This is a genomic window from Salegentibacter profundi (genome assembly GCF_054121475.1).
This window is the reverse complement of sequence record NZ_JBSYGG010000012.1, coordinates 1-109739: the sequence shown is the minus strand read 5'-3', so window position 1 is coordinate 109739 and position 109739 is coordinate 1. Positions and strand designations below refer to the sequence as shown.

Below are 109739 nucleotides of genomic sequence, written 5' to 3'. Positions count from 1 at the left end.
CTTAATCCACGCTGTTAAAGAACTTCCGCCTACCTTTATAACTCCTGTTATCCCTGTAAGCGGCTGCAAATATACAGGGCTTTTTTACTCCCGCAAGCAAAAATTAAAAGTTTTTTAAAGAAATCTTAAAATGAAATTTTAAGCACTTAGAAACCAAATACTTTAGTCGCAAACTTTAAAAGATAATTTCAGCCTAAATAAAAAATAATGGGTTTCACCTACTGCGTACGATGCCGCGGTCTCTTCCATTTATCGGTGAGTTCAACATATTTAAAATCCAGTGCTGTTGCCTGCGGTTCGAGTACCTCCTGATTAAAGGAACGTTGCAGAATATCTTCAATAATGTAGTCTTCCTGGTTGTTATGCGGATCGTACTTCTCCTTAAGGGATATATCGAACATACTGGCGGTGGTATTATACCAGAAGGCCCGCCAGCCACTTTTAAGGTTTTTCACCAGGTTAAAAGCCGTGGTCCCGGTTTGGCGGTGGATAAGCTTTACCAGGATCTGACCTTCGGTCCGGGTGAGCTTTTTTAATTCAGCGGAAAATTCCTCTTCTATGTAATCCTGGACAATTCGGGTATAGCGTCTTTGGTCACTCTTAGATTCGATCTCATCCAACCTGCTGTTTAAGGAGACCAACCTTTCAGAAGCCAATTTGGCATATGGATACACCTTCCTGGTCTTCCTCCTTAATATAAGGTAACGTCTTCTTTCCTGGAGATTGTCGAATCTAAGATCTTTGAGGATCACCACTTCATCCAGATCTATGGCTTCCCGGGGAATGGTATCTCCCAATATGATCATATAGCGTTTCTGCAGGGTATCCACCTCCGTAGTATCCTCCTGGGCCATCAGTCCTGAACCCATTAATAAAATCAGTATGAAAAGCTTTTTTATCATCAGAAAATTTTTCGCAAATCATCAAGCCAAAATCATTCCAAATTTAATCAATCGCTAGTTGTCATCCGCCTAAATCTTCTTAAATTCGCTCAAATTTCAAACAATATGGATAAAGGAAAAATACTGAATAAAAAATCCATGGATTTCCTGGAAAAATACCTTAATAATGCTGCCCCAACCGGGTACGAGGCTGAAGGCCAGAAGCTATGGATGAAATACCTAAAACCTTATGTAGACGAATTTATTACCGATATCTACGGTACTGCCGTTGGAGTCATTAACCCAGATGCCGAGTTCAAAGTGGTGATCGAAGGCCATGCCGATGAGATCTCCTGGTATGTCAATTACATCACCGATGACGGGCTAATATATGTAGTGAGAAACGGTGGAAGCGATCACCAGATAGCGGCATCCAAGCGGGTCAATATTCATACAAAAAATGGAATAGTTAAAGGAGTCTTTGGCTGGCCAGCCATCCATACCCGTGATAAGGAAAAAGAGCAGGCACCAAAAATGGATAATATCTGTATCGATGTGGGATGTACTACTAAAGAAGAAGTGGAGAACCTCGGAGTCCATGTTGGCTGCGTGATTACCTATCCCGATGATTTCTTTATTCTCAATGAAGATAAATTCGTATGCCGCGCCCTGGATAACCGAATCGGAGGTTTTATGATCGCCCAGGTAGCCCGATTGCTAAAGGAGAACAAAAAGAAACTTCCTTTTGGATTGTATATAACCAATTCGGTCCAGGAAGAGATTGGTTTGCGTGGTGCCGAGATGATCACCCAGCGGATAAAACCCAACGTGGCCATAGTAACCGATGTGACCCACGATACTACGACCCCGATGATCGAGAAGAAAACCAATGGACTGGCAAAGATTGGCGCAGGCCCGGTAATTGCTTACGCACCGGCGGTTCAAAACAACCTAAGAGAGCTGCTTATAGAAACCGCAGAGGAGAAGCAAATTCCTTTCCAGCGGGCAGCGAATTCCAGGTTTACCGGCACCGATACCGATGCTTTTGCTTATAGTAATGGTGGGGTACCTTCCGCCCTTATCTCCTTACCGCTTCGTTATATGCATACCACTGTAGAGATGGTACATAAGAATGATGTGGAAAACGTTATTAACCTTATTTACGAAAGCCTTCTTAGAGTCGAGGGCGACCAGGATTTCAGTTATTTTAAATAATAGAATCTTTTCACAAGAAAAAAAGGCCTTTTCTGTTTCTTTCAGGGAAGGCCTTTTTATTTTTCTTAATTCAATTTTCACATAGCTTTATCACAGCTAAAGGAGAATTCAGCCTATTTTTATGAAAAAAGCTGCTATGACCATTTCTCCAGAGGAGGCCAATCTTATTATACAAGATCCTTACCAGGCCGCCAGCCTTGCAAATCTCCGTTATGTTGGTGAGGAGCAGCTTTCCATTAAGCGCAAAAAACACGGCCGTGGTTTTTCTTATTTCCTAAACGGCTCGCGAATATCGGATAAGCAAACCCTTAAGAAAATCAAAGAGCTGGTGATCCCCCCTGGCTGGACCCAGGTTAGGATCGCCAAGAGCAGCAATGCACACCTGCAGGTTGTGGGAAGGGATGAAAAAAACCGCAAACAATATATGTATCATCCCCTTTGGTCCAAAATAAGGAATGAAACCAAATTCTTTAAGATGGCCGCATTTGGAGAGATCCTACCCAGGATTCGTCGAAAAGTTGACCGTGATCTTGATCATCCTGAAATGAACCAAAGAAAAGTGCTGGCCCTTATCATCAGATTAATGGAGGAAACTCATATTCGGATTGGAAACCAGTATTACGCCAGGGAAAATAAGACCTACGGATTATCCACTTTTAGAAGCAGGCATGTAAAAACCTATAAGGATAAGGTAATCTTTGAGTATATCGGCAAAAAGAACAAGGAGCATTCGGTAAGCTTAAAGAATAAAAAACTCATAAAACTCATCAATCAGTGTGAGGAGATTCCCGGCTGGGAATTATTTAAATTTTACGATGAGAACGGGCAGAAACATAGCATTGACAGTGGAATGATCAATGAGTATATTCGCGATATAAGCGGGGATATATTTTCGGCTAAGGATTTCAGGACCTGGAGTGCTTCAAAGATTTTCTTCGAAACCTTAAAAGAGCTTGGTTATACCGAAGAGGAGCAACAAAACAAAAAGAACCTTCTCAGTGCCTTTGATGCCACTGCTGAGGGCCTGGGTAATACCAGGGCAGTGTGCCGCAGTTACTATGTACATCCCAGGATTGTAAATACCTACCAGACCGGTGAGATCGTTCCTTATTTCAAAGGCGTTAAAAAAGACAGTAGCCAGGGTTACGGTTCCCTTACGCAAACAGAAAAAGCCATCCTGAAACTCATAAAGGATTACGAGGTCTCTCTATAAAAAAAACTGAACCCGGAAAGGTTCAGTTTTAGATTTTATCTGCTAACTATTTAAGCCTGATTGTCGTAGAACTTCAGGGCCTTTATGGCATCCTCTAGTTCTTTTACTTTATGATCAGAAAAATATTTTTTCATCGCTTTATCCCCATCAAAGGCTTTTCTGAAATCCCTGGGTCTTAGCCTTACTTCCTGGGGCCTGTTCTCTCCAATCTCAAGAAAATATTCCATATCGACTTGAAGATGGGCAGGCTTATCCTTATCATAACCGGTCTTGGCCATTTGAGGCTCAATCACGTCGGGTCTTGGCCAACCCAGAAGTTTGACATGATCCCCGTCATAATAACTCACGAAATACCCTTCCAAAAATTCCCCGTCCTGGGTTCTTTTGGAATCGATGAAATAGGTATAACCATCTATGACGTAGGTGATTTTCTTTATACGCGGTAACACATGAATATCTTCCTGTAACTTATTCAATTTTATTTCCATAATGCCTTCCACGGCATTATAACGCAAAAAAGCAGGTTGGGCCCTGCCCTCTTCATCAAGGATAGCTCCTTTTCTGAATTCTTCATCAACAAACGGGGTTCCGGTAAAGCCTTCAGGAGTTTTTTTATAGACCGGGATCACCATACGATCATTGATCAGGGTCTGGCTCTGGATTTGGGCCGATGCGCTGAAGCCAAAGAAAACGACTAAAATCAAAAGGAAATATTTCTTCATTGTAAATGTTTTTGTGTTTTAATAATAATATCAATTATTGTTCCGTCTTTTTTAACAAGGCCTTAAGATATAAAAAAATACCATCCACTACATTCCATTTTTTCTTCCAAAGCGCTCATTTTCCCTAAAAATAACAGTACACTTTAATCCAAAAAAAGGTCGTTTAAAAAGCTATAAAAACTCCTTAAACGACCCATTACATTTATTTTTAAGCAATTAGCCTCTTTCGCTAATAATCTCATCCACGATCTCAGGGTTGAGTAAGGTGGAAGTATCACCGAGGTTCTCTGTCTGTCGGGAAGCGATCTTTCTGAGGATCCTTCGCATAATCTTACCACTGCGGGTCTTAGGCAGGGCACTTACAAACTGAATAACCTCAGGTTTGGCAATAGGGCCTACTTTTTCAGCAATAGACTGGTTGATCTCCTTCCTCAAATTCTCCCGGTCACGGCTCTCACCAACTTCTTTGAGAATCACATAGGCATAAAGGGCATTTCCTTTGATCTCATGTGGGAAGCCAACCACTGCAGATTCCGCTACTGCCGGATGTTCGTTAATGGCATCCTCTATTGGCGCAGTTCCGAGATTATGGCCAGAGACGATAATAACATCATCTACTCTACCGGTGATCCTGTAGTAACCTACCTCGTCGCGCAAAGCGCCGTCGCCGGTAAAGTACATATTCTTAAAGGTAGAGAAATAGGTTTCCCGGTACCTGTCGTGATTGCCCCAGATGGTACGGGCCATTCCCGGCCATGGAAATTTAATACATAAGCGTCCTTCAACCTGGTTACCTTTTATTTCCTCCCCCTTGTCACCCATCAGTGCAGGTTGCACGCCGGGGAAAGGCAAGGTGGCGTAGGTTGGTTTAGCCGGGGTAACATAAGGAATAGGAGAAATCATAATACCGCCGGTTTCCGTTTGCCACCAGGTATCCACGATCGGGCTTTTCTTTTTACCGATATGGTCATTGTACCAGTGCCAGGCCTCTTCGTTAATAGGCTCGCCAACAGAGCCGAGCACCTTAAGCGAGGATAGATCGTATTTCTCCACAAAGTCAGAACTGGTTTTAGCCAGGGATCGGATAGCCGTAGGCGCCGTGTAAAACTGGTTGACCTTATGCTTTTCCACGATCTGCCAGAAACGTCCTGCATCGGGATAAGAAGGCGTACCTTCGAACATCACCGTTGTCGCCCCGTTGGCCAATGGGCCGTAGAGGATATAAGAGTGGCCGGTAATCCAGCCAATATCTGCGGTACACCAGTACACATCATCTTCTTTATATTGAAAGATATTTTTAAAGGTATAAGCGGTATAGACCATATATCCTCCAGTGGTATGCATCATACCTTTTGGTTTTCCGGTAGAACCTGAAGTATAAAGGATAAATAACGGATCCTCAGCATCCATAATCTCTGGAGCACATTGATCTGAAGCCTTATCCAATAATGGCTGTAACCACTCATCCCGGTTCTCTTCCATATGAATATCGCTATTGATCCGATTTACCACCAGGACATCCTCTACATCGGGACAATCCTTAAGGGCTTCATCAGCGATACCTTTAAGGTCAATGGTTTTACTTCCACGGAAAGAACCATCTGCTGTAATCATCATTTTGCAGCCCGCATCATTGGTACGGGTGGCAAGGGCTTTTGAAGAGAAGCCGGCAAAAACCACCGAATGGATGGCCCCTATCCGGGCACAGGCCAGCATGGCAACTGCCAGTTCAGGAATCATCGGAAGGTAGATACAAATCCTATCCCCCTTTTTAACGCCTTTATCCTTGAGCACATTGGCAAACTTATTGACCATTTTATGTAATTCCAGGTAACTTATATGCCTGGCCTCCTCTGATGGCTCGTTAGGTTCCCATATAATTGCTGTCTTGTCCCCACGGGTAAAAAGAAAGCGATCGATACAGTTTTCAGTGATGTTGAGTTTGGCATTCTCAAACCATTTTACCTCCGGCTTGGAAAAATCCCAGCTCAGGACATTATCCCATCGCTTTCGCCAGGTGAAATGTTCCTCGGCGACCTCTTCCCAAAAATTGGCTGGTTCCCGCACCGATTTCCGGTAAACCTGAAAGTATTCCTCTAAATTCTTAATATGATAATTACTCATAGTTTAAATAAAAATATTGATGATGTTACTGTATGTTTTTTAACTTGTTTAATGATGTTCCCGGCAATTTATAAAATTACTATGGAATTCCCTTAAAAAACTGCAAGCCTTAACAAGCTAATTTTAAAAATAAAGGAAAATTATATCAAGAATTAAAAATTGGACCGCCCCCTACCCTTTCATTTAAAAAAAAGAAAACCTGGAAAATGCTGCTTAAAAAACAGCGATTCTTCCAGGTCTCTTCTTACCTTATACAGTAAACTATTTCAAATAGTCCAATACGTTTTTCTCAATGCGAGTTTCGATATCGCTGATATCGCTCTTTACAAACTTCTCCCCGGTGATATTCTCGTAGAGTTCAATATAGCGCTCTGAGACAGAAGTAATATAGGCATCGCTCATCTCAGGCAAGTTCTGCCCTTGTTTACCCTGGAAGCCATGCTCAATAAGCCACTGACGAACAAATTCCTTGGAAAGTTGCTTCTGAGGCTGACCATTCTCCTGGCGCTCCTGGTAGCCCTGGGCATAAAAATATCGGGAAGAATCAGGGGTGTGAATCTCATCGATAAGCACGATTTTTCCTTCCGAGGTCTTCCCAAACTCATACTTGGTATCTACCAGGATGAGCCCTCGTTCTGCGGCGATCTCGGTGCCTCGTTGGAACAATTTTCGGGTATAGTCCTCCAGGACCTCGTAATCCTGGGCAGAAACAATGCCCCGATCAAGGATCTCTTCTTTGGAAATATCCTCATCGTGGTCGCCTTGTTCGGCCTTTGTGGCAGGGGTGATAATCGGCGTGGGAAATTTGTCATTTTCCTTCATCCCTTCGGGAAGGGAAACCCCGCAAAGCTTCCGCTTACCGGATTTATATTCCCTGGCGGCATGGCCTGCCATGTAACCGCGAATGACCATCTCGATTTTAAAAGGCTCACATTTTTCCCCAATGGCTACATTGGGATCCGGGGTAGCCTCCAGCCAGTTGGGAACAAGATCCTCGGTAGCCTGCATCATCTTGGTGGCGATCTGGTTCAGGATCTGTCCTTTGTAAGGGATCCCTTTGGGCATAACCACATCAAAGGCCGAAAGCCTATCGGTGGCTATAATGATCAGTTTATTGTCCTGCAGGCTGTATACATCTCTTACTTTTCCTTTATATACGGCTTGCTGACCAGGAAAATTAAAATTGGTAGTCGTTATCGTGTTTTTCATCAATTCAGGTTAAATCATAAGACAGGCCCGAAAATAATAAAAGAAGAGCATTCAGCGATAAAATCCCAGAATTCCATTCTTCCTGGTAAAAGTCTTTAAGCAAACCCTTACTTCACCTTTAAGAGTGCTATTATAAATAATTCCAGACCGGGCCCAGTTCATTTAGTTATTCAGTATGTTCTATTTCTTTATAAGCGGCGATTATCTTTTTAACCAGTCTATGGCGGATCACATCCTTATCGTCCAGGTAGATCATGCCTACGCCTTTGACATCTTTAAGCACAAGCAAGGCCTCTTTGAGTCCTGAGATCACCCTGCGGGGCAGATCAATCTGGCCAGGATCCCCGGTGACCATAAACTTGGCGTCCTTGCCCATCCGGGTCAGGAACATTTTCATTTGGGCATGGGTGGTATTCTGGGCCTCATCCAGGATGACGAAGGCATGGTCCAGGGTACGGCCACGCATAAAGGCTAGTGGTGCGATCTGGATGATCCCTTTTTCTATAAAGGTCTCCAGTTTTTCGTGGGGGATCATATCCCTTAGCGCATCATAAAGGGGCTGCATGTAAGGGTCCAGTTTTTCCTTAAGGTCCCCGGGAAGGAATCCCAGGTTTTCTCCTGCCTCCACAGCAGGCCTGGTAAGAATGATACGGCGCACCTGTTTTTCTTTAAGCGCTTTTACCGCCAGGGCCACCCCGGTATAGGTCTTCCCGGTTCCGGCAGGACCAATGGCAAAAACCATATCATTTTTCTTGGTGAGTTCCACCAGTTTTCGTTGGTTGGCGGTCTGGGCCTTGATCATTCGACCACTTACCCCGTGAACAAGCACCTCTCCACTTTCGGTGGAAGTCTGATAATCCTCCTTGCTCTGGCTGGTCAGTACCCTTTCAATGACATTTTCATCCAATTTATTGTAGCGCCCGAAATGATCCATCAGCATTGAAAAACGCTCATCAAATTCCTCCAGCATCTCTTCATCTCCAAAAACCTTTATCCTGCTGCCCCGGGCTACGATCTTGAGCTTGGGAAAGTACTTTTTTAAAAGTTCAATATTCTCGTTATGACTACCAAAGAATTCCCTTGGATTAATTTCTGAAAGTTCAATTACAATTTCGTTCAAAGGCTGAGAGTTTTATAGCGTTGGATATCCGTTACATTTAAAATTTTTATAAATAATTTATCCTTTAAGAATACTGATACCATTCTTGATAAATACCGTGTTTTTAACGGGATTTTAAAAGGAGATTAGACAAAATAAATTTTATCTTCGCCTAATACAAACTTACACAAAAATACGCGCTTAGAAGCCAAAAAAATATTAACAATAACCTATGGCCATAATTACCTTAACAACCGATTTTGGAGAGAAAGATTACTTCGCAGGGGCGGTTAAAGGGGCGATTTACACCGAGTTGGAGCAACAGGTAAGGATTGTTGATATTTCCCATTCGGTTTCGCCATTCCACATCAGCGAAGCGGCTTATATCATCCGAAATGCCTACGATAGTTTTCCAAAAGGCAGCATTCATATAATCGGGATCGATTCGGAATTCACCCCTGAGAACAAGCACCTGGCCGTGTTGCTGGATGATCATTATTTTATCTGTGCCAACAACGGCATCCTTTCCCTGCTGGCCTCAGAGATCAAACCTGCGAAAATCGTCGAGATTAATATTCACGACAAATTACAGTCTAATTTCCCGGTTTTGGATGTATTTGTAAAGGTAGCCAGTCACCTGGCCCGGGGCGGAACCCTGGAGGTGATTGGTAAGACTATCAGCCAGATCAAATACCTTAAGGAGTTTGAACCCATCGTCAATACAGATAAAAACCAGATCGTCGGCCATGTGATCTATATCGATAACTATGGAAATGTCATTACCAATATCTCCCGTAAGCTTTTTGAGCACGTAGGGAAATCTCGTAAATTTAAATTAAGCGCCAGGATGGTCGGATTTGAAAATATTCATGAGTCTTATAGTGGCTGGATAAATTTTGAACAGGAAAGAGAAAAACGCGGAGTGGAAGATGGGAAAAAACTGGCCCTTTTTAATTCGGCCGGTTATATCGAACTGGCTATCTACAAAAGCAACCCCTCTACCGTGGGCAGCGCTTCGACGCTCTTCGGTCTGGAACTAAGGGATACGGTAACCATAAATTTTCAATAAACTATGCTGAAGAGGATCGTGAAAATGAGTTTTGAGCCTGACAGAATTGAGGAATTTCTAGCCAACTTTGAAGCCAATAAATCGAAAATTCGGAATTTTGAAGGTTGCAGGCATCTGGAATTACTTAGAGATAAAGATAATACAAACCGTTTTTTTACGTATAGTTACTGGGTAGATCAGGCGGCCTTGGAAAACTATCGCAATTCAGCGCTATTTAAAGGGATCTGGACAGAAACCAAAGCGATGTTCAACGAAAGACCGGAAGCCTGGAGTGTAGAAAGCCTATAGATGTTAAACCTTGAAATTATTAAAAGTAAATTGGTCTGGGCAGTGGAAGGAAACAAGGGTAATACCCACACCGATCAATACCTGAATTCATGTTAGCAATTTTAAATAAAGAAATACAATCTTTTTTTTCCTCTCCAATAGGCTATCTGGTCATCGGAATATTTTTGGTAACCTGTGGTTTATTCCTCTTTATTTTCCCGGGACAATATAATATCCTAGACAGTGGTTTTGCCGATATCAAAGCCTTCTTTGACCTGGCACCATGGATCTTCATCTTTCTTATTCCGGCCATCAGTATGAAAAGTTTCGCTGAAGAAAAACGCAGGGGTACTCTGGAACTTTTGCTCACCCGTCCGATAGGGTTTAAACAGCTTGTTTTAGGAAAATATCTTGGCGCCCTGACATTAGTACTTCTGACGATAATTCCCAGTGTGATATACGTGATAACTATTGATCAGTTAGGGAATCCCGAGGGGAATTTTGATCTTGGTGCCACCCTGGGTTCCTATTTAGGCCTGGTCTTTCTGGCTGCCTGTTATACCGCGATAGGGATCTTTTCCTCCTCGCTCACCCAGAATCAGATCGTGGCATTTATCATTGGCGTTTTCCTGTGTTTTTTAAGTTATTTCGCTTTTGAAGCCCTTTACTCGGCAAGAATTTCCGGTGGAAATTACGGGCTGGAATACCTGGGCATTAGCTATCACTATCAAAGCATAAGCCGCGGCGTCATAGACAGTCGGGACTTAATTTATTTTATAAGTTTCATTTTCCTATTTCTAAAACTCACGGAAATTAGACTTAAAAACCTGCAATTAAAATCCTGATCTTGAAGCATAGCAAAACATATAGATCACTTATCATCATGGTTGTGGCCATTGCCATTGTAAATTGGCTGGCATCAGCCTTCTTTACCCGTTGGGATCTCACCGAAGATAATCGCTATACCCTCTCTCCTGCCGCGCTGAATATTATTGACGATGTGGAAGAACCAGTGATCATTGATGTTTTCCTGGAGGGTCAGTTCCCGGCGGAATTCCGAAGGTTAAAAAATGAGACCAGGCAAATGCTGGAAGAGTTTGCTGCCTATAATCACCATATTAAATTTAATTTTATCGATCCCCTGGAAGAGGAAGGGGATGCAGAAGCCATTGCGACAGAATTCTATGAAATGGGAATGACTCCCGCGAGGATTTCAGTGCAGGAAAACGGAAAAAGTTCGGAAGCCCTGATATTCCCTTGGGCCATGGCCAATTACGGGGAACAATCGGTGAAGATTCCCCTTTTAAAGAATCAGTTAGGAGCCTCAGACCAGGAACTGGTTAACAACTCGGTACAACAATTGGAATACGCTTTTGCCGATGGCCTGAGCAAGCTCATTTATCCACGGGAAAAAAAGATTGCAGTGATGCGAGGCAACGCTGAACTTCCCGATTCCCGAATAGTGGATTTGATAAGGAGCCTGCAGGATTATTACCTGCTCGCCCCCTTCACCCTGGACTCTGCCGAGGTGAATCCTGAAAAAACCCTGGAGGATCTAAAAAATTACGACCTGATCATTGAGGCTAAGCCTACCGAGGCCTATTCAGAAAACGAAAAATATATCCTGGACCAGTACACTATGGATGGCGGGAAATCCATATGGCTCACCGAGAGTGTAGCCATGGAGACCGACAGTTTAATGAACCCGGCCGGTACGGCCCTGGCCTACCCCAGGGATCTGAACCTGGGCGATATGTTCTTTGCTTACGGCGTACGCATCAACCCGGTCTTAATCAACGACATTTATTCTGCGCCTATCATCCTGGCCTCGGGCAGCGGCAACAATACCAGGTTCAATCCTTACCCCTGGTTTTACAGTCCGCTAAGCGCTTCTCCCAACGATCACCCAATAATCAACAATATAGAGGCAGTAAAATTTGAATATGCCAACCAGATCGATACCCTGGAAAACCAGGTAAACAAAACCATCCTCCTAAGTAGTTCCCCCCAAACAAAGGTTGAAGGAACCCCGAAGCAGATTAGTTTAAGTATGGTTGGGCAAGAGCCGGATCTCAGTAGTTATAAGGATGGGGAACAGCCCCTTGCGGTTTTACTGGAAGGGGAATTTACCTCGGCTTACAAAAACAGGATCAAACCTTTCAAAATAGCTTCCGACCTGGAAAGCAGTAAGGAAACCAAGATGCTGGTCATCGCCGACGGGGATGTAATTAAAAATGAAGTACAGCGCGGAGAGCCCCTGGAACTCGGTTTTGAACGCTACACTGGTAACACTTACGGGAACAAGGAATTCCTGATCAACGCGGTAAACTATATGCTGGATGACACCGGGCTCATGGAGATAAGGAGCAAGGAGATCAATATCGCGTTTCTGGATAAGGAGAAAGCCTCAGCCGAGCGGAAAAAATGGCAGGTGATCAATATCGCAGTCCCTTTGGTCCTGCTGCTTATCTTTGGATTGGCCTTCAATTTTTTCCGAAAAAGAAAATATGTGAAATAGCGATAAGGCCTTCACCGGGAATCACTCTTCCTTGGAACATATTAACAATTTTTATCACCGGAACTTTCGCAATATATTGTTATATAGATAATTACAGGCTTTAATCTATATTTTGATGTTAATAAAAACTCCCTGGGAAACAGGGGATTTTTGAAGGATTAAAATATATTTGTAACTGATTCTAATTAATCAAGACAAGCCGATGAAATTTATTGTATCCAGCAGTTACCTGCTGAAACAGCTTCAAATACTGGGCGGAGTAATTAACAATAACAACACCCTCCCTATTCTAGACAATTTTTTATTTGACCTAAAGCAGGATGAACTTACGGTATCTGCCTCGGACCTGGAAACCACGATGTCTGCCAAATTAAAGGTGGACTCTGATTCTGAAGGCAAGATCGCGGTACCTGCAAAACTGCTTTTGGAAACGCTGAAGACGTTTCCGGAACAGCCTTTAACCTTTGTAGCTGAAGATAACAATACCATAGAACTTAGTTCCAACCACGGAAAATACGCCCTTGCCTATGCACATGGCGAAGAATTTCCGAATCCTGTAGAGCTGGAAGATCCAAGCAGTACTAGGATTGAAGGTGACATCCTCTCCACAGCTATCGGGAAGACCATTTTTGCCTCAGGGAACGATGACCTTCGCCCGGTGATGAGCGGGGTGTTCTTTCAGTTCTCTTCTGAAGGTTTAACCTTTGTGGCTACCGATGCCCATAAGCTGGTAAAATATTCCCGCGAAGATGTTACGGCTAATCAGTCGGCTGAGTTTATTATGCCTAAAAAGCCTTTAACGCTTTTAAAGGGTATTCTTGCAGGAAGCGAAAGCGAAGTACTGATCGAATATAACGACTCTAACGCAAAGTTCACCTTTGATGATACCGAACTGGTATGTCGTCTAATCGATGGAAAATACCCGAATTATGAAGCGGTAATTCCCAAGGAGAATCCAAATAAACTAACTATAGAAAGAAACCAGTTCCTGAGCTCAGTGCGCAGGGTTTCTATCTTCTCTAATAAAACCACCCACCAGGTAAGACTTAAGATCGCCGGGGCCGAACTCAATATATCTGCCGAAGACGTAGATTACAGCAACAAGGCTGAAGAGCGGTTAACCTGTTCATACCAGGGTGATGATATGCAGATCGGGTTTAACTCGCGTTTCCTTACTGAAATGTTGAATAACCTGACCTCAGATGAAGTTCAACTGGAAATGAGCCTGCCTAACCGTGCAGGAATCCTAACCCCGGTCGATGGGTTGGATCCGGGAGAAAAGATCATTATGCTGGTTATGCCAGTAATGCTTAACAATTAAGACAAACCCCCTATCCCCCCGAAGGGGGATTTTGTCTTTTTCTATTCCCCATGGGGAATGAGAATAAACAAGATCAAAAAAAACCTCACAGGTAATAAATATCCGTGAGGTTTTTTAGTTGTAATTATTTGAGGATCTGAATGCTAAAGGGATAATGTGGCATCTGGCCATTGCTGACCTTAATAGCATTTACTATAGGAAGCACTAACATTATTATGGCGATTACCACCAGGGCAATAAGGCCGAGACCCAAAAGGAAAATAAGCGGTACGGCAATAATGCTATAAATAAACATGCTTATCTGGAAATTCAGGATCATCTTGCCATGCAGATCCATGCCCGCGACTTTGTCTTTCTGGGTCAGCCATAGGATAAGCGGGACCAGGAAACCGCCAATTCCGGTAACAAGATCCAGCAATTGACTAAGGTGTGTTAGCACAAGCATTTGATTATCCTCTCTCATGGTCAAAGTATTGATTGGTTAGTTTTGTTAGTTAAAAATATCAACTTCTTTATAAATATGACGCCCGGATCTTAAAAATGTTACAAATCCTGGTTTTGTTAATTTTCTTCTACCACCTTTGGAGAGGGTTATGGGGCAACCTATCTTTGCACTATGAAAATGAATGACACTATAGTAGCCCTGGCGACTCCTTCGGGAGCCGGAGCTATTGCAATAATAAGAGTTTCCGGACCCAAGGCTATGGAGATCGTGGCTCCACTGTTTAAGACCAGGAGTAAAAAGCCTCTTGAAAAACAGCCAAGCCACACCCTTCATCTGGGCAACCTGATAGATGGTCAGCGCACCTTGGACGAGGTCCTGGTTTCTGTTTTCAGAGGAACAAAGTCCTATACCGGGGAAGAAACCATAGAAATCTCATGCCACGGAAGTCCTTATATCCAACAGGAAATCATTCAGCTCCTTGTAAGAAAAGGATGCCGTTCTGCCGAGGCCGGAGAATTTACCATGCGTGCCTTTTTAAACGGGAAAATGGATTTGAGCCAGGCCGAGGCCGTGGCTGATCTTATTTCTTCGGAAAACCAGGCAAGCCACCAGATGGCAATGCAACAAATGCGAGGTGGGTTTTCCAGTGAGATCCACAGGCTAAGACAGGAGCTGCTCGACTTTGCCTCCTTGATAGAACTGGAATTGGATTTTTCAGAAGAGGATGTAGAGTTTGCCAACCGGGAACAATTTAAAGAACTTGTGGCTAAAATTCAGCAGGTCCTTAAAAGACTCATCGATTCCTTTGCTACCGGGAATGTACTGAAAAACGGAATACCTGTGGCGATTGTAGGAGAACCCAATGTAGGGAAATCCACATTGCTCAATGCGCTGCTCAATGAAGAGCGCGCCATTGTTTCAGAAATTGCCGGTACGACCAGGGACAGTATTGAAGATGAGATGAGTATTGGTGGGGTTGGTTTCAGATTCATCGATACGGCAGGAATACGGGAAACCCAGGATGTGGTAGAAAGCATAGGTATCAAACGGACATTTGATAAAATAAGCCAGGCTCAGGTAGTTGTAGCCCTGATAGACAGTGGGAAGTGGCAGGCAGATATCAGAAACCGGAAACCCCAGCAAAACACCGCTCCCAGAAAGGGTGAATTGGATGTTTTTCTACATGAAATTGAAAAAATCAAAAACAAGTTTCCTCAGAAACCTCTTATTATCATAGCCAACAAGATCGATCAACTTTCAGAGGAAGAAAGAATGAAACTGGCTCAGGCCTTAAATGACATTGAAGGATCAAGCCTGCAGTTGCTTTCAGCCAAGACCGGCGAAGGTGTGGAAGAACTTAAGATGAAACTTCTGGAGTTTGTCAATACGGGAGCTTTGCGAAACAACAACACTATTGTAACTAATAGCCGACATTATAACGCATTATTAAAAGCACTGGAAGAAATCAACAAGGTTGAAGAAGGCCTTAACAACAATCTTTCAGGAGACCTGCTGGCAATAGATATAAGAGAAGCACTTCATTATTTTGGAGAGATCACCGGCGAGGTCACCAATGACGAATTATTAGGAAATATTTTTTCTAATTTTTGTATTGGCAAATAGAAAATCAAACCAACAAAAACAAAAACAAATCAAATCGTACACTATTAAAGGGTTTAGAAACAAAAGTTGTTTTGTTGTCTTTTTTTAAAAGGTACATTTTTTTTGAAATATGTACCTTTTATAATAAAATTTATATTTAGATTTGGCTTATGAATGTCTCTTATTTACTTCAAAAGCCACTAAAAATGAATATAAAAATTGTGTCCCAAAAATTTAGGGAGATTACGACTCCTAATTCCTTCTATAGCCCCTTAAAAACGCAAGCGAAATGTCCCTTAGAGATATCTAATCGAGCAAATCAACATTAAAATTGATCTATGAGCTCTAATATTAGAATCAAGAAAAAGTGCCAGCTCTGCAACAGCGAATTCATCGCAAAAACTACTGTTACCAAATTCTGCGGAGACACCTGCGCAAAGATCGCCTACAAAGCCAGAAAACGGGCTGAAAAGATTCAGAAAGCTTCAAAACCTCAGAAGGTAAAGGCTGATCCCAAGGAAAAAGTCCAGGATTTACAACTGAAGGAATTTCTCAGCGTCAAAGAAGCGGCCATTTTACTCGGCTGTTCAGTAAAGACTATTTATCGTCTCATAGACAATGAACAGTTAAAAGCAGTCAATTTGGGACAAAGACTTACTCGTATTAAGAGAACTGAAGTAGATTATATTTTTAACCAACAAAATTAACCCATGGCAAACGTTACCTTAAGATCCAAGCCTTTAAAAGATGGTATGCTTAGTCTTTATCTTGATTATTATCCACCAGTCATTATTCCTAAAACAGCCAAGCTTTCCCGAAGAGAGTTTTTAAAACTCAAGATTTATGAATTTCCTGAAAATGCACAGGAAGAAAGATTTAATGAGTCACAACTTGAAATAGCTGAGGAAATTAGAGCTACCCGATTTCTGCAACTTAAGAATAAGGAATTTGGATTGGTAGATAATATTGTAATGGATATCAAATTCAGTCAGTATTTCCAAGAAGTAGTAGATGAGTATTATAACACGGGAAGCAAAGGCAACTACCATTCCTGGAAATCCTCACTTGATTACTGGAAAGCTTTTATGGGAGAGGATTTGACAACACAAAACTTGACTGAATGGCATGTTAGCAACTACAGAAATTTTCTTCTCACTACAAAAAACCTGAGGACCAATAAAGGGAAGTTAGCCATTAATACCGCCTCCAGCTATTACAAGAATTTCATTATGGTCTTGAAAAAGGCTTACAAGGATAAACTCCTTTCTAAAAATTTAGCTGAGGATGCCAGATATATAAAAGAACAAGAAACACATAGGGAGTACCTATCCGAAAAGGAATTATCAAAGCTATGGAAAACCCCTATTGATAATGTAAAAGTGAAACATATGGCCGTTTTCTCTGCTTTAACAGGTCTTCGATTTTCTGACGTAATTAATCTGAAGTGGGAAGATGTTTATGAGGACTCCCACCAGGGCTACTACATTCAATTCAGGGAACAAAAAACAGGAAATATTAAGAACCACCCTATCTCCAAATCAGCTGTAAATATTCTCAGTGAACAAGAATCGAAGGAAGGACAGATTTTTACTGATATCACATATTCTCAAATTTCCAGGCCTCTTAAAAAATGGCTCCTCGAGGCAGGTATTCACAAGAAAATTACTTTTCACAATTTTAGGCACAGTTATGCCACACTACAGTTAGCTAATGGAACTGATATTTACACGGTATCAAAGCTATTGGGCCATAAAAATGTATCTACAACACAGATATATACTAAGGTCATGGATCAAAACAAGGTAAAAGCAGCTAATAGGATAAACTTAGACTTGGATGGACTATAGTAAGTTATTTAAAGAGAAATACCGGGTCACCTTTCAGAACTTAGAAGATTTCGTCAATAGTGAATTCAAAAGCTCAAAGGAAGACGATGAGGATGAGCGGGATTATCAGGAGACTTATAATGAAGTAAGATCTAAACTCGAAAAATGGCGAAACGAACATTTTGAAAGATCCTCACTCAAACCTGATGTTGAAATATACAACTACTTTACCTCCCGTAACAACAAGGTAAATTTCCCTGAACACCTTTTTCCCGGGGTCCTGGAGAAGAAGACTAAAAAGTTATTCTTAGAGAAGCATTCTGAAGCAGAATATTTTTCCTTCATTGAGGACTTAGCAGAGAATAAAGCTTATAAAGATTTTGTAGATATCACTAACAATTTTGACAAGTACATCCAACTCGTCTACAAGGATAAGAAGTGGAAACCAATAGAGTTTGAGAAATTTGATCACAACTACGAATCGGCTGAATACTTTTTAAAACTTCATAAAAAGATATATCCCCAACAAACTCAAACCAGAAGTAAGACAACTAAAGACTATACTGAGCAAATTACCCAAACTCAACAACGGCTGAGATCTTTTAAAGAGGAAGAAAAAATATTTCTCCTCAAAGTGTTTTACCAAGAAATCATATTTCATAAAGGATTAGGTAGAACAGAATTTATAAAGTTCTCACATGTTATTTCAGGCATGGAGGATTTATCAATATTTTACAAGAAAGCGGAAAGCGCTAAATCTTACAACTTATTCCAAAGAGACTACGATCATTTCTTCAAGTTTCAGGATGGAAAATTCTTAGAACTTCTAATTAATAAGCTGGAAAAATTAGGTCTCAAAAGACTGGAGGCTGAAGTAAGAATGATCCAAAGTAAAACATAATAATTCGAGCCAAACTGATTGAAAAAGTAAAACCAGCTACCCAAAATAGCTGGTTTTTTTGTGTTCTTTTTCGAATTATTACTTTCTCATTGTGCTGGGAATTAACCACATACCTAAAACCCATGGTCTGCCCAGGGGTCACCCACCTATGACCGGTACCCTGTGGATTCTCTATATTCTTGTACCCTGTAACAATAAACCCCTTAAAAAAACAGGATTATGAAAGACCTGAATTTGATCACCAGCGAGGATCTTAAAAAGCTCGCTACAGAACTCTACCAGCTAACAAAGAAGGAAGCTGAAGAAAACAACCAGGAGGACATCTTGAACGCCAAGCAAGCTGCAAAACTCCTGGACTTAAGTCCAGCCACAATCTACGGTAAAACCCACCGGAACGAAATCCCCTTCTTTAAACAAGGAAAAAAGCTGCTCTTCTCACGAGCTGCTCTTTTAGAGTGGCTTAGGAAAGGGGAAAATCCAGTGGCAAGCATAACATCAACTACAGCCAAATCAAAAGCAGCCGAATATTTACACAATAACCGAAGATTTTAAACAAACTATAAAATACATACCATGAAAAAAATTGAAAAAAAATGTTTTCACTGTTCTGAACCCTTTTGGACTACTACTGATGACAAAATTCCTTTTTGCCGTCGCGTAACCTGCCAAGAGACGGCAGCATTATTAGAAGTAGAAAAGAATTTGGACCGCTTAGTGAGGGCCATTACACCACATATAATTACTACCAAGACAGGAAGAAAGAATCTGAAGAACAAAGCTAATTTTTTGATCAACAGAAACAAGAATAGATATATCCCTATAAAGAATCTGCCAAGAGGGCCTAAGGGAGTGACCGCTAAGTTTGATGTTGTAAAACAAGAGGTAGTATATCGAACCTTTAAAGAATTATCCAAAACTCGTTAACCTAACGTTACTTTAACTTACAATAATGGAAAAACACCTATATACGTGCGATTACTGCTCCAAAACCTACATACCGAGAAGGAGATATAAACAAAGATTCTGCAGCAACAGCTGCAGAGTCAACTCCCACAAACGTAAAAACAAACTATCTCCAGCGAAACCAGATGAAGGTTTAAAAGCACCTACGCAGAAGCCTCCTAAAGAAGGAATTTCTATGGCAGGAATCGGTAATGCAGCTATAGCGAATGTTGTTACTGAAGTCGGAAAATCAATATTTATCAAAGAAGAAAACAAGCCTGCCACGAAAGGTGACATTCAAGCCCTGGCAAGCAAAATTACCGATAGATATATTCCAATAAAGAACATGGATGCACGAGCTGACGGTGCTCCGGCTTATTTTGACACTACCTTAAAAGAAATTGTCCACCTTAAGTTTTTGCCCCCATGGAAATAGAAAATCTTAAGGATATTGAGGAGGCAATATTGAAACATAGCTCCAGCTTGGAAGATAAGGCTGTTAGGCAGCTTCACCAAATTATTGATAAGTTGCCTCCATACATCAATCAATTAATAAACGAAGCATTTGAACATAAGAGAATACCAAAGGAGTACCTGTTAACATCCATACTTTTTGCCTTCAGTAATACGGCAGGTTTAGCAATACGGCTGGATGCGATGGGATATTCTAACTATAGCAATATCTATGCGGCTATTATCGGTAGCAGGGGAGACGTAAAATCCCCTGCTATGGATTTGGCCACAGAGCCACTTAAAACATATGATGATGTACAATACCAGGAATTTCGAGATAGGTCATTGCAGGACAGCACTGAGGAGCCACAAGGGAGAAAACAACTGTTCATACAAGACGCCACAATTGAAGCTGCTTACTTCAAACATTATCATAATCCCTTTTCACTGGGAATCTTAATGGATGAACTATACCACCTAATTGAAAAAATGGGCAATCCTTCAAGTAAGGATGGCCCAGGTTGGCGTACGCTTTTATTGCAAGGGAATACTAACAAATTTGTGGACATAGTAAGAAAGACAACAGAAAGTTTCCGCTTGACAAGGTCCTACCCGGTGCTGATGGGTTCCATACAGCAAGAATTTATACCTAAAATTTTTGCAGGAGGCAATTTAGAAAGCGGCTTGACGGACCGCCTCCTCTTTACGCCCAAACTAACGCACAACTCGAAGCTCTCCAGATTTCCTATAGGTCAAGACTGTATAAAACGGTATTCAGATAACCTATTAAGAGTGATGGAGTATAGAAAGCTTGTTGAGGACTCAGAAACAAAAGACCCTCTTGTCCTGACTTGTACTTCAGAGGCAGAGGACAGATTGTTCGATTACACCCAAAACTTGATCCAATTACAAGAGAGTTCAGAAGAAATAGAAAAAGGATATTTAGCAAAAGCTCAAATAAACATTCACAAGCTAATAATCCTCACGCACCTTATAAAAGAATCAGCTACTCCTGAATTTCGTTTAAAAATAGATCTGGAAACCGTGGAGGAAGCCATAATGATCATGGATTTTTACTTTACCAATTTCCAGATCATTATTGATAAACTCGACAACCATACCCTGGATATTGATTTGAATCATGTAGTAAGACTTGGTGTTAGAAATAAAGCTACGCAACAAGAGATAGCATCAGTTATAGGAAAAGACAAGTCCACAGTTTGCCGGAAAATAGCCAAAATGAAAATTTAGATGCAACCTGCAACTTGCATTTTTGTCTTAAACGCCTCACATCACGCTGAATTATAGATCGTTGAGGCCTTTTAATAGGTAAATTGCAGGTTGCACGTTGCACAACAATGTACCCTATGCTCACCAAAATCGAAAGAACATTAAAATTTGACAAAAGACGGAACTACCAACTCATTACCCCATGTTGTGGTAAGCGAAACACAGATGGAAAATTTGTCAATTATAGAGGTTTCCCACTGATCTATGGTTACTGTCATTCCTGCGGAAAATCCACTCTCCCACCATCTTTGTATAGAAATGAAAAAGGGCAAGAATATCAATGGAATGAAATCACCAACTCCTGGGACACGGATGTGGTGATCTCCCCTACTCCAAGCTTTTCAGAAAATTTTAGCTCTACAAGCAATAATCCAGATCAGCAATTTATACCTGAATCGCTGATCTGGAAATATTACGAAATAGCACCGGAAAATAATATGTTGCAGTATCTCAGAAAGAACTATCCAGAGCAAGAAGTCGGTCGTGTCAAAGAGGAGTACGCACTTGGCTCAACAAAAGACGGAGGCACTGTTTTCTGGCTAATCAATGAAGATCTCCAGGTCCAGAAAAATAAGATTTGCTATTACCAAGAAAATGGAAAGAGAACAAATCGGTTTGCTGCTCCTTACAAGAATGAAGATGGTTACTATGCTTGCTTATTTGGAGCTCACCTTCTGGGGGGTATTAGAAAAGGAGCAGATCTCGTGGTGCTGGTGGAGAGTGAAAAGACGGCTGTTGTGGGGGCAATTCTTCTTCCCCAATATACTTGGCTGGCTTTTGGAGGTTTAAATGGACTGACAGTCGCCAAATCAGCTTGTTTAAGAGGACATAAGATCCTTTTGATCCCAGACATCAGTGAGAAGGCAGTCGACATAGCTCAAGCTAAGAATGCTTACTTGAGATCTATAGGTGTACGTGCAACCATTTGGGATATGACCGAGGGGAAATCAGATAAACAATTACTTTCTGAAGGCATTTTTAATAATGACCTCGAGGATTTATTTCGAAGTTTCCCAAAGTTGACATTAAATCCTACCAATTCTTTTTAATCTACTATATTCTTTGAATTCAGGAGAAAATTTTAACCGTTCATGCTTTGGCTGCAATGAGTGGCATCCAATACAAAGAACCTTTAGATTATAGGGATTGTCATTAGATTTATTACCGTCGATATGATGCGTATGGCAAAGATTTGGGTATTGAGACAAATCAGTGTCACATTCCTCACAAGTATAATTTTTTCTTTCCCGTATTTTTTTTGACCTATTACGGAAATTGGGATTATATATATTTAAAGGTGCCGTTTTATCATTTTTAAAAAATCCAGGGTTCAAACTGGTTGTTTTGACTAATTCGAAATACTGTCCTAAATCAAAATCGCTAAATATTTCACTTTGAATTCTACGGGGGTGTCGGGAATACCCCTGGTAGTTAATCTTTTTCAAACAATTTTTACAGACCTTTAAAGGCTCCAATAGTCCTTCTTTTATTATCTCTCCATCGTCAATAAGGTTAATATTAAATTGACCGTCGGTCCTCAAGGAAACAACATAGCGAGAGTTTCTTTTATTCTGAAATGACTGGCTTATAGAGGAGCAATTGGTCAAATGAAACTTATAGCCTTTTTCATAGTACTTAGCATATTGATCTCGTATATAGACAATTACTTTTTTACCTTTATATTCAAAAGTACCATCCTTAATTTCGATTTCTTCAGGATCGATCTGTACTTCTCCTATTTCAAGTAATTCCTTTAGCCTGTTATCATCCAAATCGATCCAGGTCGTTGGTCCTGTGTAGGGAATTAAATCAGCCCCCATTTCTTCCCTAATTTTATTAAGCCTTGGGAACTCCAGAAAATTTATCAATTTCATTCTGCCAAGATTTTCGCTATCTGCTTTTCTGCATTTGTACGAACCCGAAATTCCACCCGTCGGGATAAGCCCCTATTTTCTTCTCCATTTTCATCAATAATTAATTTACTTGATGATAAGCCATTAGCAGTTACGTTGCTTCTAATCCATTCAGCTAAACTTTCATTTGCCTGATTCTGCAATAAGAAATTCAGAACATTCCTTGTCCTGTCCTGGGATAACTCCATATTATAGATGTATGCTTTTTCATCGGGAACGTTCTGGCCCCAATAGCTTGAGGTATGGCCTTCTATTCTAATTTCAGAAATATCTTCTTTGTATTTATTACTGTGGAGTAACTTGATGAAACGTGGAAAAAAATCGTTCAGAATAGTTTGGAACTCTGGTTTTATTTGAGCGCTACCTTGCGAAAAAAGAACTTCGGGGGCCGTAAATCTCACGCTCAAATTTTCTTTATCAATTACAGCATTCCACTTTTCCAGATCCTCTTCAAATTCTTGATTTAAATCTTCGTATAGCTCATTTTGAAGTTTATTATAAGTAACCGCTACTTCCTGAATTTTTTCTTTTTCCAAAAAGACTTTGACCATATAACTAATAGCTATTAGTAAAAAAACCATCATCAGGACCGACATCAGGTCAGAAATTGGCAGCCACTGACTTTCGTTGTCTTCTTTGCCTTTAAAGTATTTCATTAATTGAGGTCTTTAGACATTTGCACAACACTTCTCAGTTTTTCGGTAAGAGGCTTATAATCTTCAACAAAATGCTGAGAAAGGCTTGTCAATTGAGTTCCCAAGCTCTCTAACGCCTTATTTAGTTCCTGGCCCAGTTCTTCATCCAGTTTTTGTATTCTGTCTGCATTACCCACTATCATTTCGTCGATTTTATCTTTATAGGTCTCCATTATTTCAGTCTGTGATTTGGAAAAACTTTCATAATTACTTTCAATATCTTCCAGGGCATTTCCAACATAATCCTTAGCTACTGAAGTAAGTTTTTCCATATTTTGCTCAATAATAGGAAAAGAAGTTTTTGCTTTTTCTCCTAATTCGGCAAATGAATTTACCTGAAGAGATAAATCATTTAAAAGTTTCTGATAGGTTTCGTTGGACTCGTGAATTACATTATGATTATGAGCAACATTTTCAAGATTCTTATCTACCCCATCCATAGTTTTTGAAATTTTTAAAAATGTCTCATTTAGCATTTGAACCTGAGTCTTATACTCTTTTTGCCATTCCAGCATCGCCCCAACTCCTTCATTCAACCGTTTGAAATTTTCTCCAAATTGCTCATTTATTTTGGTGTTAAAATCTTTCATCACCTGGGTTAGAGCATCAATAAGGCTTTGAGTATTATCCGCTACCATTTGTTCTGCAAAATCCTCAAAGGATTTATTCATTTTATCAAATCCGTCAATATTTGTAGTTCTAATCTTTTGAAGCTGTGTTAATAACGATCCATCCTCTTCTCCGGAAATAGAGTTTGTCATTCGATCCATAGATCGAATCATTTGCCTCGCCAAGTCATCAGAATGATCCTCCTCTTCTTTAGGAAATCCATAGAGTTGAGGAAATGTTCGTATAATGATATTAGCCAATAATCCAGCAATTGATGTTATAAAAGCAGTTTTTAATCCATCAATTAAAACTGGGACACTCCCGGTTATATCCTCTGAGTTAAAATTCATTAACCCCACAAATACACCGAAAAAAGTACCGAAAATGCCTATCGTAATGGTTAGACTGGCAATATGTCCTTTTTCGAATTTATTTTTGAGATAAAAAGGAAGAAATAGTATGGTTATAGCAGCAATAACCGATATTGTAAATAGATTTTCTTGTAATGTTTCAATCATAAATAAACTATTTAAAAATTTAATTCTTATAGATCCATTCCAGCCCCATTAAGCTTTAGCCAGGCCTTTCTTTGGAGGTAATCGGGCATTATTTTATCGAGTTCGTTCCAAAAGGCATCCGAATGATTGGGGTGGATTAAATGAGTTAATTCGTGGGCTATTATATAATCTATAATGGTCAATGGCGCCATCATTGTTTTCCAATGGAAGTTCACATTTCCTTTTGGGGTCCAGGAACCCCAGCGGTTTTGTAGTTCCATTATTTTTATCTCATTTGGATGCACATCGAGAAGCTTCCGGTAATGCTCCACCCGCTCCAAGATTCTTTTTCTGCCTTTCTCTTTGTAAAATTCCACAAAAGCTTCCTTTGCTCTGGGCAGGTTCTTTTTCCGGAGTCTGAAACAGCCATTTTTTAGTTTAAGCGGAACTCCCTGGTCGGTTACGATCTCAAGTTTGTAGTTTCTTCCGAGATAATAGAAACCTTCGCCATTCACAAATTCCCGGTATACCCTTTTCGTATTGGCATCTTCCCATTGTGCCAAATGGGAATAGATCTGATAGCGCTTTTGCTCAATCATCGCCTCAATTTCAGGATCACTCAACTGCTGTGGAACCAGCACTGAGATACTACCGTCCCGCTCCACATAAATACTGGATGTTTTCCTTTTGCTGCGCTTTAAGCTGTATTCTATATCTTTATAATTAGGCATCTTCCTTAATCAGTAATTGATGTCTTTTTTTGGCCAATGCCATTATTTCTGAAACAATTTTTTCGGTTTTGTCTATCACCGGATCTAAATCCAGGTCTCCTGCAGTTAGATAAAAAATATCCTGAAGCTTTCCTTTTAGTTTTTCTATCTCATCTTCTTTTTTCCAAAAATGTGAAATCCTGATCTCTTTTTTAATTAAAGGCAAAGCTTCCTTTATGATAGGTTTCAACTGAAGTTTTATTTCTTCAGAGGCCTCTCTTCCATAAGCAATATCAACTATTAGGTCATAAAACGGAGCTTCATCTACGCTAATACCTACAATAGATCCTTCTTTACGCCCAGCTTCCATTTCCTCCCTCGCCTCTTGAAGGTTTTCCAAAATAGCATCCCAGTCTTCCCAGTGATTCTGCATTATAGAATCGATCTTTTCACTCATCGTTTTGTAATAAACCGGATCGTCCTGAGCATTTATTTTAATATGCTTTCGCATTGCGTGCTCCATCTCGCTTGCTTTGGCCTTTGGGGTTTTGTTCTTATCGAGTTCTTTAAGAAATTTAGATGAAAACAATTCAGTAGGTGGGACTTTTGGGTTGATCCCGAGGCTTATAAGGTGCTCATTTACCAGTTGCTTTACCTTATTACCCTGACCTGAAATATCAAGAGTATCATCTTTATACCGCTCTTTTACCTTGCTCAGCAAATATGCAAAGCGTTTCATCGGGATCTTGAACCGGTTAGCAGCTTCGTTTGGAAGTACCACATTCATACTTTCCTGGAAAGCTTTGTAAAAAGTGGTGAAATTAGCCCGACGTTTTATATCTCCCATCAATTCTATGGCTCTTTCCAAAACTTCATATTCCGCTTTTTTATCTTTAATGCGCTGATTTACGAAATTCTCAATTTCAGGTAATTTATTGTCGCTGAAAAGTTGCAGTAACCTTCGATACCGATTTTCCAAAATAGGTACTTCGGTGGTAACATCTTTGAAGCCCTGTAATACTTCATCGGCCTCATCTCCGCCATAAATGGAGAGGGCATCCTTAAGGTTTTCAGTTAGACCTATATAATCGACTATATAACCGCGGTTCTTACCGGGTTGAACCCTATTCACCCGAGCAATAGCTTGTAAAAGGTTATGTTCTTTCAGTTTTTTATCCAGATACATGATCTGTTCGATGGGAGCATCGAAGCCGGTTAGCAGCATATCACAAACTACGAGAAACGCAATCCCGGTATTGGGTTCTTCATAATTGAATTTCTTTTTAAAATTAGCAACCGCATTCATCGCTTTGGCTTCCTTCCTGGCCATAGTGATCTCGGCCTCTTCATTAGTATCGTCAATGGAGACAATTACTGCCGACTTTAGAAATTTCAATTTCTGAAGCAGCTCGGGTTCATAACTATCATCGAGCTCCTTTTCTTTTATAACCTTTTCCAAGGCCAGATCAAGATACTTTTTATAGCGTACCGCAGCTATTTTAGAAGAGCACACCACCTGGGCCTTAAAGTCATCAGGAAGGATGTTCCTAACATAGTGCCTAAGCATATCTTCAGCGATAATTTTTATCCGCTCTTCAGCTTCCAGAATATCCCCGTAAGTGCCATATTTCTTTTTAATGGCCAGTAACTCTTCCTCTGTTCGATCTTTAAAGAGATTTTCGAATTTGCGATCGAATTCAGATTTCTCATTAAGTGCGGTGTCGGCAGTTTTACCCTCGTAAAGAATTTGAACCGTAGCCCCGTCATCTACCGCATCCTGAAGCTTGTATTTATCAATATAATCCCCAAAACGCTGTATAGTTTTTGTCTTATGCCTGTCGGTTATAAGTGGGGTTCCAGTGAACGCTATTTTAGTAGAATTAGGAAAGGCCGCAAACAGATTATCTCCCAGGTCTGAATTTACGGTTCGGTGGCTTTCATCTTGAAGTATGAGTATTCTATCTGATTTGTTTACAAGTCCGAAATTTTTATACTGAGGAATGTCTTCGGCAACTTGATCTAAAATATACGCAGGAGCTTGTCTTTCTTTTTCCTGGAACTTTTGCAGCATAACCATGGTGATATTGGAAGCTTCGCCGGAAAGTTTTGGCTTGAGCTCACCTATACTGGTCACGTAATCTACTTTTTCCCCGGTATAATTGGCAGTTTTCCCCAGCTGTTCTTCCAGATCATTGCGATCGTTTACGATAACAACTTTATAATCACTTAAAACTTGTACACTGCGCAATTTTTTAATCAGGAATACCATTGTGAGAGATTTTCCTGATCCCTGGGTGTGCCAGATCACTCCTGACCGCGCCTCAGGGGTTTCACCATTGAGCAGTTTATCCTTGATCTTCTGAACCGCCCTGAATTGTTGATAGCGGGCGAGAATTTTGATTTCCTTGTTTTCGCCAACTTCCATAAACAAGGTGAAATTCTGGAAAAGATCCAGCAAGTTTTCCGGGGAAAGCATTCCCTGGACCAATTTTTCCTGGGGCCGTTCTTTACCCAGCGGTGGCTCATATTCCCTTAAATGCTCCGGAATAATATCTTTCCAGTTGAGATAGTACTGATCTGTAGCTGTTAGGGTGCCGTAGGTGGCATCTTCGCCGTAGGTAGCGATGTTAAAATGATTAAAATGGAACAGGCGTTCTTCACCTTCTTTTAATCCTGCTCTATGGGTGCTTTCCCTTTGATTACTATACCGGCTTAGCTGTTCATATGCCGCAGCCAGAGGATTGGCTGTAAACATATTTTGATCTTTACATTCCACTACCACCAAGGGTAAGCCATTGACGAATAAAACCATATCTGGTATTATAAATCCTTTGGGAGTCCCCGGAGTATCTATACGAAACTGGTTTATGGCGATAAAAGAATTTTCATTCGGATTATTAAAATCTATGAACTGCACCTTAGGAAATTCCTCACCAGTGAGTTCATTTTCGTCTACCGATGTGCCATTGATCAAAAGTTCAAAAACCAGTTTATTAACTTCCAGTAGGTTTTTGGTAGGATGATCTGTAAGCTCCTGGAAGAGGTCTTCAAGTTGAGCATTTGTAAGCCATTCTTTTCCTTCACTTTTGTTTATCTTCCTAAGCCTTTGAAGAAAAACTTTTTTTAATACCACTTCCCTGAAAGAAGACCTATGACTTTTAGCAGGATCAGTTGGAATCCTAAATCCCTGATCTATGGCTGTCCAGCCAAGCTTGCTAAGCTGTTCCAAAAAGGGTTTTTCTACGAAGTGGTATTCAGACATATTTATTTAGTTTAGAAGATTCTTAAACCATACAATTGCTGCTTGCCCGTCTAAAGTTGCCACTTGATTCACATTTCTGGAATGACGAATGGAATTCCTTAGTTCGCCTAACTGGCTAAATCGGGACATTAACTGCTGCTTATTCTTAAATTTATCTTCAAATAAAGGCCAGCAGGTCTTTGACGTTATCAGAGTGTTATATTCCTGAAGGTCAAAATATTCAAGTTTTGGTCTTGTAGAATTAAAATCTTCAGGGCTCAATGAAGGATCCTTTCTTAAAGCCGTCTGGATTCGACGATTGACCTTATCCAGTACATCAGGTGGTACGATTTCTTTATAATCTTTTCCATTAATTCGTTCGGCGATTAAATCCCTGAGCTCTAATTCGACGTTTTCAATGTCATCATTCAGCTTTTTTAATTGGGGTGGCAGTTCCATCGCATCATCAATAATTTTATGTTTTATGGAGGCTTTGATCGTACTTTCACGCTCTTTCAGGAATTCCATAAAATCTTCTTCAGTAAAGGGATCCCGCATCAAAATTTCGCAGGCAGCTCTTGAAATGAGGTGAGACTGGAGAATTTTATAGAAATCATCTTCAGAATTATTATCCCTCATCTCTTTTAGATACTCATTAGGCAACCTGTCCTTAAGAATAAACCTGTTGGTTTCAGGAGACAGCGGAGTTCTATTTAGAATAGAGTTAATGTTACCAATATTATTCTTTTTACCCCACGAGTGCGGGACAATATGATGGTCGTCAAGAGTATCATATTCAGGTAGATCTGCCGTATACCAGTCTCTTGCTTCATTAAGTATTAAAACATTGAAAATAGCATTATAAATAGCACCTCCTTTTGTAAGCTTTAAGAATTCCTGAGCTTCAAATTCTTTTACAAAACGCACATAGTTTTCCGGTTCAAGAGTGTCATCTTCAAACCACTTTTTTAGATCGGTGAAATCTTTGGCTGTTGTACTTTCCACTGAACTTGAATAGCTTTGGGTAAATATGGAAGCCCAATACCATTTTTTAATTTTGGCATTAACATCCAGGTTGTTTTTATATCCTCGTGATTCTACATATTTATTAATTGCTGTAAAAGCAGGAATAATAGAAGGGTAAGGAACAAAGACTGGAGAAATAGCGCCAAACTCTCTCGGATTTTTAAGTTTTTTAATGGACTTTTCAATAGCCTTGACTGAAGAATCCCATTTTACCTTAAACTCCTCTTTGCTGTTAATAAGCACTTTTTTCTCTTTTGTGCCATCAGAATGTTTTATTGTCTTTTCAGCTTCTGGTACGAGATAATAAAGGTATTTTGAACTACAGTAAGTTTGCTCCAATATAGACATTACCTGCACCACATAGATCTTCATTTTATCAGATCCGGTATAATCAAGATCATCGGCTACGTCTCTCCACATTTCTTTTAAATAGATTTCGTGAGGCCGAAGAATAGCATTTAGAAGGTCGAATATGCTTAATGGCACTCCCTTACTATTGATATGAGTGAATATATCGCAAACCTTTCCCACAGAAATCTCACGGTCCAATTCTATGTAGCTAAGGTTGTAGTCATTAAGTAATTCTTTAATAATTTTCTCCAGGCCCTCTGCATTTTCAATATTCCTTCGAGCTTCAAGAATTTCTGCTGTATAATCGCGACGTTCGTCTTCGATAACGGAGTCTTTATTTTCACCTTCCAGGAACATTTTCTTTTGCTCCATCCAAAATGATTTGTAAGCGTTAACCCAGGAGATAATTTCCCAGCTGCCACGACCTACAACTTCCATTGGAAAAATATTTTCCCTAAACTGCATTTCCTGGGAAGCGGCAAGTTTTCTGATGGCTATGCTTTCCCACTTGTAATAAAATGCCTCTTCGTAATTCTCATTATTCAATTGATTGATGTCCATAAAGAAATAGCAGCGTTTTTTTCTTTTGGGATAGGGAATATCTGGATTGAAAAAAGCGAAATACATTGCGGTAAGCCTCTGCTGGCCGTCAAGAACAATATGCTCAGGCCGTGTTGTACCTTCAAAGCCTTTAATAGGTTCGCAGCTTAACACTTTTATGTTATTGGGACTGGCTTTCCACAGAAGCAGTGTACCAATATAGTAATCCATAAAAATGGAGGTAATCAAGCTATTCACATCCCAGGGGTCCCATTCAAATTCCCGTTGAAAATCTGGAATCACAAATTTACCTTCCCTGATTTCAGAGATGATCTTATCCAGGTGCTTGCTTTCTGCTTTTTCTATATGTTTCATATGCTAATTTTAAACTTGGACCTCCACTTTCCCGGTTAATAAATCCTGCATCAGACCTTTTTTAAGGCTTTGGTGTTTGGCAAGATGTTCTTCCTCCATTTCAATTTTCTGAGCAAGACTTTTCAAAACATTGAAAATTTTGGTCTGTTCAAATATGTTTGGTTTTATTACTCTTAATTGTCTTAGATTGGTCATACTTAGTGCTGCCTGAGTGGTGGAACTTATCCACCTAAAAATTTCTTTTTGTCCAAATTCGCTCGCTAAGTATTCATTCAAAAAGAAAGAATTAATTTCGCTTTGATTCAAAGTAATTTTAGCCACATTAGGAGCAAGATGATATTTATTATCTCTATCAATCACCGCGATTGCACCTACAGTCCCCACATAGGAAATAACTAAATCTCCCTTCCTTAGTTGTGACCTCTTAAGTAGTTGTGAGGTTTCTCTGGGAATTGTGTGTATATCTGTTAAATCCAGTTTTCCTTTCTTAAGATTAAGAGCTCTTACAGCTATAATTTCCCCTCCAAGACTATAGTCGAAATGATCTGTGTATTCAAATCCAGCAAGTTTTGTAATAAATGAATACTTACCTAACTCTGTACACTCCCACTCCTTTGGAATCCAACCCAATTCGGTTTCCTTATAGAGATGGGGGGCGTCTTTATAGGCGGGGCGGAGCTGGCCGGTTTGCAGGTCTATGCCGCGGGTAAAGAGGTCCTGCATCATTCCTTCCTTGATGGCCCTGTATTTGGAAATGGCCGCCTCGGTTTTTTCAATCACCGCATCGGCAGTCTTGAGGATTTTGGCGATTTTGCGCTGGTGGGCAAGATTCTCTGGGTAATTTATTTTTAATTTCCCCAGTGTCCCTAAATAAACGCCACCTTGTGCGGAGGCATTAACTGAAAGCATTAGATCGTTTTGAAAAATAGAGGAATTTAAATAGTAAAAAGCGTAAACCTTATCCAAAGAATCGACAAATCTCAATATCCCTACACTGCGCTGAAGTGTGAAATTGAGTGAATAATTGTTTATAATAGCACTTCTACCTATAGATCCAACTAAGGTCAGTAAAACATCGTCCTTCTGTAACTGATAGGTAGAGTGAATTTTTCTAAAATCCGTTTCTGATATTCTGCGACAATCTTCTGGAATTGAAATCTTACCATTATTAATATCCTTTGCACTCAATAAAGGAATACCCTTTTCCACATCTTTATGTGTACCGTGAGTTCCATCCTTAATTAAAGTCGTTAGGTTACCAATATTTTTTTCAACCCAATTATTTCTCATACCCCAACTCCTTTAAAAAATTATTCAACCGTTCAGCTTCGGTAGCGCGTTGTTGTAAAATGTCTTTCAAGGTAGTGCTGTATTTGCTGTGCAGGTTTTGTACTGCTGTTATATATTCATTCACATAAGCCTTTACATAATTCTTATAGCGGGATTGCAACAGCTCCAGCCAACGCTCAAGAATAAGGGCTTTGGCCTCGGGTTCTGGGATCTTTTCCCGGGCGGCTTCCACCAAAGTGTCTTTTTTGGCTTCGGCGATCTTAAGTTTGTTCTTTAAATCTTTTAAATCTTTGGCCAAAGAATTGTGCTTTTCCAGTTGGACATCTATTTGTTGTTTTTTGTTTTCAGCTGAAGGGATCTTCTCTTCATGCAATACAGATAATTTCCGTTCCAGTTCTCGGATTTCTGCAGTATCGCCATTGGCTTCTTCCAGCACTTTTAGCGCAGCTTTAAATTCTTTTTGTTGCTTTCTATGATTCTTCAGGTTGGCACTAATTTCTTTCAAACGGGCCTTCAGCTCCTTTACATCTTCTTTGGAAAGGATTCCGTTTTTATCTTCATCTTCGTAATCTCCAGCTTCGGCAGCATCAAAAAGGCTTTCCAGTTCAGCAATGCGGTTGCGGTCGGCATCCATTAGTTCTAAAACCTCAGGGAACTGGCTTTGCAGGATATCCTGTTCAGGAATAAGCTCAGGACCCCATCCACTGGCGGCTACAGATTTAAATTCACTTTTCAGTTCATCCCAAAACCCCGCAAAGGCGCCACGTATTTCGTGTTCATCCAGGGCTTTTAGATCGCTCAGTTCCTCAATAATGGCCGGCATTACTTTTTTGCGCAAGAGGGCGGCATTCCCCGATTTGGGTAAGCCTTCAAAATCTTCGGCCCGGCTTTCCCACCAGGCATTGATCTTCTCTCGATATAATTCGTAAAGACTATCCAGTTTCGGGTGTTGTTCAATATGATCTTTTATGGCTTCTTTTCCGGAGATCGTTTCCGAAAAATCAAACAGCTCTTTATCACGTTGCACAAAGAGCTCCTTATTCAATCCCAGCAAGGCTTCAGAAATAGGCTCCAACTGTGCCACCTCTTCCGCAGGAATTCCACCATTGAGATGAGCTTTTACATTTTGAGGCTCAGCTTCCGGAGAATTATCTACATAACGGCGAATATTGAGATTATAATCTTCTTCCTTTATTTCTCCAACATTTACGAGTCGGCTATATTTTCCAATATTACTTTTGTTGAAGTAAGTATTGGTGATCTTTTCGATATCCTCAGGGCGCAGCTTGTTCTGGTTCTTTCCTTCCTTGAATTCCCTGTCGGCATTGATAAATAATATCTCCTTTCGATCTTTGGCTTCCTTTTTATCAAAGACAAGTACACAAGCGGGTATGCCGGTACCATAGAACAAACCGGATGGCAACCCAATAACGGCTTCCAAAATCCCACGGCGAATAAACTCTGCCCGGCATTCTTTTTCATCACCACTTCTAAAGAGTACTCCGTGCGGCATCACCACTGCCATCTTACCATTGTTCTTCAAAACACTGAGCATATGCTGCACGAACATAAAATCAGCTTTTTTACCACCTTCAGGCATAAAAGTGTGAAAACGCTCCGCAAACTTCATTTCCTTTTTAGAGTAGTTCTGCGAGAAAGGTGGATTTGCTATTACCCTATCGAAAGTCATCAAACGAGTATTTTCAGTATGTTCAGGGCTCTTCAAAGTATCTTCATTCCTAATGTCTGCATTGCGTACCCCGTGCAGGATCATATTCATCTTACAGATCGCCCAGGTGGTACCGCTATCTTCCTGGCCAAATAGAGAAAGATCCCGAGGGTTTCCACCATTTTCCAGAACGTAGTCCTTGGCCTGGATAAGCATTCCTCCAGATCCAACCGTAGGATCGTAGATGCTCATCCCCTCCTGCGGGGCTATGATCTTGGTAAGTAACCCTACTACTTCTGAAGGTGTATAGAATTCGCCACCTTTCTTTCCAGCACTGTCGGCAAAGTATTTTATCAAGAATTCATAGGCAGCCCCTAAAAGATCCGGGAACTCAAAATCTTCATCCCTAAGCGGAATTTTATCGAACTTTTCGATAAAGCTCACCCACTTTGCATCATCAATGGTTTTCTTTCCAACCTTGCGGTTATAGTTGATGCTCTTCAATACATCTTCCAGTACTTCAGGCTTAGCATCTTCAATGGCAGCCAGGGCTTTATTAAGTCCGGAGCCAACGTTCTTTTTTAGGTGTAGGATGCCTTTAAAATCTCTTTTATCTTGGTCTTCTTCTTTTTTGAGTGTTTCTTTCTCTTCATCGGTAAGCGTCCATCGAGCAATAGGCGGCACAAAGAAATCATACTTGGCGGCATTGTCTAATTGCTTTTGAATAAGGTCTTCTCGAAGCCCTTTGGCTTCGTATTCCTTTCGCAGTACTTTTCGCTGTTCTACAAATTTATCATTAGCCCTTTTCAGGAAAAGCATCCCGAATATAAATTCTTTATATTCTGAAGCATCCATTTTGCCACGCAGTTCATCGCAAGCGCTAAGGAGCAGGGATTCAAGTTTAGGCAGGGTAAGCTTTTGGGTATGAGTTATGATCATTATTGATTTTCAGATTATTACACAAAATAAACAGCACCCTCAGAAGTAGCGGGCACCGGTAATGTCAGCAAGTATAGGGATGTGCCAACAGAGTTACAATTTAGGAAAAAATGGGAAAGGTTAAAGAAATGGTAATGAAAGTTTTTTATAGAAGCTAAGAGCTCTATATCTGCAGCAATACTCCTAATTTTTTATTAAGCCTAATCGTTGTAAACTCATAAATATTCTTAAATTGCTAACAATTCAGAAGGCCACCAAAATTATAATTTTAGTGAGTTAAGGGAGAAGCCGAAGGATGCGTATTATGGATCAGTTCTAATCGATTAGACTGAACGCTCAACATTAAAAGCTGTTGAGAAGAAGTTGTTTGACATATGCAAGAAATCAACAGTTTATTTGCTGTTTCGATTATTTGCCGAGCTGTCAACTCTGCTGAGCACCTATACCAGGAGCTGGAGAGCACTTCTACGATTATGGTTGAGACTTCTTTCATTAGTGGATTAAGTTTACAATATACTATAATTATTTACTACCCAACTTGAACCGGGACGGTACTTCGGTACCGGTTAAGCATGCATTTTTCAGGAAATTTTATTTCTAAAAGCAATGTCTCGTGTTGGTCTCCCTTACTCACTTTTTTACCTATGAAATCAAAAAAACAAAAAGATTGGTTTAAATTAAAGCGTTATCCTCATATTGGTCGACCTTTTCATCATAGAGATAGATTAAAATGGCTCGAAAGCTATGTCACAGATCCAGCCTGTATTCAAAAACATGCTTTTTTACCTTTTATTCATAAAATTTCAAAATCCCGAAAATTCCGAAAGACCTACTGTAAGAAAACAGGTAAGTTAGTGTCAACTGAATTAGATGGAAAAGAGGTATTCCGATCTGCTGGTGATCCTAAAGCACGAGAAATATTTTACGCCGGTCACTTGGACTCTCTAATTTTCGGGTATTATTCCCAGAAGCTATCCGCCAAATATGAAAGAAAGTTAAAAGCAAACGGAATAGACCAGGTCGTAACAGCATATCGTAGCATTCCTGTGAAGGAAGGTGATCTCGAAGGTCCAAACAAATGTAATATTGACTTTGCCAATGACGTATTTAAATTCTTCCATGATTATCCTGAAGACAAATTTGTAGCTATCACGTTTGATATTACAAGTTTCTTCGATCATTTAGACCATCAAATACTTCGCGACAATTGGATGTCCGTCCTGGACACAGAGAAATTACCTCCAGATCATTTCAATATTTACAAAAATATTACCAGGTTCAGTTACGTGGATCTTATTGATATTTTTAAAGAATTCCAGAACCAGATTATAACTCAATCACGAGACAGCTCCGGAAAATTACTCCCTGAAAAGAGAAAAAGGATATCGAAGATCAAGTATTTAAAAAATCAGAATGCCATAGCGTTTTGTACCAAACAGGAATTTATAAAGGTCAAATCCCATTTAGTCAGGAATAGAAAATATGTTCCAGGGAAGGAAAAGGAAAAGGAAATAAGAAAATACGGAATACCTCAGGGTTCTCCTATTAGCTCGGTGTTGGCAAATATATATATGCAGGATTTCGATAAAGCTATTAACGACTACGTTTCTAACATAAATGGAATTTATAGGAGATATTCCGACGATATGGTCGTGGTCTGTCCACGTGAGCAAAAAGAATCTGTAATAGATCTGTTTCAGAGCAAGATAAAGGAACTTAAGCTTACTATAAAGGCCAGCAAAACCCAAATTTTTTATTTTAAGAGAGAAAATGGAGTCTTGACCTGCGGACAGGAATTTGAAAAATTGATTAACTGGAATAAAAATTTCATCTATTTAGGGTTTGAATTTGATGGCGAAACGGTTCTTCTTAAATCCGGCAGCTTATCGAATTATTACAGAAAGATGAAAAGGACTGTAAAGCGAGCTAAGCATCATGCGGGTAGAAAGACGAACCCAAATAAGGACGAAATCTTTAAGGGCAGAATTTTAAAAAAATTCTCCTACAAGGGTGCCAAAAGGAGACGGAAATATTTGTGGGATGAAGAGATTGAAGGTTTTAAAAAATCAGAACACTACGACTGGGGCAACTTCATTTCCTATAGTACAAAAGCTGGAGAAACTATGATGAATAATAAAATTAAAGCACAAACCAAAAGGCACTGGAATAAGTTGAATGCTCTTATAAAAAAGGCATAGCGGCAATACGGCAAATTATTTCTTTACTCCCATCGCTTCTAAATCATATTACATGAAAGATTTAAAAATTGTAGGTATTCTTGAAAATGAATTAAAAGATTCCCAGAATATCCTTATAGCCTTAGTTAGCATTCCTGAGTACCAGAGTGACAACTCACCATTTTATAATTTGACTCGTAATTATGTATTAGTTTATCCCAAATCTTCTATAGTAGCGCAGCAAATATATGCCTCTGCTGAAAAAACACTTGATATAGATTTTAAAGATTTCCATTTGAGAAAAATTGGGTTTGACGGTATTCCCCAAGAATTTGGTTACCTCCACAAGGATCTTTTAAAATTAGCACCTGATGAAAAGGAAAATTATGACTTAGAAGACTCCTTGACCGAATGTATATTCTGTTGCCATCCCGAAATGTTCTTTTACTACACCTACTACTTCGTCTTAAAGAGAGAATTTGAACTGGATGTGGAACTTTCCAATGAAATCCAAAGATTAAGCCTGAAAAGGTTCAGGGAGGTGGTGTCTGTTATTCTTATGAACGTCTTTCATATCAAAACTGAGTATTCAAATCTTCAGAAAGATGAGATTGATCTTATACAGGAAAAGTACCAGGATGCAATTACTTATTTAGAAGATTTTCCAAAGGCTATAAGAATATTTGTGAGAACAAATAAAAATGTTTTAGAAGTTTCTAAAGACTCGCTTAATGATGATGATAATTGTACTCGATTCATTCAAGAGGTAATGTTAAAAGGCGGCAGATTAGCTGAAAAAAGAATCTTAAACAACATTCATTCTACAGAATATTTTGGTCATGAATTAGTAGTATCGGACAAAAGAGTCGAGCTAAAGATTTTTCCAACTCCCTTAGCTTTATCTCAGGTTAACAGGGTAAATGAATTATTTAAGGCAGGTGAGCTACAGAAAAATCTTGTTGCTTATTTAACCAAGCATAAGATCAGATTAATTGAGGACGCGGAATTAAGTTCCAGATTTGGAACAAAATGGATTTTCCGGCACGAGGACATCGTGCAAACGTTCTATCTGGACAGACAAAATTCTTTAAGTAATTTTTTCTGCGAAAAACAAAAAAGAAATAATTTTTTCGGCACCCTATTTACTCAGGGTCAGATCAATATAACAACAGAAACGGAGACTGATTTCTCGCTTTTTCAGTGATTTACTACTTCATCCTTACACCTTAGTAAAATGTCCGTGTGAGAAGGAATGCACTGTTTCCGGAATCCAAATAATAAACAATGAAGGATATTCGAATCCACCATATAAAACAGAACCTAATTTTAAGCTGTATTGAATACAATGCTTTTCACTTTCTACCTTACCTTTTATTACCACAGGTGATTGTTGATTTTCCGAACAAGATAAGATTTTACAGATATTTGAAATACACCCTGCAAACTGCTAAAAAACAGGCAGACGGAAAACTGGAATTAAGGATTGAAAGAAGTCCCTGGGGAGAACGTGAAGGGATTGTATGTTTGAACTTTTATGATCAGGAACATCAAAATCCAAGAATAAATCTCCAGATTAAAGAAAACGATTACAGCATTTTTATCGATCTACAGCCTTTTTAAATCTTCATTGTACTCTTAGAAATCATAGCTCAACATTATTATGGAAATTTTTTGGCAAATTATTCAGCTTTCTATAGGAGGAATAACAATTGGAACTATAGTTATATTTTTAGGTAAATTTATTTTAGATAAAAGCTCCGAAATTCTTTTAGAAAATCACAGAAGTAAGTTAGATCTTCTTAAAACTGAGCATCAAATTAAATTTTCACGATTGCACCATGAAAGAGCTATTATTATAAAACAACTATACCAAAAGCTATATCAATTAGAAAAAACCTTAGCTCATCTCACAAGTTTTATCCAAGGCACAGAATGGAAAAATGATAACAGCAGGGAACAAAATGCAATTAAAATTTTACAAGAAACCAAAGAGCTTTTAGAATTAAATAGGATCTACTTTCCGGAGAGTTTAATTCATCAAATCTTATCAAGTTTGGAACATTTCGATGAAGTGATTGATCAAATGATGGAAGCTAAAAATAAAGCAAAAATGGAATCAGGCAGATTTAGATTTCCAAAAGGAGAAGGTCCCCAGGATTTATGGAAAAAAGCACACTTCAAAGTCAAAAATGAAATTAAAGAAGCAAGACTGAGCGTAGGTGACAATTTTAGAAGTTTAATAGAGGTATAATTCTACCCCATCTCAAAATTCTTTATTGAATTTAAAAATTCAAATCCTTACTTCATTCATAGCTTTAAATATTTAATCGATATTGTTAGCTCTAATAACTCCATAGTTTAAACCAGAGGAACATTGCACAACTTCAATACTTCGTGCCACGTAATGAAAATATTTAGCATTCCTTGCTGCTAAATGATTAATCCTTTTAAAAAATGGTGATCTTTTTGCAGTTGCCACAGGAACCCTGATACTGATATCCTCAGTTGTGATCTTGGAAACAGATTTATAGTTTAAAATTTCAGATTGCCTCTGCTCTCCTAAAATTGAATAAAGTTCAAGAGGAAAACCAATAAACAATATTCTGAAATCTGACAACTCCAATATATTTCCCACAATCTTCTCATTAATATGACTATGATTAGTAATAAATGATTCGCTAATCTTTATAGGTTCATCATTGGCATTAATAAGAGGTACATTATCAATTACTTCAATATCTGTCAATTTTTTTAAGATCTGAATCCTGTTATTCATTGTTACCGAAAGGTTCGAACGCATACTAATGAAACTGAGGTAATCTTGGTAATATTTCAACCTCTTTATCATTTTAATTTGTTTTCTTCTTGAAGTTTCTAAAGAAGAAAAGAATTCAGGATCGACCCACCACAGTTTAACATGATTTTTTGGGTCAATTGCAGTTATCCCACCGATTAGAAGGTCAGCTCCATTATGATATTTTTTTTTAGTTCATCTCCTTGCTTTTTCTGCTTAATTTTATATTTGTGTGAATGGATCCTTGGGCTTTTAGATTTAGCGCAATTATCCGGAACGATACTACCTTTGGCTTCAACGACAAGTAATTTTGTAAAATCATTAACAACAGCACTATCAAAGTCAAAATCCTTATGCCCCTGGATATTTATCCTCCTCCAATCTGCTTGCGTTAAATTATAAGCCTGACTCAGAACGCTCAGTACACCTGCATTTCCTATCGACATGGAGACATAATCTTGTTCATTATTATCATCATAATCGGCAGTAAATTTCTCGTCTTCTGGACTGAAATAGGTATAGCTATCCACTGGTCCAAATAAATCCTTAAGCTCTGCTTGTATATTAGTAAATGAAGAATATTTAGGTTTTTCTGTAGTCTGATGATGAAATTGACTATAAGTTTTAAATTCAGAAAATGGAACCTTAACGTTTGTGTTGGACAGTCTTTCTAAAAGTGGGAATTCAAAAGGCCAATTTTTTTTTAGCAGTTCTTTTTCTTTTTTACTATAAAACTCTACTTTTATTTGAACAAGAGACATAAAATATTTTCTGTAATAATTTATTGGCAATATAAATCAATAAAAAAAAATAAATACAAGCCTTTATTGACAAATTGTTAGAAAAAGGAAAAGCCCGAAACGAAATTTAATACTCTATTTCTGGTGGTATAGGGGATTCAGGTGCCCATAATCTTTTTTGGAACGTGAAGATTAAGTCGTTATTCCTGCAACTGTCGGATTCAGAATGATTTAGCCATCGTTATTAATTTCAATCATACCTATGTATTTCTTCATGGCATTCATCACAAATGCTTATTAATTCTGATAGTTTTTCGTTCCCAACATTATTATAAGTTAAATGATGAACAGCTGTTGCAGGTTTTATGTTGCATTTTCTGCATTTATAATCATCACGTTCTAAAACCAATTTTCTTATCTCTTGCCACTTATCGGACTTTAAATATTCACGATATTTCGCACCTCTTGAAAAATAGGTATTATAAAAGAGTTTCTCAATCTTCAAAAATATATTTTCTTTCTTAAAATTTTCGTATCGATTTTGTTCCGCAACAGAATCCCACAGTCCACTTACTCTGTGCTCAAACTTTTTGAAACTAAGAGGTGGATGAATAATTTTACCTCCACAATTCTCGCATTGATAATAAATAAATCTTTGTCCATTTTCTAATTGCTTTAATTTTATAGAGCGATAAGGTTCTATACAACACTCCTTTAACATTCCATAAGTCCAGTAGCCGCAACTTTCACAAACAAATTCTTCAAAAAAACGGAAATTCCTTTTATGGTCAATTTCAGTTGAGAAACATTTTGGGCATTCTTTCATATGCTGGCTATCTTATTGTTAAAATTTTATTACTTGCGAATAGAATTAACTGTAATATTTATTTTGCATTACCTAACGCAATATAGCTTTATAAACTTTTAACGACCGTCCCGAATTGGAAGTACGAGCTGGCGAGTTTCTTCATGCATTCAGCTAAGCAAGTGAAAAAAGTACTTTCAATTAAAGACAGGTTTAGCATTGTAATTATATGTTGTTGTGCGTAGGCTTTTTTCACTCAGTTAGTTCCCTTATTTCTCGTATAATTTCTTCAAATTCCGTTTCGCTTACAGTTTTGTCTCGTTTTCTAATCCTATAAAGTTTTGTATTAGAGAGACTAAATATTTTATCTTTTATTCTGTCTTTTTCATTTTGCTTTTTTGTATCGTGAAAGATACTATCAAGTTCGAAAAAATAAATTGGATAGTAATTTTTGAAAGGCTCGAAAACCGCAAAGTCGATAGATGATTTGAAGAAAAAATTCCGTTCAGTTTGATTAAGTTCATTTTTAATCAAATCATATTCTATTACATTACTTAAAGCTACATTCGGATAAACTTGATAAGTGTCAAAAACTCTTTTTAATGCTACAAAAAATTCACTTTCTTGATAAGAGTTAAACATTGATTTCCGAGCATCAAGTCCATTTTTATCAAGAGTGTTTTCAGTAGTTAGAATTCGATTATCCGAACTATTACTAATTTCTTTTGGAAATTCTTTATGGTATTTAGTTATGATACTTTTAGAAACTTCATTGTCAGGATATTTTTTGGCGTAATTATAAGCCAGTGATAAGTTATCAATCTTCGCATTTGCAATCGCCACAATAATAGCCTCGTCCTGTTCAGGTTTTAGTTTTATAAAATTTCCTGCATTTAGTAAAGTCAGTTGACCTAAGTTTTCAATAAAATCAGAATTTGTCTCTAATTCCATTGCTTTTTGAACCATAACAGAAATTGTAGTTTCCGATGCAGTTTGAAGAAGTGGATCTTTTTTTATTAAGTCCTTATTTTGGTAGAATATTCCGATTAATTCAGTCCAATTTTCTTTTTGTAAAAGTTGGTAAATATTCTCTTGATTGATCATTTATTTCCTTGGTTTGGTCAGCCCGGCTAACGAAAGTGGCATGTAGGGAAGGAATCACTTTCCGGCGTAACGGGTTCTTCTAATGGAAATAAATGTAGGAAATTAACTCTCAAAAAAGCCATTTTTGTTAACCGTTTTTGTGTGTAGGTTGAATCCGGCTCAATTCGTTTTGAAAATTGAAATGTTTTAAAAGATTTTTTGCGCTATCAATTTCTATTAAGTTTTGGTGAAACCTACTCAAATATATAATTGCCAATTCAAAAGTTTCTATTCTTTTTAGTGCATTGCGAAGTGCCTCTTTGTAATCCTCATACTTTGGATTATTTAAAGATGTAGTTTTATAATGAACCAACTTATTTCTTAGGGCAATAATGTTATTTAGAGATTCGTATTCTTGAGAGGCTTTATCCAAGGTTCTTGAATAAATTAGCTTTAACACCACCTCCCATTTTGCTTGAACTGAAAGTTTGTCTAAGTTTTCTTTGTAGTACTTTGTTCCCAATTCGACAATACCAATTTCATTGATTAGAGCTTCGTAATAGGTCGCAAGTACAATAACGCCCTGATTAGCCAACTTGAACTTTTTTCGTGTTAAGGGTCCGACACTATCAGCATATACAGATCTATCTTCAACAAATTTGACAACATCGTCAATATGTTCAGGCTTTACTTTGCTTTCTAAATCCTGGATTTTTTCCTGGATTTCTACCATTTGAGAATATATATCAATTGCAATTTCAAGAAATAGTTCAACATTTCCACTTCTTAGTTGCCCTTTATAATCTGTGTAGAACTTTTCCAAATTATGATTTTTTTACTTGCACACAACTCGTCATATCAAAAACTAATGTAAGGATTTAAAAGCTATAGCTACAAGATAACAGCAGGAAAGGGAACTAACTGGAGAATTTATTACTGTAAATTTTCGGAAATATTCTTAGCTAAATCCCCTGTCAATTTAATGTACCTTTTTGTACCTTCATTTGTCACACCTCATCTAAAAGGGAAAGTCAAATGATGTATTGGTAAATAATCTCTAAGATCCTTAAAGACGATAACGGTAAAACAGCTACAGAGATCAACCGTGAATATGGCATTAGTACAGCTGTCTTTTACAAGTGGCATGAACGTTATAGTGGCATGAAGGGTAAAGAACTGAACCGGCTTAAAGAACTCGAAGAAGAAAACCGACGGCTTAAGCAAATGTATGCCACGCTTTCGCTGGAACACGAGATGGCCAAAGAGATTACCGAAGTTAGCCTAGCCGATGCTACAAATATACCTTAAGATCACAATGCAAATGGGGAGGATGAACATGTTGACCCAGATAAAGAAAAACCAGGTGGTGATTAAGAAAAATCAATTGTTATTAAAAAGGTCACTTTTAAGTGGCCTTTTTTTATTTTCGTCTTATGAAGCCTACCTATATAATTACATGCCTCTTAAACTTAGCTTTGGCGACTGCCTGTATAAATAATGTAAAAAAGGAGGATTCACAAGCAAAGAGCGAGAAAGATTCATCTTATTATTTTTATAAACAAGCAGTGAATGAAGATGTAACCAAGGTTAAAATTCAATATTTAAATCAATCTTTATCTAAACTTCTAAATAAAAAAGACAGTCTTTACCCACTTCTCCTAGATAACAAGATATATTACCACAACCAATTAAAGGAATATGACAGCGCCCTTATTTTTGCTGATAGCCTACAGCAGGTCGCAACTCTTCAAAAAGACACGAACCGGTTAGCCCTGGCATTCTATAGAAAAGGGGTTATTAACCGGTACCTGGATAACCAGGAGGAAGTTTTTAACAATGCTTTTGAAGCCCGTAAGCGCTACCTTCAATTAGGGGATAGTACAAAAGCGGCACGCAGAAGCCTGGAAATGGCTATTGCACAAAGCCGGATGCAGGATTATACGGGAAGCCAAGAATCAGCTACTAAAGCTTTGCGCTATCTCAATAAAGAAAAGGACGGTCAGTATTTAAGCAGTGCTCATAATATAATTGCTATTGCTTACCGCAATCAAGATTTCTATAAGGATGCCATTAAGGAGTACCAAAGTGCACTTCGCTATGCCCAAAGCTTAAAGGATAGTTTAAGTTATCAAAATAATATAGGCCTGGTATATCAGGATCAAAAAGAATATAAAAAAGCCATTTCTGTTTTTAAGGAAATCCAGTCAAAGGTTTCTCTTGATGATTATAGTGCTAGTGCAAGATATTTAGATAACCTGGCATTTACGAGATGGCTGCAAGAGGAGAATTTAAATGTTTCTAAAGAATTACAAAAGGCCCTGCAGTGGCGTATAGTACATAATGACAAAAATGGTTTAACAGCGAGCTATAATCATCTATCCCAGTTCTATGCAAACCGTGATAAGTCCAAAGCAAAAGGTTTTGCTAAAGATTGGCTGGAAACTGCTGAAGCCAATAATAGCCTTCAAGCCAAAATAGCAGCCTTAAAACAATTACTTCTTTTAAACCCTGATGATGGAAAGTATATCGCAGATTATATTAGTCTCAGTGACAGTTTAAATAAAGTGAATTTACGTGCCAAAAATACTTTTGCCAAAATTAAATTTGATGAAGAGCGCAAGCAACAAGAGATTTATAGTTTAGAAGCTTCGGCAACACTACAGGCCTTAGAAAACCAGAAGATTAAAACTCGAAATTATATCTTGATGTTTATCGCTATTCTAACCATAGCCTTAGCAATTTTTATCATTGATTATAAAAGACAAAAGCATAAGAAGGAAAAAATCCTTGAAGTCTATAATACTGAAACTAGAATATCAAAAAAGATACACGACGAGTTAGCGAATGATATCTATAATTTAATGAGCGCCATTGAAGCGGTAGTTCCGGCAAAAATGATAGATAAACTGGAAAGTATCTATAACCGCACCCGGGATATTTCCAGAGAAAATAGTAAGATTGACACAGGATCTGGATATTTAAAGCAATTAGTGGCTTTACTTTCCAACATTTGCCCGGCTAATACCCGGTTAATTATAAGTGGGGAGAAAGGAATTACCTGGAGCAGATTAAATCGTGAAAAAAAACTTGTGATCTATAGGGTCTTACAAGAACTTATGGTGAATATGAGAAAGCATAGTAAGGCGTCCTTAGTAGCACTTGTTTTCATTGAGAAAGAAAAATATTTGAAAATCCATTATTCCGACAATGGGAAAGGCACTACACAAGAGGCAATTAGAAATGGAAATGGACTTCAAAATGTAGAAAACCGTATTTTATCTATAAATGGAAAACTTACTTTTGTAACTGAAAAGGAACAAGGGTTAAAAATCTTCCTCTCAATTCCACTATAAAAAAATTATATTTAAAAAAGTCCTTGTTGCAGAAGATTGGACTGTATCAATCAAGCTGTCGCCCTACTTTTAAATGATCTCAGAATAGTCGATGTGGCTCATACACAATATTGCGACCAAGCCTGGCTAATTGCTCCTAGAATTTAGGACCGATTTACTTTTTAATTCAGAAATACTGCGTTTAGCCCCTTTAAAAAATTAATAATTAGGTATTTTAGCTTCTGTATAACGCGTTATATGTGATGCAAAAAAACATCATAATTAAATCAAAATCCATTTTTTAATGAAAGCTCATAAATACCAAATAAAAGTAAAATGGACTGGAAATGAGGGAAATGGAACCTCAAATTACAAATCCTATAATCGAGATCACGAAATATCATCGGTCGGAAAATATGAGGGAATAAACGGCTCGTCTGACCCAGCTTTTTTAGGTGACAAGACAAAATATAATCCAGAAGATTTATTTATTTCATCCATTTCTGCTTGTCATATGCTTTGGTATTTACACTTGTGTTCTGTAAATAAAATATCCGTTACAGAATATATAGACAATGCAACTGGAAGAATGGAGGAAACAGAAAACGGAAGTGGAAAATTTACGGAGATAATTTTAAACCCAAGTGTGAAAATCACAAATGCCAATTTGATAGACAAAGCGAACGAATTACACTCTGAAGCAAATAAAATGTGCTTTATCGCAAATTCCTGTAATATTAAAATTGAACATAAACCCAATACAACTACGGAAAACGGTCCGTACACCAAAGAAATATAAAAACAATGCTCCAGCTGTCTCGGATCATAACTTCTTGCTCACTTGATTAGCTCATTGTCCTATGGATAATCAAGATCGTGCGCTCGCACAGTTATAAACGGGAGGTTGCCACACATTTAAAAATCCACGTTGAAATTGAATAAAGACTACATTTTTAAATCAAAAAGGCTTGGGTTTCGAAATTGGACCCAAAATGATTTGACCGAATTTTCGAAAATAAATGCGGATCTGGAAGTGATGGAACATTTCCCTAAACCATTGACAAAAGCAGAAACAGCAGAATTCATTGACCGACTTAAAAAACATTATCAGAAATATGGATTCAATTATTTCGCAACAGAAATTTTAGAGAGTGGAGAGTTTATCGGATATATTGGTCTAGCCTATCAAGATTATAAAACGGACTTTACTCCTGCTGTTGACATTGGTTGGCGATTAAAAAAAAGTGTTTGGGGAAAAGGATTTGCAACTGAGGGTGCTATGACATGTCTTGAGTTTGCATTCGAAAAACTGAATTTAGAACATGTAATTTCAACTTGTACAGAAAAGAATTCTAAATCAGAAAACGTGATGAAAAAAATCGGAATGGAAAAAATTGGAGAATTTAAGCACCCGAAACTTAAAGATCATCCCGAATATGAAAATTGCATTTGTTACAAAATAACTAAAAACATGTGCAACAAAGAAATGGGTTAAAAAACAAGTCCTTAAGTTAATTTCAAAACAAACTTTTCTTCCTAGGGTACCCTGCCTTAGCAATATCAAATAGCTGTTTTCAGTGTAAGCTTACATCAGGAGCTAATTATACACGGCTATTAGTGCTAGTCTGCAGGATCCTTCTGTATGGAATAGTCACTGTTCAAAAATCCATTTAGAAATAGATGGCCCTAGTCGCAGAGAATTTTACGACTATTCCAATATGATATTTCCCATCAATTCAGTAATATGAAAAAATCTTCTTCAAATCTCTGGATTGATCGTTAGATCAGATGATAAAGAATATAATTACCATACTGGTAAAAATGCACTTACTCGTTCTCCAATTTCTAAACCACAGGATAAATTAGTAATAATATTCCAAAATTTTAAGTCTGAACATGATTCATGAGATCATCGCCTCTCCCAAAGTTCGGCGCCTCGATATAGGTTTTCGGTAAGTAAGTATTCGTAAATGTCGTTGACATTATCCCCGTTGAGAAAGATTAAATATCCGTGCCTGGATTTAGGAAACATCACAGCTAATGTACTCACTCCTGGATCCTTGCCAGTATGTAATAATGCGTATTCATTATTTCTGAATCCTGCTAAAATCTCCCACCCCAGCCCGAAAAAATCATTTTCTTTTAACTTAATCTGTGGGCTTTGCATTAATTGAAATAACTCCTCATTAATTCCTGCTCCGTTAATAAGGTAAGCTAAAAATTTTCCATAATCTTCTACTGTAGTTAACAGATTGGCTGCAGCATTGGCTTCGTAATATTTTACATTTTTTATAGGGTTTCCATCTGAATCAAAATTCTGAGCGTATTTCGATTCGTCTACAGATTCTTCCCACCAGAAATTTGTATCTTTCATTCCCACCGGTGTGAAAATTAATTCCTCAGTCAACTCTTCTATACTTTTCCCTAACTTTTTCTCAATGGCTTTTCGCAAATATTCAAAGCCTTCTCCTGAATACTGATATTTTTCACCAGGATTAAATTGAAATTGTAATTTATTAGAAGTGGTCATATACCTCCAGTTGGGAAAACCAGTTTGGTGAGTTAAAACCAGGTAAGGGGTCAATTGTTTGTATCTATTATCATCTCTTAAATCCGGATCTATCCAATACTTATGTAATGGCTCATCTAGATCCAAAAGGCCGTCATTCACTAATTTTAAAACGGTTAGCGCAAATAGTGGCTTTGTCAATGATGCTACTTTAAAAATAGCATTATAAGGAGCTCTTTGTTTTTTATCTAAAGTCCCATATACTTCAACTTTCGTTAATTTTCCGTCTTCAATAATGCCCAATCCCAAAGCCGGCACACAATTATCCTGCAGTAATTTTTCTATTGTCCTTAGACTTGCGGAACTTTTTTCAGGGTTTTGGTGATCATAACTCAGCACCTCACTCATTTTCCATACCTCCCCTTCTTTTATCCAAACGGTGGTAAATTTAGCAGTACTTGTCCATAAATCTTTTTTACCGGCTTCCCTGATGTAAAAATTATGTATCCCTGATTGAATCGCTCCATAAACCTCTCCGTTATTATACAAGGGAAAAACAGTGAGACTACCTTCCTTTAATTTCCTTATTGGTTTTTTATCTGGATTTGAGCATATGTATTGCCTTGTATTGCTTAAGAATACCTTTCGGTCCTGGAAACCACTTTGGTCATGAAAGAATTTTAAATCATTAGTTATATGATTTTTCAAATAAGTTGTATCACATTGATTGAAGGCTCTTTCGAAAAAAATACTATCCTGTTTCTTTAAGGTTATAAATAGCGCTGATTCTTTTTCTAATTGTGCATTCATCAAAACAGGAATTAGAAAAAATAAATAACCAAGTAGATTGCTTTGGTTCATGATTGATGTTTTTTATTGATGTTATTTTCTGCAAATGTTTGAGAAAATTAACCTTTCAATGAAAAAATTTACCTGACAAAAACCCGACAAATGCCCGACAGGCTTAAATAATGCTGAATTTCAAATCAACGTAGAGTTTACCATTTCTATCTAATTCAATTGCATTTCTAATAATGATCCAGAGATTGATAAGAACCAAAAGGATCATTACGATCAGATTCAATCTATTACTGAAGGAAAACCAGTTTTTAACGAATGCCGATAACATAAAAATAACTACCGATGCAATGGTCCATAGAATTTGAATTGATACCAATTGTTTTGTGAGGGGATTAAACTCTTTTTTGGCAAACATTATAATAAGTGGTAATGCTATATTTAATGGAGGGATTACTGTAAAAGGGAGAGAAGAAATATTGATAAGTTTTACTAAAGTTAAATTTGTATCCACTGAAATAATCTGTTCTTCAAGGAGGTCTTTTTCCGGCACCCTCAGTACTTCCGAAAGAGATTTTAATGTATAACCCTTAGGGGGTGCACCAGCCTCGATACGCTGTATGGTTCTGACAGAAACTCCTGCTTTCTCGGCCAGTTGTTCCTGAGTGATATTCATTTCTTCTCGCTTTTTCCTGACTATATCCATAGCACCTGGTTTAATCCCCATAAAGTTATAGCAAATAGAAATTAATAGCTAATGTATTCTCTTATCAAAACCCTTTACTATTAACCAAAGACCAAAGACATTTTCGAATAAGGCTGTAGATCTGTTCATTATCAAATATTGTGATGTAATAGACTCAATTTTATGAAATAAAAGTCACACCCTGGCGAAAGAACCAGAAGAATTCCTAATATTCCGTAGATTGAAAGCCAGAAAGAGATCAATTTTGTCCTTAAAAAATCAGGTGAAGCAATAAATTCCACTCCAAGGGCGAAGATCATGAAGATATGATTACTAATATCCCTGGTTATTTTCAATAACTTTCCTATAACCTGGAAAATTAAACTCTTTTCTGAATGGTTGAGAAAAAATTCTTGCTCAACCGGAATTTCCCTACCGGCATCAGTTTCGTAAGTTCTCCGTTTACCTTATCATTGGAAAACATCTGAATTTTCAGGGAAATTATTACTAATCACACTCCGCCGATCCATCATAACCACACTTTAATGTGTTTACATAGGAATTTCAATTACACATTAAAAAAATACATTGATTTTCACATTATAATGTGGATTTTAATGTGTTTTTGGATTTAAAACCAATTTTCGACTTAAATTTCACAATACAGTGTGGATTTAAGATGATAAAAATTTACTGATTACCCGGATCTAGGTAAATTACAGTGATTTCGCCCTGGAAGAAGGACTATTGCCCAAAAGTATGCCGCAGACAACCTTAGCCGGCCAATTCCAAATCCTGACAGAAAAAGTGGAAATAAAACCGAAACAGTTCAATGAGATCATGACAAGCATGATGGAGCATTCGGAAGAAGTTATCGAACTAACACAGGGTTCTTTTTGGAGGAATCCACCCAGAGAAATTATATTCAGAATTACGAATACCGATTGAAGCAATTGCAAAAAATAAAGTCTTAAGGGTTCTTTATTTCCGCAAATTAGGAACCATTTTATTATTAACATGTCTAGGTTATAGAACATTTTATTCTCTAAAACCAAAATTGATTCACTCCATTACCTAAGTAAAAACCCTCCTACTAAAAATAGAGGAAGCTATATTTTTTCCTACATTTACTTCCACCTACAATGGATACTTATAATACTACTCCAAAAACTGAACTTGATCTTGAGCCTTTCTTTTCATTGTCTCATGATTTCTTATGTATTGCCGGGTTTGATGGCTACTTCAGAAAAATAAATCCTGCATTTATAAACCTCATGGGTTATACGGAGGAAGAACTATTTAGCCACCCAATAAGACAAATGGAGTTGACCGCGAGCTCATCAGAAAAATTCTAGAAAATTACCCAAGTTGAATTACCTAATTAATATATTGCCTCTTTTATGTACTTCCCATCGGTACAGGCAACGGGAAACAAAAGAAAAATATTTAACTTACTTAAAAAAACCAGGCCCTATGCCAACAAGAAGGCTGCCCATCTTACGCCTTTTTAACTAATTAGAGACCTTTATCAGCCAAAAATAATATTACAATGAATTTAAAAAATATTTTATTATTCCTAATTCTAATTCAAGTGGCCAATAGTAGTATAGGTCAAGAAACTAAGAAGGATAATATTAAAGTTTTAAATTTCGCAACTTTTCATCTTTCTGGTTCCAATGACGCAATTTCTTCTTCAGTAAATATCGAAAATCCAGAGGTAAAAAAAGAGATAGAAAAAATAGTAAAAAAGTTGGTGGAATTTAAGCCCACGATTATATGCGTAGAAGTTCCAGTAAGTTCTTCAGAAGGAACAAACAGAATCTATCAAAAATATAAAATAGACCAGTCTAATACTACAAATTGGTCCGAAGAAATTAATTCAATCGCTTTTGAAGTCGGTCGTCTTTCAGGTGTAGAAAATATTTTTGGAATTGATTCCAGACTAGGGTTCAATTACCCTAAACTAATGGATTTGGCGAAAAAATCAGAATCAATAGAAGATTATATTAATGAATACGTGAAAAGTTCAGAAAAAATAAATGATAAGAGTATTCTTGAAAAATTCAGGGAGTATAACACGGATAATTTTAAATCAACAACTTTGGATTTCTATAACACGTTAGCTGTAATGCACACACAAGGAAATTTTGAAGGAGCAGAAATAATATCTGATTTTTATAAAAGAAACTTGATGATTTATAGCAATTTCAATGATGTTCCTAAATCCAGTGATGACAGGATTTTAATAATTTTAGGAGCCACGCATTCTGCATATTTAGATTTTTTTATGCGCGACCACCCTACATATGATCTTATAGACCCTAAAGATTATCTACCACATTAATTTCTTCTGTAAACATACTATCCAATGAAAGCAATAACCTCGGCTCTAAAAATGTAATATTTTTCCGTTTAATTCATAAATTATTTAATTCTTTAGGCGTTGTTTTTGAAAAAACTTTTTCTTCAAAAAGAATTCAATGCAGAATAAGGGTTGCCCACGCGTTGTATATGCTAAGTGCATTTAGTGAGTGCTCTTATCAGCCTCACCTTGCGGGTGTACAAGCACCCTCCTGATTAACTAATCTATAATAAGTTCAATACCGGCTTTCTCAGCCTTGTACTTTATTTTGGTCATCAGGTCATAATAACTCCAGTTCCTTAAGACGAAGGCTTCCTCTCTGGCTATCTCTATTTTCTTCTCCTGGTCCAGTAAAATGAGTGTCCCTGCCTGGTGTTTGATGCAGAAATCAATGAGCCTTCTACTATACACATGCAGTCGTTGGTTGACATAATTACGCTCCTTATCCTTAAACCTGGTCAATGCTTTGGTTTTTCGTTTTGTCCCTTTCCCCGACCTTGCATATTTTACCCCCTCCCGTATCCTTCTACAGGCGGCTTGTATCGCTAACCTTCGATATAGAAATTCTTCCCTGCTGCCAATTGTAAGTTTGGCTTTACCGATCTTTACCACGATTGGGTATTCCAGGGACAAGCTTGCTTCTGCAACTACTCCCGGCCGGAGTCTATGCTTCTCCTTCTCCAATTCAAAGGTGGCCAGCATAAAGATCTTACCGTCTTTTAATTTGATATAGGAAGTACGCATTTTGGTTTTTCCACTAACCAGCTCATGCATCAGTTTCCATTTGTCGTTAAATTCCCTGCCTAAATAGGTTTTTACAGGAATGGAGAAAAAACGAAAGCAAAAAGCCTTCTTATCAGGATTGAATTCCAACCCACACACCCCCTCCATATCAAAGGGAAAGGCCATATCCTTTTTAAAGTTGTGTAGGGAACGCTGGCCTGTCCAATACTGCTCCCTGTTTTTCCTGAAGGATCTCAAAATAGAGCTATTGAGGTTGGTTAAAATGTTGGTGGGCATTTCTCCTTTAAAGCGATCGGATACCATCCGGTAGGTGGTATTGATCCGGGAACGGTTGAAGATGCCAAGATCATCCTTCTTTTTATCCACCAGTTTATACTTAATGCCTTCGGATAGATAGAAGAACTCCTGGATCATCTCCTGAACATAGAGATGGGATACGATAAGGTTTGCCGCCTTGTAGCATCGGTAACGCCAACTATATAATTTCTTCATGGCCTCCTCCCGTTCTTCCCTGGTAGGCAGATCGATCAACAGTTGGATCCTGCGGGTGAGTTTGATTGTATTTTTTCCCATCACTAAACCGGTTGTTGTTCGTGTTTGAGCTGCATGAGCTTATAGGCGGCCATAAATTCCTGGTGAACTTCCTTTTGAGATAGGTTTAGTTCTCTGGCAATTGCAGCAAAGGAGTATTGCCTTTCATTACGAAATTGCAAGACCTTTTCCTGTTCAGGAGTTATTTCTTCCGGTAGCTTAACCGCCAACAAGGGTTTTGGTTTTGTATCCAAAGTGCTCCCCTGGTGGATAATGTTTTTAATATCCTCGATGGCTTTTTTTACCTCCTTGCTGGTATGGGTGATACTGGCACCCATCATCTGGGCAATAACTTTATAGCGAAAGTCATATTTTAAACAGAGTTCTATCAGGCGCTTTCTTTCGCTGCTAAGCAATGGGAGTACATTTCGTATCCTGTCAAAGGCTTCTTGTTGGACCTCTTGGTTTTTTTGATGTTGGAGCGCTTCTTTGGGATCATAGCCTGTTAAATAGTCCTGGTAACTTTCCAGGGAATTGACGGTTCTAAAGAATTTATTTTTAGGACGAACATAGTAGGTATAGCATTCCCTTTTCATCACCATTCGAAGGAAGTAGTAAATATGTTCCGCTCGTTCTATCCGGTCCCTTTTCTCCCATAATATCAGAAAGGTGTCTTGAACCAGGGTTTCCACTGCAAAATCATCATTCAGGATTTGCCGGCCCACCCAAAAGATGCTTCGTTTATACCTGGCATGGATAAGTTCCAAAGCATCGGGATGTCCTTGTTGTAATAATTCAAAAATACGCTGTAACATAAGCGGTCGCCTTTAAGCTGTAGGCAAATACCTCCAGAATTAAACTGAGTTTAGCTTAAGCGAATTCTTAAGATGAGGAGAAGATAGCTTTGAATTAGGGGTTGAAAAGAGTGCCTTTTTTCTACAAACAAAAAAGGCGTGGAGACTCAACTCATCGATCTAAGGTACTGGTATACCCACACACAACAAGCAAGCCCACGCCCGGGTCGTGAGCATTATGCTTATCCTCTCGTGTGTTTAAAAATTACCAGTTTTTAGATCGAGATTCAAAGCGAAATGCTTCTAATATTTTACTTAAAGAAGTTTCGCAAATATATTAATATGAGGTAAATATAATAATAATTTTTAAAATTGGGATATATCCCAAGTATATTTTTTTTGGATTCCTTGAAATTGCTATAAAATGGTTCAATATGGATATAAAAAGCGATTTTCTAGAGGAAATAGGGAAGAAAATTACGTCGTTGAGAGAGAAAAAAGGAGAAAAGCAATCAGATATTAGTTTTCATACTGGATTAGAAACCTCAGAAGTCAGTAAATATGAACAGGGAAAAATTAATATGACTTTTAAAACCTTTCTGAAATTTGCTCAGGTATTGGAGGTTCATCCAAAGGAACTGCTAGATTTTGATTTTGATATAAAAAAATACAAGGTCAAAAAGTAACCTTATTTATTCTAAGATAGGGTGATGGTTATATCTATTACCCCAACGCGGTTTCTCGTAATTTCTTTAATTTTAATGTTTTATATTCAGCGATACTGTGTTTATCCCGGCTTGTTTATTATAAAAAGAGAACCGAGCAGGAATCACGACGAGATCGGAATGATTTTAAAAATCCATCTAATCGTTAAGCTTTCCTGACTCAAATCTTACATTATATCGCAAGTGACATAGATGCTTCCCAAAACAGATGCAGCTGTACAATAGTTAAAGATCAAGATTAATAAGGTTTTTATTATACAAACAACGTCCTTCCTATTGCTTATTCTAAGAAAAGGAAGAAACTTCCCCTCTAATAAATTTTCAAAAGTTACATCCACCTCCACCCTTTTTAATTTGGTTCCTAGCTATCACCTAAGAATACCTAGAAAGAGGTATTGATTCATCTACTGCACAGGTTTAAATTTGACTCCTTTATATCCAAACCGCCGTATCTCTTTTTTGGATAGGCAACTTGTGGAATATTCAAAGAATTTTAATGACTAGGAATTTCGTAGTAATTATCTTCCTGTTTTTGACATCAGGAAATCTATTCTCCCAAAGCGTTCAAGGCAGTACTATCACATATACTCCTCCTGATAACGGTTACGTGCTAAATGTACCTTTTAAATGGAAATTTATAAACTGTTACGGTGAAGTCCATGTCACTATTACTAAAAATAGTAAGGACATTACATCAACAGCATATATATACAATGGGAAACGTTACACCCAGAGTGAACTAGGAGCGGAAGCTTTTTCTAAGCCAGAATGCGGTCTTACGGATATTATGGTTGATATGTACGACGGGGCTTACCGGTTAGGTGAAGCCAAACTAGGGAATGTCATAGACTGGTTAGGGGGATGTTTCGGGCAAACTTATCATATCACTGAACTCATTGGTCTTGAAGATGAGAAGTATAAAGATAAGTTATCAGGCTTATCCTTAAAAAATATTCGTTTTCTGGAGATATCGAGTAGAGATTATGGGCTGGAAGGAAAGATAAAAGAATTAGAAAAAGAGAATGCTTTAAAAAATAAATTAGAAGAAGCTGATAGAGCATTTGAGTCCAGTGATTTAGAAACTGCTAAAAAACTTTATAGAGAGGCTATAGGTATAAAATATGATAATGCCCATGCCAAAAATAGAATCAAAGAGATCGATGAAAGATTAAAGGAAGAAAATAAAAAATCAGCTTTCCAGGAGCAAATGAAAAAAGCCCAGGCCCTATATGATACTGGTGATTATGAAGCCGCAAAGGCAGAATTTGAAAAAGCTTTGACTATGAACCCGGAAGATAGTGAAGCTAAGAATATGGTCAATGCTATTAATGAAAAGCTAGAGGCTGAAAAAGAAAGAAAAGAAGCGGAGAAGATTGCAAATGAAGAAAAGGCCGAAAAGGAAGATGCCGAAAATAAAAGGAATGAAGAGGCCAGAACAGCAGCAAGTAACAGGAGACACAAAGGTTTATTTTGGGGTAAAGACCCTAATAGCTTTAATAGTCAGGCGGGTAGCGCTTTCCAAAATACCAATTTCATTGGATTGTTCAAAGTAGAATATGATATCTGGTCATTGGTTGGAGAGCCAGCTCATCGTTTCAAATTTTACTGGGAATGGAACAATGCTCTCTATACAGGCTATCCGCAGTATGTTTCCGTCTTAGGTGATGAGGTTATTCAAATAGCAGAATTAAAAAAATATCCGGCTTTACTTGAAAGATGGAACAATATTAAACCCCTTTATGTTGAAATTGTGTGTGATATATCAAGCTATAAAAATGGGGATAAATATGTTGCAGATGCCGGAACGATTAAAATTATTCCAGAAATTATCGGTAAGTCGGGGGAACAGGTAGGATGGTCAGCTCCTGCCAGTCCTCAATGGGATGAACTATTTACTTATGCCAATGATCTAAATTGGGATTACTTCAGAAATCGAGATTTATGGAAGGAGATAGATGAGTATTCAGAGGAGTTTTCCGATGATATTGCCTGGGCTAAATATGCATTTGAATATAGCGACAAAATTGATTTTTTTCAAATGTATCAGTACATGAGTAGCGAATTCACCTCTTTAACTGATGTGGATCTTAATAATTATAGTGTATCAGCTTCATTTCAAAAAGTAGTGTGGCCGGAAGAAGAAATAATGGCCATTCTTGATGAATTCAATGAGTTGGAAAAGAGAGCTGAAGAAGAGAATATGGCAGCATCAGATTTCTGGAACACTGCAGAAAACAAGGAAAGAACAAAATCTGAAAATTTTTGGGATACCCCGAACAACTCGAAAATTATAGAAGATGTGGAAAGAGAAAGGATCAATAGGGAAAACCTGGTATTACTTGATCAAAGAAAGAGTATAATAGAAAGGCATCGAGAAAAATATGAAGCGCTCCAAAATCCGTTTACAATAACCAATCCACGAAATAATAGTACTGTCAAAAGAAATGTGATTGAGGTTAGTGGAAAAATCAATGAATATTTTCAGAAAAACTCAAATCAAGTTTTTCTTAACCTCAGCGGTGTTAAGCAAGAAGTCAATATATCCAATGGCGCATTTTCGAATCCTATTGTACTTGCAAATGGCCAAAACAACATTCAACTAGAACTGCAGGGAAGGGGTTTTAAAATTAAGAGTCCTCACACTGTATTCTACGAGGGAGTGGATACCGATATTAGGGTGACCCTAACATGGAATGGTTCAGGTGACCTGGACTTATGGGTCGAAAACCCTGACAATATTCTATGTAATTATAATAATAAAGGCACCCAGGCTATGACCTTAGATGTAGATAATACCCAAGGTTACGGTCCAGAAAATATTTCTGTGGTAAATGGAGTCCATGGTACTTATTCTATTACAGTTCAGAATTTCAGCAATGCTATTGGTAAGGAAGCTACGGTTTACATATTCAAAAATGAAGAGTTAGTAGCCCAGAAAAAACATACTTTTTCGTACAACAAAGAGAAATGGCATGTAGATGATATACAATTGAATTAAAAACTTTTTAACCAAACTATAATCATGAAATCCAATTTTACCTATCCGCTTTTTCTTTTGTTTTTAACTTTTTCTATTCCTGGTTTTGCTCAACAGAACGATAAAGCAGCATTTCAAAAATATAAGCAAGCCAGAGATGCTTACGAGAATAATAATTTCTCTAATGCAGCAAATTTATTAATAGAAACTAAAAGTTTACTGGGAGAAACTAATATTAGAATTCAACCAATGTTGATCAAGTCATTGGTCAATATTCAAAACTGGAATCGTGCCAATGAAGAAATTGATAAATACTATGGCCTTAACCCGGACCAAAACCTGGTTGAATATCAAGAGATCGTTAAAATTGATCGTCAGGTAGATATAAAGGTAAAAGAGGATCAGGAGCTATATGAATCAGCAAAGAATACCAGGTCTGTAACAGAAATGGAACGATACCTGTCAAAATTTCCCCATGGTAAATATCGGGAGGAAGTGAAAATACTACTTGCAACGCAAAGGGATGAGAATGCCTGGCAAATTGCTAAATCCGATTATAATACAAGGGCCTATGAACTTTATATTACAAAATTTCCGGAGGGAATCCATGCCCAAGAAGCCAATAGTAAAATAACTAAGTGGGATGAACAGGCATTCAATGAAGCAAAAGACAAAGGTACTCAGGCCGCGTTAAATTATTATTTAAGGAATTTTCCAAATGGTGAACATAGAAGCCAAATAAGCTCTCTTTTGACAGAGAGAAAAGAAGAAGACGCCTATGCGGCAACCAATAGTGGAAATTTAGGTGATTTTGAAGCTTACATTAGAAAATATCCCAATGGGAAATATTCTTCTCAAATAAACAAAGCAATTGAGGATTATTTGTTTGAAAAAGCGGAAAACCTATATGATCACAGGTTTTATATCAGTGCTATAGACGAGTACCAAGCTTATATAAACAGGTTTCCAAATGCCGAAAATATAAATACTGCTCAAAGAAAACTTAGAAAAGCAGAAAAGAAAGCCGATCAATACTCTTCTGGGTATTTTGGTTTCACATATGAATCCCAGGGTGCAATTGGTATAACGGGAGGAAAATTGAAAAAAGATAAACTGGGTCTTTATTATAATTTAAGAGCAACTCCTGAAGTAATAGATAACCAGTGGTCAGAAGCTGAAATGATAATTCCTGAGAATCAAATACCTGAAGAAAATAAGATTGGATTAGCAAGCCTCAGTGCCGGATTTTCCTATCCCGTATTATATCCACTTTGGTTTTATGTAGGTGGAGGTGCGAGCTACCAGGAACGTTTTATTGAGGAGAATGATGAAAATCTATACTTTCAGGTAGAAGATGAAGAACAATTAGCCCTTTTTCCTGAAGCCGGTTTAAATTTTAGACTGAGTCGAAGTTTTGTTCTCCTGGGAGGTGCAGCTTATATCCGAAATGAAGTTTTCTATAAAGGTGGATTAGCCTTCAATTTCTAAATTATACCTTTATACACTCTGATCCGGAATTAGGAACTAAAACTTAATATGGCGAGACTATAAATGAGGATCTTGTCTTTATTTATCTCCATATTCCCGATTCCGGATTTTCTTTCTGCAGTACACCCGATGAAGAATATTGATTATTTTTATTCTCGAAAACTTTCGCAATTCGATATCATAGAAGGTTCTATTCAATATTTTAAACATCTAAAGATGTTATAGAAAATAGAGAAAACAATCCTTGTTTAGTTGTTACTTATCTTTATATATTTGGCATTTATTATTTGATTATCAAAAAATTGGGGTTTTAACAGCATTAACAGGGTTTTCTAATAATTAAACCGTCATTGTTTTTTTATAAACTAATTCAGTTTGAAATCATCTATCCTTTGTTAATGAGACTTTTTAAGATATAATGATTATTATTTTACTTATTGCCGCCATCTTTGGCTTTGTATTATCAACAACATTATTTTTTAAAAAATCAACCAATACTGTTGCAACTCGCATTTTAGGAAGTTTTTATCTCATCCTATCGGTTTATGCACTCCAAGCGTATATCATAGATGGAGGCTATTTAGAACATTTCACCTGGTTTTTTCTATGGCCACTTCTACCCTATCATTTAATATTTATTCCTATTTATTATTATTTTAAAGTAATCATCACTGACCAGCTCAAGTGGCATAAAGCAGAGTTGCTTCTATTTATTCCCTTTTTTCTAGGTTTAATAGATGTAGTCTATGTTTATTCCCAACCATCGGGTTTTTATAATAATATTATTTCCAATGCTATCTCCTCCCCTGAATACAGGTTGGGGGCTGAATACTGGCTTTTAAGTCTTGATCAGCATCTTTTAATGCGACACCTTTGGCAATTTGGCGTTTTAGTAGTTTTATTTCCTGAAATAAGATCTTTCACCAAAAAGGGGACAAATGACGAACTAAAGAACATTCTTAATAAATGGCTCCTGGTGTTTTGGGGAATATTAATGATTATGGCTGTTTTGGCTATTATATATGCTTTAGAAAAGATGATGCTGATAAGTATTTTTAACTCCTTAATCATTATCGGAGAAAATGGGGGTATCATCACCTTTTTTCTATATATAGCGCTTTTCCTTATTGGAATTATCCCGATCTATTTTCCCAGTATTTTATACGGATATCCGCAACAGGTTAAAGCCTCCTCAAGTGTTAAATCTGAAAAGACCCACGAAGACCTTAAATTCGGTCTCGAGGAAGAGGATATGAATGCTAAATTAGAACGCCTAAAAGAAAGTAAATCTTACCTTAATCAAAGCTTCAACCTTACTGAATGTGCCAGGGAGCTGGAAATGCCTTCTCATCACATCTCCTATTTCCTCAAACAACATTACGGGTTAAGTTTTGCAAGCTTTAAAAATTCACTAAGAACCCAGCACGCTAAAAATTTAATCGAAGAAGGCTACCTGGAAAACAATACCATCGATGCTCTGGCCGAAGAATGTGGATATGCCACAAGGACCTCTTTCAGCAAAGCTTTTAAAAATGTCACTGAAGTCAGTCCCAGTCAATATGCCTTGACTACCAATTAGCAGCACTACAGCCAAAACTCTCTAAATTAATCAATTAGACAGGTGTCCAAATACGATTTGGACACCGATGCACCTGCATTTCATCCTGTTTTTTATTTCTTTTAACGTTTTTTTGCACAATAATAACATTTCATTTGACCGTATTTTCCCTCATCTGTTTAACCAAAAAATTCAGCCCATTACTGTAGGCTGTAACAAATCCAAGTTTATATGAAGCACTATTACTTTTGTAAATTTTTATTCCTTTTGATTTTTCTTCCTGGATTGCAGCCTTCCCTGAAAGCGCAATCTGGAAGCGGAGCCGCCTGCATAGCCGAAAATCATGGGACATTTTCTTTAAAATATTTTTCCCAACCTACAGGTCCACGTAAACAATATTTTAATAGTTCAATAATGAGTTTTTCATACCCTTCCCTCCTGGCCCCTGAATTCGATGTCAGTACCTTTTCAAACTTATCCACCATTCATAATTAACCCATATTCAATGCAACATTTCTACACAAAAAAAATAGGTCGGAAATTCAATTGTTTAAGCTTAGTAATGCTTTTCCTTTTCACATTCTGTATAAGTGGAATAGCACTGGCTCAGCCTCCGGCAGACGAGAATTTTGATGATAATCCTTTCTTTGATATTACCAGCAATGATTTTACTCTGGATGGAATTCGCTACCAGGTTTCAGGAAATGGGACTACTTATCGTCAGGCTACATTTAACGCTACTTTTAACCTTTCTGAAGGAGGGCCCAATGATTATGCCCTTCAGTTTAATAAAAATTCGTTAGGACAAATAAGTAGCATTACCATAAGCCTTAGCGATGGCAGTGCTTTTCAGATAGCAAGTTTGTCCATGGATATTTTATCGGATACTCCTGTGCAGTTTTCTTCTGATAATGGTGGGAACTTTAGCTTAAACGCCAATAATGGCGTAAATGTTTTATACCAAAATTTTGATTTTACGGGACAGACAGGCTTCGATAACATTACCTATCTAACCATCTCCGGGACCAACATGTACATAGACATTGATGATCTCAATCTTGAACCGGCTGTTGCAGCCGCTTCTATACCGAGTATAATTACCAATGCAGCCGCAGGAATTGGTTCCACCCAGGCAACCTTAAACAGTGATGTTTCCTCCGACGGGGGAGCTACCGTTACCGAGCGCGGTTTTGTCTATTCTACCACAGATAATACCCCAACACTTGGCGAGACCGGAGTCACCCAGGTGGTTGATGGCAGTGGAACAGGGACCTTTAGCGAGGTTGTTTCAGGGCTTAATTCCTCTACTAATTATTATTATCAGGCCTATGCCACCAATAGTGAAGGAACTGCTTACGGCGGGATAGAGAGTTTTACGACCTCAGTCCCGAATTTACAAAATTTCTATTGGTCTGCAGACAACCTGAATGCCGGGGCAATAGGAGTTACATATACCTTTTCCTACACTACGGTAACTGAAGTTGGGCCATCCTATGAAATGGTGTTTTACCCAATTTCCTCTTCCTACTACGGTAGTGGCTGGGATGTTTCAGGATTAACTATAAATGATGTTTCAGTAACTATTAATGGACTTCCCGCCACTGTTAGTCCTGATTCTTATTTTACTTCTACTGGAAGTGGGGCTGTAATTAGAATAACCTCAGCAGTTTCAGCGGGTTCCGATGTTGAAGTTACATTTAGCAATGTGAAAAATAACGCTACTCCAGGAACTTACTCCTGGTTTTATATGAGAACAGCAAAAGCTGGCGGAGCGGCAATTGATGTTGCAGAAAATCCTGATCCAATCATTCTGATCGCTGCAAGTCCAACGGTCACTACTTCAGCTGCATCCTCTATCACCACCACCGGAGCCACCTTCCATGGAAATGTTACCTCCGATGGAGGAGCTACAGTTACCGAGCGCGGGTTTGTCTATTCCAGTTCAGATAACACCCCTACTATCGGGGAAACCGGAGTAAGCAGAGTGACGTCAGGCAGTGGTACCGGGATTTTTAGTGAAGCTATTACAGGTTTGAATTCATCCATCACCTATTATTATCAAGCCTACGCGACCAATAGTAAAGGGACGACTTATGGAGAATTGGAGAGTTTTACTACGGCAGATGCTCCATGTACAGGGACGATAACTATCGGAACCACAGCTTCTGGAGCAGCTTATTCCATAGATGGAGGAGTATTAACCGCCATTGGCAATGCCACTGTACCTGTTTCAGCGATAACTAATTACCTTCAAAATACCGGTGATTTGGTCATTGAGACTTGTCAAGGGGATATCCTTATTGATGTAACAGTCCTTCCAGATCTAGCTAATGTAAGAACACTAAAATTTAAAGCCAGTGGAAATATAATACTGAATCCAGGAAGCGAAATTTCTGCTACCGGAAATAATTTGAATCTTGTTTTTTGGTCGGATACTGATGGAAATGAAGATGGGGTAGTTTGGCTTAACTGGAATACCACTTTGCAGGGAACAGGTATCAATACTAATGGCGGCCATCTCTGGATGGGCGGTGGTTCTGGTACGATGACTTGGAATGGTCTTATTGTTGGAGATGGAGTAGCAAGAGGAAATGCGATAAATTCCAATGGAATTACTTTGATAAAAAGTAACATTCAGACTAACGGAGGAAATCTGGCTATCTATGGAAGAGGACGAACAGGTGCCACAGTTGGAATACCGATCCCTGCCAACGAAACAGGGTCAAGCGCAGGAACAGGTAATAATGTTAACGGCATCCGTATCCTGGGAGGTACACAGATTAATTCCGGCGAAGGGACAATCTATATGTATGGTTTTGCAGATGCTCCTTCGGGAAATGCTAATGGAATCGAACTTAGCCAGCCGCCTGGTGGGCATGGCCTGATAACCAATTCCAATACTACCGAAGAAGCTATACTTCTGGAAGGTTATGCAGAAAACAATCCTACAGCAGACAATTCCTGGGGGGTTTATACACATTATTCTACTGTTCAAAATACCAGTTCAGGTACCATACATTTAAAAGGTGGTGGCGCAAAGAATTCAGGAGTTACTATTGCTGGTGCAGGTGCTGTATTATCTGAATCCGGAAAGATAATTTTGGAAGGCACTTCATCAGGAGGTACCAATCCTGAGGTCCTTATACAAGGAGCTCTTGGCCAAAAGACAAGTTCTGCTATTTCCGCCTCCAGTGCAGATATAGAGATTATAGGAGATAAATTAAGTATTTCAGGAACCGATCCCAATGGAATAATTGCTTCTACAGGCAAACTATCAATCAAACCTTTGACCGCAGGAACAACAATTGGTATTGGAAGTGCCTCAGGCATCCTACAACTTCCAGCAAATTATTTCACCTCTAATTTCTCTGAAAATTTGAATGAGATCATTATTGGTTCTCCGTCAACAGGTGATATTACTATTGGAAGTTTAGCAGGATTGTATAATTCGCTGGCTTTTATCTCTGGACAGAAAATTATCCAAACAGGAAATCTTTCCTATGCTAACGGCTTAGGGTCTCAAAATACTATCAATGAATTAAGCCTTCAGACAACCGATGAAATAAGACTTGGAGGTAGTATAACTGGAGTTTCCAATTCCACAACCGGAAGGGGAGTAATAATGTCTTTTGATGCGCCATCCATTATTTTAACCAATACTATAGCACACGCATCTGCAGCTCAAAATATTACTTATAAGGGCTCTATCAATGGTGATGGGGTTACTCCAAGGGGTTTAACAGTTGATCCATGGAGAAAAGAAGGTTCATCATTTTTTGAAGGTCCAATTGGGGATCTCGTGCCTTTGAATACATTTTATGTGAAATCGGGTGGGAATTCCTTGTTTTCAGGCGCTGCTATCAATACCACTGGAAATGTTACCCTCGGCATGAATGGCCTTAGAATAGATAAAAATACAGTGTTCAATACCGATGGAGGTAATTTTCTACTGGGAACCGGCTGGGGAGGTCTTAATGATGCTTCTTCAATTGGTGGTAATTTTAATTTAACAATCAATACTGTCAATGCCGCTGAAACAAGCGCAGGTCTAGTCCATTTGGGCAGATTCAACAACTTTGGAGGACATTATATCAACAATCTTACGGTAATAGCAAAAGGAAATAATGGAGCTATTAATAATCTGAGGCTGGGATCTAGTGGAGGTATTTATGCTGATTTGTTTTTGGTGGGTAATCTTATATTCAATGGAGGAGATGTTGAATTACGATATTCCACTTTTGCTAACTCAGGAAGACTCTTAAGGTTACGAACAAATTTCGCATCTGGGAAGGCTGGAGACGTTAATTTTGGTGATTCTCAGATGATTGGGTATCGCATGGGTACTTCAGGAGGTTTTAATCTCATGAGTGGGGTTGAAATTAATACCAGTAAAATAGGCGGAACTGCAGGAGATATTACACTAGGTAAAATCAGAGGTGCCGGAAGTGGAATCCCCGGTGAATTTGATGAGGCAGGAAGAGCAATTCTAAATGCTGCCGGAACGACTCCTGGGACTATCCGATTAAACGGCGATGTACTGACTAGACAATTAGAGGGAACATTTTTTAATGCCTCTATTGAAGTCTCGGGAAATTTGGACCTGGTTAAAAATACAATTCTTGACAATAGTAATAGTCTTGGAACCAGTGCCAATATCATCTTGAAAAACGGTCAGGTAAATGGTGATTTTGACCTGGAAATTAAGTCCGCAAATGGCATTACTTATTCTTCTAAAACAGGAAACATTATTCCGCTTAAAAACCTAACTCTTTCTTCAAAAGGAATCTTATTGAATCAAGGAGTTTCCTTAACTGAAAAGTCTTTAATGGAAACTTCTGAGGGGAATATCACTTTGGCGGCAGATGTATCAACGCTCAGTAATGATCCGAATGCAATTGTATTCAATGCGGGTAAAAGCGAAGCTATTGGCACCAAAACCGGTGGCGATATTATTGTTTCCGGTACTCCGACAATGACAACTGGTGCAACAGGGATCGTTAAGCTGTTCAGTGGCGCTGAGTCGACAAGTACAGGGCTTACCTCCCTGGCTGGAGGCACAACGAATATTCGCAAAGAAGTGGATGAAACGACGATTAATTTTGATCCCATTCTGGAGGCCGGAAATGCCTATGCCTTATACCGCTACCAGGATATTATCCAATTGACGATAGATAGTCAGAATTTAACTACCTCCAAAACCTATGATGGGACTAACAGCGCTGGGATAACGGATATCGTACTTGCGGGAGTTCAGTCTGGAGATGAGGTTAGCGTGACAGCAGAAGCTTCTTATGATAACGTTAATACTGGAGCCGGAAAAACCATTACGGTGGTGTATATACTTGGAGGTGCTGATGCGGACGCATATTTAGCTCCTGAAAATACTGTGGTGACAACCGGGGAAATCCTAACCAAAGAACTGACAATTTCTGGCCTGTTAGGGGAAGACAAAGTGTATGACGGAAATATATCGGCCACTGTAAGTGGCACACCTACATTAAATGGAGTTGAAACGGGAGATGATGTCGCCTTGGGTGGTACTCCAAGCTTCACTTTTGCTGATTCCAATGCAGGAACCGGAGTTTCGATCACAGCATTGAATTATACGATTGATGGCACCGATGCCGGAAATTATACCTTGACCCAACCTACCGGATTGAGTGCCGATATTATACGTAGGACCCTGGGAATTACAGCAGAAAGTAACTCTAAGGTATATGATGGCACGGTATTGACCGACAATGGTTATAGCATTACTTCAGGAGCCTTATTATCAGGGCATATGATGAGCGCTATGACAGTAACGGGAAGTCAGACCAATGCAGGTACAAGTACCAATATTCCCAGTACGGCTGTAATCCTGGATGGTTCGAACATGGATGTTACGGCTAACTACAATATCAACTATTTGAATGGGACCCTGGAGGTAACGCCAGCCGATTTAACTATCACGGCAGAAAGTAAGTCCAGAATTTATGGAGAAGCTAATCCGGCCTTGACTTTCATTTATGACGGATTGGTTAACGGGGATACCAAGGTAAGCACAGAACCGACCATTAATACCACGGCCAAGGTAGGATCTAATGCCGGTATTTACCCATAACTCTGACAGGGGGCTTGGATACGAATTATAGTATCACCCTGGTTGCTGGTGAACTTGAAATAATCCCTGCAACTTTGGCCATCACGGTCATTACCAATCAAAGCAAAATCTACGGGGAAGCCGATTCAAACTTAACCTATACAGCCACCGGATTCAAAAACGGGGATGATGAAAGCATTCTAACCGGTAAACTAACCAGAACAGCCGGAGAGAATGTAGGTACTTACCAGATTATTCAAGGTACACTGGATGCAGACGATAACTACAATATAAACTTTACTGGAGCGGACTTTACAATTACAGAACGGACGCTAAGTGTATTTGCTGATGCGAATCAGGGAAAAGTATTTGGAGAAGCTGATCCAACCCTGACCTATACTGCCAGTAATTTTGGTAACGGAGATAATGAAAGCGTCTTAACCGGTTTACTGAGCAGGCAAAGTGGGGAAACCGTGGGTGCCTATGCGATTACTCAAGGAAATCTCGATGCAGGAAATAACTATACGATTGACTACACTGGATCAGATTTCACAATCACAGAGAAAACCCTAATCATTACAGTGGACGCAGGGCAGAGCAAAATCTATGGGGAAGCGGATCCCGTATTCACCTATACAGCCAATGGCTTCGAAAACGGGGATAATGAAAGTATTCTCGATGGGGAACTCGAAAGAGTGGTAGGCCAAAACGTAGGCCACTACGATATCAACCAAGGTAGTCTAACTGCAAACGGAAACTACATGATAGACTATGTGGGAGCAGAATTTGCTATCACTAAAAAGACACTGGGCATAACAGCCGAATTCAACCAGAACAAAGTCTATGGTGAAAGTGATCCAATTCTTACCTACATAGCCACAGGTTTTGAAAATGGGGATGATGAAAGTATTCTAACTGGTGAACTGGTAAGAACAGTCGGAGAGACTGTGGGTACTTATAGTATCAACCAGGGAAGCCTTTCAACAAACAATAACTACACGATTGCTTATAGCGGAGCGGATTTTGTGATCACAAAAAGAACTCTGATTGTACAGGCGGATCCGAACCAGGGCAAAGTATATGGAGAAGCAGACCCAATTCTAACATACTCAGCAATTAATTTTGGAAACGGAGACAATGAAAGCATCTTCACCGGAGCTTTGAACAGACAGGCAGGTGAAGCCGTGGGCCGCTATGCGATTACCCAGGGGAATCTTTCGGCGGGAGAAAACTACATGATCGATTATACTGGAGCGGACTTTACCATCTCAGAAAAAACCCTGAACATTACCGTAGACACCAACCAAAGTAAAGTATATGGGGAAGCCGATCCGAGCTTGAGCTACACAGTAACCGGCTTTGAAAACGGGGATGATGAATCCATTCTAACAGGAGAACTCGAGAGAGAATCAGGAGAAAATATCGGAACCTACCCGATTAACCTGGGCAGCCTGGCAGCAAGCGGAGACTACACCTTCAATTTCACCGGCACTGACTTTGAAATCACCGCGGGTGTCTTGACTGTCACCGCATCCAACGGCCAGAACAAGGTTTACGGAGAGTCCGATCCTATCCTAGTCTTTACTGCCACTGGCTTTAAAAACGGGGATGATGAGAGCATCCTCACCGGGGTCCTGAAAAGACAAGCAGGAGAGGCCGTAGGTAGCTATGTGATTATCCAAGGTGACCTATCTGCTGGATCAAACTATACCATTGATTATACTGGTTCAGATTTTGTAATTACCGAAAAGTCGCTGACCATCACCGTCACCGAAGGTCAAAACAAGATCTATGGCGAGACCGATCCAGGTCTTACTTATACAGCCACCGGTTTTCAATTTTCCGAAGATGAATCCATCCTAACAGGAGCACTGGAAAGAGAAGCAGGAGAAAATGCAGGCAATTACGCCATCACTCAGGGAAGCCTGGTAGCAACGGCCAATTATTCGATTGACTTCACCGGAGCAGACTTTGAAATCACACCCAGAACTCTGGTAGTGATCGCTGATTCGAACCAGAGTAAAGTTTACGGAGAGCGTGATCCATTGCTGACTTACTCGGCCAGCAATTATGGGAATGGAGACAATGAAAGCATCTTCACCGGAGCTTTGGACAGACAGGCAGGTGAAGCCGTGGGCAGCTATGCGATTACCCAGGGCGGTCTTTCGGCGGGAGAAAACTACACGATCGACTATACTGGAGCGGACTTTACCATCTCAGAAAAAATGCTGAACATAACCGTAGATACCAACCAAAGTAAAGTATATGGGGAAGCCGATCCGAGCTTGAGCTACACAGTAACCGGCTTTGAAAACGGGGACGATGAATCGATCATAACTGGACAACTCGAAAGAGCACCAGGAGAGAAGGTAGGAACCTATGCGATTGACCAGGGAAGTCTGGAAGCAAGCGGAGACTACACCATCAATTTCACCGGATCAGATTTTGTAATTACCGAAAAGTCGGTCACCATCACCGTCACCGAAGGTCAAAACAAGATTTACGGTGAAGCCGATCCAGGTTTTACTTATACGGCCACCGGTTTTCAATTTTCCGAAGATGAATCCATCCTAACAGGAGCACTGGAAAGAGAAGCAGGAGAAAATGCAGGCAATTACGCCATCACTCAGGGAAGCCTGGTAGCAACGGCCAATTATTCGATTGATTTCACCGGAGCAGACTTTGAAATCACACCCAGAACTCTGGTAGTGATCGCTGATTCGAACCAGAGTAAAGTTTACGGAGAGCGTGATCCATTGCTGACTTACTCGGCCAGCAATTATGGGAATGGAGACAATGAAAGCATCTTCACCGGAGCTTTGGACAGACAGGCAGGTGAAGCCGTGGGCAGCTATGCGATTACCCAGGGCGGTCTTTCGGCGGGAGAAAACTACACGATCGACTATACTGGAGCGGACTTTACCATCTCAGAAAAAATGCTGAACATAACCGTAGATACCAACCAAAGTAAAGTATATGGGGAAGCCGATCCGAGCTTGAGCTACACAGTAACCGGCTTTGAAAACGGGGATGATGAATCGATCTTAACTGGACAACTCGAAAGAGCACCAGGAGAGAAGGTAGGAACCTATGCGATTGACCAGGGAAGTCTGGCAGCAAGCGGGGACTACACGATCAATTTCACCGGAGGAGACTTTAAAATAACCCCGGCTACCTTGAATATCACAGTAGATTCAGGCCAAAGCAAGATCTATGGCGAGGCCGATCCAAGGCTCAGCTATACCGCCACCGGCTTTGTAAACGGGAATGATGAAAGTATCCTATCAGGAGCTCTGGAGAGAGAAGAGGGAGAAAACGTAGGAGAGTATGAGATAAGAATGGGTGATTTAAAGGCTAATTTCAACTATGAAATAGAATTTATTTCTGAAACATTTAGCATTACCCCCGCTTCTTTAGACCTTTCTGGATTGGATGATATTGTTGCAGAATGCGGCATTATTTCCCTGGATACTCCTGTTGCTACCGATAGTAATGGCAATGAAGTAGCGGGTGTTACTAACTTTAAATTACCGGTTAGTGCCCCGGGTACCTACACTATTCAATGGGAATTCAGTGGGGCTAATTACCTTAGCCTTCAGGTAACTCAGAGTCTTGTCATTGCCGATACTACAGCACCGCTGCCAGTTCAGGATGAATTGGAAGTCATAGAAGTGAATACCCAACTCTCACGGGAAGAAGTGGAAACCCCTACGGCAACCGATAATTGTTCCGGGGAGATTGTCGCCATTACTAATGCTACCTTCCCTATTATTGAGAATACAACGATCACCTGGCTATTCAAAGATGCTTCAGGGAATATCAAGGAACAACAGCAGGTGGTGGTGATCAATGACATCACTCCCCCGGTGCCTGATAAGGATGAGCTTGACGATATTTTAGCCGAGTGTCGCGTGAGTGAAGTTATTGCACCTACTGCTAAGGATAATACCGGGAAGACCCTAACAGGATTTACCGATACCGATTTTCCAATTACAGCACAGGGCAAAACGATAATCACCTGGATTTTTGAGGATGAAAATGGCAATCGTAGTACGCAAACCCAGGTGGTAATGATTCAGGACCAGACTGCACCGGTTCCCGACCAGGCAGACCTTCAGGATATTATCGTAGCATGTGGTATAGAGAATATTGCTCCACCAACTGCCAGCGATAATTGTGAGGGAGAGATCATTGCTACTACCGGTGATCCTACCAGTTATACTGAACAGGGTGATTATATAATTACCTGGACTTTCACCGATGCTGCAGGAAACAGCAGTACCCAGGATCAGTTCGTAGTGGTAGAAGATCTTACTGCGCCAGTAGCTCTGGCCTCCGATCTTGATATTGAAATCGACTTTAATGACTCCATCACTATAAGACCTGAGGATATTGATGCAGGTAGTTATGATGAGTGTGGCGAGGTCACCTTAAGCCTGGACCGGGATTATTTTGATGAAGAAGGCACTTATGAAGTGACCCTTAGCGTTACCGATCCTCATGGGAACTCCTCGCAAACTACCGCCAGGGTCACTGTGAACTTTAAAGAATTCCAGACTACAAAGGTACATGTAGTTCCTACCATGCTTGAGGCCGGCGAAGTGGCCAAAGTCATTGTTGCTGGAGGTAGCCTTATCAAAAATGTAGAGGTTTTGGAAGTGGAGACCGGAAAATATAAAGTCTTCCGCGGTAACAACCTGCAACAGATGAACCTGGATATCGCTCCTATGAAAGGAACCCTGCTTATTCGGGTATCGGATGATCAAGGAAAAGTTCACCTTAAAAAATTAATTGCCCTTTAAACTCAGAAAACAATGAAAAACAATATATCTACATATAGTTTTATTAGCCTTTTATTAATGAGCTTTTTTAGCTCGCAACTTAGTGCTCAGGAATTGGTGCGTCCCGTGATCACAGGGGCACCCTTCCTGCAGGTAGTCCCCGATGCTCGTTCCGGCGGGATGGGAGAAACCGGGGTGGCTACCCTGACCGATAACTTCTCCCAGTTTCACAACCCGGCAAAATTTTTATTTCTTGAAGAGCAAAGTAGCGGGTTTGGCCTGTCGTATATTCCTCAGTTCGTAGGTTATGCTGATGATATCTTTCACGCCCAGGCCGGCTATTTTCAAAAGCTCAATGAACGCGCTGCCCTTAGTGGAGCCCTGACTTATTTTAGCTTTGGAAATGTAGACCTGGAAGAGCAGCAGGGCGGACAGATCATTAACGCAGGAAGCTTTATTCCCAATGAACTGGCCCTGGAGGCAGCCTATAGTTTGAAACTCAATGAATATTTCGGGATGGCCATAACAGGGAGGTATATCCGATCTGATATTACCGATAATCAAATGAACTCTACCCTTCAATTAAAAACAGGACAGGCCGTAGCAGCCGATGTTTCCGGGTATTATATTTCCAATCCTTTTTCTCACGATAATAAATGGACAGCCGGTTTTGCCTTAAAAAATGTGGGTTCCAAACTGAAATATGCCAACGAATCAGGCTATGAGTATCCGCTTCCCACCAGTTTAAAGCTGGGTGGAGGCTATCATATTGCCAGTGGAAAAAGTGACTATATCTCTTTCTATGCAGAGGCCTTAAAATATTTAGTACCGGCAAGCGACGATCAGCGAAACCTTCCACAACACTCTGCTATTGGAGGAATCTTTAATTCCTTTACCGATGCCCCGAACGGCTTTTCTGAAGAATTAAAAGAGCTCATTTGGTCTTTGGGATCAGAGGTTAATTTGAATGATCTGCTACAATTAAGAACAGGCTATATCACTCAAAACAGTGAAAAAGGTTTTAGGAATCACGTAACCTTTGGGGTTGGAATGAACTGGGAAGGCTTCAATTTCGATTTTGCCTATCAAAGTCCGATCACCAAGAATATAAGCTTTAACAACGATAAGGTGATGAAATTCTCCCTGAGCTATAGGTTTGGAAGTACTCCAGGAAGATCCTCGTTGGATCCCAGAAACAATAAGCAAATTAGTGCCAGATAAGTTTAAACCTATCCTATAATTATAATTACCTTTTATTGTTAAGGTAAAAAAGATTACCCGTTACCTGAGCGCCAGGTTTAACGGGTAATTTTATTTGATACTTGCGGAGAAATGAAAAAATAGAAATACCAATGGCTCAACGAATTTAAGTTTCTAAATAAAATAGGCCACTAGTTTTAATTCTGTAATTGGGATAGTACCCAGGGAGATTAAAAAAGTTTATCCCTTTGCGAAATTTAATACTTAAAGAAAAAAGTTGATATTCGGGGATTACGATCCCAATAATACACCAAAATCAAAAAATTCCCGTCTTTCAAAAGGCAAGGACCAGAAATTAAAATCCTCAGTTCATTTCAACTGGAAACAATGGGTATCTAAAAAACCACGTGGAAATTGGTTCGAATACTTTGGAAGCTCGTTAGTTCCTATTGACCTTCTTATTAAGGAATTTCTCTATCATTGGAGTTACAAGATGGCTTTTATTGAAGTCAGGCTTTAAGGTGGTTATTTCTCCAATATACTCACCATGTCCTCCTGGAATAATTGCTAATTCGGCATTAGGTATTTGTCTGCTCAAAGCAATAGCGTGTTCCGGGGTAATGATATCCTTATCTCCAATTATGATAAGACTTGGTGCTTTGATGGATTGGATCTTGTCGTCTGTAATGTCCTTAAAATTAATCATTCTTTTTGCATCCTTATGATGCATTACTTTCACGTGGTTAGGGTCCGATGCAACTTTTACATAGGCTTTTTTAAGTAGTTCCGGCATATTTTCCAGACGTGCATTTTCCATATATTCCCAGAACCAATCAGGGACTCCATTGCGTTTGGCAAGAGCAGAACCCAATATGATTTTATCCACAATCTCTGAATGCCGAATTGCAATTTGCATCGCGGTTGTACCGCCGTTGCTGAAACCCAAAAAATCAGCTTTATCAATTTTAAAATTCTTGAGTAGCAGAGCCACATCATCTGCGTCTTGTTCAAAGGTAAGGTCAGTATTCCTGTCACTTGTACGCCCGTGAGCTTGTAATTCCACAGCAATAACTTGTCTGTTCTTAGCCAAAGGAGGTATAACTTTACTGAAACTCGTCTGAATTGTTGAACCTCCACCGTGAATAAGTACTAGTGGTTTACCTTGGCCATAAATCTCATAATACATACTTAATCCGTTGACTTTTGAATAACCATTTTTGAAAATCAAAGTGTCTTTTGTAGCTTTTGTCAGCCCACTATGGATTCGTTTATGCCTGTTTATATATTTGCATGAAGCAAGTGTCAGAAGGGCTAAAGTAAATAAGGTGACTGTTCTTTTCATTTTCATCTGCTTTGGCCAAATCATGTATGACCATTATCCTACAACTGCTAGAACTTAATTTTTATAGTTTATTGTTTATACAGGCTTTACAATCTACTTCATTTCAGATTTTTACATCTGATGTTGAAAGAATGTAAAACATACATAAAATGGTCTGCTCTTTTTATTTTTAGCATCTACTGATCATCTTTTCGTTAACCTAAGGCAGGAATGAAGTGGGTTTTCCAACATTTGAAAGAACCCCCTCCCCTGCCCTTTTTTTATTTTGTAAGAGCAACCACATAAGATGTCAATTTCTTAACCTTTGGAGATTTCATGCCGTTAAGGACATAGAAATCTGCGAATCCAAAATTTTTTATTTTACCAGAAGCTTCTTTGATTTTCATTCTTCCATTTGCCGCTGCAGTACGTCCATGGGTAATAATCTCCAGAAGCTCCAACTCTAAGGTTTCTACTTTACGCATTGGCTTCATGAATTCCTTCACCGCCTCTTTACCCTTAATGACCTTTTCCCCTACAAAATTCCACTCGATATCCTCACTCATATTGTTGAAAATAAAATCCATGTCGTTTTTCAAAAAAGCTTCATTAAAATCCCTGATAAATACTTCTTTTGCTATCATAACTAAGAAAGGTTTTAATTCAAAGTAAAGCTACCTGAATTTACCTTTAAAAGTAAGGGGATGATCCGACAACTTATAGGGGAATTTGCGACATCCCTTATTAAAATTAATCCATTACTAAAAATTTAGAACAGCTAAGAATAACCTCCCTGCCAAAGCCTGGCATATAGTTTAAATCAGCGTCTGTTCTTTCCTAAAAAAGCTGGTATTCCGAAATAATATTCAGATTATGGAAAACCGTAATTAATCTATTAAAGGAATACTTACTTTTGAAAAAGAACTGGAAAAAGATCTACATTTCCATTTAATGTTTGGCATGTTTAAAAAAGTATTAGTGGCAGAGGATATGGATAGTATCAATCATGCCGTAGCAGGTGTTTTAAAAGATCTTGAGATAGGTGAGGTCGCCCATGCTCAATACTGTGACAAAGCATGGCTCATGGCCAAAAAAGCTACGCAGGAAGAAGATCCATTCGATTTACTAATTTGTGATCTCTCTTTTAAAAAAGACCATCGGCAAGAACGAATCGAATCAGGTAAAGAGCTAATAGCGATCTTAAAAACCGACTATCCTGATCTTAAAGTCATCGTAAATACCATTGAAGACCACCCACAAACCGTCAAGGATTTGTGGGATTCCGGAAATATCGACGCCTATGTATGTAAAGATCGTAACGGGCTTAAGGAATTAAAGGAGTCGATTATCAGCCTTGATCAGGGAAAAACCTATAATTCCCCTTCTATTGAAAAGGTTTTGAAACAAGACAACCTGCTAGTCTTAAATGATTTTGAAATTAATATTGTAAAATATCTGGCTGATGGTTTAACCCAGGAGGAAATTCAGCAAAAGTTAAAAAGTCAGCATATAAAACCAAGTAGCAAAAGCGCTATAGAAAAAAAACTGAAAGACTTAAGAGAGGATTTTAATGCCAATACGAATCCTCATCTTATTTCTATAATGAAAGACTTACAATTAATTTAAAAATAATATGCCAGTCCTTTTGAAAGGGTATTGAGTAGGGTCAATAATTACTAAGAAAGGCTGGCATATTTCAAACTTAATGGAGTTAAAGCTCCGTTTAGGTTACTAAAATAAACCAGTAATTATTTGTAATCATCAAAAGGCCTCATAAAATTTCACACCCAGACTTGGGTTTAGAGAGGATTCTACTAGGCCATTGGTATCTTCCCTTTAATTTCTATTTCCAGTTTTATCTACCTTGGAGTTGTATTTATGTGCTATAACCCGACCTGGTGTTATTTCTCGTTGGTCTTTGGAAGATCCATTTTAACTACATACTTCAAACGGCTTATCAATTCTTCTAACTTGCTATTATTACTGAAGTCCATACAAAGCCTAACAGAATTTTCAGTTTCCCCCTCCCTTTTTGAAATCAAATCCAAATGGTTTGCCTTGTGCCGAAGATCCAGGATGTCACTAAATTTTAACTCTTGTACGGTCACATAATCTATGTCCTCCTCACTTGAGTATACCGTTGTATAAAGTTTAATTGCCGGAGCATTTTGACTGATCGAAGATCCAACCTGCAAGGAATCTACAAAGCCATTTTCTTCCCATGAAGCATGTTTTCCAGGAATAATATTTTCAAAATAACTTCTATTGGCATTTATATACTTCAGTGCAGAATTTTTCTTCTCTTGAAGATTAATTAAAAACTTCAAATCATCTTCTACGCTCTGCTTTCGAAAATCCCTGGGAGGTAATTCGCTCGAACGCGTGCAGGAATTGGTTTGGTACCTTCCATCTTCCTTATAGGCATAAATTATCCATTCACTGCCCGTTCCGATATTTAATCCGCAATAGCTTAGCCTTTTTGGGGTGCTTATCGCTACGCTTGTCCCGTTTATTTCACCTTTATAATTTTTCTTGATCTCCAGGGTGATCGTTTTAAGGTGATTTTCATTTTCTTCTATTGAAGTGACCAGGCCTTGAACTATGAGGTCATAATGTCGATACTCTTCATTATCCATTAAACTTGGTTCTGAACAGGAACAAAAAAAACTATCCGAATTCGCAAAAAGTAATTGAACTAATAGGAGTGCGATTTTCATCATCTAACTGGGTTTTATTTAAGACAATTCCATTAATACTGGAAAAAGAATAAATTCTATTTTATTTGATATACTGACAATACCTATAAAGGGGTATTTTAAAGTTAGGCAAGCTTTTCTAATTTGCTCCAAATTTCTCTAATATTAAACATGAGGTATAAAAAAATTAAAGGACATAAAAAGATCTGGAAAGGGATTAAGGAATGGGAGCAGCAAAATAGAAAGCTAGATCTTGAGGAATTAAAACTTTACCAAAGAAAATATTTGAAGGTTTGGGTGAGCCCTTATTGTGATTATGATATGTTGAATAGTGAAACCCCTGAACCCTACGGGAAAACTCGAAAAATGATCCTTGAATCGCTACTTAACATCTATCAAAGTTGGAAGGAAAGCCTGGAAAAACTGGAAGAGCCTTATTATTTAAAAATATGGTTATATGAAGAACATATCTCCAGGTCTCAGGTTGTTTGTGCATTAGGAGATTTTATAGGCTTTTATGAAAACACCTTTTACCAGCCCAACCTTGAAAAGCGAATTAATCTTAAGAATAATTATGCTTGGCTCCGCGATAAAATGGATCTTCTCAATTGGCAATATGCACCCTATGAACAGGGCCTTACCCTTGAAGACATTGGAGAACCTTACGAATATAGTACCTACAAAGCCTATCAGCAAAATAAACGATCGATCCGAAGAAAAATCAAGAATGCCTACCGGACCAAGGAGGGAGAAGACGATCAAACCTATTATTTTTCGAAAATGGGAACGGTGTGGATAGGTGGTGCTTAATAGTTTATATTTGACTTTTCTTCCCTGATTGGGTAAGAGGATTTTCTTAAAGCACGATGATTACGCTGGGAATAAAGCTTTAAAATACCGCAAAAGAGGTATTGTCATTACTTTTACCTATTTCTATTTTACCATCTTAAATTTAGATAAAGCGCACCACTTAAATATAAAATTATGGATCTCCTCAGAAAATATTCCCTTTTAATCATCTTGTTAGGTATTACCCATTCCAGTCTCGCTCAAAGCGAACGTGATTACGGGGAATATAATGAAGCGGTCGATTACCTAGATCAGGGGAATACCGAGAAAGCGCTAAGGTTGTTCGATAAGCTTTGTCGACAAAACAATGGTGCTGCTTGCTTTGCAATTGGAATCACATATTATCAGGGAGACCAGGTGGAAAAAAATGTAACCAAAGGTCTAGAGTTCATAAAAAAGGCGGCGGAGAAGAATAATTACGATGGAATAAAAACTTTAGGGGAAATATACTTCCATGGTTCAGCGGGTGTTGAGAAAGATCCTAAAAAGGCGACAGAGTTATTTAAAAAGAGTATCGCTCATGAAGATAACTATGAAAACCGCCAAAAATCAAAAGCAGCCGAAATGGCTAATTCGCTCACAGGTGAAAATACAACCAAGAATTTCCCTAAACTTGGTGCCCTTTTAGGCGGTGCCTTCCATATGGAAAAGGATTATATAAACGCTTCTTCCTTTTATCTCCTCGCCCTTAATGGCCCGGAAGGTTTCACCTCAACCGAAGAAGAATTGTGGAAAGTCTTACTGAAGAATGCAGAAACATTTGCATCACAGGCAACCTATACTGTTGATTTTGAATTAGCACATTTTTTAGGAGACTATTATTTACGCTCCTCCAACACAGGTAAAGGACTTAATTATTATAGGATTGCGGTAGATGGAAAGAATGCCGAGGCTCAAAGGGATCTTGGTAAATATTATTATGAAGAAAATGACTTAACCAAGGCAAAAGCATTTCTGGAACTGGCCGTTGAAAATTCTTCTGGGGAGGTAAAGTTAACCAGTATGGAAAACTTAATACCTATTTATCTTGAGCATCAGCAATGGACTCAGGCCATGAATTATTCAAAGATGGTAATGAAAAATAATGATTTTGATGACCTGAACATCAATCAGGACTTTTTTAAAATCTTTGTAAATAACAACTCTCCCTATTCAGATGATTGGAGTTCAATAGGCAAAACAGATGATGCGAACTGGTACTACAATTCTAATAGTATAGTAAAAAGCAAGGAAAACAATTACGAATACTTCATCGTAGTAAAAGAATCTTCTCGATACTACACTGGAGGAAAAATCTTTGGTGCGGTGTTTAATTTAAGCAAGGATGAATATTATACTTACGCAGAATATAAAGGAACCTCCAGTAATTCCTCCTACAGTTTTCCATCCAAATATGAAATAATAACCACACAGTATGAGGGGGACCTCTATGATAAAATTGAAAGTATAATATATTCCCATTATTGATCCTATTTCTTTTTTTTCCATAACCCCGGATTTGTTCAGATTTTAAACCTGTTCACGAATCATGAACAAAAAAAATTGTTGAACAAAGTGACTTCAATTCATTAAAGAAGATTTATCCTTATCCTAGAAAACATTAGGATCAGCTCCCCAATAAGGCTATTTGATTAATGCCTCTTTAAGTTGTACTTTTTGATCTGTTCTCCCCTAGCCCCCTTACCGCGGATTTCATCTTTATTTTTCTTTTTTTTATATTTAAGATGTTGAATACTATGCTGTTATGGATAAATTTATTCTCAATTCAGGAAAGGCCTTGGCTAAATTTAGGTCCGGTATAAATCATTTCCTGGAGGATAAAATTCAGGATAGTTTCACCAAGCGCATCCTTTTTATTGTTGCTCTTTATATTTTTTTCCTGGTAAGTTTCTCTTTGGTGATGGGAATGCAGGGCTTTATTGACAACGTCCCCTTTATTCTGATTTTTTCAATTATACTTCTTGTCCTTTTGGTTTGGCTGGCTATATATTATGAGTCGAATAACCATCTGGAAATCAATCGTCATGACTTCCAGATGATTTCCTTAAAAAAACCCCAGGTAAGATTTGAATTAATCAATCTTGACAAAACATCAGAAGAAAATTTATGGAGGCTGATCAGAGGGTACTGCGTAAATGAAAAGATCAACTTTACAATGGGCAACAAAAGTGGTGAATCTGCAAATCATCGAATCCTATTTGTGCTTTTTGACGAATTGCTTGTGGGAGGAATCAAGGATTTTTCCGGCGATAGAAAACGTGAATTCTTCCAGTTGCTGATAGATTCCTTTCTTATGAACAATCAACCCCTCAAAGAAAACACCTTAAAAACCAGTTTTTCCGCCTGGAAAAACGACCAGGAAAAAATTAATTCCCGGAATCAGCGAAAATTCATCAGGCTGATGCTATCAAAAGAATAATTATAGCATAATTCTCTTTTAATTCCCGTTATGCTATTGATTTATAGATGTTTGCTTTCCTAAGTTTGTCTTACCTCCAAAATGTAATAGGCTTCTTATTCCTTTTCAGTTTAAGCAATTGATGAAGGAACTGAAAGAATTAGCGCAACTGGAAATTTAAGGCAATGCCTAATCCCGGCCAAAGATTAAACTATAGAGAATTCTGAAAAATATAAAAATCCTATGGAAAGATTATTATCCAACTCCAATAAAGAATTACTGAAAGTTAAATCAGAAAAACCCGCAGATAAAATACCTGGAGGTCAATCTAAAAAAAAGAAGCATAATAGGAAGAGGGTGAAAATTTATTTCCAATGCTCTTTATATGATAAAAAGCTGTTAAAAATTAAAGCACAGCATAGCGGTCTTTCTTTAAGTGAGTTTTGCAGGAGGACGCTTTATGAGAAGGAAGTTAAAGAAAGATTATCCGATGATCATATCGAGATCTATAAAACCCTGGTGAAGTTTCATCATAACTTTAAATCCATCAGCGAAATGTTTCACAAAAAGGATTCACAATTAGCCAGTAAGATTAATAGACTTGCCAATGAAATCAAGCTTCACCTTCAAAAGATAAACGGATGATAGGGAAAGGAACAACAATCTCAAATACCCAGGCCTCTGTAAAGTATGGGTGGAACCGGGATAAGGGTGCGCAGGTAGTATTTACCCAGCACCTTGCCGCAGATACGCCGAAGGAGATCACGGTTGCCTTCCGGCTTACCCAGGAACAAAATGCATATTGTGTAAAAAATACGCTTTCATTTATTCTAAGTCCAACAATTGCTGAGGGAAAAAATCTGAAAAACAGGGATCTCGCCCGGATATGTAAGGAGTTTATGCAGGAGATGAAATTAAAGGACCGCCAGGCCATTGCTTTTGTACATAAGGATAAGGCACATAAACACATTCACCTCTATGTCAACCGCATCGATTTTAAAGGCAAGGCCTATAACGCCGGGTTTTTAACCAAGCGAAGCTATTTTGCCGCAGAGAAAGTAGCGGAAAGGTTACGAATGACCACCGTGAAACAGGTTCAGAATGAGAAGCTTCGTAAATTATTACCTGTCAGAACGGAAATCAAAAAACGACACGATTTAACTTTGAAACAATTCCAGCCTCGAACATATCCGGAGTATATGAAAGGGATGAAGGATTATGGCGTTAAGGTCATCCCTTCGATCAATAAGGCCAATAAGCTTCAGGGCTTTCGATTCCAATTTGGAAAACACAGTCTCAAAGGCTTTGAAATTCATCCTTCGATGAGTGGAGGAAATATCGGGAAGAGCCTTTCCCGCGGAAGTGGCATTTCCAACTTCCTTAAGGAAAATTCCCAGCTCAAAATAGCCGGAAAAACCGTATCGCTTTCTGCTGGGATGATTAAGGTATTAACTAGGAAAATAATAAAGCCAACGATCTCAAAAGGCCTTGATACAGGAATAGAAATTTAAATTAAAAATTATGGCAAAATTAGAACGGCTTAGTGAATTGCTCGTTTCAGAGATTAACGAATTTGAAAAGGGCGTAGAAAAACTTCAAGAAATCCAACAACAAAAATTTGCAGTTGATAGTCGACAATTACAGCAGGTCCTTAAACAACATCAGGAAAGATTCGAAGAAGTTTCAGCACGACACATCCATAAAATGAATACCCTTGGCCAAAAGCTCGATAAAACAAAGGCTTACCCGGTGTGGGTTTTGACCCTGGTTATAGCATCATTTATACTAAATGGAATTTTACTTTACGGACTTTTATTTTAATATCCGGGAGTATTTTATTCCCTTATTTTGTTTGCCCATAATTGCATTTGGTCATTCCCTAACTCTTAAGGTCCTTATGGAATATCACCTGGACTTTATTTTAATATTTTCCTTGATAAGTTTGAATAAGAAGAAGCTTAAGCTTTCAGGGTTTTAAGAAAATTTTTAGATTTACATTCTTTCCTTCCATTGTCCCTACTCGGTGGAAGCCTATTGATAGAAAATAATCGCCTCTAATGGCAATAACAGAAGTTCACTTACTTAGCTCAAATAATAAATGATCCAAACTAAATGGGAAACGCAGCCCTGGAAAAGGTCTACCATCTTAGGGAGGGAATGGGCACCGATAATTTCTCTAAAACTTATCTTTAATAGCAATGCCCAGTTTTAGAGTCTATTCCCTTATTGCCTTTTTAATTCCTGCCGTTTTTATGGGTCAGTGTCCTTCGGGGGATATTCTGTTGGAAACCCAGGAACAAGTAGACCAGTTTAGTGCCGATTTTTCTACCTGTACTGTAATTTCAGGTAATTTAGTCATTAAGGGAAATGAGGTTACCGATTTATCTTTCTTAAAAAAAATCACACAGATCGCCGGGGATTTAACTATTGATCAAACCGGGATCACTTCCTTGCACCTGGATAATTTAGAATCAGTAGGTGGCGATTTCAGCGTATATGGCAATGAAAACATCGAAGCCCTCGATGTACCGAAGATTTCCTCTATTGGCAGAAACCTGGTAATCTACGATAATCAGGATTTAATTGAAATATCAGGATTTTATGAAATAGTTTCTTTACATCACCTGGCCATTAGCCATAATTGGTACCTCACCACCATACCGGAGTTCAATAAATTGGAATCCCTTACCGAGACCACCCAAATAATGGAAAACACCCATCTTAAAGAGATAAAGGGTTTTGAGTCCCTTGTTTGTGCAACAGGTATCCAAATTCATGGGAACGACAGCCTAACGACAATAGATGGTTTTGATTCGGTGGTTAAGATTTTGGGGAGCTTTGGAGGCCTTTCGATCACTGTGAATTCTTCTTTGGAACGCCTGGAAGGTTTTGAGCGTCTGGAACAGGTTTCATACCTTATATTAAGCCAGAACAGCGGTTCCATCACCCCTTCCAAATCGGTGCCAGCCTTCTCATCGCTTCGGCAATCGGGCTATGTGTATTTGAGGCAATCAAATTTCCCAAAAAATTACCAGGGATTTGAAAACCTTATCAAAGTTGGAGGAGTGAGTATCGATGGTTTAAGGAATGTGGAATCATTTACTGGTTTTAATAAAATAGAGACTGCTGCTTTTATCAATGTGGAGAATAATAGGAACCTTAAAACTTTATCCGCTTTCGGTAACCTGCAAGAAACCCAGTACGAATTTATAATTAAGCGAAATTGGGAACTCCATCAGATAGATGATATGAAAAAACTCACCAAAGTGGGGTTTGATTTTGGCATCTTCTCTTTGGCCATATCGGATTTTGACTTTATTAGTAATCTAAAAGAGGTTGGAAACGATTACTCGCGCTTTGACCTGAATGATTTGCCGAACCTTCAGGATTGTTCAGGATTATCCAACCTTATTAAATATGGTTATTTACTGGAACCGACCGATATCGATTTGAGTCTTGTGGCCTGCAGTACCAAAGAAGCCATTGCAGCATCCGCAGATACCGATAATGATGGTATTCTAGATGTTGATGATCCGGATGATGATAACGACGGATTGACCGATACCCAGGAACATGGCGGGAATGAATTTTTAGATACTGATGACGATTTTCTGCCCGATCACGTGGATACAGACAGCGATAATGACAATTGCTCTGATCAGGATGAAGGCCTCTCTCATTTTCAACAAATCTCAGATTCACCGGTAATATATAACCATCCGAAATTTTCAGAGATTGAAGCCGGGGGCAGCTTAGATCTTTTAGGAAATGTTGGTAATGCCGACACTTTTAACTGGCAGGTTAGCCAGGATAATGGGGAAACCTGGATAACTATTAAGAATGATCAGTATTATTCAAATTCCCAGAGTGCTACTTTAGAAATTAAAAATGTTCCAGGGGAATTCCACAATAACCTTTATCGCTTGAAGAGCCGAAATAGTGCCAATTATTGCCAGGATTGGGTGGTATCCCGCTTTGCATCTTTGATCGTGAATATGACCTCGCTAAAAAACCCGGGAAAAGATACAGCACTTACTGTTTGCCCTGATCAAGGACAGGTAGACCTATTAACCCTTATGAATGGAACGCCGGATCAAGGGGGACAATGGACCCCCTCCCTAAGTAGCGGAGGCTCTGTTTTTGACACTTCTGTAGATGCTGAAGGGACTTACCAGTATTCCTTTAGTAATAATAACTGTCAAATAGCCAAAGCAATGGTTACGGTAAGTTTTAAAGATTCTCCAACAGCAGGAGAAGACGGAGAATTGACCATTTGCAGAGATGCAGAACCAGTAAACCTTTTTGAAGCCTTAACAGGCAGTCCTTCACCCGGTGGTAGCTGGACTCCTGCTCTTTCCGGAAACAATGGATATTTTGATCCTCAGGTTGACTCAGCAACTACCTATACCTATACGGTAAGTGCTCCAAGCTGCTCTTCCTCATCGGCAAAGGTTCAAATTAATCTAATAGAGGAGGATTTAAATGCAGGTAATGATATGGTTATAAGCCTATGTGAGGCGGATGATCCAGTAGACTTATCAGATTATTTAGGTAATGATGTCTATTCAAAAGGCACCTGGTCTCCAGAGCTTTCCAGGGAGGCTTTTTTTGATCCTAAAACTGATAAAGCTGGAGATTACACCTATACGGTTGCCATTAATGGTTGTGGTGAGGACCAGGCCGTATTCAGCATTGCGGTAATCGATTCCCCAAACCCGGGTGTGGATACTCAAGTTGACCTCTGCAATGATTCTGGAGACCATAACCTTCTTCAACTGATGGAAGGAAATCCGGAAAAGGGCGGAAAATGGACTCCGGAACTCTCGGAAGGAAACGGAATCTTTAATGCGCAGAAAGATGCCCCGGGACTTTATACCTACACCCTGGAAAATACCCAATGCGGGGAACGCTCTGCAAGTATCAGTATTAATTTGGAAAGGCAACCCGATATTGGTCAGGACGCTCAACTAGATATCTGTGAAAATGATACTTCGGTGGATCTATTTCCTCTTCTTGGTACCGGGACAGATTTGGGTGGAGAATGGTTTCCCGAATTATCAGGGGAAAAAGGAGTTTTTAATCCCCAGGTTGACTCCCCGGGGGTATATGAATACCGGCTTGAAACTGAAAGCTGTGGCTCTTATTCCTCCTTTGTCACGGTTTATGTGAATTCCCCAGCAAACAGTGGTGAATCTGCATCGATTGATTTGTGCCAAAATAGTCCCGAACTGGACCTATTTGAATTATTGGGACCCACGGCCGAGCCGGGTGGTGACTGGCATCCCAGGCTCAAGAGTGGCAATAGCATTTTTAATCCGAAAACGGATTCCCCTGGAACCTATACCTATTCCATTAACCAGGGCCAGTGTGGTACCTCAAGTGCAGAAATCAGCATAAGCCTTGATGGAAGCCAATTGATCACCAGTTATGAAATTGAAACATCATCTTTTGACGAAAATGGTTCCATAGCCATTGACATTCTGGAAAGTGGTGATTTTGAATATTCACTGGATGGGGAAAATTATAGTCCTAAAAACCGCTTTACCGATTTAAAAGGAGGAGCATATACCCTATATGTTAGAGAGACCAATGGCTGCAGATTTTTACAGGAAAATATCATGCTTATCGGCTTTGATAGTTTTTTTACGCCTAATGGGGATGGAATAAATGATTCCTGGAAAATTTATGGTTTCGAAGGTCAGCAATATGATATTTATATATATGATCGCTATGGAAAATTATTAAAGGTATTGAGTTCGCTCGATAATGGCTGGGATGGGACCTTCAACGGAAAACCTATGCCATCTGATGATTACTGGTTTAGCCTGGAACTAAAAGATGGGAAGGTTTATCGAAGTCATTTTTCGCTTATCAGGTCATCCTGAAAACATATTTTGAATCGTTCTCTTACCAAAGCAGGGAACTAATATTGAAGGGATTAATTTTTGTCCTCTTCCACCTAAGAAAAGTTGTATGAGAAATTTAAATATTATCATAGACATAGTGTTGAAAGCCTTTAAATCATTCATTAAATGAGTTTAGAAATCACACACATCCAGGGCGGCATGCGCGAATTTGAAAGAACCGGAATATACCCGGAGTATCTGCTCTTCAACCAGGCCGGGACCCGTCAAAACTGGACCATAAGAATTAAACAAACCCCGCAGGAGGGAGTTTTAAAAAGCAAAGGTAAAGTGCTGTATGAATATAGCTTTGACGGGGATCGCTGCATATTCCGAAAAAAGAAAATCGATGGTTCCTTTTCGGAATGGAGAGAACCGGAATTCATGATTATAGAAATGAGGGATTAGTAATTCGTTGTTTTTGGATCTCTATTTTTAATGATGTGAACTATTATAGCCTTGTTCAGGTTTGAAACTTTAGGTATTTGTCTTACTTTGACTTCCATACTTTACTTTAGTAGAAAGAATATTTTTCAGCTTTTTAATGACAAAAATTAAAAAAATAAAAAAGCCCTGGCCAACCAAAGATGCCATGACCCAGATCTATGAAAATAACTTGTGGGGTGGTAACAAATCTCAGTTCTACTCTGGTTTAGGCTCACATCATTCCGAGACAGTAAATCCATATATAGCTGTTTTGTCCGATTTTTTAAAAAATTTTGAAACTCCTCCGGTAGTTTGTGACCTGGGTTGCGGAGATTTCAATATCGGTAAGGACCTGGTTAAATACGCCAAAAAATATAATGCTATAGACATAGTTCCTGGTCTTATAATGCGTAATAAAAAAGAATTCAAGGCAGATAATTTAGAATTTCATGCTTTAGATATTGCAACAGATGTGCTGCCTTCTGGAGATTGTGCTATTTTAAGGCAGGTTTTACAACATTTATCGAATGCGGAAATTAAGTGTGTGGTAGAGAAATTGTATGATTTTAAATATGTTATTCTAACCGAGCACTTACCGGAAGGCAATTTTGAACCTAATAAGGATATTATCTCGGGACAAGGAATCAGGCTAAAAAAACAAAGCGGTGTGATCCTTTCTGCATCCCCGTTTAATTTTAAAATAAAGGAAGAAAAACACTTACTATCTGTGCAATCTCCCGGTTTTAAAGGAGTTTTAGTAACTACCTTGTTTAAGCTTAGATAATACTGGGGGTAGTTTAAAGGAAACCTATATTTCTTAACAAAGCGTATTTCAAAACCTAATGGTTTTCTTCCTACAGCGCCTCTTCCCAGATCTCCATAATTTGATCATAATTTTCTACTGCTTCCTGACTAAGGCTAGCCCACCAGCAGCACGTAAATAAAAATTTCCGGCAGCCATTTTCTGAAGGAGAGATTACAGACTCACTCTTTACGGGTAATTAATTGGTTATTAAAGTATTTGCCCTAGGTTATTCATCTAAATTTCTATTGACCCAGACCCATAAACTTGGCCAAGTTTCCCGGTATTTCTATTGGACTGGATAAAAGTTGACCTACTTTTTTTTAAAAAAAAGGCGCTTTGGTAGTTGCCAAAATTAGCTTTCGAGGCTAGGAAAAAAGAAATGTAAATATTTTAGTTATCAGTTGAAATTTAGCTAATTTTGTAAAACACAATGCACGGGGTGCCATTTATGGCTGAGAACATACCCGATACCTGATTTGGATAATGCCAACGTAGGGATGCCGGCTTAGATGTCTATTTTCTGCTTAATTTCTGTTGGCCTTTCCAAAGAAATAAGTTTGTTTAAAACAATGATATGAAAATAGAGAAGTCACAGAAAGGCCTAATTCCTCAAAGTCAGCAAAATTGGCAAAACCGGCCGGAATGGTTTTTTAATCGCGAACATACTGACACCTATGAACAGTGGTATGAGGGGCGTTATAAGCGTGCTGAGATCTGGCAGAAAAGAGTCATGGAAGACCTTGTCTCTGGAGATCCTAGAGTTGAAACGCTTCTCGAATTTGGTTGTGGAACCACCAGATTTACCCGTTGGTGGCAGGAGATAGGTATTGAAGCTACCGGAGGTGATATTTCTCCGCTGATGCTTTCCCAGGCTATACATCTTTTTGATGGTGATCTAGTCATGGCCGATTCACACTTTATGCCATTTAAGGATGACACTTTCGACTCCCTAGCCTTTATCACTACTTTTGAATATTATAAAGACCCTGTAAAAGTAATACGGGAAGCCGCCAGGGTCGGTAGATATGGAATTGCTATGGGAATGATGAACCGGAATTCCCCTAAAGTAGTGCGCAGAAGGGTACAGGAGATTTTCGGGAAAAATCCGTTTTATCTAACTGCAACCTTTTATACTCCTGAAAAACTAATAGCAATCATTCATGAAGCGCTGAAAGGAAGAAATTACACGATTAGATGGAAATGCACGGGGCTTCCGAAATGGTTTCCGGTGCAACAATGGAATGTCCCGGTTGGTGATTTCTTCGGATTGTATATCCAGTTTAATGATGTTGACTGATGAGTGAATCGCTAGGAAAAATTGACCGTAATTTAATTGATAACTTTGTAGGGAATAAATCCGGCTATAGACGGCCTGAAGTATGTGTTGGTCCAGCCTTCGGAATAGATGTGTCTTTAATTGACCTTCCCGGAGAAATGGCCATGGCAATGACCAGTGACCCTTTATCTCTGATTCCAGGACTGGGTCTGAAAGAATCGGCCTGGCTTTCAGTACAGTTAATGGCTAATGATATGGCGACCACTGGCTTTGCTCCCATGTACGGCCAATTTGTACTGAATCTTCCTGCCCATTTCTCCAAAAAAGACTTCAAAACATACTGGGACCATATTCACACATTTTGTGAGGAAATAGGTACTGCTATTACTGGTGGGCATACAGGTTTCATCGAAGGCCAAAATTCAACCATTGCCGGTGGAGGAACCTTTACAACCATTGCTCCTAAAGACAGGATCAGAATCTCAAAATACGCAAATCAGGGAGACGCTATTCTGGTCACAAAATCCTGTGCAATCTCATCGGCAGCTATTCTGGCGATGAGCTTTCCTCAGACAGTAAAAGATAAGGCAGGTATGGAAATTTACCATCAGACCTGTGAGAGTTTTTATAATACAAGCTCTTTAAAAGAAGCTCTCACAGTCATGGACAAAAATTCGACTGATATTACCGCTATGCATGATGTTACTGAAGGTGGAGTACTTGGTGCCATTTATGAGATGGCCGTGGCCTCTAACAATGGGGCAAGAGTGGTAAACGAAAAACTTCCTATAGGTGTTCCTCAGAAGGAAGTTTGTGAAATTTTCTCTCTGGACCCAAGATTTTGTATTGGAGCCGGGTCAATGATCATTTCCTGCAAGGCCGGAAGTGAAAACAAAATCATTGATAATTTAGGGAAAGAGAATATCCCCTGTTCAAAAGTAGGTGAGTTTACAGAATTAGACCACGGCATAAACCTAGTCAGCAATGGTGAGATCTCAGAAATGAAATATCATGAGACAGACCCTTATTGGTCAGCATTTTTTAAAGCCTTGAATTCAGGATGGAAATAACAGATCGTTTGCGAAGAAGAGGAATCTACCTGGTTGTGGATCCTTCTATGGAAGAAAAAATTCTTTTAAAAAGGCTCCAACAGGCATTGCAGGAGAAAATTTTGGCTGTACAGATCTGGGATAATTTCAATACTGAAAAGGAAGTTCTAATGCTGGCAAATAAAATCTGTGAGCTCTCTCATGCCAGTGAAGTGCCGGTGTTTATAAATAATCGCTGGGAATTACTTGCTGATGCCCCCCTTGACGGAGTTCATTTTGATGAAATTCCTCAGGATATAAATAGGATTAGGGGAATGTTGAGAAAGGAATTCTTATGTGGTTTAACCTGTAATAACGATTTAAAATGTTTGGATTGGGCAGAAAAGCACCAGTTCGACTATATTTCCTTTTGCTCCATTTTTCCTTCAACGACCAGCAATAGTTGTGAACTGGTGGATTTCGAAACAATTAGAGAAGCAAAAGAAAGGAGTTCTTTACCAATATTCCTTGCAGGAGGGATAAATCCGGAGAATATGGAAAAATTAAACGACCTCAAGTATGAGGGAATAGCTGTGGTTTCAGGAATAATGAATGCTGATAACCCTGGTGAAGCCGTACAGAATTATATGAAAAAATTAAACCTTTAGACAATGAGATTAAAAACCATAGAAAAACTTTGCTGCCCTTTTGATAAAAACGATGTGCAGTTAACCACTATCACTCAAGATATAGGAGAGAACATCTTGGAGGGATTTCTCACCTGTGAAAAATGTAAGAGGATTTATCCTATTGTGAAGGGAATACCAATTATGAATCCAGACGAATACAGAGAACATGAATTGGAAAAACCCCTTCTGGAACATTGGGAAAAGCATCTAAAAGGAAAGTCTGTCGAGAACTTTAAATTGAAAGAATAAGGCAGTCCTTATATTTTCCAAAAGAGATAGGAATGGCAAATTCTGATATATAGGGTCAATCTCGAATTTAAGAGATTAGTCTTTTTCCTGCAGTGCTTCTTCCCAGATCTCCATAATTTGATAATAATTTTCTACTGCTTCCTGACCATTTGGGTAGTCCACCAGCAGCACGTCATTAAAAATCTCCGGTACCCATTCTTTTAAGCCGGGATTAAAAACATACTCTTTCCGGGCATTGAATTCGATTTTCACCTGATTTGTTTTAGGTTCAACCCCAAAATATTCATTAACAGAAATTGACTTAACTTTTGAAAGTTCCACGGCATTCCCGTTGAGATTAATAATTCTGGACATAGTTCAAAATTTTGATTTACAAACTTCTCTAAAATATTCATAGATCATCACCATCGCAAGGGTATCCAACTCACAGTAGCGAAGAAGGGCTTCATTTATAGCTTCTCTTTCACCATCGGATAAATCCGAGAACTGAAGCTTCTGATAGGCAAAAAGGGCTGCTCCCCCATCGGCGATCTCGGGTATACTGTTGGCGATCTGCTCCAGCTTTTCACTATCCCAATGGTCAAACACAGGAGGCAATGCTTTATACGGGCTAATCACTTCTCCGTCTTCCAACCTGAGGAAAATATGATCGGGGTCAAAGTTTCTGCTGCTTACTTCAATTTCTGCCAGGGGTTTTTGATACTTTTTCTGCAAAAAAGTACTGGAATGTAAAACAGCTGGTAAAATATCTTTTATGGAATTCGAGCCACCTGTCTCCGGATCATAATAATATTTGACTACTGTTTGTTGAAGGTCAATCATGTCGCGTTCCCCGCACCACTTCTCTGCATTTTTCCTTGTAGAATGGCTAATACTTTCAATGAAGTCCAAGAGTTCTTCCCTGTCTGGTTCCTGAGAACCACGAAGCTGATTATAGATCACATTTACAATAGTGTTCTCATGATTGTGATACCTAAAAATACTTCCATCATTACTTCCGAGAGACTGTTTCAAGGCGCGGATAAATTCGAAATTTGGATAGTTCCCAGGATCTGTATTCAGGTATTCGTTAAAATGCTCTACCCTGCCATCCTGATGAACTATATGATGGCTAAACTGGAATGCGAGTTGCTCATATGGCCGCATACCTCTAAAAAAAGGAAGCGCCACGGCGGTGGTTTCAAAATCGATAAAATTTAAGGGAAACTTCCAGCTATCCAGTTCTGCTTTCAGGTTCTCCAGATCAAAATAGGGTGTATTATCATTTTGAATCGTTTTCTCAACCTGTAGCCATTGTCGCTCAGTCCTGCTTAGTTTTCCGGCTTCCGGTTTTACCGCAAAATCTCCTTCTGAAATTTCCTTCATGAAAAATTTCCCTTCTTCCAAAAGCTTTTTTGCCGGATTGTTCCACACATCATAAATCTTAGGTTCATCGATTTCTGTTTCCGGAAGCTGCAACTGCCCTGCCCAGCATTCGTGGAAACCGCTTTTCTTTTCCGAGGTTTGGTTTGCTTCAAACTCACATCCCTTGCAATGGGCGCCTATCCCCATAAATATCTTGTTGTCCTGTCGATAATTATCCCGGAATAGGTTTATCATTTCTTCAAAGCTCAAGCGCTCATCCAATGGGTTATGTTTAAGGATCAGGTTTACTTCAGCATCAATATTTATCTCACAGAGAATGGAATCTCCCAGGTCTTCCCGGGTAAGACCAGGTTTCTTTTCAATACCTGTCCTGAGGTTAGAATCGGCTATGACTTTAAAACTCTGGTGAAGCCCATCTATAGAGGCAACCGCATCCTTAATGACCAGCTTCAGGAAACTGGAAATCTCCCATTGAGGATAACAAGCCTGTAACACAAATTTCTGAAAAGCCACATCATACAGGTAATGATCAATTCCTCCTTGTAATTTATTTGCTTTTGAATTGAGATAAGAATCATGCTGCTCTGCTGAAACAGATTTTGCCTTCACCTCCAGCAAACGCAGCTTATTCCCTTTTTTAACCAGAATATCCACCCTTATAAAAAGTCCGTCAATCAGAAAGGCCGGTTCAAAAATAGTTACTTCTTCACGGGCCAAGAGCTTTCGGGTTTCATCCGCCAGCTTCTGATAATCATAATCATCTCCCAGAAGTGCTATTCCGCCGGGATGCTCCATCCGCGCCAGTTCTTCTACCTGGAATCCTCCCTTGGCCAGTTGCTCTAGAAAACTATTGGTATCAGCAGCGTTTTCGTACTGAGGTTTCCCGGTGTAGTAGAGTTTAGTTGGACAGTCCAGGGCAAGTTTAAATCGAGATTTAGTAAGATAGCGGGGAGATTTCAAATGATCTGCGGTTTTGGTCAATAAAAATACGATTTAATATAATAGGTGTCTGGGAATCCCTTAAGCTTTATATATGAAATGATTATTTGTTAAACTCCCCGGTTAGCCCTGGTTTTGAATTTTTGAATTTTGTTCCGGACAGAACCTAATTCTCCTAGTCTTATCAGTCCAAGCAATAATTGTATCCTGGGTCTATGGTTTGTGATAATATCTGCCACTTTCGCCACGGCAATATCTCTTTCCATTATACATTCTTCATAGGTTTTCCCTCCTGGTTTATGTAAAACCTGAGCAAACCGCCAGGCCCCATCTCGAGCCAATTGCATACTAAAATCTGTCATCAGATTATCCAGCTGACCGCTGTGCTTTAGTATATAGCGCAACGGAGGCCAGATAGTGGCCAAGTTATGCTGGACCTCATCCACAAGATTCGCCAGGATCCTGTTAATTCTGTAAAAATCATCACCTAATTCCTCAATACTTCTTCCCTCAGAAATTTTCGCAGCAGCGATTCCCAGGTCAAGGTTTATATGAGCATTCATTCCTATTAATAAATGCTGAAAAGTAATAGGCCAGAAATTAGAAGCGAGCTCAAAGGCTCGCTGCCAGGATTTTGTTACCGGTAAGTTTTCTTTATAATTATAATAAGCATCGATATACCTTTCCGCAAAAACCACATCGAGTTTTTCCATTCGCTTAGGGTCATCGAAATAACCCGTTTCCAATCCCTCTTTTACCTTCCAGGTTACCCGATGGTATAATACAGCGAAGTACCCCAGGACACTATTCTCTTTTTCTGTCTCTTCAATGATTTGGTTTAGGCTTTCTAATACCTGTTCGATATTCTGCATAAAAAAACCGGTTCGTTTAATTCCCAAAAATAGGATTAATCTGAATTTAGAACGTCAGCCATATTTTCACGGCTGTCCTTATCAAAGATTCCAGTGACTGCCAGATCCATATTAGTGGCCTGGAATTCCTTAAGGGCTCTTTCGGTCATAGGGCCAAATTTACCATCCGAGGTTCCGCAATCGAAATCTAGGATCTTCAAGGCATCCTGAAGGTTTACGACATCCTCACCGGTATCTCCTCTCTTGAGTATTTTCTTGCTAAAACTTATTTTAGCTATGGGCACTAATCTTCTGAATCCAAGTAACTGATCGGTTGGGTAAGCAGTTACAGAGACCTGGTTGCCCTGGTTGCCACCAAGACAATAAATACGAGACCCGTTTTTGGAAAAACCCATAAAAACACCTACATGCCCTTTCCAGGATTCCAGGCTTTCCCTCCAGAATACCACAATATCTCCTGGTTCAGGATGATTGATAGCTACTCCGTGCAATAACCACGACCTTGCAGCCAGGCTATTACTACGTTTCATTCCAGCTTGGTGAGCAACCCAATTGATAAATAAACTACACCAGGCAGTTTCATCCGAAGTATACCCCTTAAACCCACAATCTTTGGCATAACTTAATATCTTCTCATTGGATTTAGCCCCTGAGATTTCCTTTACTCCTATTTCAGCGCTAGCGATAGCTAATAAATTTTTCATAATTGATTGGTTATAAATTTTTGGTTATTTATTCTAATTAGAAGAAGGGGATTTTTTGCTATTCCTATCGGATCCGAAAATATGTTCGTGAACCACGGTCTTCCCTCCCCTTACAAAACGATGGACCTGATATTCAAAAAAGGGCTGTAAGGAACCAAACCGTTTAGCCTCTTTTTGAGATCAATTAAATTCAGAGTGTACATGACGAAAAGTAATTCCTGACTAAACTATTTCAAAAAAATACTTACAGAAAGGGGAAAATGCCCCTTTTTTTCTTCTGGAATTTAAAAGTAAATTGGTAAAAAAAGAGAAGATGGCCAATAGGTTTATAGAAAATCCCCAGGTCCAGGATTTAAAATTACAGGCACAGGAAATAAAAAAATCAGGAAAATTCTTTTCAGATGTGGTCGATGACCAGGGTAATCAGTATGTTGACCTTGTACAAGAAGGTGGCGGAGTTTTGGGCATAGCCCTTGTTGGTTACACCTATATCCTTGAAAATGCAGGAATTCGATTTTACAGCCTTGCAGGCACCTCAGCAGGTTCAATCAATACCATCTTAATGGCGGGAATAGGAAAACCCGGCGAACCGACCGCTGAGAAAATAATAGAGATTATCGGGGAAAAGAACTTTTTTGATTTTGTTGACGGGCCATCTGGAATTAAAAGACTCATACAGAAAAAAATAGAAAATGGAGGAAGTATCTTCTGGAATGTTGTATGGAACGCCTCTAAGATCTTTAAGCTTTTAAAATATAAATTAGGTATTAATCCTGGAGATCATTTTGAGAAATGGCTTACACAATATTTGGAGAAATACGGCATTCATAATTTTGCTGACCTGGACCACCGACGGACCCAAATACCAAAACTCACCAATTTACGGAATTCCAATTATGAATTTAAAAAGCCAGGCTTAGCCATTATAACCTCTGAAATTTCTACTCATAGTAAAGTAGAATTTCCGAAAATGAGGGAGCTCTACTGGGCAGAGACAGAGAACCTTCAACCCGCAAAATTTGTTCGAGCTTCCATGTCAATACCTTTCTTTTTCTATCCCTTTACGGTAAAGAATATTCCTAATGCCGGAAAAAGTGAGGACGGTAATTGGGAGAAACATGTAAGCTACAGCGGTCCTGTTCCCCAAAAAGTCAGGTTTGTCGACGGAGGGATGTTATCCAACTTCCCCATTAATACTTTCCACATTCCAAATGGGAAACCTTCACGCCCCACCTTTGGGGTCAGGTTAAGTACCTATAGAGAGTCATATTCAATAACAGACAATACCTTTGGGTATTGCGGTGCAATGATAAGCACCATGCGGCAAATACATGATTACGATTTCATACTAAAAAATCCTGACTACGAAAAATTAATCTGCCGTATCGATGCGGACGAAGAATATAACTGGCTCAACTTCGGAATGTCTGATCAGAGGCAATTAGATCTATTTATCCTGGGAGCCCAAAAAGCTCTTGAATTTTTGAAATCATTTGATTGGGAGGCTTATAAGGAAATTAGAGCGAAGCCCTGATTTTAATTGAGGAGACTTAGGGTTTTTGCAGTGCCTCATAAACTACTGCATTTAAGGTTTTCTTTACCTTGCATAGCCTATTTCGGTTACTATTTCGTATAAGAAAAAGGGTTTGACTTTATAAAGCCAAACCCCGCATTGAAAACCTAACCGCTTTACCGGATCAATAATTATTGTTTTTCGAATTTAATATAATCTAACCTTAGATTATTTCCTTCTCCTTTTTCTCCATTCCATTTAACAGTCAAAGTCTGGATTCCAGCTTCAATATTAACCCTTCCTAGTGCAATGGATTCAGGAATATTATCTTCACTGTTTGTTCCAAAGTCGATATCGCTCAATTCATTGTTATTTAGTTTCAAACTAAATTCTCCTCCCTGTTTGGATTTAACGATACCCGCTCTAAGGATATAATTCCCGTCTTCTGGCCATTCGAAACTGGTTGTTAAGATATTCTCTTTATCAGGATGGGCATTCCAAACGAGAATTTTATGCCCGCTCACTTCTTTGAATAGATCTTCATGAGTCCAAATATCGGAACCCCAACCACCAGTATTTTCTTGAATTTTCAAATTTTCTCCTTCTACTACATTGTCTTCTCTATAAACATCAAAAGGCGTTTCGTAACCATACCGCTCTTCCACTGGAACCGAGGTTAAAGGGTCTTTTCCTCCTGGCTCAAGATACCAATATACCACAGTAGCATACTGCGTTGGCCAATGATTAGGAAAATACTTTTCCAAATAACCTTCAAAAGATTTCTGAAAAGGAATATTATCAATAATATGCCAACGATTCATGGGTTGATATCCCATATTGTCATTATCCTGAGTCTGACTATGAAAAGCATGTTCAAATACGGAGGGAATACACCAGGCATAACCAAAATAGTCTTCAGTACCGGTACCAAATGTTGAAGGAAATTCTTCTCCATCGATAAAGAATTTTTCGTCACCTTCTCCCCACCAATGTTGACCAGGGCCTCCAAGGCTACAACTTCCTCCTTTGGGACTCCAAACATTTAAATGCGTGCCTACGAATCTTCCTCTTCCTTCGGTTTCTAAAAGTGTCCAATCAGGCCAACGCTCTTCATCTAAGGGCTCCAGATCACGGTGCCATTTGGCATGAAACCTCCCCATATCTTTGACTTCTTCTAAAGGCTCGTAAGCAATCTCCATTTCAATTTCCAGGTCTTTCTCATACTCATTATGAATCAGAATCTCAGCACCATCGGAATAAGGCATATACCAATAACTATACATCCAATTTTTCGTCATCCCCATAGGAAGCGTCCTGTATTCATTCCAACCGGGTGAGGTTCCAAAAAAGTCTCCCAGAGGTGACCAAACGGCGGCTTCCTCTTCTCCATCCCACTTTATTTTCAGAACTACTTTTCGTAATATTTCCTCCATTCTGGCACTATCTTTAACCTTAACTCTTGCTTTCAAAGAGGAAATAGCCCCGGCATCATTGAGTTTATAGACCTGCTTCTCTTCCTTTGAAGAAACCTTTTTACTTATTTTATCCGTCGGATTTTCTGAGCCATAAGGAGATTCACCCATTTTATCGGCAAAGAAAGTATTAACCTTATCCAGAGCAGCCAAATTGTTGGCATTGAGTTTGGGCTCAAAAGCCTCTACTTCAGTACCCTCTGGAAAACTGATGTAATTAAAATGATAATATTGACCCCATCCTGGTTCTGCTACGATCTTCAGCGATTTTTGATAGGTAATGGGCACATAGTTATTAAATCCCCTGGCATTAGTCTCATAAACTAGTTCTGGAAAATCAAAGGCGGGAATACTGGGTTTAAAATAATCGATGAATGGTAGATCCACAATGGGTTCTTCCTGACCATCAACAAATATTTTTACTTTCCCTTCCCTTGGGCTCGCAGACCAGATACGCACAATTGCACCAGGTCCCTCCATCTCGGCTAAAACTTCATTATCACCTTCTTTGCGTATATATTGTGGTCGTAATCCATCGTTATTGGCTTCCCAATCAACATATTCTCCAGTTACTGAATCAATTTTACTTTTCCGATCATAACTGGACCACATGGCACTTTCTTCTCCCGGTTCAGGAAGCTCTGCTAATGTTTTCAGGTCTAGTAATTTATTTACCAGGTCGGGATAGCTAATACTCTTGTTCTCTTTTCCACAGGAAACCGTAAGAAAAAGTAAAAATAAAATGCCAATTTGTTTCATAATTATTATCTGTTATTATTTTTTACCCGGTTAAGAGTTTAGAGTCTGACCAAGGTAATTCACGTATTTTTAAATTTAGTGTATTTTAAATTGCTAATTTAATCGATTAAAATCAATAGCAAAAATATTAATATTCCCTTTTACCAGTAGATATTGCCTTCCTTATAACTTATTGACCCTTATATTTACATCCTGGATTTCAGGTAGGTTATTTTCAGGTTTATTCAAGTAAAAATATGCCGTAGCAGAGACATCATCCTTCCGATAAAAATTTGTCCATCCATCCGGGAATTCGGCCTGATTGATCTTGGGAGGTGTATCCATTTCCAAAAGTTTGGTAAAATGGGGTGAATGATCAACTGTTACCGGAACTAATTCGGCTCCTTTAGCCAACAGTTCTCTAACTTTTTCTTTAGGAGCTCCACCAATCTGTTGAATGTCCACTTTAATATCATTATAAAAATACACAGGGTCTGTAATATGATAGCGATAAAAAGCAAATGCTCCTTCTTCTTTATCTGCAATTAAGGACCCCTGGTATAAATGGTCAAAAGTGCCCTGTCCCCAAGCCGTACCAATATAATCTTCAGTTCCTGATCCAACTAAAGTTGGAAATTTTGAATCTTTATCTAAATAAATTTTCACTTCTCCTTCTCCCCACCATGTTTCTTCATATTTTGGATTTGTCAGCACTCCTATATTAGTTCCTAGAAATCGCCCCTTACCCGCTACTCTGGGAAGGATCTCAAAATCATCGCTTAATACTGTTTCTAATTCCCTATTCCAGTAAGCATGAAAATAGAGTACATCTTCTTCCTTATGATCCACCTTAACAAGGTTTACCTCATAAAAGAGCGCATTGAGATCTTTTTCCGATTCATTTACGATACTTATTCTGGCTCCTTCTTTAAAAGGCATAGGAATAAAACAATTAAAAGATCGTCCTTCGGGATCGGTAAAAAACGTGCTTTCGAAGGCCACACGCCTCCCGAGGCCAACACCAAAAAAATCCCCAAGCGGAACAGAGACAGCAGGTTTTTCTCGGCCATCCCAATACATTTCAATTTTTAAGGACCTTAGCATTTCCGGACTGCGGTCATTCACGGTAAGCCAGATCCTATTGATCACCCCACTCCCCGTGATATTAACGAGATCCACACCTTCTCCAGCCGGAATTCGATCAAAAGCATGGCCTTTTGCACCTTGATTTTCCTTAGCACCAGCTCCCTTTAGACCGTCCTGGTTTTCAAAGCTTGTCCATCTTGTAAACACCTTTTCCTCTGGCATTTCATATAATTCTTGCGAAATCATTGGAAAGCAACCAACAATTACCAAGACCAGAAAAAGACGCAATGATCTGCTTTTTAATTTCAAACTCATAAGAAAATTTTTCATTAAATAATCTTTAAACTTTATTTAAAACTCGGGTGATCAATCGTTTAAAAGCTTTGGTTATGGCCTGGTTTGTTCGGATTGTCTTAACTCACGTAGTTCCTGCTCCATTTTTTTAACAATTTCAGGATATTCCCGAAAAACATTTTTAGCTTGTGAAGGATCTTCACTTAAGTTATAAAGCTGACCAGGAGGGGCGTTTTCAATGATCTTTCCATCTTCGATATCACTGTTCTTTTGACCGGTAAATGGAAAAGCAGCAGGACCTCCAAAAGTATGTGCTCCTACTTTTTTAGCGTTAAAACCACCCCCTCCCTGCGCGTTAATATATACCCAGTCTCCTTTTCTTAAAGCCACATTCTGTAGGTTTGATGAAGCAATAACCAAATGATCCCTGATTGGTTTGGATGGATCACTGGTAAGAGCAGGTAAAATATTATAACTATCTATTCCTTCTCCCTCTTGTAATTTCCTGTTGGTAAGGGAAGCAAGAGTAGCAAGAAAATCAACATTTGATGATAATTCATTGGAAACGCTACCCGCAGGTACTTTACCAGGCCAGCGAATAATGAAAGGAACGCGATGGCCCCCTTCCCAGGAATCAAATTTAAAACCAAGAAGATCAGCATTCTGTCGATGCCCCGCACTATAGGCGTCTTGCCCTCCCTGGTTGAGCATACCTCCATTATCACTGGTAAATATTAATATGGTATTCTCTGCCAGCCCCTCTTCATCCAGAGTTTGCATTATTTCTCCTACCATCCAATCAAGTTCATGCATAAAGTCACCATATCGCCCCGCTTCGCTCGTTCCAATAAATCGTGGGGCCGGTGTGAATGGATGATGTATATTGGTGGTTGCGAAATAAAGAAAGAACGGTTTCTCTTTATGATTCCTGATAAAATCCTGGGCTTTATTTTTTAAATGTGTTCCAACCCTACGGTCATCGTATAGATCGTGGGCAGCTCTTCCCCCACCTATGGCGTCCATATCCATTTTTTCCGGAAACCAGCGAGTTTCCGCATGTTTGTCGTAGACCATAGGATCCTCGGAAGTTAACCCAACAACCTTATGGTTCTCCACATACACAAAAGGGGGATGACTATTAAGCACGGGGACACCGTAATAATAATCAAATCCCAGTTCCAGTGGTCCTGGTTTTAAATCTTTATTCCAGTCTATTGGCGTTTCCTTGCCAAAGCCTAAATGCCATTTCCCTACTATCCCTGTCGCATACCCAGCTTCCTTCATAATATCGGCTACCGTCACTTTAGAGGTATCCACCTTTAAAGGAGTTTTTAAGAAAATTGGATTAGAAAAGTTGATTCGGTCAGGATATTCTCCGGTAAGTAAGGCATAACGAGATGGTGAACACACCGCTGATGCAGAATGAAAATCGGTAAACCTCCGGCCTTCATTAGCAAGTTCATCAATTTTTGGGGTCCTTACTTTCGTAGCACCATAAACCCCTATATCTCCATAGCCCACGTCATCTGCATTAATAATAATTACATTGGGTTTTTGTCCTTGCTTGGAATTTTGAGCGTATAAACCATTTCCTGCCATGATTAGCGCTATGCAAGAGAGAAGGTACGTTAGCCTCGCTGTAGCCTGTATAAATCCTAGTTTAATTGATCTATTTGGTTTCATAATTTAATTCCATTCTATAGTTTATATCCGTAAAGAATTTTAAGGATTAGATCCCCTCTTCCCTAGAATATTTAGGGGCGCGTGCGCTCCAAATTTTTTATTTCCTCCAGTTCCCTTTTCAATTGCTTTACAACATCTGGATATTCTCGAAAAACATTTTTCTCTTGTGAGGGATCCACTTTAAGATTATATAATTGAGCTGGAGGTGCATCTTTTTTGATTTTTCCCTTTTCTATATCACTGTTCTTTTGATCAGCGAATAAAAGTGCTGAAGGGCCTCCAAAACCACTTCTACCTCCTTCTTTTCTAGGTCCAAAGCCTCCACCTCCTTGCCCATTGATATATACCCAGTCCCCTTTACGATAAGCAAAATTGTGAGGTGTGGCAGAACTCATTAAAAGATGATCTCTAATAGGCTTTTCAGGAGAATCAATGAGAGCAGGTAAGAGATTAAAACTATCATTTCCTTCCCCTTTTCGAAGTTTCCTTTTTGTCAGAGCAGCAAGAGTAGCAAAGATATCAACATTTGAGGCTAATTCATTGGAAATGCTTCCAGCAGGGATTTTCCCCGGCCAACGAACTATAAAGGGAACTCGGTGTCCCCCTTCCCAGGCATCAAATTTAAATCCCAGAAGATCAGCATTTAACTTGTGACCAGCTCTATAAGCATCTTGTCCCCCGTAGTTAAGCATACCACCATTATCACTGGTAAAAATAAGAATAGTATTATCCGCAAGTCCCTCCTGATCCAGAGTTTTCATTATTTCCCCAACGATCCAGTCAAGCTCATGCATAAAATCTCCATAACGTCCAGCATCACTTGTACCAATAAATCGGGAAGCCGGGGTAAAAGGATGATGAATATTAGTGGTAGCAAAATAAAGGAAGAATGCTTCGTCCTTTTTTTCTTCTATAAATTCTACCGCTTTATTTTTTAGGTTGGTACCTACACTTCGATCATCATATAAATTATGGGCTTTCCTTCCTCCACCAATCGCGTCCATATCCCATTTTTCAGGAAACCAGCGGGTTTCTGCATTTTCATCATAAACCATAGGATCATCGGAAGTTAGGCCTAGTACTTTATAATTTTCAACATAGACGAAAGGGGGGTGGCTGTTAAGCACAGGTACTCCATAATAATAATCAAAACCTAATTCAAGCGGACCAGGTTTAAGTTCCCTGTTCCAATTTACAGGTCTTTCATTCCCAAAACCTAGATGCCATTTCCCAATAACCGCCGTGGCATAGCCTGCCTCTTTCATAATATCTGCCACGGTAACTTTTTCAGTATCTATAGTTAAAGGGTTTTTCAGAAAGATTGCTTTAAAAAAATCTTTTCGTGCAGGATACTCTCCTGTAAGAAGCGCATAACGTGAAGGTGAACATACTGCCGAAGCGGAATGAAAATCGTTAAACCTGCGCCCTTGATGTGCAAGTTGATCTATATTCGGTGTTTTTACTTTAGAAGCTCCATATACACCAACATCTCCGTAACCTACATCATCGGCATTAATCACAATTACATTCGGTGGAGTTTGTTCGTGATTTTGTGCTTTGAGGTCACCGGATAAAGCAATTACGCAAAGCACAGCCAGAAAGATTTTCATACTATTTAAATTTCTGGCTAGCTTATTATTGTTGCGTAATTTTTCCAAACCTATTGAAATAAAGTTAAAACACACTTTTTATTACTCCTAATTATACCCTGGATTTTGGATTAAATTCGGGTTTTCAGTCATATGACTTCTTTGGATTGGCATGTAATAATGGTGTTCCATAAACTTTCGTACTCTATCACCCTGAGCATTTTGAATTAAATAACCGTAAGTGTCACGAGATCTAATATAATAGGTTGTTAATTTATGAAAAACACCACTTAGTTTAATATGAGCAGTACGCCATCTCCTCACATCCCAAAAACGAATACCTTCAAAAGCCAATTCAATTTTTCTTTCATTTCTTATTTTTTCTGTACTGATTTCGGTATGTTCAGGCATTCCTGCTCTTTCCCTAATTATATTAATAGCTTGCAGAGCTTCATCCGGTTTATCGAGCTCAAAGGCGGCCTCTCCAAGATTCAAATAGATCTCCCCTAATCGGAAAATTATGAAATCAGTATCAGTATAACCTCCAAGGGGTATGTCTCTTTCGGTCTGCAAATATTTTTTTACAAAAAAACCGGTTTGAGTGGCACCTGCATAAGGATTATTATTAACATCCTTTCCTCTACCAGAAAGAGAATTATCTCTAGGATCAGAATTAATATCTGAATTAATAGAGAAATAATGGGTTTCGATCCTATCATCTATCCATGGTGCCTCATTATACAAAATAGAGGCATGAAAACGAGGGTCTTTATCTTTATATAATTCCAAAGTTGATATTTCCTGGTCATAATTTATAGAAGAACCAGGTGAACCATCAATAAATTCATAGGAATCTACCATTTCTAAGGTAGGGTTAATAACACTAGCAACAAAAGGTTTGTAAGATAATGGTTGATTGTAGTAGTCATAGTCATTCCCATAATCCTCCCCTACATACTTTTTCACGAAGATTCTCTCATTATGATTCTCTTCCATAAAGATGGACTGATAGTTACGTACTTTGTTGTCAGGATATTTATTAAACAAGCTATATCTTCCGCTTTCAATAATTTTTTTTGAGGCATTATATGACTCTTGGAAAAACCGGGAAGCTTCTGAACTTGGGACGCCTAATATTCCATCTAACTGCATGGATCCATTTTTAGCAATACTGGCTGCATATAACATGGATCTACTTTTGAGGGCCAGGGCAGCGTATTTGTTAGCTCGAGCAAAATTTTGTCCCTCATTATTTTCAGGTAAAATCTCAATAATATCATTAAGTTCTCCTAAAATAAATTCATAAACCTCCAACTCAGTATTTCTACTTACAAAAATCTCTGGATCATTAATTTCCTGAGGCTCTGTGATTAAAGGAACTCCTCCATAACGCATCGCTAAATTATAATAATGAAAAGCTCTTAAAAACCTTACTTCTGCCGAACGTTGTTCAATAAACTCCGGGGGTAAATTGCTATTATTAATTTTCTCAAGAAATTCATTATAACCCCTCATCACATTATAGGCCCAATATCCTAAATATGCTGATCTATTACCTATATTATCAGGATTTATAACTCCCAAGGTGTAGACATTAAGAAGATCGCTCCAGCCAAAGCAAGTTCTCGCTTCATCAGTAACTACCACATTTTTATACTGAAAATCTCCTAATGCATCATTAAAATTAGTGACACTATATAAATGTGTTAAGTACGCATCAGCAAGAGCCTCGTCGTTCCAGACCTGAGCATCAGAAATAATGCCTAAAGGAGCCTTTTCTAATGGGTCTTCACAAGAAAAAAGACTAAAGATGGAAATCGCAATAATGATTAATTTATGATTTTTCATAAGATGTTTTTTAAAATTTTACATTCGCACCAATACTCAGGGTCTTCTGATGTGGATAATTTCTACCAGCGGTGTTATCCGATTCCGGGTCTCGGTGCCTCACATTGGTGATAACTCCCAGGTTGTATCCCTGAACAAAAACTCTCATACTTTTAAAGCCAATTTTTTGTACTAAAGATTCAGAAAAAGTATAATTAAGCCGAAGATCTTTCAGCCGTAAATAATATGCATTTTCAACCATCCAAAAATCCGATCCATAGCCATTTGGATGAGTAGACTCATCCCCATATCTTATTCTAGGCAAAGGGCTCTGTGGATCCGGGTTTTCAGTGGTCCATGCATTTTTCCAAAATTCAAATGGCACAAAATTTACACCGAAAGGAGCCTTGAATTGATCACTATAGAAGACTGAAAAATTTGTGGCGCCTTGGAATAAGGCTGTTAGTCCAAAATTCTTATAGCCTAAATTGAGGTTTAACCCATAAAAAATTTCTGGTTGAACGCTTTTTCCTAATTGAACCTCATCTTTCCAGTTAATTACCCCATCATCATTCTGATCAATATATTTTATGTCCCCAGGCTTGATCACATTATTATTAGCGCCATTTGTTATATCTGCCCAGTTGTCAATTTCTTCCTGGGTGGAAAAAAGTCCATCAGTCTCGTAGCCCCATGATCTATTTGTCCACTGTCCACTTAATTGTCTGCGCCTTCTTTCCTCTTCGGTATCAAATTCAGGCTCTTCGAAATGTCTCCATTTTGTCCGTGCCCAGGAGAAGTTTGTACTCACATCATAAGTAAAATCACCAAAAGAGTTGGAGTGTCCAATAAGGAACTCAAAACCTCTGTCATCCTGACTATTAATATTTTCTTCAGGCAAATTAGCTCCAAAAGTACTTGGCACAGCTAATAATCTGGTGGCTAGAATCCCATTCTTTTGCCTGTAAAAAGCATCTGCTTCAAAGTAAAATTGGCTCTCGTTGAAATTCCCGTCTAATCCTATATTATAAGTAGTAGTTTCCGCCCACTGGGCTAAAGGATTCGCCAATCCTTTGGAAGCGATTCCTCTCTCAATGGTTTCATTTTGGCTAAATACGTAGGAGCGGCCCATTTGGTAACCTGTAAGATAGTTAAACCGTGCATTTCCCTGGTCCCCTGCCTGTCCATAACTCATTCTTAGTTTCAAATTTTCCAAGGAATTAAAATTATCCTTTATGAAGTTTTCTTCACTGAGTCGCCAGGCTAAGGAAACAGCCGGAAAATAGCCCCATCTGTTGTCCTTATGAAATCGAGGGGAACCATCGGCTCTGAAGATAAAATCTGCGAAATATTTATTACGGAAATTATAGCCTAAAGTACCTACATAAGCCATTCTTCCATCCTCCTGGGCACTTCCGTAATTATCTTTGTTTTCATCGCTACCTGCAAAAAGTTGATCGATTTCTTGGGTAAGAAATCCTTCACGGTAGGCATTGAAATAATCCTGCCTGGAGGAGAGAGCCTCTGCCAATGCCATGGCCGTAAAAGTATGGCCAGAGAAAGATTTTCTATAATTTAATTTTAGGTATCCATACGCTAACCAATTTTTCATATCCGACTGATTAAGGCTTACCATACCCTTATTAAATACCGTAGCCTCATGATAGGTATCTTCATCATAATTATAATTATAGTAAGTAAAGGGTGTTCTCCAATCTTTAATGAAGTTATCAATCGCTCGATAGTCCATTTTTAATTCGGCATTTAAACCATCTGTAAAATCCACCAAATCATAATTCATCGTTAAAGTTCCTCTAATAGACTGAAAATTATGATGACTATAACCAGAATAGTCCTTATCAGAGATTGGAAGAGGGTTTGCGAAATCAGCATCGTACCCTGGGTACGTAGGCTTTTCAGGATCCGGATAATACGCAGGTTGTGTTGGCTTAGCTGCTTGCACAGCAGTCATGATAACCCCAATACCCCTTCCTGGTAAATTTCTATATTCTTTTCTTCCACTTATATCAAAGCCGACCTCAAATTTATCAGAAATTTGGGCGTCTAAATTGGATCTGAAACTAAACCTTTCAAATTCTATATCTTCTGATCTCAACATACTTTGTTGATTGAGATAGCCTGCCGATAGAAAATACTTTACAGCTTCACTCCCACCTCTAACGTTCATATTGAAATCATTCATTGGTGCCCATTCTCTAAAAGTCTGGTCCCACCAATCCGTATTAGGAAAACGCGGATCATCTCCTCTTCGAAAATTGTCAATTGCCTCTGGAGAAAATGTAGGTTCTGCACCATTTGTTCGATCCGCTTCATTGGCTAATTGGGCATAAAGAGGTGCATCAGCTAATTCTACTATTTTAGTTGGAGCAGAAATACTGGATGAATAGCTAAAATTAAAAGTAGGCTTGCCCTGGACTCCTCTTTTGGTGGTTACTAAAACTACACCATTACCTGCTCTGGCACCATATACTGAAGCCGAAGCATCTTTTAAAACATTAATACTCTCTATTTCATTAGGGTCCAGATAACCTGGATCCTGTGGAACTCCATCAACCAAAATAAGGGGTGCTCCAAAGCCCCTAATATTTAGAAAAGCACCATCTGCACCTGGTTGCCCTCCACGATTCATCACTTTTAATCCTGGAACCCGACCAGCCAAAGCAGAAGTAATATTTCCTACAGGAACATCTTTAATTTTCTCTCCTTCCACCGTACTTACAGCGCTGGTAGTAGTAATTTTTCGTTGCGTTTCATATCCTACAACAACGACTTCTCCTAATTCTGACACATCCTCCATCAAAACTATTTCAATATTATCGGTTTGCTCATCAACAGTAACCTGTTGAGATTTGAAACCAATGGAGGAAAAAATCAAAATATCATTAACCTCGGCTTCAATTGAAAATTTTCCGTCCATATCCGTGGTAGACCCGGTATTCGTACCTTCAATATGAACCGTTACCCCGGGCAAAGGGATGCCATCCTCATCGGATACCTTTCCAGAAACGGTTTGCTGAATATCACTTCCTGAGACGGTAAAGATTACAGAAAAAAGTGCGAAACTAGTAATGATAACCGTTTTGTGATAACTTTTACTGAGCAAGCTTCTTATAAGCTGTTGCATTTTTAAATTTATTCGCATAAACTATTGTTTAAAATGTTAATAGAATCTATTTAAGTTTAGATTGGCATTAATTTTTCTGTTTAATTAATCGATTAACTTATAAAATAAACTGCTAGATTAAACGATTAACTTATTAGCGAAATTTTTTAGGATTTTTTTAAAAATAACACTTTCTTAACACCAAAGTTAATAATATATCTTTCTTATCCAAAGATTTAATCGATTAAATTTGGAATTCATTGGGAAGAATTTTTTAAACCCATTTTCATCAAAACTACGGTATAAGGATTCCAAGTAGACATCGTAAAATAAATTCTAGTATACCCTTGTCCTCCAGTTGCAAAATGTTCAAATTGATAGGGACCGTATTCTCCTCCCCATACGTTTTCCCTTCCCTGATCGTGAAGGTTATCGCAATTCTGTTCCTGCCAACTCACATGCATAAAATTACAATAGCCCTTATCTTCCCATGGGTGGAAAACTATTTGGGGTTCAGACCAGGATCCCCAGGGGGTATCCGCTGTCCGCAAATTAATTCCCCTTGGATTATTGCAATTATAAAGCATAACCCATTTATCAATAAATTTATTATAGGATACTGAAAATTCCCCTACACAAGGATTATCCATTCCAAAAACTGGAACGGCCGCCGCTTCCTCTTCAGCCCAGAGTGGATTACCGGTCTCGTCCATCCCCGCAAAATAACGAATAGCACTGGCATCCTCAATTTCAGCAGCAGGTTGATAGGCCATATAAACATGACTTTCTCGGTATTTGCCGGTACCAAAAATAATTAATCCGTCTTCCTCGCTTTCCGCAGGCAAAAGCTCCCAGTTTGATGTATTATCCTGAACAATAGAAATATTGATAAATTTCCTGGTGGAAAAATTATACAAGTATTCAAAAGTTTTCCCTCCATCATCTTTTGCCCTGGCTAAAACAGACCTTCCCATCACCTCCTGTGGAGTGTGGTCCGTAGTGTGATAGATATACATTTGATCATTAACCATCACACCTTCGGTAGGAACCTCGAATTCCTTTTGGCTGATTCCAGGTATATGTAATGAATGGTAAAGACCATCGTCATCTTCAATAAAGTCCAGAGACAATCCATCTTCGGGGTCAGAATCGTCGGTAAACGCCATCACATTAGGCAAACCTCCTTTGGAGCCCCAAGTATCTCCAAATAGTATAAAAGTTGTATCCCCATATTGAAATGGTACTCCCAGATCGGTAGCTCTTAAACCATATCGAGTAAATGTTTGATTCCGGGTATGCTCATTGTGTTGTCGGTCTATATCACCCACGATTTGCTCAATCTTTGTGGCGTGGTTGGTTATTTCCACATCAGCCATAACCACCTCTGGAATACTACCGGTGATTACTTCTTTTTTATTTTCATTTACCTTCTCAACAACATCATTATCCCTTGTGCAGGATGAAACAATAATAATCAGGAGAATGAAGCCTAATAGGAATCTTTCCGTCTTTTGAAGGTCAAATATGTTTACTTTATTCTCCACCTTTATATTCTTACTTCCTTTTTAGTAACTTTTCAGTAGCTTTAATTATAGCCTCGGCATTAAGTCCGTATTTGTCCATTAATTGCTCAGGGGTACCACTTTCCCCAAAAGTATCCTGGGTAGCTACAAATTCCTGCGGAACTGGATGGTTTTCTGCTAAGGTGCGGGCTACGCTTTCTCCAAGCCCTCCAAGGAAGTTGTGCTCTTCGGCGCTCACCACACATCCGGTTTT

Annotated in this window: 85 protein-coding genes, 1 pseudogene and 1 riboswitch; of the genes and pseudogenes, 48 read left to right on the top strand and 38 right to left on the bottom strand. The window is 38.8% G+C overall.

What is annotated here, in order from left to right:
* Positions 1 to 218 precede the first annotated feature (218 nt).
* Positions 219 to 902: a DUF4294 domain-containing protein gene (locus tag ACW6NC_RS13825; protein WP_457866876.1), complete on the bottom strand. Its 684-nt coding sequence runs from the start codon at positions 900 to 902 to the stop codon at positions 219 to 221.
* 105 nt (positions 903 to 1007) lie between these two features.
* Here ACW6NC_RS13825 and ACW6NC_RS13820 point away from each other — a divergent pair, with 105 nt between their 5' ends.
* Both ACW6NC_RS13820 and ACW6NC_RS13815 read left to right on the top strand, forming a co-directional pair.
* A complete protein-coding gene (locus ACW6NC_RS13820; protein WP_457866875.1) occupies positions 1008 to 2096 on the top strand; it encodes a M42 family metallopeptidase in 1089 nt (362 codons plus the stop codon).
* 136 nt (positions 2097 to 2232) lie between these two features.
* Positions 2233 to 3309, top strand: coding sequence for a DNA topoisomerase IB (locus ACW6NC_RS13815; protein ID WP_457866878.1), 1077 nt, complete (start codon positions 2233 to 2235; stop codon positions 3307 to 3309).
* A 50-nt stretch (positions 3310 to 3359) separates the two neighbouring features.
* Here the strand turns inward: ACW6NC_RS13815 and ACW6NC_RS13810 are convergent, their stop codons facing one another.
* From ACW6NC_RS13810 to ACW6NC_RS13795, 4 genes are all read right to left on the bottom strand, one after another.
* Positions 3360 to 4031: a hypothetical protein gene (locus ACW6NC_RS13810; RefSeq protein ID WP_457866874.1), complete on the bottom strand. Its 672-nt coding sequence runs from the start codon at positions 4029 to 4031 to the stop codon at positions 3360 to 3362.
* A gap of 216 nt (positions 4032 to 4247) precedes the next feature.
* Positions 4248 to 6155 (bottom strand): acetate--CoA ligase, encoded by a 1908-nt coding sequence (gene acs, locus ACW6NC_RS13805; protein ID WP_457866872.1) that lies wholly within the window; start codon positions 6153 to 6155, stop codon positions 4248 to 4250.
* A 261-nt stretch (positions 6156 to 6416) separates the two neighbouring features.
* Positions 6417 to 7364, bottom strand: coding sequence for a phosphoribosylaminoimidazolesuccinocarboxamide synthase (locus ACW6NC_RS13800; protein ID WP_457866871.1), 948 nt, complete (start codon positions 7362 to 7364; stop codon positions 6417 to 6419).
* A 166-nt stretch (positions 7365 to 7530) separates the two neighbouring features.
* Positions 7531 to 8484 carry a PhoH family protein gene (locus ACW6NC_RS13795; protein ID WP_457866870.1) on the bottom strand — a complete coding sequence of 318 codons (954 nt, stop codon included), beginning with the start codon at positions 8482 to 8484 and terminating at the stop codon, positions 7531 to 7533.
* Between the two features lie 211 nt (positions 8485 to 8695).
* Between ACW6NC_RS13795 and ACW6NC_RS13790 the strand changes: the two genes are divergently transcribed.
* The 5 genes from ACW6NC_RS13790 (at position 8696) to dnaN (ending at position 13638) form a co-directional block, all read left to right on the top strand.
* Positions 8696 to 9532: an SAM hydrolase/SAM-dependent halogenase family protein gene (locus ACW6NC_RS13790; protein ID WP_457866868.1), complete on the top strand. Its 837-nt coding sequence runs from the start codon at positions 8696 to 8698 to the stop codon at positions 9530 to 9532.
* A gap of 3 nt (positions 9533 to 9535) precedes the next feature.
* Positions 9536 to 9820, top strand: a complete 285-nt coding sequence (locus ACW6NC_RS13785; RefSeq protein ID WP_457866866.1) for a putative quinol monooxygenase — start codon at positions 9536 to 9538, stop codon at positions 9818 to 9820.
* 89 nt (positions 9821 to 9909) lie between these two features.
* A complete protein-coding gene (gldF, locus tag ACW6NC_RS13780) occupies positions 9910 to 10644 on the top strand; it encodes a gliding motility-associated ABC transporter permease subunit GldF (protein ID WP_457866865.1) in 735 nt (244 codons plus the stop codon).
* 2 nt (positions 10645 to 10646) lie between these two features.
* Positions 10647 to 12317, top strand: a complete 1671-nt coding sequence (gene gldG, locus ACW6NC_RS13775; RefSeq protein ID WP_457866863.1) for a gliding motility-associated ABC transporter substrate-binding protein GldG — start codon at positions 10647 to 10649, stop codon at positions 12315 to 12317.
* Positions 12318 to 12519: 202 nt separating this feature from the next.
* Positions 12520 to 13638 carry a DNA polymerase III subunit beta gene (dnaN, locus tag ACW6NC_RS13770; RefSeq protein WP_457866861.1) on the top strand — a complete coding sequence of 373 codons (1119 nt, stop codon included), beginning with the start codon at positions 12520 to 12522 and terminating at the stop codon, positions 13636 to 13638.
* 124 nt (positions 13639 to 13762) lie between these two features.
* On the opposite strand, the gene ACW6NC_RS13765 is transcribed toward dnaN, so the two are convergent.
* Positions 13763 to 14101, bottom strand: a complete 339-nt coding sequence (locus tag ACW6NC_RS13765; protein ID WP_457866860.1) for a DUF4870 domain-containing protein — start codon at positions 14099 to 14101, stop codon at positions 13763 to 13765.
* Between the two features lie 153 nt (positions 14102 to 14254).
* On the opposite strand from ACW6NC_RS13765, the gene mnmE reads away from it, so the two are divergent.
* From mnmE to ACW6NC_RS13720, 9 genes are all read left to right on the top strand, one after another.
* Entirely contained in the window at positions 14255 to 15706 is a 1452-nt protein-coding gene (mnmE, locus tag ACW6NC_RS13760; RefSeq protein WP_457866858.1) for a tRNA uridine-5-carboxymethylaminomethyl(34) synthesis GTPase MnmE, read from the top strand.
* A 317-nt stretch (positions 15707 to 16023) separates the two neighbouring features.
* Positions 16024 to 16392: a helix-turn-helix transcriptional regulator gene (locus ACW6NC_RS13755; protein WP_457866856.1), complete on the top strand. Its 369-nt coding sequence runs from the start codon at positions 16024 to 16026 to the stop codon at positions 16390 to 16392.
* A gap of 3 nt (positions 16393 to 16395) precedes the next feature.
* Positions 16396 to 17532 (top strand): tyrosine-type recombinase/integrase, encoded by a 1137-nt coding sequence (locus ACW6NC_RS13750; RefSeq protein WP_457866854.1) that lies wholly within the window; start codon positions 16396 to 16398, stop codon positions 17530 to 17532.
* Positions 17522 to 18412, top strand: coding sequence for a hypothetical protein (locus ACW6NC_RS13745; RefSeq protein ID WP_457866853.1), 891 nt, complete (start codon positions 17522 to 17524; stop codon positions 18410 to 18412). The genes ACW6NC_RS13750 and ACW6NC_RS13745 overlap by 11 nt, the downstream gene beginning before the upstream one ends.
* A gap of 219 nt (positions 18413 to 18631) precedes the next feature.
* Entirely contained in the window at positions 18632 to 18964 is a 333-nt protein-coding gene (locus ACW6NC_RS13740; RefSeq protein WP_457866851.1) for a helix-turn-helix domain-containing protein, read from the top strand.
* A gap of 21 nt (positions 18965 to 18985) precedes the next feature.
* A complete protein-coding gene (locus tag ACW6NC_RS13735; protein ID WP_457866849.1) occupies positions 18986 to 19336 on the top strand; it encodes a hypothetical protein in 351 nt (116 codons plus the stop codon).
* Between the two features lie 25 nt (positions 19337 to 19361).
* Entirely contained in the window at positions 19362 to 19790 is a 429-nt protein-coding gene (locus ACW6NC_RS13730) for a hypothetical protein (RefSeq protein ID WP_457866847.1), read from the top strand.
* Entirely contained in the window at positions 19781 to 21058 is a 1278-nt protein-coding gene (locus ACW6NC_RS13725) for a DUF3987 domain-containing protein (RefSeq protein ID WP_457866846.1), read from the top strand. The genes ACW6NC_RS13730 and ACW6NC_RS13725 overlap by 10 nt, the downstream gene beginning before the upstream one ends.
* 116 nt (positions 21059 to 21174) lie before the next feature.
* Positions 21175 to 22146 carry a DUF6371 domain-containing protein gene (locus ACW6NC_RS13720; protein ID WP_457866844.1) on the top strand — a complete coding sequence of 324 codons (972 nt, stop codon included), beginning with the start codon at positions 21175 to 21177 and terminating at the stop codon, positions 22144 to 22146.
* On the opposite strand, the gene ACW6NC_RS13715 is transcribed toward ACW6NC_RS13720, so the two are convergent.
* From ACW6NC_RS13715 to ACW6NC_RS13680, 8 genes are read right to left on the bottom strand one after another with little or no spacing between them, the layout of a single operon-like run.
* The gene (locus ACW6NC_RS13715) at positions 22123 to 22971 is read right to left on the bottom strand and encodes an HNH endonuclease (protein WP_457866843.1); all 849 of its coding nucleotides are present in this window, start codon (positions 22969 to 22971) and stop codon (positions 22123 to 22125) included. The genes ACW6NC_RS13720 and ACW6NC_RS13715 overlap by 24 nt on opposite strands.
* Positions 22968 to 23666, bottom strand: a complete 699-nt coding sequence (locus ACW6NC_RS13710) for an OmpA/MotB family protein (RefSeq protein WP_457866841.1) — start codon at positions 23664 to 23666, stop codon at positions 22968 to 22970. The genes ACW6NC_RS13715 and ACW6NC_RS13710 overlap by 4 nt, the downstream gene beginning before the upstream one ends.
* Positions 23666 to 24832: a hypothetical protein gene (locus tag ACW6NC_RS13705; RefSeq protein ID WP_457866840.1), complete on the bottom strand. Its 1167-nt coding sequence runs from the start codon at positions 24830 to 24832 to the stop codon at positions 23666 to 23668. Before ACW6NC_RS13705 ends, ACW6NC_RS13710 begins: the two co-directional genes overlap by 1 nt.
* Positions 24833 to 24858: 26 nt before the next feature.
* Positions 24859 to 25542 carry a M48 family metallopeptidase gene (locus tag ACW6NC_RS13700; protein ID WP_457866838.1) on the bottom strand — a complete coding sequence of 228 codons (684 nt, stop codon included), beginning with the start codon at positions 25540 to 25542 and terminating at the stop codon, positions 24859 to 24861.
* Positions 25535 to 28783 (bottom strand): type I restriction endonuclease subunit R, encoded by a 3249-nt coding sequence (locus tag ACW6NC_RS13695; RefSeq protein ID WP_457866837.1) that lies wholly within the window; start codon positions 28781 to 28783, stop codon positions 25535 to 25537. Before ACW6NC_RS13695 ends, ACW6NC_RS13700 begins: the two co-directional genes overlap by 8 nt.
* A gap of 6 nt (positions 28784 to 28789) precedes the next feature.
* Positions 28790 to 31054: a GmrSD restriction endonuclease domain-containing protein gene (locus tag ACW6NC_RS13690; protein WP_457866835.1), complete on the bottom strand. Its 2265-nt coding sequence runs from the start codon at positions 31052 to 31054 to the stop codon at positions 28790 to 28792.
* Between the two features lie 9 nt (positions 31055 to 31063).
* Positions 31064 to 32344 carry a restriction endonuclease subunit S gene (locus ACW6NC_RS13685; RefSeq protein WP_457866833.1) on the bottom strand — a complete coding sequence of 427 codons (1281 nt, stop codon included), beginning with the start codon at positions 32342 to 32344 and terminating at the stop codon, positions 31064 to 31066.
* Complete coding sequence (locus ACW6NC_RS13680) at positions 32334 to 34952, bottom strand: type I restriction-modification system subunit M (protein WP_457866832.1); 2619 nt, start codon at positions 34950 to 34952, stop codon at positions 32334 to 32336. Before ACW6NC_RS13680 ends, ACW6NC_RS13685 begins: the two co-directional genes overlap by 11 nt.
* A 644-nt stretch (positions 34953 to 35596) precedes the next feature.
* Here ACW6NC_RS13680 and ACW6NC_RS13675 point away from each other — a divergent pair.
* The 4 genes from ACW6NC_RS13675 to ACW6NC_RS13660 all read left to right on the top strand — a co-directional run bounded on the left by ACW6NC_RS13675 (position 35597) and on the right by ACW6NC_RS13660 (position 39380).
* Positions 35597 to 37150: a reverse transcriptase domain-containing protein gene (locus ACW6NC_RS13675; protein WP_457866831.1), complete on the top strand. Its 1554-nt coding sequence runs from the start codon at positions 35597 to 35599 to the stop codon at positions 37148 to 37150.
* A 52-nt stretch (positions 37151 to 37202) separates the two neighbouring features.
* Complete coding sequence (locus tag ACW6NC_RS13670) at positions 37203 to 38333, top strand: hypothetical protein (RefSeq protein WP_457866830.1); 1131 nt, start codon at positions 37203 to 37205, stop codon at positions 38331 to 38333.
* Between the two features lie 80 nt (positions 38334 to 38413).
* Positions 38414 to 38749, top strand: a complete 336-nt coding sequence (locus ACW6NC_RS13665; protein WP_457866829.1) for a hypothetical protein — start codon at positions 38414 to 38416, stop codon at positions 38747 to 38749.
* Between the two features lie 40 nt (positions 38750 to 38789).
* The gene (locus ACW6NC_RS13660) at positions 38790 to 39380 is read left to right on the top strand and encodes a hypothetical protein (RefSeq protein ID WP_457866827.1); all 591 of its coding nucleotides are present in this window, start codon (positions 38790 to 38792) and stop codon (positions 39378 to 39380) included.
* Positions 39381 to 39452: 72 nt separating this feature from the next.
* On the opposite strand, the gene ACW6NC_RS13655 is transcribed toward ACW6NC_RS13660, so the two are convergent.
* The 5 genes from ACW6NC_RS13655 to ACW6NC_RS13635 all read right to left on the bottom strand — a co-directional run bounded on the left by ACW6NC_RS13655 (position 39453) and on the right by ACW6NC_RS13635 (position 43374).
* Entirely contained in the window at positions 39453 to 39977 is a 525-nt protein-coding gene (locus ACW6NC_RS13655; RefSeq protein WP_457866826.1) for a hypothetical protein, read from the bottom strand.
* A 104-nt stretch (positions 39978 to 40081) separates the two neighbouring features.
* The gene (locus ACW6NC_RS13650) at positions 40082 to 40684 is read right to left on the bottom strand and encodes a hypothetical protein (protein ID WP_457866825.1); all 603 of its coding nucleotides are present in this window, start codon (positions 40682 to 40684) and stop codon (positions 40082 to 40084) included.
* 229 nt (positions 40685 to 40913) lie between these two features.
* On the bottom strand, positions 40914 to 41489 hold the full coding sequence (locus tag ACW6NC_RS13645; RefSeq protein ID WP_457866823.1) for an HNH endonuclease: 576 nt from the start codon (positions 41487 to 41489) through the stop codon (positions 40914 to 40916).
* A gap of 231 nt (positions 41490 to 41720) precedes the next feature.
* The gene (locus ACW6NC_RS13640) at positions 41721 to 42572 is read right to left on the bottom strand and encodes a DUF2726 domain-containing protein (RefSeq protein WP_457866822.1); all 852 of its coding nucleotides are present in this window, start codon (positions 42570 to 42572) and stop codon (positions 41721 to 41723) included.
* A gap of 127 nt (positions 42573 to 42699) precedes the next feature.
* On the bottom strand, positions 42700 to 43374 hold the full coding sequence (locus ACW6NC_RS13635) for a hypothetical protein (protein WP_457866821.1): 675 nt from the start codon (positions 43372 to 43374) through the stop codon (positions 42700 to 42702).
* Between the two features lie 227 nt (positions 43375 to 43601).
* On the opposite strand from ACW6NC_RS13635, the pseudogene ACW6NC_RS13630 reads away from it, so the two are divergent.
* From ACW6NC_RS13630 to ACW6NC_RS13615, 4 genes and pseudogenes are all read left to right on the top strand, one after another.
* Positions 43602 to 43826: pseudogene (locus tag ACW6NC_RS13630) on the top strand (transposase); the annotation flags it as partial.
* A 200-nt stretch (positions 43827 to 44026) separates the two neighbouring features.
* Positions 44027 to 45904, top strand: coding sequence for a tetratricopeptide repeat protein (locus tag ACW6NC_RS13625; protein WP_457866819.1), 1878 nt, complete (start codon positions 44027 to 44029; stop codon positions 45902 to 45904).
* A 283-nt stretch (positions 45905 to 46187) separates the two neighbouring features.
* Positions 46188 to 46682, top strand: coding sequence for an OsmC family protein (locus ACW6NC_RS13620; protein WP_457866818.1), 495 nt, complete (start codon positions 46188 to 46190; stop codon positions 46680 to 46682).
* 135 nt (positions 46683 to 46817) lie between these two features.
* Positions 46818 to 47378, top strand: coding sequence for a GNAT family N-acetyltransferase (locus ACW6NC_RS13615; protein ID WP_457866816.1), 561 nt, complete (start codon positions 46818 to 46820; stop codon positions 47376 to 47378).
* Positions 47379 to 47792: 414 nt separating this feature from the next.
* Here the strand turns inward: ACW6NC_RS13615 and ACW6NC_RS13610 are convergent, their stop codons facing one another.
* On the bottom strand, positions 47793 to 49202 hold the full coding sequence (locus ACW6NC_RS13610) for a serine hydrolase (protein WP_457866815.1): 1410 nt from the start codon (positions 49200 to 49202) through the stop codon (positions 47793 to 47795).
* A gap of 154 nt (positions 49203 to 49356) precedes the next feature.
* Positions 49357 to 49896, bottom strand: a complete 540-nt coding sequence (locus ACW6NC_RS13605) for a helix-turn-helix domain-containing protein (protein ID WP_457866814.1) — start codon at positions 49894 to 49896, stop codon at positions 49357 to 49359.
* Between the two features lie 1121 nt (positions 49897 to 51017).
* Here ACW6NC_RS13605 and ACW6NC_RS13600 point away from each other — a divergent pair.
* Complete coding sequence (locus ACW6NC_RS13600) at positions 51018 to 51230, top strand: PAS domain-containing protein (protein WP_457866813.1); 213 nt, start codon at positions 51018 to 51020, stop codon at positions 51228 to 51230.
* Between the two features lie 194 nt (positions 51231 to 51424).
* Positions 51425 to 52219, top strand: coding sequence for a DUF5694 domain-containing protein (locus ACW6NC_RS13595; protein WP_457866811.1), 795 nt, complete (start codon positions 51425 to 51427; stop codon positions 52217 to 52219).
* A 237-nt stretch (positions 52220 to 52456) separates the two neighbouring features.
* Here ACW6NC_RS13595 and ACW6NC_RS13590 read toward each other — a convergent pair whose 3' ends face one another.
* Both ACW6NC_RS13590 and ACW6NC_RS13585 read right to left on the bottom strand, forming a co-directional pair.
* The gene (locus ACW6NC_RS13590; protein WP_457866809.1) at positions 52457 to 53554 is read right to left on the bottom strand and encodes a hypothetical protein; all 1098 of its coding nucleotides are present in this window, start codon (positions 53552 to 53554) and stop codon (positions 52457 to 52459) included.
* 2 nt (positions 53555 to 53556) lie between these two features.
* Positions 53557 to 54327: an RNA polymerase sigma factor gene (locus ACW6NC_RS13585; protein WP_457866808.1), complete on the bottom strand. Its 771-nt coding sequence runs from the start codon at positions 54325 to 54327 to the stop codon at positions 53557 to 53559.
* Between the two features lie 413 nt (positions 54328 to 54740).
* On the opposite strand from ACW6NC_RS13585, the gene ACW6NC_RS13580 reads away from it, so the two are divergent.
* From ACW6NC_RS13580 to porV, 7 genes are all read left to right on the top strand, one after another.
* Positions 54741 to 54992 (top strand): helix-turn-helix domain-containing protein, encoded by a 252-nt coding sequence (locus ACW6NC_RS13580; RefSeq protein WP_457866807.1) that lies wholly within the window; start codon positions 54741 to 54743, stop codon positions 54990 to 54992.
* Positions 54993 to 55527: 535 nt separating this feature from the next.
* Positions 55528 to 58029, top strand: a complete 2502-nt coding sequence (locus tag ACW6NC_RS13575) for a hypothetical protein (RefSeq protein ID WP_457866806.1) — start codon at positions 55528 to 55530, stop codon at positions 58027 to 58029.
* 24 nt (positions 58030 to 58053) lie between these two features.
* Positions 58054 to 59496, top strand: a complete 1443-nt coding sequence (gene bamD, locus ACW6NC_RS13570; RefSeq protein WP_457866805.1) for an outer membrane protein assembly factor BamD — start codon at positions 58054 to 58056, stop codon at positions 59494 to 59496.
* Between the two features lie 418 nt (positions 59497 to 59914).
* The gene (locus tag ACW6NC_RS13565) at positions 59915 to 61075 is read left to right on the top strand and encodes a helix-turn-helix domain-containing protein (protein WP_457866804.1); all 1161 of its coding nucleotides are present in this window, start codon (positions 59915 to 59917) and stop codon (positions 61073 to 61075) included.
* Between the two features lie 541 nt (positions 61076 to 61616).
* Positions 61617 to 67157, top strand: coding sequence for a YDG domain-containing protein (locus ACW6NC_RS13560; RefSeq protein WP_457866803.1), 5541 nt, complete (start codon positions 61617 to 61619; stop codon positions 67155 to 67157).
* 14 nt (positions 67158 to 67171) lie between these two features.
* Positions 67172 to 71938 (top strand): MBG domain-containing protein, encoded by a 4767-nt coding sequence (locus tag ACW6NC_RS13555; protein WP_457866802.1) that lies wholly within the window; start codon positions 67172 to 67174, stop codon positions 71936 to 71938.
* Positions 71939 to 71950: 12 nt separating this feature from the next.
* A complete protein-coding gene (gene porV, locus ACW6NC_RS13550; protein WP_457866801.1) occupies positions 71951 to 73138 on the top strand; it encodes a type IX secretion system outer membrane channel protein PorV in 1188 nt (395 codons plus the stop codon).
* A 418-nt stretch (positions 73139 to 73556) separates the two neighbouring features.
* Here porV and ACW6NC_RS13545 read toward each other — a convergent pair whose 3' ends face one another.
* Positions 73557 to 74459, bottom strand: a complete 903-nt coding sequence (locus ACW6NC_RS13545; protein WP_457866800.1) for an alpha/beta fold hydrolase — start codon at positions 74457 to 74459, stop codon at positions 73557 to 73559.
* Positions 74460 to 74719: 260 nt separating this feature from the next.
* Positions 74720 to 75082, bottom strand: a complete 363-nt coding sequence (locus ACW6NC_RS13540; protein WP_457866799.1) for a nuclear transport factor 2 family protein — start codon at positions 75080 to 75082, stop codon at positions 74720 to 74722.
* 316 nt (positions 75083 to 75398) lie between these two features.
* On the opposite strand from ACW6NC_RS13540, the gene ACW6NC_RS13535 reads away from it, so the two are divergent.
* Positions 75399 to 76064, top strand: a complete 666-nt coding sequence (locus ACW6NC_RS13535; RefSeq protein ID WP_457866798.1) for a DNA-binding response regulator — start codon at positions 75399 to 75401, stop codon at positions 76062 to 76064.
* Positions 76065 to 76339: 275 nt separating this feature from the next.
* Here ACW6NC_RS13535 and ACW6NC_RS13530 read toward each other — a convergent pair whose 3' ends face one another.
* A complete protein-coding gene (locus ACW6NC_RS13530; protein WP_457866796.1) occupies positions 76340 to 77158 on the bottom strand; it encodes a hypothetical protein in 819 nt (272 codons plus the stop codon).
* Positions 77159 to 77305: 147 nt separating this feature from the next.
* Here ACW6NC_RS13530 and ACW6NC_RS13525 point away from each other — a divergent pair, with 147 nt between their 5' ends.
* From ACW6NC_RS13525 to ACW6NC_RS13465, 13 genes are all read left to right on the top strand, one after another.
* On the top strand, positions 77306 to 77944 hold the full coding sequence (locus tag ACW6NC_RS13525) for a hypothetical protein (RefSeq protein WP_457866794.1): 639 nt from the start codon (positions 77306 to 77308) through the stop codon (positions 77942 to 77944).
* A gap of 174 nt (positions 77945 to 78118) precedes the next feature.
* Entirely contained in the window at positions 78119 to 79450 is a 1332-nt protein-coding gene (locus ACW6NC_RS13520; protein WP_457866792.1) for an SEL1-like repeat protein, read from the top strand.
* Between the two features lie 277 nt (positions 79451 to 79727).
* Positions 79728 to 80402 carry a hypothetical protein gene (locus ACW6NC_RS13515; RefSeq protein ID WP_457866791.1) on the top strand — a complete coding sequence of 225 codons (675 nt, stop codon included), beginning with the start codon at positions 79728 to 79730 and terminating at the stop codon, positions 80400 to 80402.
* A 222-nt stretch (positions 80403 to 80624) separates the two neighbouring features.
* Complete coding sequence (locus ACW6NC_RS13510; protein ID WP_457866789.1) at positions 80625 to 81026, top strand: plasmid mobilization protein; 402 nt, start codon at positions 80625 to 80627, stop codon at positions 81024 to 81026.
* Positions 81023 to 81892: a relaxase/mobilization nuclease domain-containing protein gene (locus ACW6NC_RS13505; protein ID WP_457866788.1), complete on the top strand. Its 870-nt coding sequence runs from the start codon at positions 81023 to 81025 to the stop codon at positions 81890 to 81892. The genes ACW6NC_RS13510 and ACW6NC_RS13505 overlap by 4 nt, the downstream gene beginning before the upstream one ends.
* A 10-nt stretch (positions 81893 to 81902) precedes the next feature.
* The gene (locus ACW6NC_RS13500) at positions 81903 to 82202 is read left to right on the top strand and encodes a DUF6730 family protein (RefSeq protein WP_457866786.1); all 300 of its coding nucleotides are present in this window, start codon (positions 81903 to 81905) and stop codon (positions 82200 to 82202) included.
* Between the two features lie 377 nt (positions 82203 to 82579).
* Complete coding sequence (locus ACW6NC_RS13495) at positions 82580 to 86266, top strand: T9SS type B sorting domain-containing protein (protein ID WP_457866785.1); 3687 nt, start codon at positions 82580 to 82582, stop codon at positions 86264 to 86266.
* Between the two features lie 147 nt (positions 86267 to 86413).
* A complete protein-coding gene (locus ACW6NC_RS13490) occupies positions 86414 to 86692 on the top strand; it encodes a hypothetical protein (protein ID WP_457866783.1) in 279 nt (92 codons plus the stop codon).
* A gap of 136 nt (positions 86693 to 86828) precedes the next feature.
* Positions 86829 to 87494 (top strand): SAM-dependent methyltransferase, encoded by a 666-nt coding sequence (locus ACW6NC_RS13485; RefSeq protein WP_457866782.1) that lies wholly within the window; start codon positions 86829 to 86831, stop codon positions 87492 to 87494.
* Between the two features lie 446 nt (positions 87495 to 87940).
* Positions 87941 to 88030, top strand: a riboswitch (TPP riboswitch).
* Between the two features lie 59 nt (positions 88031 to 88089).
* Positions 88090 to 88812: a class I SAM-dependent methyltransferase gene (locus ACW6NC_RS13480; protein ID WP_457866780.1), complete on the top strand. Its 723-nt coding sequence runs from the start codon at positions 88090 to 88092 to the stop codon at positions 88810 to 88812.
* Positions 88812 to 89861: an AIR synthase-related protein gene (locus ACW6NC_RS13475; protein ID WP_457866778.1), complete on the top strand. Its 1050-nt coding sequence runs from the start codon at positions 88812 to 88814 to the stop codon at positions 89859 to 89861. The genes ACW6NC_RS13480 and ACW6NC_RS13475 overlap by 1 nt, the downstream gene beginning before the upstream one ends.
* Positions 89852 to 90487 (top strand): thiamine phosphate synthase, encoded by a 636-nt coding sequence (locus tag ACW6NC_RS13470; RefSeq protein ID WP_457866776.1) that lies wholly within the window; start codon positions 89852 to 89854, stop codon positions 90485 to 90487. Before ACW6NC_RS13475 ends, ACW6NC_RS13470 begins: the two co-directional genes overlap by 10 nt.
* Before the next feature lie 3 nt (positions 90488 to 90490).
* Positions 90491 to 90757, top strand: coding sequence for a Trm112 family protein (locus ACW6NC_RS13465; protein ID WP_457866774.1), 267 nt, complete (start codon positions 90491 to 90493; stop codon positions 90755 to 90757).
* 75 nt (positions 90758 to 90832) lie between these two features.
* On the opposite strand, the gene ACW6NC_RS13460 is transcribed toward ACW6NC_RS13465, so the two are convergent.
* The 4 genes from ACW6NC_RS13460 to ACW6NC_RS13445 all read right to left on the bottom strand — a co-directional run bounded on the left by ACW6NC_RS13460 (position 90833) and on the right by ACW6NC_RS13445 (position 94637).
* Entirely contained in the window at positions 90833 to 91111 is a 279-nt protein-coding gene (locus tag ACW6NC_RS13460; protein ID WP_457866772.1) for a hypothetical protein, read from the bottom strand.
* 3 nt (positions 91112 to 91114) lie between these two features.
* Positions 91115 to 93103 (bottom strand): DUF2779 domain-containing protein, encoded by a 1989-nt coding sequence (locus ACW6NC_RS13455; RefSeq protein WP_457866770.1) that lies wholly within the window; start codon positions 93101 to 93103, stop codon positions 91115 to 91117.
* Positions 93104 to 93171: 68 nt separating this feature from the next.
* Entirely contained in the window at positions 93172 to 93933 is a 762-nt protein-coding gene (locus ACW6NC_RS13450) for a DUF5995 family protein (protein WP_457866769.1), read from the bottom strand.
* Between the two features lie 35 nt (positions 93934 to 93968).
* Positions 93969 to 94637, bottom strand: coding sequence for a C40 family peptidase (locus ACW6NC_RS13445; RefSeq protein WP_457866767.1), 669 nt, complete (start codon positions 94635 to 94637; stop codon positions 93969 to 93971).
* Positions 94638 to 94950: 313 nt separating this feature from the next.
* Between ACW6NC_RS13445 and ACW6NC_RS13440 the strand changes: the two genes are divergently transcribed.
* Entirely contained in the window at positions 94951 to 96171 is a 1221-nt protein-coding gene (locus ACW6NC_RS13440) for a patatin-like phospholipase family protein (protein ID WP_457866766.1), read from the top strand.
* Positions 96172 to 96341: 170 nt separating this feature from the next.
* On the opposite strand, the gene ACW6NC_RS13435 is transcribed toward ACW6NC_RS13440, so the two are convergent.
* The 8 genes from ACW6NC_RS13435 to ACW6NC_RS13400 all read right to left on the bottom strand — a co-directional run.
* Positions 96342 to 98381 carry a glycoside hydrolase family 172 protein gene (locus ACW6NC_RS13435; protein ID WP_457866764.1) on the bottom strand — a complete coding sequence of 680 codons (2040 nt, stop codon included), beginning with the start codon at positions 98379 to 98381 and terminating at the stop codon, positions 96342 to 96344.
* A 162-nt stretch (positions 98382 to 98543) separates the two neighbouring features.
* On the bottom strand, positions 98544 to 99761 hold the full coding sequence (locus ACW6NC_RS13430) for a glycoside hydrolase family 172 protein (protein ID WP_457866762.1): 1218 nt from the start codon (positions 99759 to 99761) through the stop codon (positions 98544 to 98546).
* 72 nt (positions 99762 to 99833) lie between these two features.
* On the bottom strand, positions 99834 to 101423 hold the full coding sequence (locus tag ACW6NC_RS13425) for a sulfatase-like hydrolase/transferase (RefSeq protein ID WP_457866760.1): 1590 nt from the start codon (positions 101421 to 101423) through the stop codon (positions 99834 to 99836).
* Positions 101424 to 101494: 71 nt separating this feature from the next.
* A complete protein-coding gene (locus ACW6NC_RS13420) occupies positions 101495 to 103033 on the bottom strand; it encodes a sulfatase-like hydrolase/transferase (RefSeq protein ID WP_457866759.1) in 1539 nt (512 codons plus the stop codon).
* Positions 103034 to 103120: 87 nt separating this feature from the next.
* Positions 103121 to 104860, bottom strand: coding sequence for a RagB/SusD family nutrient uptake outer membrane protein (locus ACW6NC_RS13415; RefSeq protein ID WP_457866757.1), 1740 nt, complete (start codon positions 104858 to 104860; stop codon positions 103121 to 103123).
* Between the two features lie 10 nt (positions 104861 to 104870).
* Entirely contained in the window at positions 104871 to 108002 is a 3132-nt protein-coding gene (locus ACW6NC_RS13410; RefSeq protein ID WP_457866755.1) for a SusC/RagA family TonB-linked outer membrane protein, read from the bottom strand.
* Positions 108003 to 108220: 218 nt separating this feature from the next.
* On the bottom strand, positions 108221 to 109507 hold the full coding sequence (locus ACW6NC_RS13405) for a DUF4185 domain-containing protein (protein ID WP_457866753.1): 1287 nt from the start codon (positions 109505 to 109507) through the stop codon (positions 108221 to 108223).
* A 10-nt stretch (positions 109508 to 109517) separates the two neighbouring features.
* The coding region (locus ACW6NC_RS13400) for a transketolase C-terminal domain-containing protein (RefSeq protein ID WP_457866751.1) at positions 109518 to 109739 on the bottom strand (222 nt) is incomplete at its 5' end.

Coding starts and splice junctions, on each gene's coding strand:
- ACW6NC_RS13585 (WP_457866808.1), bottom strand. CDS start 54,327: ATGTTACAGCGTATTTTTGAATTATTACAACAAGGACATCCCGATGCT.
- ACW6NC_RS13595 (WP_457866811.1), top strand. CDS start 51,425: ATGAATTTAAAAAATATTTTATTATTCCTAATTCTAATTCAAGTGGCC.
- ACW6NC_RS13535 (WP_457866798.1), top strand. CDS start 75,399: ATGTTTAAAAAAGTATTAGTGGCAGAGGATATGGATAGTATCAATCAT.
- ACW6NC_RS13690 (WP_457866835.1), bottom strand. CDS start 31,054: ATGAAACATATAGAAAAAGCAGAAAGCAAGCACCTGGATAAGATCATC.
- ACW6NC_RS13490 (WP_457866783.1), top strand. CDS start 86,414: ATGAGTTTAGAAATCACACACATCCAGGGCGGCATGCGCGAATTTGAA.
- ACW6NC_RS13530 (WP_457866796.1), bottom strand. CDS start 77,158: ATGATGAAAATCGCACTCCTATTAGTTCAATTACTTTTTGCGAATTCG.
- ACW6NC_RS13655 (WP_457866826.1), bottom strand. CDS start 39,977: ATGATAAAGAGGTTGAAATATTACCAAGATTACCTCAGTTTCATTAGT.
- ACW6NC_RS13485 (WP_457866782.1), top strand. CDS start 86,829: ATGACAAAAATTAAAAAAATAAAAAAGCCCTGGCCAACCAAAGATGCC.
- ACW6NC_RS13810 (WP_457866874.1), bottom strand. CDS start 4,031: ATGAAGAAATATTTCCTTTTGATTTTAGTCGTTTTCTTTGGCTTCAGC.
- ACW6NC_RS13525 (WP_457866794.1), top strand. CDS start 77,306: ATGAGGTATAAAAAAATTAAAGGACATAAAAAGATCTGGAAAGGGATT.
- ACW6NC_RS13680 (WP_457866832.1), bottom strand. CDS start 34,952: ATGATCATAACTCATACCCAAAAGCTTACCCTGCCTAAACTTGAATCC.
- ACW6NC_RS13505 (WP_457866788.1), top strand. CDS start 81,023: ATGATAGGGAAAGGAACAACAATCTCAAATACCCAGGCCTCTGTAAAG.
- ACW6NC_RS13650 (WP_457866825.1), bottom strand. CDS start 40,684: ATGTCTCTTGTTCAAATAAAAGTAGAGTTTTATAGTAAAAAAGAAAAA.
- porV (WP_457866801.1), top strand. CDS start 71,951: ATGAAAAACAATATATCTACATATAGTTTTATTAGCCTTTTATTAATG.
- ACW6NC_RS13605 (WP_457866814.1), bottom strand. CDS start 49,896: ATGGATATAGTCAGGAAAAAGCGAGAAGAAATGAATATCACTCAGGAA.
- ACW6NC_RS13500 (WP_457866786.1), top strand. CDS start 81,903: ATGGCAAAATTAGAACGGCTTAGTGAATTGCTCGTTTCAGAGATTAAC.
- ACW6NC_RS13685 (WP_457866833.1), bottom strand. CDS start 32,344: ATGAGAAATAATTGGGTTGAAAAAAATATTGGTAACCTAACGACTTTA.
- ACW6NC_RS13730 (WP_457866847.1), top strand. CDS start 19,362: ATGGAAAAACACCTATATACGTGCGATTACTGCTCCAAAACCTACATA.
- ACW6NC_RS13820 (WP_457866875.1), top strand. CDS start 1,008: ATGGATAAAGGAAAAATACTGAATAAAAAATCCATGGATTTCCTGGAA.
- ACW6NC_RS13450 (WP_457866769.1), bottom strand. CDS start 93,933: ATGCAGAATATCGAACAGGTATTAGAAAGCCTAAACCAAATCATTGAA.
- ACW6NC_RS13445 (WP_457866767.1), bottom strand. CDS start 94,637: ATGAAAAATTTATTAGCTATCGCTAGCGCTGAAATAGGAGTAAAGGAA.
- ACW6NC_RS13510 (WP_457866789.1), top strand. CDS start 80,625: ATGGAAAGATTATTATCCAACTCCAATAAAGAATTACTGAAAGTTAAA.
- ACW6NC_RS13675 (WP_457866831.1), top strand. CDS start 35,597: ATGAAATCAAAAAAACAAAAAGATTGGTTTAAATTAAAGCGTTATCCT.
- ACW6NC_RS13410 (WP_457866755.1), bottom strand. CDS start 108,002: ATGCGAATAAATTTAAAAATGCAACAGCTTATAAGAAGCTTGCTCAGT.
- ACW6NC_RS13575 (WP_457866806.1), top strand. CDS start 55,528: ATGACTAGGAATTTCGTAGTAATTATCTTCCTGTTTTTGACATCAGGA.
- ACW6NC_RS13765 (WP_457866860.1), bottom strand. CDS start 14,101: ATGAGAGAGGATAATCAAATGCTTGTGCTAACACACCTTAGTCAATTG.
- ACW6NC_RS13790 (WP_457866868.1), top strand. CDS start 8,696: ATGGCCATAATTACCTTAACAACCGATTTTGGAGAGAAAGATTACTTC.
- ACW6NC_RS13565 (WP_457866804.1), top strand. CDS start 59,915: ATGATTATTATTTTACTTATTGCCGCCATCTTTGGCTTTGTATTATCA.
- ACW6NC_RS13660 (WP_457866827.1), top strand. CDS start 38,790: ATGGAAATTTTTTGGCAAATTATTCAGCTTTCTATAGGAGGAATAACA.
- ACW6NC_RS13590 (WP_457866809.1), bottom strand. CDS start 53,554: ATGGGAAAAAATACAATCAAACTCACCCGCAGGATCCAACTGTTGATC.
- ACW6NC_RS13755 (WP_457866856.1), top strand. CDS start 16,024: ATGAGCTCTAATATTAGAATCAAGAAAAAGTGCCAGCTCTGCAACAGC.
- ACW6NC_RS13415 (WP_457866757.1), bottom strand. CDS start 104,860: ATGAAAAATCATAAATTAATCATTATTGCGATTTCCATCTTTAGTCTT.
- ACW6NC_RS13695 (WP_457866837.1), bottom strand. CDS start 28,783: ATGTCTGAATACCACTTCGTAGAAAAACCCTTTTTGGAACAGCTTAGC.
- ACW6NC_RS13670 (WP_457866830.1), top strand. CDS start 37,203: ATGAAAGATTTAAAAATTGTAGGTATTCTTGAAAATGAATTAAAAGAT.
- ACW6NC_RS13495 (WP_457866785.1), top strand. CDS start 82,580: ATGCCCAGTTTTAGAGTCTATTCCCTTATTGCCTTTTTAATTCCTGCC.
- ACW6NC_RS13480 (WP_457866780.1), top strand. CDS start 88,090: ATGAAAATAGAGAAGTCACAGAAAGGCCTAATTCCTCAAAGTCAGCAA.
- ACW6NC_RS13785 (WP_457866866.1), top strand. CDS start 9,536: ATGCTGAAGAGGATCGTGAAAATGAGTTTTGAGCCTGACAGAATTGAG.
- ACW6NC_RS13745 (WP_457866853.1), top strand. CDS start 17,522: ATGGACTATAGTAAGTTATTTAAAGAGAAATACCGGGTCACCTTTCAG.
- ACW6NC_RS13735 (WP_457866849.1), top strand. CDS start 18,986: ATGAAAAAAATTGAAAAAAAATGTTTTCACTGTTCTGAACCCTTTTGG.
- ACW6NC_RS13715 (WP_457866843.1), bottom strand. CDS start 22,971: ATGAAATTGATAAATTTTCTGGAGTTCCCAAGGCTTAATAAAATTAGG.
- ACW6NC_RS13600 (WP_457866813.1), top strand. CDS start 51,018: ATGGATACTTATAATACTACTCCAAAAACTGAACTTGATCTTGAGCCT.
- ACW6NC_RS13700 (WP_457866838.1), bottom strand. CDS start 25,542: ATGCCTAATTATAAAGATATAGAATACAGCTTAAAGCGCAGCAAAAGG.
- ACW6NC_RS13420 (WP_457866759.1), bottom strand. CDS start 103,033: ATGAAAATCTTTCTGGCTGTGCTTTGCGTAATTGCTTTATCCGGTGAC.
- bamD (WP_457866805.1), top strand. CDS start 58,054: ATGAAATCCAATTTTACCTATCCGCTTTTTCTTTTGTTTTTAACTTTT.
- ACW6NC_RS13545 (WP_457866800.1), bottom strand. CDS start 74,459: ATGAAAAGAACAGTCACCTTATTTACTTTAGCCCTTCTGACACTTGCT.
- ACW6NC_RS13560 (WP_457866803.1), top strand. CDS start 61,617: ATGCTTTTCCTTTTCACATTCTGTATAAGTGGAATAGCACTGGCTCAG.
- ACW6NC_RS13465 (WP_457866774.1), top strand. CDS start 90,491: ATGAGATTAAAAACCATAGAAAAACTTTGCTGCCCTTTTGATAAAAAC.
- dnaN (WP_457866861.1), top strand. CDS start 12,520: ATGAAATTTATTGTATCCAGCAGTTACCTGCTGAAACAGCTTCAAATA.
- ACW6NC_RS13580 (WP_457866807.1), top strand. CDS start 54,741: ATGGATATAAAAAGCGATTTTCTAGAGGAAATAGGGAAGAAAATTACG.
- ACW6NC_RS13710 (WP_457866841.1), bottom strand. CDS start 23,666: ATGAAATACTTTAAAGGCAAAGAAGACAACGAAAGTCAGTGGCTGCCA.
- ACW6NC_RS13800 (WP_457866871.1), bottom strand. CDS start 7,364: ATGAAAAACACGATAACGACTACCAATTTTAATTTTCCTGGTCAGCAA.
- ACW6NC_RS13645 (WP_457866823.1), bottom strand. CDS start 41,489: ATGAAAGAATGCCCAAAATGTTTCTCAACTGAAATTGACCATAAAAGG.
- ACW6NC_RS13425 (WP_457866760.1), bottom strand. CDS start 101,423: ATGAAACCAAATAGATCAATTAAACTAGGATTTATACAGGCTACAGCG.
- ACW6NC_RS13435 (WP_457866764.1), bottom strand. CDS start 98,381: ATGAAACAAATTGGCATTTTATTTTTACTTTTTCTTACGGTTTCCTGT.
- ACW6NC_RS13815 (WP_457866878.1), top strand. CDS start 2,233: ATGACCATTTCTCCAGAGGAGGCCAATCTTATTATACAAGATCCTTAC.
- ACW6NC_RS13725 (WP_457866846.1), top strand. CDS start 19,781: ATGGAAATAGAAAATCTTAAGGATATTGAGGAGGCAATATTGAAACAT.
- acs (WP_457866872.1), bottom strand. CDS start 6,155: ATGAGTAATTATCATATTAAGAATTTAGAGGAATACTTTCAGGTTTAC.
- ACW6NC_RS13620 (WP_457866818.1), top strand. CDS start 46,188: ATGAAAGCTCATAAATACCAAATAAAAGTAAAATGGACTGGAAATGAG.
- ACW6NC_RS13665 (WP_457866829.1), top strand. CDS start 38,414: ATGAAGGATATTCGAATCCACCATATAAAACAGAACCTAATTTTAAGC.
- mnmE (WP_457866858.1), top strand. CDS start 14,255: ATGAAAATGAATGACACTATAGTAGCCCTGGCGACTCCTTCGGGAGCC.
- gldF (WP_457866865.1), top strand. CDS start 9,910: ATGTTAGCAATTTTAAATAAAGAAATACAATCTTTTTTTTCCTCTCCA.
- ACW6NC_RS13705 (WP_457866840.1), bottom strand. CDS start 24,832: ATGATTGAAACATTACAAGAAAATCTATTTACAATATCGGTTATTGCT.
- ACW6NC_RS13750 (WP_457866854.1), top strand. CDS start 16,396: ATGGCAAACGTTACCTTAAGATCCAAGCCTTTAAAAGATGGTATGCTT.
- ACW6NC_RS13440 (WP_457866766.1), top strand. CDS start 94,951: ATGGCCAATAGGTTTATAGAAAATCCCCAGGTCCAGGATTTAAAATTA.
- ACW6NC_RS13430 (WP_457866762.1), bottom strand. CDS start 99,761: ATGAGTTTGAAATTAAAAAGCAGATCATTGCGTCTTTTTCTGGTCTTG.
- ACW6NC_RS13610 (WP_457866815.1), bottom strand. CDS start 49,202: ATGAATGCACAATTAGAAAAAGAATCAGCGCTATTTATAACCTTAAAG.
- ACW6NC_RS13825 (WP_457866876.1), bottom strand. CDS start 902: ATGATAAAAAAGCTTTTCATACTGATTTTATTAATGGGTTCAGGACTG.
- ACW6NC_RS13520 (WP_457866792.1), top strand. CDS start 78,119: ATGGATCTCCTCAGAAAATATTCCCTTTTAATCATCTTGTTAGGTATT.
- ACW6NC_RS13540 (WP_457866799.1), bottom strand. CDS start 75,082: ATGATAGCAAAAGAAGTATTTATCAGGGATTTTAATGAAGCTTTTTTG.
- ACW6NC_RS13475 (WP_457866778.1), top strand. CDS start 88,812: ATGAGTGAATCGCTAGGAAAAATTGACCGTAATTTAATTGATAACTTT.
- ACW6NC_RS13720 (WP_457866844.1), top strand. CDS start 21,175: ATGCTCACCAAAATCGAAAGAACATTAAAATTTGACAAAAGACGGAAC.
- ACW6NC_RS13470 (WP_457866776.1), top strand. CDS start 89,852: ATGGAAATAACAGATCGTTTGCGAAGAAGAGGAATCTACCTGGTTGTG.
- ACW6NC_RS13515 (WP_457866791.1), top strand. CDS start 79,728: ATGGATAAATTTATTCTCAATTCAGGAAAGGCCTTGGCTAAATTTAGG.
- ACW6NC_RS13460 (WP_457866772.1), bottom strand. CDS start 91,111: ATGTCCAGAATTATTAATCTCAACGGGAATGCCGTGGAACTTTCAAAA.
- ACW6NC_RS13740 (WP_457866851.1), top strand. CDS start 18,632: ATGAAAGACCTGAATTTGATCACCAGCGAGGATCTTAAAAAGCTCGCT.
- ACW6NC_RS13640 (WP_457866822.1), bottom strand. CDS start 42,572: ATGATCAATCAAGAGAATATTTACCAACTTTTACAAAAAGAAAATTGG.